This window comes from Pararhodobacter oceanensis, from assembly GCF_003076755.1.
GTDB classification, from domain to species: domain Bacteria; phylum Pseudomonadota; class Alphaproteobacteria; order Rhodobacterales; family Rhodobacteraceae; genus Pararhodobacter; species Pararhodobacter oceanensis.
The window spans coordinates 115344-230686 of record NZ_QDKM01000003.1 but is presented as its reverse complement, the minus strand read 5'-3'; the positions used below and the strand labels follow the sequence as shown (position 1 = coordinate 230686).

Below are 115343 nucleotides of genomic sequence, written 5' to 3'. Positions count from 1 at the left end.
CCCTTGGGTGCGCGTTTCGTGGTCGGCCTGCCTTTGTGACCCTGCAATGAGCCCCAAGCGCGCCGCCGAGAGCCCATCCCCGAGCGCCCAACACCCCCACCGCCAACCGAACAACCGCCACGCCTCCGCCGTCGCCTTCGGCCCCCATCGCGGCGTGCTGATCCTCGGCGCCTCGGGCCGCGGCAAATCCCGCCTCGCGCTGGCGCTGATCACCCGCGGCGCGCAGCTGCTCGCCGATGATCAGGTGATGCTGACCCCGCTCGAGGGCGCTCTCTACGCCCGCCCGCCGCGCGCCATTGCCGGACTGATCGAAGCGCGCGGTTTCGGCCTCCTGCGCCTGCCGCATCTGCGCCTCGCGCGGATCGCTCTGGTGGTCGATCTCGACCGCCCCGCGCCACCCCGCTTGCCCGCGCCCGAGACCATCACCATATTAGGGGTGACACTAACGTGTCTTTCCGGCACCGCCGAACCCGCCTATGCAGAGGCATTGGCGCATCACATCACCCATTTCACCGGCGCAGAAAGCAGATGATGCAGGACGTGATCAACCAACTCAGACTGGTGTTTGTCACCGGCCCCTCGGGCGCCGGACGCTCCTCGGCGATCAACGCGCTCGAGGATCTGGGCTTCGAGGCGATCGACAACCTGCCGCTCTCGCTGATCCCGCGCTTGCTTGACGGGCCGCCCCTGCCGCGGCCGCTGGCGCTGGGTGTCGATGTGCGCAACCGCGATTTCTCCTCCGAGGCGCTGGTCGAACTGATCGACCATCTGCACCGGATGCCGGGGATCGCGGTGGAGCTTCTCTATCTTGATTGCGACGAGAGCACGCTGGTGCGCCGCTACTCTGAAACCCGCCGCCGCCATCCGCTCAGCCCCCACGACTCGCCGGTCGAGGGGATCTCGCATGAGCTGGAGCTGTTGACGCCGGTGCGGATGCGCGCCGATGTGCTGATTGATACCAGCCGCCTGACCCCGCATGATCTGCGCGGTGATATCGCGCGCTGGTTCGCGCCGTCCTCGGGCGCGCCGATGTCGCTTTCGGTGCAGTCGTTCTCGTATAAACGCGGGCTGCCGCGCGGCGTCGATATGGTGTTCGACTGCCGTTTTCTGGCCAACCCGCATTGGGAGGCAGAGCTGCGCGCCTTCACCGGCTTGAACCCCGAGGTGCAGGCCTATGTCGCCAAGGATCCGCGCTTTGCCGGTTTCTACGCCCGCATGCTGGATCTGGTGGTGCCTTTGCTCGATGCTTTCGTGGATGAGGGCAAAAGCAGCCTGACCATCGGCTTTGGCTGCACCGGCGGCAAGCACCGTTCGGTCACATTGGCGGAAAAAACCGCCGCAGACCTTGCAACGCGGGGGTGGCGGGTGTCAAAGAGACATAGAGAGCTGGAGCGGCGCGGCACGAATGCGCCAATGGGTGAGCAAGGATAAAGGCGTGATCGGAATCGTGATCGTCGCGCATGGCGGATTGGCGCGCGAATATCTTGCTGCGGTTGAACATGTTGTCGGACAGCAGTGCGGCATGCGTGCCATTGCGATCGAATATGATCATAACCGCAGCGCCAAAAAGGCCGAGATCCGCGCCGCCGCCGATGATGTGGATACCGGCAGCGGCGTGGTGCTGGTCACCGATATGTTCGGCGGCTCGCCCTCCAACCTGTCGATGCCCGCCTGCGAAGCGCCCGACCGCCGGATTCTCTACGGTGCCAATCTGCCAATGTTGATCAAACTGGCGAAATCGCGCAAACGGCCGGTGGCCGAGGCCACCGCGCTGGCGCTGGAAGCCGGACGCAAATATATCAATTCGATGATCGTGAGTGGGGAGTCCGGGGTTTGAGTACCGAGAAGGTTCTGAAAATCGTCAATGAAAAAGGCCTGCACGCCCGCGCATCGGCGAAATTTGTCGAGGTTGTCGAAGGATTTGACGCGGATGCCGAGGTCGAGAAAGACGGCATGAGCGTGTCCGGCGATTCGATCATGGGCCTGTTGATGCTCGCCGCCTCGCGCGGCACCGAAATCCGTGTCAGCACCTCGGGCGATCAGGCCCAAGCCCTGCTCGAGGCCCTCGCCACTCTGGTCGCCGACCGTTTCGGCGAAACCTTCTGACCCACCGGCCCCCCGCCCCGACACGCGCCTTGCGCCCGTCATCTGTCCAAAAATATCCCGGGGGTGAGGCCAAAGGCCGAGGGGGCAGCGCCCCATCCCTCAGGCCCGAGCGAAGCAAGGGCCGCACCCATTACGTGCTCCCATATCCACCGCAACGCACGTGGGAACCACGAGCCGCGCCCGACCCTCCCCCCGGGAGGGCGCCCTGGCGATGCCCTTCACCGCTCTCACGTCATTGATGGTTACAAGCACGGCACGCCGTACAAAAGCTGCGCGCGCGCGCCCAGGCACGGGCGCGGCCCGGGCTGCGCCCGTGCCTGACGGTTGCAAGCCGGGTCTTGTGGAATTGCCGCTGTTGGAGTTTCAAGCGCCGGTCAACCAACCGGATACACCACCGCCTAACCCCGCGCCTGCCAGCGCCCATATCCACCCTCACGCCCGGCGGCACCGCCGGGCCGCGCCCGACCCTCCCCCCGGGAGGGCGCCTTGGCGATGTCACTCGCCGCTCAAACTGGATCAATGCTTGCAAGCGCCGCACGCCGCACCAAGCCTGCGCGCGCCCACCCAGGGTCGGGCGCCGCCCTCGCTTAGCGCGTCGGCACCGGCACCGGCCCGTGGTAGTCGTAAAACCCGCGTCCAGTCTTGCGCCCCAGCCAGCCCGCCTCGACATATTTGGTCAACAGCGGGCAGGGCCGGTATTTGGTATCCGCCAGCCCGTCATGCAGCACATTCATGATCGCCAGACAGGTGTCCAAACCAATGAAATCCGCCAGTTCCAGCGGCCCCATCGGATGGTTCGCACCAAGGATCAGCGACTGATCAATCGACTTCACCGACCCCACGCCTTCATAGAGCGTATAGACCGCCTCATTGATCATCGGCATCAGAATGCGGTTGACGATGAACCCCGGGAAATCCTCGGCACTGGCCGAAGTCTTGCCCAGCCGCTCGACCACCGCCAGCATCGCCTGATAGGTCGGCTCATCGGTGGCAATGCCGCGGATCAGCTCGACCAGCTGCATCACCGGCACCGGATTCATGAAGTGGAAGCCCATGAACCGCTCGGGCCGGTCGGTGCGGCTGGCCAGACGGGTGATCGAGATCGACGAGGTGTTCGAGGTCAGGATCGTCTCGGGCTTCAGATGCGGCTGCAGATCCTCGAAAATCGCCTGTTTGATCATCTCGCGCTCGGTCGCGGCCTCGATGATCAGGTCATTCGGGCCAACCTCGGCCAGCGAGGTGGTGGTGCGGATCCGCGCCAGCGCCTCGGCCTTATCCGCCTCGGTCATCTTCTCGCGCTGCACTTGCCGCGACAGGTTCTTGTCGATCAGCGCCACGGCACTGTCCAGCGCCTCCTGCGAGATGTCGCTGAGCACAACCTCGAAGCCCGCGACGGCAAAGACATGGGCAATGCCATTCCCCATTTGACCCGCGCCAACGATGCCTACGGTGTTGATGTCCATGAATGTCCCCATATTTGTTGCCGCGACAATAGGCCCGCGGGTTGCATCACTGCAAGGGGAGGTGCGGCGCATTTTCTGCAGTTTGGTAACCCGATTGCAAGCTTTTGCCGCGACACTGGCAGGCGGGTGAAGAAAGGAACCTGTGTCATGCAACATTGCCTGCCGAATCATTGGGCGGCGCGGGAAGAGACCATGCCACCGCCGCCAGCCGCGCGGGGTCTGCCGCCGCGCCATCGCGGGCTGCTGCTACTGGGGCCGCGCGGGGCGGCACGGCTCGACAGCCGCTTGGCGCGCCGGGTGCTTGACCGGCTTCTGGCCCCCAAGGCGCAGATCGAAGGCGTGGATTTCCATCTCTCGGCGCCCGCCTTGCCCGAGGCCGTGGCGCAGGCGCAGGCCTTTGCGCTGGTGCTGCCGCCCTTGGGCAATCTGTCGAACCCGTTCTATTCGGTGCATCCGCGGCGCAATGACCGGTTTATCGCCGCCCGCGCGCCGCTCAAAGCCCTGTTTCCCGAGGTTGAGTTCGGCCCGCTCGCCTTCACCGGCCATGCACTCGGCACCCTCGCTGCGGCCTGTCCCGAGCGGTTTTGCGAAATGCGCCGGTTGATCTCGGCGACATGGGTGCGCCGGATGCAGCGGCTTCTGGCACTGCTGCCGCCGCATGGCGTGCTGCTCGACCTACCGACCGCACCCTGGCTGCCACGCCCGACGATCCCGGGCGAGGGCCCACGCCGGATCTGTATCGACCCCGAGGCCCGCGGTGATGGCGCCGAACTGCTCCGCGCCGGCCTCCTCGGCTACGCCGCCTGATTCCGCCGCCACCATCTCGCCGCCGCCCCGTCATCTGTCCATAAATATCCTGGGGGGAGGCCACCGGCCGAGGGGGCAACGCCCCCTTTCTAACCCTATTTGCGACCACCCATATCCACCCCCACGCCCGTGGGAACCCCGGGACGCACCCTTTTCGACCCCGATATCCACCCACTCGCCCGGCGGCACCGCCGGGCCGCGCCCGACCCTCCCCCCGGGAGGGCGCACTGGCGATGTCCTTCGTCGCCCGACCCACGTCAATGCTTTAGAGCGCGCCGCTCAGCGGCAAAGGCAGGGCGCCCACCCAGGGTCAGGCGCGTCCCTTACCACCTCGCATGTTCCATTTCACCCGCCCCAGCCCGTGGTCCCCACGGGCCGCGCCCGACCCTCCCCCCGGGAGGGCGCTCTGGCGATGTCATTCACAGCCCAAGCTACATTGCTGCTTTAAAACGCGACCTGCTGTTCAACGCCAGCACGCGCCCACCCAGGGTCGGGCGCGGCCCTTTGCGCCAAACACTCCCGCCCCCCGGCACAGCAAAAGGCCCGCCACAGGGGCGGGCCTTTCAATCACTCTCACCGCAGCAGCGCTTACAGCTTCTCGGTCAGCTCCGGCACCGCCTGGAACAGATCCGCGACCAGCCCGTAATCGGCGACCTGGAAGATCGGCGCTTCCTCGTCCTTGTTGATCGCGACAATGACCTTCGAGTCCTTCATCCCGGCCAAATGCTGGATCGCGCCGGAAATCCCTACCGCGATATACAGTTCCGGCGCCACGACCTTACCGGTCTGGCCCACCTGCCAGTCGTTCGGCGCATAGCCCGAATCGACCGCCGCGCGCGAGGCACCAACGGCGGCGCCCAGCTTGTCGGCCAGCTTCTCGATCAGCGCAAAGTCGTCTTCCGAACCGACACCGCGTCCGCCCGAGACCACGACCCCGGCCGAGGTCAGTTCGGGACGGTCGGATTCCGCGACCTTATCCTCGATCCAGGAACTCAGCCCCTGCGAGGCGCCGACATCCACGGTCTCAACCGCAGCCGAACCACCGTCACCGGCAGCCTCAAAGGTCGAGGTGCGGATCGACACGACCTTCACCTTATCCGAGGATTTCACCGTCTGGATCGCGTTCCCCGCGTAGATCGGGCGCTCGAAGGTCTCGGCGTCAACCACGCCCGAGACATCCGAGATCACCATCACGTCGAGCAGCGCCGCCACCCGCGGCAGCACGTTTTTCGCGTCGGTGGTCGCCGGTGCGACGACATGGCTGTAATCGCCAGCCAGCGACACGATCAGCGCCGCGGTCGGCTCGGCCAAACGATGGCCCAGCGACTCGTCTTCGGCGCTCAGCACTTTGGCCACACCGTCAATCGTTGCGGCATCGGCGGCGGCAGCAGCAGCGCTGGCACCGGCGCAGAGCACCGTCACATCGCCCATCGCTTTGGCCGCGGTGACCGCTTTGGCGGTGGCGTCACGGTTCAGCGCACCATCGGTGACTTCGGCAAGCAGCAAAACGGCCATTACAGAACCCCCGCTTCGTCTTTGAGTTTCGCAATCAATTCGTCGACCGAGCCAACCTTGACGCCAGCCTTGCGGGCGGCGGGTTCGGTGGTCGAGACAATTTCCAGACGCGGGCTGACATCAACGCCGTAATCGGCAGGCGTCTTTTCATCCAGCGGCTTTTTCTTCGCCTTCATGATGTTCGGCAACGAGGCATAGCGCGGCTCGTTCAACCGCAGGTCCACCGTCACAATCGCCGGCATCTTGACCTCGATGGTCTGCAGACCGCCGTCCACCTCGCGGGTGACTTTCGCGGTCTCGCCGTCGATCTCCAGTTTCGAGGCGAAGGTGCCCTGCGCCCAACCCAAGAGCGCCGCCAGCATCTGGCCGGTCGCGTTCATATCGTTGTCGATCGCCTGTTTGCCGCAAAGAACCAGACCCGGCTCTTCCTCGGCGACCACAGCAGCCAGCAGTTTCGCCACCGCCAGCGGCTCGATGTCGTTATGCACGTCATCGGCGGCATTGATCAGGATCGCGCGATCCGCACCCATGGCCAGCGCCGTGCGCAGGGTTTCCTGCGATTGCTTGACGCCGATGGAGACCGCAACAACCTCGGTGGCGACGCCTTTTTCGCGCAGGCGGATCGCCTCTTCGACGGCGATTTCGTCGAACGGGTTCATCGACATTTTTACGTTGGCAAGATCGACGCCGCTGCCGTCCGCTTTGACGCGAACCTTCACGTTATAGTCGATCACGCGTTTCACAGGTACCAAGACCTTCATGGGCGCTACTCTCCTTGTTGTTACGCCGCTTTTCAGCAGCGTTCTGCGAAATCCTGAGCAATTGATATAGCCAAGCCGAGGGGGGAAACAGCCCAAAATCGGCCCTTCGGGGCCATTCTACGTCGCGTTTTGGTGCGGGTGACGGGCCGGTGGTGGCGGTGTTGGCGCTAAATCTTTCCCTTGGCTGGCAGGTGGTAGGGTCGGGCAGGGCGGCGGCGTCTAGCGGTTCGCGCCCGGCACCCAAAGCACATCGGTCGCGCCATTCTCATTCGCCGCGCGGCTGGCGACAAAACACCAATCCGACAAGCGGTTTAGATAGCGGATCACCGCCGGATTGACCTCATCCTCATGCGCCAGACGCACCGTCAGACGCTCGGCGCGGCGGCTGACCGTGCGGCATTGATGCAGATGCGCGGCCAAGGGCGATCCTCCGGGCAGCACGAAACTGCGCAGCGTCGAAAGATGCGCGTTCATTGCGTCAATCTCGGCCTCAAGCCGATCAACCTGCGCATCACTGGCGCGCAGCGGCGGGTATTCGGCCTCGGCGTCTTTCTCCATCTCGGGGCGGCACAGATCGGCGCCCAGATCAAACAGATCATTCTGGATGCGCGCCAGCGCCGCATCGACCTCGCCAGTCGCATGCAGCCGCGCCAGACCGACCACGGCGTTGGTCTCGTCAACCGTGCCGTAAGCCTCAACGCGCAGTGAATCCTTCGGCACCCGCGCGCCATTGCCCAAGGCGGTGTCGCCCTTATCGCCGGTGCGGGTGTAGATTTTGTTCAACACAACCATGTTCAGCCCCCCGAGCGCAGATAGGCGAAGCCGACGATCAGCACCACCGCTGCGAATTGCGCATAGATCCGCCAGCGCATGAATTTATTGGCATTGCGCCGGTTGAACTCGCCGCCTTTGGCAAAACTGCCGATGCCCAGCAGCAAAATCGCCAGCACGATCAGCGATGCGATCGCGGCGGCGATGAAAAGTGGATCGTTGAGCAGCATAACGCCCTCCTGTGCTGTGCCTCAGACATAGCGTCTTGCGAGGGCTTTTCCAGTGTGTTTCTGGCCCGATCCTTGGCACCCGCAGGCGATTATTGACGGGCCAGAAACGCGTTGATCACCCGATCCGGCAGCAGGCGCAACGCATAAGCCACCAGTTTCGCGGGCGTGGTGACAATATAACGCGGGCGCGGGTTGGGGTGCTCCAGCGCTTTGACCAGCACTTTCGCCACCGCCTCGGGGCCCAGTTCAAACCGGCTCTTCTTGGCGCCGCCCTCATAGAGATGCGGGCGCAATTCATCGCGGTATTGATCTGCGCGGGCCGAATTTTCCCAATCAATCCAGCGCTCGAAATGCGGGATCGCGTTGTTGCGAAACTCGGAGGTAATCGGGCCGGGCTGGATCAGCACCAGTTTGATCTTGGTGTCACTCAACTCCAGTTGCAGCACACGGCTTAACCCCTCCAGCGCGAATTTCGTCGCCCCATAGGCCCCGCGCCACCGGTAAGGCGTATAGCCCAGCACCGAGGAATTCTGCACAATCCGCCCCGATCCCTGCGCCCGCATCACCGCAATCACCCGCCGCGTCAGCTCATGGGTGCCAAAGAGATTCACCTCGAATATCGCCCGCAGCGCATCGCTTGGCAGATCCTCAACCGCGCCGGGAATCGCATAGGCGCCATTGTTGAACAGCGCATCCAACCGCCCGCCGGTCGCCGCCAGAACCTCATCCAGCGCGCTGGCGATACTGTTATTGTCGCGGTAATCCAGCCGCGGGCTCTCGAATCCCTCACCGATCAGACGGTCGCAATCCGCCTGCGCGCGGCACGAGGCAAACACCCGCCAGCCGCGCGCGCGCAGCGCATGGGCGCAGTGATAACCGATGCCCGAGGAACAGCCGGTGATCAGGATGACCCGCGCCGCTTGCGTCATTCCGGGGTTTCAGCCTTCGACCATGCATCAAGCTTGCGATAGAGCGTCGAGGCCGAGACATCCAATTCCCGCGCCGATTTCGGCACCGAGCCATTGTGCCGCGCCAAAGTATCCTCAATTACGATCCGCTCGATCTGCGCCAAGGTGCGCCCCGCTAGATCGCCCAGAACCGGACGCGCGGGGGCAGTGGGTGCCGCAGGTTCGCGCGTGGTCATCGGGCGTTGCGACAACAGATCCGGCGGCAGCATCTCGGGCGTCACCAAGGGACCGGCGTTCAGCACCACCACATTGCGCAGCACATTGATCAGCTGCCGCACATTCCCCGGCCAGGCCATATTGCGAAACAACTCGCGCACCCGTGGCGACAGCCCGCTGAATTCATGCCCCTCTTCGCGCGCCATCTGGGTGACCAGCGTCTCGGCAATCTCGTTCACATCATCGCCGCGTTCGCGCAGCGGCGGCAGATGGATCGGCACCACATGCAGCCGGTAATACAGATCCTCGCGGAACCGCCCCTGCCGCACTTCTTCCAAAGGGTTGCGGTTGGTCGCGCAGATGATCCGCACATTGACCTTGCGCGGCTTGGTGGCGCCGACCGGCGTGATCGTCGAGGTTTGCAGAAACCGCAGCAATTTGGTCTGCAAATTCAGGTCCATCTCGCAGATTTCATCTAAAAACAGCGTGCCGCCATCCGCCGCTGCCGCCGCGCCCTGTTTGTCGGATATCGCGCCGGTGAACGAGCCGCGCAAATGGCCGAACACCTCGGATTCCAGCAGCCCGACAGGGATCGCCCCGCAATTGAGCGCAATGAACGGCCCGGCTGAGCGCGCCGAGGCTTTATGCACCGCTTCGGCGCATAATTCCTTGCCGGTGCCGCTTTCGCCGGTGATGAACACCGTCGCCATCGACCGCGCCACCGAGCGGATCTTGTCATAGACCGCCAGCATCGCGGATGAATGGCCGATGAACGGCGGCAGCACCTGAATACGGGCCTCGGCCAGCGTCGATCTGGGCCGGTGATGCAGCGAGCGGCGGGCGTTCTCGATTGCGTTGATTAGCCGCTGGTCGTCAAAGGGTTTGACCAGAAACTCATGCGCACCGGCGCGCATCATCTCGACCGCCTTGTTGATCGAGCCATTGGCGGTGATCACGATCACACAGGTCTGCGGCTCGCTGGCCAGCAGTTCCTTCATCACCTCCAGACCGGCGCGGTCGGGCAGCATCAGATCCAGCAGCACCACCCGCGATTTCAACCGCGCAAAGGCCGCCAGACCATCCGCCGCGGTGCCGCAGGTTTCCACCGGAAGATTGGCGCGGGTCAGCGCCGCCTTATAGATCATCTGCAGCGAGGGGGTGTCCTCGATCAGCAGGATCGTGTCCGATAAAGGGGCTTGCGAATTCATGCCGCTGACGAATCCTCCGCCGCATCCGAGAGCACCGCAATCACCCGCGCGACCTCGCTCTGGGTGCTGCCGACCAGCGCCGAGGCCGCCGCAGCACCTAGGGATTTGGCCACCGTGTCGAGACTGCGCGCCATCGTCGCCAGCCGCGCCGCGCCAATCGTCGCCGCCAGCCCCTTCATCTCATGCGCGCTATGCGCCACTTTGGTGATATCGGGGTCGTCGATTGCCGCGCCCAGACGCTGGAAATCGCTGATCATCTGCGCGCATAGGGCGCTGCGCATCGCCTCATCGCCCATCGACAGCAGCCGGTCCAGCACCGCCGGATCAATCGCCGCAGGATCGGACTCAGGGCTGCCGTCGGGGCCGGAATTGGATCGTGTTTGATCATTCATTGAGAAATCGCACGTTTACTGAACATCCCATACACCATGAAATTGCGGCACAAGCTTGGCGCAATCCATGGATGTATAGCAACAGTTGCATGTGAGGCGCGGACAATCAACTCCCGCGCCGCTATTTGTGCTGATCGCTCCGCGTTTACTTCTTTGCAAAACCAATATCTTGCAGAGCGATCTCGATCTCGTCCAACACCGTCATATCCTCGATGGTGGCGGGGGCTTTGAACGGCTCGCCATCGGCGATCTTGGCCATGGTGGCGCGCAATATCTTGCCCGAGCGGGTTTTTGGCAGCCGCTCGACCACCACCGCCAGTTTAAACGCCGCCACCGGTCCCAGCTTGCTGCGCATCAAGGCAACGCATTCTTTGATCACCGCCTCGGGTTCGCGTGTGACACCGGCGTTGAGGCACAGGAACCCCAGCGGCAACTGCCCCTTCAGCGGATCAGCCACCCCGACCACCGCGCATTCGCCGACATCGGCGTGGGCGGCAAGGATTTCCTCCATCGCGCCGGTCGACAGCCGATGCCCCGCGACATTGATCACATCATCGGTGCGGGCCATGATATAGACATAGCCGTCCTCGTCGATATAGCCCGCGTCGCCGGTCTCGTAATAGCCGGGATAGGCGCTCAGATAAGACGAGATAAACCGCTCTTCGGCGTTCCACAGGTTCGGCAGCGTCCCCGGCGGCAGCGGCAGCTTGATCCCAATCGCCCCCAACTCCCCCGCCGGCAGTTGATGCCCCGCCTCATCGAGCACCTGCACGTCATAACCGGGCATCGGCACCGAGGGTGAGCCGATCTTCACCGGCAGCTTTTCCAGCCCCTGCGGATTGCCGCAGATCGCCCAGCCGGTCTCGGTCTGCCACCAATGGTCGATCACCGGCACCCCGAGTTTCTCCTGCGCCCAAAGGATCGTATCCGGGTCCGCCCGCTCACCCGCCAGATAGAGGGTGCGCAGCGATGAGGTGTCGTATTTCTTGAGAAACTCCCCCTTCGGATCCTCGCGTTTGATCGCCCGGAATGCGGTCGGCGCGGTGAAGAAACTCACCACTTTGTTTTCTTCGATCACCCGCCAGAAGGTGCCCGCATCCGGCGTGCCAATCGGCTTGCCCTCGAACACCACCGTGGTCGCGCCGTGGATCAGCGGGCCGTAGACGATATAGGAATGGCCAACCACCCAGCCCACATCCGAGGCGCACCAAAACACCTCACCGGGGTCGACGCCGTAGAGGTTTTTCATCGACCAGGCCAGCGCCACCAGATGCCCGCCGGTGGCGCGCACCACGCCCTTGGGGTTGCCGGTGGTGCCCGAGGTATAGAGAATATAGGCCGGATGATCGCCCGAAACCGGCACGCATTCCGCCGGAGTAGCCCCCGACTGGAAAGTCTCCCAGTCATGATCGCGGCCTTGCATCAGATCGGCAACCGCTTGATCTCGTTGGTAAATAACCGTGAACTCGGGCTTATGCGCGGCCATCTCGATCGCGCCGTCGAGGAGTGGCTTATATTCCACCACCCGCCCCGGCTCCAACCCGCAGCTCGCCGCGATCACCGCCTTTGGCGTTGCGTCATCGATCCGCGTGGCCAGTTCCCGCGCCGCAAACCCGCCGAACACCACCGAATGCACTGCGCCCAGCCGCGCGCAGGCCAGCATCGCCTCCAGCGCCTGCGGGATCATCGGCATATAGATGATCACCCGGTCGCCCTTGGTCACCCCCTTGGCCTGCAACGCCCCCGCCAGACGCGCCACCCGCTCGAGCATCTCGGCATAGGTGATGTCCTGCCGCGTGCCGGAGATCGGACTGTCATAGATCACCGCAGTCTGCGCCCCGCGCCCCGCCGCGACATGGCGGTCGAGCGCGTTCCAGCAGGTGTTGACTTGCGCGTCTTTGAACCACTCAAAGATCGGCGCGCGCGCTTTGAACAGCGCCTGTGTCGGCGCCTCCTCCCAGTCAATCGCGGCGGATTGCTCCAGCCAGAACCCGTTCGGGTCGTCGATCGAGCGGCGATAAACCTCGGCATAGCTCATGGTGTTCCTCCTCGTCCTGCGCTCAGTTACGCAAGCCCGAGGGGATTTCGCAACGCTGTTACCGGCTGACAGGCTGCGGGCGGCGGGGAAAATTTGCAAAAACGCGTGGAATGCACGGGGGGAGTTTGCAAACCCGCGCGGGGAGGGGGCGTTTCCGCCCCGATTTCCAACAGTTTGCAAATCCGCGAAAGAAAACCCCACACCACAACGGCATGCCCCAACCTTCTGTCTGGCCCGTGGGAACCCCGGGCCGCGCCCGCCCCTCCCCCCCGGGAGGGCGCACTGGCGATGTCATGCGAAGCACATGCGACATTCATGCTTTGGAGCACGCCGCTTTGTGGCAAGGGCAGGGCGCCCACCCAGGGTCAGGCGCGTCCCTTAGCCCTATAAGCGCTCCATTCCACCCGCCCAGCCCGGAGGCACCCCGGGCCGCGCCCGACCCTCCCCACGGGAGGGCGCCCTGGCGATGTCATGCGAAGCTCATGCGACATTCGTGCTTTGAAGCACGTCGCTCAGTGGCAAGGGCAGGGGCGCCCACCCAGGGTCAGGCGCGTCCCTTATCACTTCGAGCGCTCCATTCCACCGTCCCGCCCGGCGGCACCGCCGGGCCGCGCCCGACCCTCCCCATGGGAGGGCGCACTGGCGATGTCCTTCGCCGCCCGACCGACACGGATGCTTGTGACCGCAGAGCATCGCGGCAACGTCAGACGCGCCCACCCAGTGTCGGGCGCGTCCCTCAACGCCCCTCACCCCTCAGCTATAATGCGACACCGGCGTGCCCGCGATCGCCGCCACATTCAGCAGCCCCCGCGTGGTGATCGATGGCGTCACGATATGCGCCTTATTCCCCAGCCCCATCAGGATCGGCCCGACCTCCAGCGCCCCGGCATGGGTCTTCATGATATTGCGCGCGGCACTCGCGGCATCGGAATTGGCGAAGATCAGGATATTCGCCGGCCCGTTCATCCGCCCATGCGGGAACACCCGTTCACGCAGCACCGGATCCATCGCCGCATCCACCGACATTTCGCCCTCATATTCGAAATCCAGCGCCATCGAATCGAGGATCTCCAATGCCCCGCGCATCCGCCGCCCCGAGGAGGTGTTCAACGTGCCGAACTGCGAATGCGAACACAGTGCCACCTTTGGCGAGATCCCGAACCGCCGCGCGTGCCGCGCCGCGCCAAGCGCCGCCTCGGCGATCTGCTCGGGCGTCGGCTCGGGGTTGATCTGGGTGTCGGCAATGAACAAAGCGCCGCCGTCATGGATCAACAGGCTGAGCGCGCCGCCCGCCTTCAGCCCGTCACGGCCCAGCACCTGCTGCACATAATTGAGATGCCACAGATACTGCCCGAAGGTGCCGCAAACCATACTGTCAGCCTCGCCACGGTGCACCATGATCGCGGCAATCGCCGTGGTGTTGGTGCGCAGCGTCGCCTTCGCCACATCCGGCGTCACCCCGCGCCGCTCCATCAGCCGGTGATAGGTCTCCCAGTATTCGCGATACCGGTCGTCCTTCTCGGGGTTCACCACCTGAAAATGCGTGCCCGGACGGATCGGCAATCCGTAACGCTCGCAACGCCGCGCGATCACATCGGGACGCCCGATCAGTATCGGCACCTCGGTGGTTTCTTCCATCACCGCCAGCGCCGCGCGCAGCACCCGCTCGTCCTCGCCCTCGGCAAAGACAATCCGCCGCGAGGCTGCTTTGGCCGCGGAAAACACCGGCCGCATCAGCATCGCCGAGCGGAACACCGAGCTGTCGAGCCGCTGCTTATAGGCCTCCACATCCTCCAGGGGACGCGTCGCCACACCGGTTTCCATCGCTGCATTGGCCACCGCCGTGGCAACCACCCCCATCAAGCGCGGGTCAAAGGGTTTCGGGATCAGATATTCGCGGCCAAAGCTGAGCCGCTCGCCCTGATAGGCCGCCGCGGTCTCCGCCGAGGTCGTGGCCCGCGCCAGCTGCGCGATCCCCTCGACACAGGCAATCTGCATCGCGTCATTGATCTCGGTCGCGCCGACATCCAGCGCCCCGCGAAAGATGAACGGAAAACACAGCACATTGTTGACTTGGTTCGGATAATCCGAGCGTCCGGTGGCCACAATCGCGCCGGGAGCAATATCGGCCACCAGATCGGGCATGATCTCGGGCGTCGGATTGGCCAGCGCGAAAATGATCGGGTCTTCGGCCATTTTGCGCACATGATCCTGCGTTAACACGCCGGGCCCCGACAGCCCCAGAAACAGATCCGCGCCCTCGATCACCTGATCCAAAGTGCGCAACTCGCTGTCTTGCGCAAAGGCCGCTTTCTCGGGGTTCATATCGACCTCGCGGCCCTCATGCACAAGCCCGTGAATATCGCACAGCCAGACATTCTCACGCTTCACGCCGAGTTTCAGCAGCATATTCAGACAGGCAATCCCCGCCGCGCCACCACCGGTCGAAACAATCTTGATATCGGCAAATTTGCGCCCGGTCAGATGCAGCGCGTTATAGGCCGCGGCGCCGACGACAATCGCGGTGCCATGCTGGTCGTCATGGAACACCGGAATGCCCATCCGCTCACGGCAAATCCGCTCGACGATGAAGCAATCCGGCGCTTTGATATCCTCAAGGTTGATCGCGCCAAAGGTCGGCTCCAGCGCGCAGACAATCTCGGCCAGTTTGACCGGATCGGTCTCATCCAATTCGATATCGAAACAGTCGATATTGGCGAATTTCTTGAACAGGACCGCCTTACCCTCCATCACCGGTTTCGAGGCCAGCGCGCCGATATTGCCCAGCCCCAGCACCGCCGTGCCATTGGTCACCACGCCGACCAGATTGCCGCGGGTGGTATAGCGGGCGGCATTCGAGGGTTCGCTCTGGATTTCCAGACAGGCTTCGGCGACGCCGGGCGAATAGGCGCGGCTCAGGTCGCGGCCATTGGCCATCGGTTTGGTCGCCCTGATCTCGAGCTTTCCGGGCGTCGGAAACTCATGATAATGCAATGCTGCCTGCCGTGCCGCCTCTTTCACGTCGTCGTTCCGCCGGTCATTCATCTCGCCCTCCAGTTTTAGTTTACCTTTAAACCATTTGACCCAGAGCGCTAGCCCCGCCATCCTGCAAGAGTTTCCGGCGCGGCTTGAAAATCCGTCTTTTCGCCGCGCTCGGGCGTCCCCTGACACCCGCCCCCGGACACCAGCCCACGGACACCCGCCGCAACGCCGCCGCAGTCGCGCGCCCCCAAGCCGGTAAACCTGCGCAAATCCTGCGCCAATGGCAAGCCGCGCGCGATCACGCGGTCAAACCGCCCCGCAGCGCCGCAAGGTCAGCCGTTAGCGCCCCCTTGCATCAATCCCCGCGCTGGGCAAAGCTGAACCCGATGGTCAAATTTGCAGGGTTCCACCGATGACACTATTAGACTCCGCCCGCGCGGTCTGGGCGCGCGCCTATGTGCCCTACTCAAGGTTTCGCGTCGGCGCCGCCATTCGCTCGGTCGAGGGCAATATCCACGCCGGTTGCAACGTCGAAAACGTCGCCTACCCTGAGGGCACCTGCGCCGAGGCCGGTGCCATCGCGGTGATGATCGCCGCCGGTGACACCCGCATTGCCGAGATCACCGTGATCGCCGACAGCCCCGAGCCGGTGCCCCCCTGCGGTGGCTGCCGCCAGAAACTGCGCGAATTTGCCGATGGTGACGTGCAGGTGACGATGGCGACAATCGACGGCAAATCCCTGACCATGAGCGTCGCGCAACTGCTGCCTGGCGCCTTCACCGCCAGCCATATGGACAGGGCATGACTGACGCCCGTGCGGTCATTGAAAGCCTGCGCGACGGCTGCGCCACGCCCGAGGGTGTCGCGTGGTTCGCCGCCGGTCTGGCCAGCGGGCAGGTCAGTGATGCGCAGGCCGGTGCTTTCGCCATGGCCGCCCTGTTGCGCGGGCTCTCCGAGGAGACCCGCGTCGCCCTGACCCTCGCGATGCGCGACTCCGGTAATGTGCTGGCATGGGACTTGCCCGGCCCGGTGATCGACAAACACTCCACCGGCGGCGTCGGCGATTCGATTTCGCTGCTACTCGCGCCGGTCTTGGCCGAATGCGGCGGCTATGTGCCGATGGTCTCGGGCCGTGGCCTCGGCCATACCGGCGGCACATTGGACAAACTGGAATCGATCCCCGGTTTCCTCACCGACACCTCCGAGGACCGGTTGCGCGCGCTGATGTCTGAGGTCGGCTGCGCCATCGTCAGCGCCAGCGCCCGCATCGCCCCCGCCGACAAGCGGCTCTATGCGGTGCGCGATGTCACCGGCACGGTCAGCAGTGTCGACCTGATCACCGCTTCGATCCTGTCGAAAAAACTCGCCGCCGGTCTCGATGCTTTGGTGCTTGATGTCAAAACCGGCTCCGGCGCCTTCCTGCCCTCGGCGGAACAGGCGCAGGCGCTGGCCAAATCGCTGGTCGAGACCGCCAATGGGGCAGGGTGCAAAACCTCCGCTTTGATCACCGATATGGACCGCCCGCTGGCCCTTTGCGCCGGTAACGCGCTCGAAGTGGCCGAGGTCATGGACACGCTCACCGGCACAGCCCCCACCGCCCGCTTGATCGACCTCACCGCTGCGCTCTGCGGCGAGGTGCTGGCGCTCTCGGGCCTCGCCGATAACGCCGAAGCGGGCGCAACAAAGGCCCGCGAGACCCTCACCTCCGGCGCCGCCGCCGCACGGTTCGAGCGGATGGTCGCCGCCCAAGGTGGCCCCAAAGACTTCAGCCGCAGCTACGCGCAGCACCTGCCGACAGCGCCGGTGATCCGCGACGTGCCCGCCCCGCATTCCGGCATCCTGACCCGCTATGACACCCGCGCTTTGGGCGAAGCAGTGGTGCATCTCGGCGGCGGGCGGCTTAAGGGCGGCGATATCATCGACCCGCGGGTGGGCTTTTCCCATATCGCCGCGCCGGGCACCGAGCTTGGCCCCGACACCCCCATCGCCCGCGTCCATGCCGCCGATGAGGCCAGCGCCGACACCGCGATTGCCGCGCTGCAAGCCGCCTGCCAGATCGGCCCCGCGCCCAGCCCGCTCCCCCTCGTGCAACACAGGATCGGCCCATGACCGCACCAAAGTCCCGCGCCTTTCTCACCGTTCTCGACTCCGTCGGCATCGGCGGCGCCCCCGATGCCGAGGCGTTTTTCAACAACGGCGTGCCCGATACCGGCGCGAACACCCTCGGCCATATCGCCCAAGCCTGCGCCGAGGGTCGCGCCGAGGAAGGCCGCAGCGGCCCCCTGCGCATCCCGACGCTGGAAGCCCTCGGCATTGGCCGCGCCCTGACACTGGCCTCGGGCTTCCACGCCCCCGGCCTCACCGCCACCCCCACCGGCCAATGGGCCGCCGCCACCGAGGTTTCCAACGGCAAGGACACGCCCTCGGGCCATTGGGAACTCGCCGGTGTGCCGGTGCCTTGGGACTGGACCTATTTCCCCAAAACCACCCCCGCCTTTGACGACCATCTCACCGCCAAGGTCTGCGCCTTGGCCGGCACCGACGGCATCCTCGGCAATTGCCACGCCGCCGGTATCGCGATCATGCAGGCGCTGGGCGACGAACATCTGCGCAGCGGCTATCCGATCTGCTACACCTCCGCCGACAGCGTGTTCCAGATCGCCGCGCATGAAGAAGCCTTCGGCCTCGAGCGCCTGATCAAACTCTGCGAAGACCTCGCGCCCTATCTGCATGCGCGCCGCGTCGGGCGGGTGATCGCGCGGCCCTTCACCGGCACCGCGGGCGCATTCAAACGCACCGGCAACCGCCGCGATTTCGCCATCGCCCCGCCCAGCCCCGCCTTGATGGATTGGGCGCAAACCGACGGCCATATCGTCCATGCTGTGGGTAAAATCGGCGATATCTTCTCGCACCGTGGCATCGACCATCTGCACAAGGGCAAAAGCGACGCCGATCTGGTGCAACACCTCCTGCGCCTTGCGGATGAGGCCGAAGACGGCTCATTAACCTTCTGCAACCTCGTCGAATTCGACAGCCTCTATGGCCACCCCCGCGACGTCTCCGGCTATGCTCGCGCGCTGGAGGTCTTCGACGCCCAAGCCGCCGACCTCCTCGCCCGCCTGCGCCCCGGTGATCTGGCGATCTTCACCGCCGATCACGGCAATGACCCCACGTGGACCGGCACCGACCACACCCGCGAGCGCGTGCCCGTGCTTGTGCACCAGCCGCAAACGCTTGTAGGGGAGGGCAACCTCGGACAGATCGGCTTTACCGATGTCGCTGCCACCGTCGCCGCGCATCTCGGCCTCAGCCAGCGCGGGCCGGGTCGTGACATCCTCAGCCGAACATCCCCCAACGGAGAGTGACATGAGCGAACGCATCGACCCCGCCCTGCCCAAAGCCGAATTGCACCTGCATCTCGAAGGCGCCGCGCCCCCCGCCTTTATTCGTGGATTGGCGAAAGAGAAAAGCATCGACATCGCCGGTATCTTTGACGAGCACGGCGGCTATGCCTACCGCGATTTCTGGCATTTTCTCGAGGTCTATGAGGCCGCCTGCACCACGCTGCAAACCCCTGAGGACTTCCGCCGCCTGACCCTTGCCGTGCTCGAAGACCGCGCCGCCGATGGTGTGGTCTACGCGGAAACCTTTGTCTCGCCCGATTTCTGCGGCGGCGGCGATCTGGTGGCGTGGCGCGAATATCTGCAGGCGATCACCGAGGCCGCCGATGAGGCCGAGCGCACCATGGGCATCACCCTCAAGGGTATCGTCACCCCGATCCGCCATTTCGGCCCCGAGAAATCCCGCCCGATTGCGCAGTGTGCCGCCGAGACCAAGGGCCACTTCATCACCGGTTTCGGCATCGCCGGTGACGAGAAAGCCTTTCACCCCAAAGACTTCACTTGGGCCTTTGACTGCGCCCGCGAGGCCGGTCTGCGGCTGACCGCCCACGCTGGCGAATGGGGCGGCGCGCAATCGGTGCGCGATGCGCTTGATCACCTGAAGGTCGAGCGCATCGGCCACGGCGTGCAATCCATCGACGATCTGGCGCTGGTTGATCGGCTCGCCGAAGACGGCATCACGCTTGAGGTCTGCCCGGGCTCGAATGTGGTGCTCGGCGTTTACCCCGATTTCGCCAGCCACCCGATAGCCCGCCTGCGTGAACGCGAGGTGAAAGTGACCATCTCGACCGATGATCCGCCGTTTTTCCACACCACGCTGGTCAAGGAATATGAAGAACTGGCGCGGGTCTTTGGCTGGACAGAAGAGGATTTTCGCGCCATGAACGCCGACGCGATGCGCGCCGCCTTCTGCGACGCCGCGACCAGAGACCGCATACTCAAAATCATCGAGGGAAGCGCATGACCGAACACACCGCCGAGACCGTCCCGCATTTGACTGTCGTCGACCACCCGCTGGTCGCGCATAAACTCAGCATGATGCGCCGGACCGAGACCTCGACGGCGGTGTTCCGCCAGTTGCTGCGCGAGATTTCGCAGCTTCTGGCCTATGAGGTGACCCGCGATCTGCCGATGACCACCGAGCGGATCCAGACCCCGATCTGCGAATGGGACGCGCCGGTGCTCGAGGGGCGCAAACTGGCGCTGGTCTCGATCCTGCGCGCCGGTAACGGGCTCTTGGACGGTATTCTTGAGCTGATCCCCGGCGCCCGCGTCGGTTTCGTCGGCCTCTACCGCGATCCGGTGACCCTCAAACCGGTGCAATACTACTGCAAACTCCCCTCCGAAATGGGCGAGCGGGTGACCATTGCCGTCGATCCGATGCTGGCGACCGGCAATTCCTCGGCGGCGGCGGTGGATCTGTTGAAAGAGGCGGGCGCCAAGAATATCATCTTCCTGTGCCTCTTGGCGGCGCCCGAAGGCGTCGCGCGGATGAAAGAGGCGCACCCCGATGTGCGCGTGGTCACCGCCTCGCTGGATGAGCGTTTGGACGAAAAAGGCTATATCGTGCCGGGGCTGGGCGACGCCGGTGACCGCATGTTTGGCACAAAGTGATGTAAAGATAAGACTTTACTCCGAAGGCATGTCATTGCATCCTTGGTAAATCCACCAGGGGGAATTCTTATGATTGCCAAGCTATTTTCGACAGCTGCCGTCGTCACGGCCTTGTCGGCTGTAGCTGCGCAGGCGCAAGTTGGTCGCACCCCGGCCGAGATGCCGCCCGCCAGCTATAGCCAAACTCAATATGTAGACAGCAACGGATGTGTGTTTATCCGCGCTGGCTTCAACGGCCATACCACATGGGTGCCGCGCTACGGCGATGATCGCCGGCCAATGTGCGGCGCGCAGCCCTCGGTGGCGGTTGGCGCTGCAGCGGTGGCACAGGTTGCTCCGGCACCAGCTCCGGTTATGGCTCCCGCGCCGGTCACCGTGCGCGCCGAGCCGGTGGTGACCGCTGCGACCACGCCGCGCCGCGCCACTGTTGTGGCCGCGCCGGTGGCCACGGCCACGGTGCGCACCCGCATCTCCGAGCCTTACTCCGTCGCGCCCGAAGGCCCGCCCGCCCGCACCCGCGTGGCGCAGGCCCGCACCTCGGCACCGACGCTGCACCGCGTGCAGGCCGGTGGGCTCGACACCCGCTGGAGCTTCTATGACCGCACCGGCCCGTCGCCCTGCACCAATTACAGCCCGCACAGCCAGATGTATGCCGTGCCCTCGCCCGCGCGCCCCGATCTGCCGTTGCGCTGCGTCCCGCAGGCCACGCATCCCGCCGATGCTCTGCGTGAGCAATCGCCGCGCGGTGGCGTCTGGGAACCTTGGAATGGCGTGAACCCCTATCCGGGGCCGAATAACAACGTCTATATGCTGCCGCCGCCCTATGCACCGCGCTGGCCCGAGCCCTATCTGCACGGCGCCTCTGGCCATTTCGCGCCTGCGCCTGCCGCACCTGCGGTTGCCGCGCCGCGCGCCACGGTCTCGACCATGGGCACCATGGCCGGGGTCACCGCGCATCAGCCCGAGCGCTCGAATTTCAGCGGTGGCCGGATGAGTGACGGGCAATATGTGCAGATCGGCACCTTCCGTGGTCGCAACAATATGCAGGCCGCGATCCGTGCCCTGCGCGCCCAGGGCCTGCCTGCTGCCACCGGCCGGATCACCAATGGTGGCCGCCCGATGCAAGCGGTCCTCGCCGGTCCCTTCACCAGCCACGCCGACCTGCAAGCCGCCCTGCAACGCGCCCGCGCGATGGGCTACTCGGATGCCTTCATCCGCTGATCGCCGGATATGAGATTGCGAAACCCCTGCCCACCGGCGGGGGTTTTTGCGTTTCAGTAGGCGAGGCTGCGCACGTTGGTCTTCACCGCGCGGAATCAAGGCAAAGCCGCCGCGCATCGTCCCGTCGACGCGGCAGGTGATTATTCATAGAATAATCACCGAGAGCGGGGTCCGCCCCCCGGGCTGGCGATCTGGCTGCTGTTGGCGCACCGCTTTAATGTATTTCGGATTTTGCCACCATAAACCGCGCCGCTCCACGGTCGCCCCGCCACCCCGCGGACTGCCGATGCGCGGCTCGTGTCCGTCCTCGTCTATACGGCGCAACCATCACCGCCTCGCGTTCAGCTATCCCGTAGTTCGCGCCTCCCGCATGGAACCAACGCATAGCCACCTTGCATTGTCCCATCGACGCGCCATGGCACACCAAGGCCTCCTCTGCACGGAATCAAGGCGAAGCCGCCGTGCATCGTCCCGTCGACGCGGCAGGTGATTATTCATCGAATAATCACCGAGAGCGGGGACCGCCCGCAAGGGCTGGCGAATTGGCTGCCCAAGGCACGTCGCTTGCAGGTCGTCCGGGTTGGCCAGCATAAAGCGCATCGTTCCACAGTAGGATCGCCATCCCGCGGTCTGGCGACACACGGCGAGCCAATCTGGCGCCCTCAGTTCGTTATGAAAGCCATTATCGGCGTTCCGCTGGTCCGCTGGCTGGCGCTTCACGTCTCGCGCCCAGCCCCCTAATCCGCGCAGATCTGCTGCAACGTCAGCCATTCCCCGTCGCTCAGCAACCGCGGCGCCCGTGTCGCGCGGCTGCCGATCCGGTCGGCCAGCGCCTGCGCCAGCCCCGCCTGCGCTTCGGGCAGCGACAGCGCATAGGCGGTTGGCGCCTGTCCCAAAGCATCCAGCCGCAGCCCCAAAGCCTCAGCCTGCGGGAACACCACCGGCTGCGCGAAGAGCTGCGCGGCATAGCCCGCCAGCGACCCCTCGGGCAGCGCGCCGGTGGTCATCAACCCCAGCGTCGCCCGCAGCCCCGCGTAATGCAGCGCCTCGCTCAGCGGATCATGCGCCTGCAGCGCCAGCGCCTCGCCCAGCATCCAGCCTGCCAGCGCCTCGGCACTGTCCAAGCGCTCAAGCAAATCCGCGCCCAGCACCATGATCTGCCCGGGCAAATGCGCCACCTCCAGCCCCGGCACCCCACCGACCACCGAGACCTGCCAACCCGCGCCCAACACGCGGTTGCGCAGCGTCGCCAGAACCTGCCGCCCCTCGGGATCGGCGCAGATCCGCTCGCCGCTGGCGCCCAGAAACAGACTGTCCAAGGCCGTCCGCCCGATCTGCGCGCGCATCGCTGGCGGCACGATCTGCGTCGTGCGGCTGACCACCACGCCGGGCAGCCAATAGGCACCAATCGCGAATAACAATACCGTCGCCGCCACCAATGCCATGCGCAACCAGCGCAGCGGCTGGCGCGGGGCCAGCGCGGCGCGGATCGTCTCCAGCGCCTCGATCAGCGTCGCGTCATCCAATTCCAGGGTCTCGCCGTCATGATCCTCGGCAGGGGCGAAAATCGCCGGATTATTGCCCCGGTTCATCCGCTGCACCGCGGGCAGGGACCAATGGCTGAGCACGATTTCCGAGCGCGCATCCGCGATCACCAGACTGGCATTGCCCAAAGACACCACCACATCGCGGCGCTGCTCCTCGGGCGCAGCCCGCCAGATACCCGAGCCCTCGAGCCGCGTGTATTTATCCAGTGCTGTCATGCCTCAACACCCGCTCGCGATCTCACCTGTGCGAAAGCGCCATGCTATTGCAAGCCAGCCGCCGCTGCTAGGGGCTGGCGATCACAAGGTCTTGGCTTGCTCGCGCAATTCGAACTTCTGAATCTTCCCTGTCGAGGTTTTTGGCAAGTCCTGAAACACCACAAATTTCGGGGTTTTGAACCCGGCAATGCGGCTGCGGCAAAAGGCGATCAAATCCGCCGCGCTGGCCTCTTGCCCCTCTTTCAGCTCGACAAAGGCGCAGGGCACTTCGCCCCATTTTTCGTCAGGTTTCGCCACCACCGCCGCCAAAGCCACCGCCGGATGATGCATCAGGGCGCCCTCGACCTCGACCGAACTGACATTCTCGCCGCCTGAGATGATGATATCCTTCGCCCGATCCGCCAGTTTGATATAGCCGTCCTCATGCATGAAGGCGATGTCGCCCGAGTGGAAATACCCGCCCTTGAACGCCTCCGCCGTGGCCTCGGGGTTGCGGAAATAGCCCTTCATCACGCCATTGCCACGGTGCATGATCTCGCCCAAAGCCAACGTGTCGCGCGCGACTTCCCGCAGCGCCTCATCGGTGACGGTGATCCGGTCCATGAACGGCATCAACACGCCGGTGCGCGCCTTGACGCTGGCGCGGTCGTCGCCTTCCAGCGCCTCGAACCCCTCATGCCAGGTGCATTCGGTCACCGGCCCGTAAGTCTCGGTCAACCCGTAAACCTGCGTGACATTGAACCCCAAAGGCTCGATCGCCGCCAGCACCGCAGCGGGTGGCGGCGCACCGGCGGTGAACACCTCGACGGTATGGTCAAACGGCAACCGCTCGTCGTCTTTCGCGGCAATGATCGTCTGCAATACAATCGGCGCGCCGCCGAAATGCGTCACCTGCTCCTCGGCAATCGCCTTATAGACCCCGCGCGCGGTGATCTCGCGCAGGCAGATGATCGCGCCCCCCAGCGCCGGGATCATCCATGGATGGCACCAGGCGTTGCAATGGAACATCGGCACAATCGTCAGATAGCGCGGAAACAGCACCATCCGCCACGAGATCGGCTGCCCCATGGTCGAGAGATACGCGCCGCGGTGATGATAGACCACACCCTTGGGCCGCCCCGTCGTCCCCGAGGTGTAATTCAGCGCCAGCGATTCCCATTCATCCTGCGGCATGATCCAGTCAAACGCCGGATCACCCTGCGCCACCACATCCTCATAAAGCGGATGCCGCCCGCTCGCCGCGACACCGGCCTGCGCATCGGGCACTTCGATCAATTCCGGCCCGCCGCCGATCTGCGCGCAAGCGGCCTCGGCCAGATCAATCAGACTGGCATCGACCAAAGCCACCCGCGCGCCGCTATGCGCGAAAATATAGGCCACCGTATCCAGATCCAGCCGCGTATTGATCGCATTGAGCACCGCCCCGCAGGCCGGCACGGCGAAATGCGCCTCGGCATGGCTGGGCACATTCGGCAACAGCGTCGAGACCACATCCCCGGGCCGCACCCCGCGACCCGCCAGCGCCGAGGCCAGCCGCGTCACCCGCTCCATATACTGCGCGTAACTCCAGCGCTGATTGCCGTAAACCAGCGCCTCGCGACTGGCGAAGATATCGGCAGCGCGGCGCAGATGTGACAGCGGCGTCAGCGGCACGTAATTCGCTGCGGTTTTGTCCAGACCGGACTCGTCGGCCAACCAACCCATGTGATCCTCGCTCTTGTAAATCAGTGACTTGTCTGCTCCGCATAGTGGCGGCAGTTTCGCCGGTCGAAAAGGGGGAATGCGCATGAGCATGAGCATGACACAGGCAGGCAACCGCACCATGGCGGCAGCGCTTTGTATTCTGGGCTATGCGGTGTTGATCGGTTTTGTCGATAATTTCGTCCGCGAAATCGCCTTGATCGGCGGGCTCTGGCAGTTCCAGCTGATGCGCTCCCTGATGGCCGCCGCGATGATGGGGCTCTTGGCGCTGCCTCTGGCGCTGCGCTTGCGGCCGGTGAATTTTCGCGCGGTGGCGGCGCGCTCCTTGGCGCATGGCACCGGCATCCTGATCTATTTCGGCAGCCTCGGCTTTCTCAGCGTCGCACAGGCTTCGGCAGGGCTTTTCGCGGCGCCGATCTTCGTGCTGCTGCTGGCGCGCTTCTACGGCCACCGCATCGGCATGGCGCGTTTGCTGGCGGCGCTGGTCGGGTTTGTCGGCGTCCTCATGGTGCTGCAACCCGGCGCGCAATCCGATCTCGACTGGCGCTCTCTGGTGCCGCTGGCCGCGGGCGCCTTTTATGCGCTGGGCAATGTCGCCACCCGCGAATGGTGCGCGCAGGAAAGCGCCGCGACGCTGACACTGGGGTTCTTCATCGTGCTCGGCCTCGCCGGAGTGCTGGGCCTCGCGGTGCTGGCAATCCTCGCGCCGCCGGTCCCCGAGGGCGCCGCCGGTTTCCTCACCCGTGGCTGGCTCTGGCCCGGCCCCGCGTTTCTCGGCTGGACGCTATTGCAGGCCGTTGGCTCGATGCTGGCGATCGCGCTACTGGTCACCGGCTACCAGATCGCCGAGGCCAGCCGCGTGACGATCTTTGAATACGTGCTGCTGCCGGTGGTCGCCGGTTGGAGCTATCTGCTCTGGCAAGAACCCCTGTCGCTCAGCGCCGCCATCGGCATCGTGCTGATCATCGGCGCCGGCGCCCTGATGGTCTTGCGCAGCCGCTGAGTCTCTTGCTGCGGCTCGCCCCTGAGTCGCGGCCAGACCGCTGCCACCCCCGCGAGTCGGGAAACGATATCCTGTATTCGCGATGTTTGTTCGCGCAGCGGGGTCAATTGTGGCAACAACCGCGCAGATCCTGCCGATCTCGGGGCTCATCGCCGCAATATGGCGGCTTTGCGGTGCGCGGCGCGGGGATTACCTACAATTCTCCGCAAACTTATCAACACTTCGCCATCGCGCCGCAGTTCTATGGACCCATCAAGCACATGTGGGTGCTTTTAAAGGGGACAGAAAATGTTGCACAGTTGGGTAAGCACGTCGAACAATCGCAAAGACACTCTGCCGTATTCCTTCTCGGGGCGCGGGGATCTCTGGTCGGTGCAGACCGTCGGAGACAGCGGTCCGATGGCGGCGGGGCGCGAGATCGCCTCGATTGCCAGCGGTCTGATCGCCGGCACGATGGTCGCCACCGAGCTTGGCTGGCAGCGGGTCGAGGACCTGCGCAGCGGCGACCGTGTGGTGACCTTTGACAACGGCATGCGGCCGCTGAAAACCGTGCAGATCAGCACCCTCTGGACTGCCGAATCCGCCGCCCCCCGCGGGCTTTGGCCGCTGGAAGTGCCGGCCAAGGCGCTGGGCAACCGCGAGGCGATCCGCCTGCTGCCCGATCAGGCGGTGCTGATCGAAAGCGACGAGGCCGAGGCGCTATATGGCGATCCCTTCATGATGGTGAAGGCCAATGTGCTGGAAGGCTATAACGCGATCACCCGCGTGCCGCCGATGCGCGAGATGAAGATCGTCACGCTGGTGTTCGAGGGGGACGAGGTGGTCTATGCCAGCGGCACCACCTTGGTGCATTGCCCGAACGAGCAGGGCGAGATGGTGCATAGCGCCGAGGAAATGATGCTCACCGGCGGCAAGGTGCACTATCAGCAGCTCACCGACCGGCAGGCGCGGCGCCTGATCGACGCGATGCACGGCGCTGATCTCGCCGATCTCCTCGACCTGTCGGATCTCTCCGACCTCGGGGCGCTCTCGACCATCTGACCGCAGCCCCGACACCGGCAGCCCCAACACCGGCACCAGCCCAAGCGCGCCACGGCCCGCAACAGCCACGCGCCCTCGGGTGACCCCAATCCACGCCGCATCCCAAGGGTGCGGCGTTTACTTGTCCTCGCCCACATCAATCACCTCAGGCCCGTGCCCCCCACGGGCCGCGCCCGACCCTCCCCATGGGAGGGCGCCCCGGCGATGTCCCTCACTGCACAACCAGCATCACTGCTTCCCAGCGCAACACCCCGCTCAACAGGCATCTGCGCCCACCCAGTGTCGGGCGCGTCCCTTTTCGTTCATTGCCGGTCTAGAAGGGCGGAAAACGGGCCATGGACCTGCACAGATTTTTTAACGTTTTCTGATAGGGAAAGCCTCGAAAAAAGGAGTGACCCCACATCAATCATCCGTCAGGCCCGTGGGCACCACGGGCCGCGCCCGACCCTCCCCATGGGAGGGCGCCTCGTCGATGCCCTCCGCCGCTCGAACGACATCAGTGCTTTCCAGCGCAGCACCCCGTTCAACAGGCATATGCGCCCACCCAGGGTCAGGCGCGTCCCTTTTCGCACATTGGCGGTCTAGAAGGGCGGAAACCGGGCCATGGACCTGCGCGGATTTCTTAACGCCTTCTGATACGGAAAGCCTCGAACAAGGGAGTGACCCCACATCCCAACCCCCAGGCCCGTGGAAACCACGGGCCGCGCCCGACCCTCCCCACGGGAGGGCGCCTTGGCGATGTCCTTCACCGTGCAACCGACATCACTGTTTTCCAGCGCCACCCCCAGTTCAACAGGCACCGGCGCCCACCCAGGGCCGGGCGCGTCCCGTTTCGCTGTGGAACCAGCTAGCCCAGCCCGCCCCGCACGGGGCCAGCCCGGGTCGCGCCCGACACTGGGTGGGCGCTCCCAGCCTCGCCACTGCGCGCTGTGCTCAAAAGCATCCATGTCGGTTGAGCCTTACATAACATCGCCATGCGCCCTCCCGGGGGGAGGGTCGGGCGCGGCCCGGGCTGACGCCCGCGCCAAGGCTGAGAAACCGAGCAGATAAAGCGCCCCCTCCGCGCCTCGCCCCCACAAAAAACGCCCGCCCCGAAACCTCGGGACGGGCGCAAATCGCCAGCGTCGGGCCCAGCCCTTACGCCGCTTTCACCTTCTGGCCGTAAAACGTCGCACCACTCGCGGCCATCTCGCGCATCGATTGCGTCGCCTTGAACCGCGGACCGAACTCCGCCTCCAACCCGTCGCAAATCTCCACCGCGCGCTTGAGCCCGATGATATCCAGCCAGCTGAACGGCCCGCCCGACCAGGGCGCAAAGCCCCAGCCAAGGATCGCGCCGACATCACCCTCGCGGATGTCCTCCAGCACGCCCTCATCCAGCGCCCGCACCGCTTCCAGCACCTGCGCCATCATCAGCCGGTGTTTCACCTGATCCAGCTCGGGCTGGTCCTCGGCACGGGGGAATTTATCGCCCAGACCCGACCAATAGCCCTGCCGCTTGCCCTTCTCGTCATAGTCAAAGAAACCGGCGTTGGATTTGCGCCCCAGACGGCCCTCATCGACCATCCAGAACACCACCTCATCGACCGCATCATCGGGGTAGTCATTGCCCATCGCCGCCTTGGTGGCCTTGGCGATCTTGGCGCCCAGATCCAGCGAGGTCTCATCGACCAGCTGCAGCGGCCCGACCGGAAAGCCCAGAAGGCGCGCGGCATTATCGACCAGCGGCGGCGCGACACCCTCGGCGACCATCCGCATGCCCTCGTTGATATAGGGAATGATGCAGCGGTTGGCGTAGAAGAACCGCGCGTCATTGACCACAATCGGGGTCTTGCGGATCTGGCGCACATAATCGAGCGATTTCGCCACCGCGCGTTCGCCGGTCTGCGCGCCCTTGATGATCTCGACCAAGAGCATCTTGTCCACCGGACTAAAGAAGTGGATGCCGATGAACTGCTCGGGGCGGCTGGAGGCTTCGGCCAGCGAGGTGATCGGCAGGGTCGAGGTGTTCGACGCGAAAATCGCCGTCTCCGGGATCACTGCCTCGGCTTTCGCGGTCACATCCGCTTTCACCTTCGGGTCCTCGAACACCGCCTCGATGATCAGATCGCACCCCTCAAGATCGGCATAATCCGCCGTGGTCGTGATCTGGCCCAGCAATGCCGCTTTCTTCTCCTCGGTCGAGCGCCCGCGCTTGATCGCCTTGTCGAGAATGCCGGTGGAATAGGCTTTGCCCTTCTCCGCCGACTCCACGCTGCTGTCCAACAGCACCACCTCGATCCCCGCCGCGGCCGAGACATAGGCGATCCCTGCGCCCATCATGCCCGCGCCCAAGACGCCGACCTTTTTCACCCGCTCATCCGGCACATCGGGACGGTTCGCGCCCTTCTCCAGCGCGCCTTTGTTGACGAACAGGCTGCGGATCATCGCGCTCGACGAGGGGTTCATCAGCACATGGGTGAACCAGCGCGCCTCGACTTTCAGGGCGGTGTCGAACGGCACCTGCAAGCCCTCATAGACCGCGCTCAACAGCGCCTTGGCCGCCGGATAAGCGCCCCAGGTGTTGGCATGCACCATCGCCGAAGCGCCGACAAAAGTCGGAAAGCCCGCAGGGTGGTAAGGCGTGCCACCGGGCACTTTATAGCCCTTTTTGTCCCAGCCCTTGACCAGATCGGCGTCGCTGGCACCCAAGACCCATTCTTTGGCCTTGGCCAGCAACTCATCAGCCGGGACCACCTCGTCAATCACGCCCGCGGCCTTGGCTTTGGCCGGGGCCAGCGCCTTACCCTCCAAGAGCAGCGGCGCCGCCGCCATCGCGCCCAGCTTCCACGACAAGCGCGTGGTGCCACCGGCGCCGGGGAAGATCCCGACCTTGATCTCGGGCAGACCAATCCGCGCCTTGGGGTTGTCGGCGGCGAAAATCCGGTGACAGGCCAGCGGGATTTCCAAGCCAATGCCCATCGCGGTGCCGGGCAGGGCGGCGGCAATCGGCTTGCCGCCTTTCTGGGTCTTGCGGTCCATACCGGCAAGCTCGATCTTGCGCAGCAGCGCATGCATCGACATCACCCCGTCAAACAGGCCTTTGGCCGGATTGTCGCCCGCATCCTCGCGCATTTTGGCAAGGATGTTCAGGTCCATACCACCGGCGAAATCGGGCTTGGCCGAGGTGATCACCACGCCTTTCACGGCGTCATCGGCCAGCGCCTTGTCGATCCCGTCTTCAAGCTCTTGCAGCCCCTCAAAGGACATCACGTTCATCGACTTCTCGGGCACGTCCCAAGTGATGATCGCAACGCCGTCAGCGTCCACTTTGTAATGCAGTTCGGTCATTTGCTGTCTCCTTTCGGCGCGATCCCGCTGGCGGCCAGATCTCTGGGTCCGCTCCAATCGCTGCCGTCGTGATAGGTGAACCGGGCTTTGCCGCCCGAGATGTGAATTTTCATATCGACATCGCCGTAGGTCGCTTCCTCTTCCTCGGCCTTCGAGCCGACGATCAGAAAGCTGGCGGGCGCCTGCGAGCGGTTGATGAAACGGTGCGCATCCGGCACGCCCGCCTGCCACGCGGCGCAATCGCCCGCGCGCATCACCGTCTCGCCCGCGTCTTCGACCAGCACCAATTCGCCGGTCAGAACCATGGCGAATTCATCCTCGCGCAGATGCCAGTGCCGCAGGGAAGCGGGCGCACCCGCCTCCAGATGCACGATATTGACGCCAAACTGGGTCAATCCGGCATGCTCGCCCAACCGCTGCGACCGCCGTCCGGCCATCTGGCCGTTATAGGGCTCGGGGTAAATCGAGCCGGTCTTTACGGGTGCCGCGTTGATGTCGATTTTCGGCATCAGATGCGCTCGATGATCGTCGCCGCACCCATGCCCGAGCCGATGCACAGCGTCGCGAGACCGGTGCCCTTGCCGGTGCGCTCCAACTCGTCGAGCAGCGTGCCAAGGATGATCGCGCCAGTCGCGCCCAAGGGGTGGCCCATGGCAATCGAGCCGCCGTTCACGTTGACCTTGTTATGGTCAACGCCAAACGCCTGCTCGAAACGCATCACCACCGAGGCGAAGGCCTCATTGACCTCGAACAGATCAATATCATCAATCGACATGCCGCTCTCGCGCAAGATCTTTTCGGTCACCGGAACCGGACCGGTCAGCATGATCGTCGGATCGGTGCCGATCTTGGCGGTGGCACGAATGCGCGCGCGCGGGGTCAGCCCGTATTTCTCGCCGAATTCCTTATTGCCGATCAGGATCGCTGCCGCCCCATCGACAATTCCGCTAGAGTTCCCCGCATGGTGGATATGGTTAATCCGCTCCAGCTCGGGGTATTTCATCAACGCGATCTTGTCGAACCCGGGCATCACCTCGCCCATATCCTTGAACGAAGGCTTCAGCGCGCCAAGGCTCTGCATATCGGTCTGCGGGCGCATGAATTCGTCATGGTCGAGGATGGTCAACCCGTTGATATCCTTGACCGGAACCACGGTCTTGTCGAAATGGCCGGCCTTCCAAGCCGCCGCCGCGCGCTTCTGGCTCTCCACCGCCATCGCATCGGCCTGATCACGGGTGAACCCGAATTTGGTGGCGATGATATCGGCGCTGATCCCCTGCGGGACGAAGTAATTGTCAATCGCAATCGAGGGATCCACCGCAATCGCGCCGCCATCGGTGCCCATCGGCACGCGGCTCATACATTCGACACCGCCCGCAACATAGGCCATGCCGGCGCCGCCGCGCACTTGGTTGGCGGCCATATTCACCGCTTCCAGACCCGAGGCGCAGAACCGGTTGACGCTGACGCCGGGCACGGATTCGTCGAATTCGGAGGCCAGAACCGCGGTCCGCGCGAGGCACGCGCCCTGTTCGCCGATCTGGGTGACATTGCCCCAGATCACATCCTCGATCGCGCGGGTGTCCAGATCATTGCGATCCTTCAGCGCGTTCAACGCAATCGCCGAGAGCCGCGCGGCGGTGACCTCATGCAGGCTGCCATCCTTGCGGCCCTTGCCCCGCACAGTGCGCGCGGCGTCGTAAATATAGGCTTCAGTCATTGCTCTCTCCTTAGTCGGTTTGCCGGTCGGCAGGCGATCCGGGCATCATGTCATAGGGGGTTTTCCAACCGGGCAGGGCGGCGATATTGCCCAGCCAGCGGTCGATATTGGGCCAGTCTGCGCGGGCAAAGCCAAAGGGCTCGGGGTAGAAAAGATACCCGCAGCAGGCGCAATCGGCGATGGTCACAGCCTCGCCGACAATCCAGTCGCGCCCCGCCAGATGCGCATCCAGCGTCGCATAGGCGGCCTTCAGGCGGCCCTGCATAAATGCGATCACATCCGCCGAGCGTTTGTCCTCGGGGATGAAATTCATCAAGAACCGCGTCATCCCGGCCTGCGAGCTGAGCTTGTGGTTGTCCCAGAGCACCCAGCGCAGGACTTCTTCCTCTTCGCCCGCCGCGCCGCCCAGATTGCCGGTGGCTTTGACGATGTGATACTGGATCGCGCCGGACTGGCTGAGCGTGGTATCGCCATCGACCAGCACCGGCGCCTCGCCCATCACATTGAGCGCGCGAAACTCCGGCGAGCGGGTCTCGCCAGCAAAGAAATCGACGAACCGCGGTTCCCAGTCATAGCCCGCCAGCGTCGCGGTCAGCGCCGCCTTATAGGCGTTCCCCGATTCGCCGAAACAATAGAGGGTTGCAGTCATGCGCCTGTCCTTTCAGCGGTGTTTCCAGTGGAGATGTGGGATTTTGAGTATTTTTGGCAAGATGAAGCCGCATGGTGAATATTTGTTAACCAAGCGCCCCTAGAGTCAGGGGTGCGGTACAGGCTGGAGAGCCGATGACCGTGCAAGGTGAAGCCGCCCGTCAGTGATGACCCGGTCACAACCGGCGAGCCGGCGGGCGCGCTTCTACCGGCTTCATCTTGCCATAAATACTCATTCTTCTGGACCGCCGCCGCAAAGGGGCGCTGTTGCTGGCTCATAGCGCCCTCCCGATCAGGTCTTTCATAATCTCGTTGGTGCCGCCGTAAATCCGCTGCACGCGGGCATCGGTCCACATTTCCGCGACTTCAGTCTCCTGCATGAACCCGTAGCCGCCGTGCAATTGCAGACAGTCATCCAGCACTTTGCCCTGCAGATCACTCAGCCAGTATTTGCACATCGCCGCCATCTCGACGCTGAGCGCGCCGTTCAGATGCGCGGTGATGTAACTGTCCAGAAACGCCCGCGCCACCACCGCATTGGTCTTGCATTCAGCCAGCGTGAAGCGGGTCGCCTGAAAGTCGATCACCGGCTTGCCGAAAGCCTCGCGCTCCTTGCAATAGGCAATGGTGCGCTCCACCGCGCCCTCGATGGCGCCGACCGCGCCGCAGCCGATGATCAGCCGCTCCTGCGGCAGTTGCGCCATCATCTGGGCGAATCCCTGCCCCTCAATGCCGCCGAGCAGCGCCTCTGGCGGCAGCGCGACATTGTCAAAGAACAATTCCGAAGTATCCGCTGCTTTCAACCCGATCTTCTCAAGGTTGCGGCCCCGCGCAAAGCCCTCTGCGCCCTCGGTCTCGACCACCATCAGCGACAGGCCTTTGGCACGGCTTTCAGGGTCGGTTTTCGCCGCGACGATGATCAGATCAGCGTGCTGGCCGTTGGTGATAAAGGTTTTCTGCCCGCTCAGCCGATAGAGGTTGCCGTCTTTCACCGCGCGGGTTTTCAGCCCCTGCAGATCCGATCCCGCCCCGGGTTCGGTCATCGCAATCGCGCCGACCATCTCGCCGCTGGCCAGTCTCGGCAACCAGCGCTGTTTCTGCGCCTCGCTGCCGTAAGCAAGGATGTAATGCGCGACGATGCCCGAATGCACACCGTTGCCCCAGCTCGCCAGATTGGCCCGCGCCGCCTCAAGGGTGATCACCGCCTCATGGCCGAAATCACCACCGGCACCGCCGTAAGCCTCGGGGATCGAGGCGCAGAGCAGCCCGACCTCGCCCGCCGCCTGCCATGTGCTGCGGTCCATCTGCCCCTGCGCCCGCCAGCGCGCGCCCTGCGGCACCCATTCCTCATGGAAAAACCGGCGCGCCATCTCGCCGAGCATCGCATGCTCCTCCGTCATCCACGGCGGGGTGGTCAGCGGCAAGTCAGTCATTTGCGGCTCCTCCCAAAGCGCGTGTCGCGGGTCGTCTCAGGCGGGTTGCGGCGCTCACCGTTTGCGCGCCTCGAGTTCCGAATTGAACAACCGCAGCCGGTGGCTGAGGTTCTCGTGATGGGTCACACTGTCGAAATTCTCGAACAGAAACGACAGCGCCTCACCCTCGTCGAGCCCCGCCTCGCTGGCGAAACGTTTCAGCCGACGATAGCCGTCTTCGGTCATCGCGCAAGGGAAACGGCGGGTCAGGCGCAGGCGTTTGGGCATGAAAACTCCCGTGAGTTAGCAGCGGGTGAGCAGGCGATACGGGGGCGGGCCAGCCAGCAGCCCGCCCCCGCAGTCAGTCTTAGAACTGGTCTTCGTCCAGCGCCATCACCGGCTCGGCGCCCGACATGATCCGCGCCAGATGCATGCCGGTGGCGGGCAGGTGGCGGGCCATATAATAGCGCCCGGTTTTCAGCTTCGTCTCGTGGAACTTAACGTCAGAGGTGCCGTTTTCCAGTGCCTCGCTGCTCGCCTTCGCCATCAGCGCCCACATATAGCCAAGGCAGACATGGCCGAACATATGCATGAAATCGGTCGAACCGGCGAGCGCGGCATTGGGGTTTTTCATCCCGTTCTGCATGAAATACATCATCGCCGCCTGCAGGTCCTTGGAGCCCGCTTTCAAAGGCTCAAGGAAGCCGTCTTTCAGCGCCTCATTGCCCTCGTTCTCCTTGATGAAACCCTTGATCATCTCGAAAAACGCCATCGCCGGTTTGCCACCATCGGCGGCCAGCTTGCGGCCGACCAGATCGAGCGCCTGCACGCCGTTGGCGCCCTCATAGATCATCGCAATCCGCGCATCGCGCACATACTGCGACATGCCGGATTCCTCGATATAGCCGTGGCCGCCGTAGATCTGCTGGGCCTGCACGGTCATCTCGAAACCCTTGTCGGTCTGGAACCCTTTGATCACCGGCGTCAGCAAGGAGATCAGCCCCTCGGCCTCTTTGTCGCCGAGCCGGTGGCCGCGGTCCAACAGATGCGCGCCCCAATAAGTAAAGGCCCGCGCGCCCTCGATAAACGACTTCTGGTCCATCAGGTTGCGGCGGATATCGGGATGCACGATCAGCGGGTCGGCGGGGCCTTCGGGGTTCTCGGCACCGGTGACGGCACGGCCCTGCAGACGGTCGCGGGCGTAATCGACGGCGTTCTGATAGGCGATCTCGGCCATCGCATAGCCCTGCAGGCCAACGCCGACGCGGGCCTCGTTCATCATCACGAACATCGCTCGCATACCCTTGTGCAACTCGCCGACCAGATAGCCATTGGCCTCGTCGAAATTCATCACGCAGGTGGCATTGCCGTGGATGCCCATTTTCTCTTCGACCTTGCCGACCGAAACACCGTTGCTGGCGCCCAGAGAGCCGTCCTCCTTGACGTTGATCTTCGGCACAATGAACAGGCTGATGCCCTTGGTGCCCTCACCACCGCCCGGCGCTTTCGCCAGCACCAGATGGATGACGTTCTCGGCCAGATCATGATCGCCCGCCGAGATGAAAATCTTCTGGCCGGTGATCTTGTAGCTGCCGTCATCCTGCGGCACGGCTTTGGTGCGGATCAGCCCCAGATCGGTGCCGCAATGGGGCTCGGTCAGGTTCATCGTGCCGGTCCATTCCAGCGAGACCATTTTCGGCAGATAGGTGGCCTTTTGCTCGGGCGTGGCATGGGCCAAGAGCGCGTTGATCGCGCCATGGGTCAGGCCCTGATACATGTTGAAGGCCATATTGCCCGACATCAGCACTTCGCCAACCGAGATCCCCATCACATAGGGCAGGTTCTGGCCGCCGAATTCCTCGGGCAGATCGAGCCCGTTCCAGCCGCCTTCCTTGACCTTTTCAAAGGCGTCCTTAAAGCCGGTGGGCGTGTAGACGACGCCGTTTTCCAAGCGGCAGCCCTCGGTGTCGCCAATGGCGTTCAGCGGCTCCAACACCTCGGTGGCCAGTTTTCCGGCCTCTTCAAAGATCGCATTGGTGAATTCGGGCTCCAGCTCGTCATAGCCGGGAATGTCGAGGCCATTGGCCTTGAGCACATCATGAAGGATGAACTGCATGTCTTTGACGGGGGCGATATAGCGGGTCATGGATATCTCCTGGCGGGTGCCGGCGGGGCGGCGTTGTTCGGTAAATCTGGCGTCGAAACTCGGTCGAAGGGCCGGCCTCTGCGCCCCTGTCTGCGGGGGCCATGCGGCTGGCGGGCGTTGAGTGGCGGGCGTTGGCTGGCGGGCCTCAGGCTTTAGGCAGCGGGGCGGCGGAAGGCGGTCATCATCTCGGCGCCCTGCTCAAGCTGTTCGCGCAATTCCTCAATCGCTTCGTTCAACTCGTCGCGCTGGCGTTCCATCTGCGCGAGCCGTTCACGCGCCGCCTCATAGGTGCGGGTCAGCTGTTCTTCTTGCGCGTCGCCACGGTCATAAAGGTTCAATAGCTGGCGCATTTCTTCCAGCGCAAAGCCAAAGCGCTTGCCGCGCAGGATCAGCTTGAGCCGCCCGCGGTCGCGCCGGTCATAGAGCCGTTTCTGGCCGTTCCGGCGCGGGAAAATCAACTCTTTGGCTTCGTAAAAGCGCAGCGTGCGCGGCGTCACATCGAACGCGTCACACATCTGGCGGATGGTCATCAGGTCGTCTTCCATTCTTACCTCGCACAGCACAGCAGTCGGTTCGCTTAGCTTTATGTAACGCGTATGAATAGAAAATGAAGAGTGCTTTACGTTAACGTAAGCTCGACGTTGCGTCACAAACGGGCAAAGGCAGGCGCGACAGAGCAGGTCTTGAACCCGCAGGGAGGGTTGCGTCGCAAGCGGGGGCCCCGCGCTGTGTTTTGCATAATATGCTGCCACGAGGCTCTGCGGTCTAGCGTTACGCCCCGTTGGTCTGCCGCCCCGCGCGGAATCAAGGCGAAGCCGCCGCGCATCGCCAGACCGCCCCCCGGGCTGGCGATCTGGATGCCGTATGCGCGTTGCTCGATCTGTGCTCGGATTTTGCCACCATAAACCGCGCTGTTCTGCGGTAGGGTTCGCCACCCCGCGGTCTGCCGCTGCGCTGTGTTGCGCTTGATGTGGTGCCATGAGGTTCTGCGGCCAAGCGTTACGCTTCGTTGGTCTGCCGCCCCTGCGCGGAATCAAGGCGTTAGCCGCCGCGCATCGTCCCGTCGACCCGGCAGGTGATTTTCTCAAAATCACCGAGAGGGGGGACCGCCCCTCGGGCTGGCGATCCGGTTGATGTATGCGCGCCGCTTGGATGTTATGCGGATTTTGCCACCATAAAGCTCGCTGTTCTGCGGTAGGGCTCGCCACCCCGCGGTCTGGCGATGCGCTCTGTTGCGCTTATTGAGGTGCCATGCGGTCTGGCGATACGCTGTGTTGCGCTTATTGAGGTGCCATGCGGTCTGGCGATACGCTCTGTTGCGCTTATTGTGGTGCCATGAAGCCCCGCGGTCAGGCGCTGCGCTCTGTCGCGCTTGAATGCCACCCCGCCCCCCAGCGCGGCATCCGCTCAGACCTCCGCCTCGGTGGCCAGTTCCGCGGCCTCCTCGCGCAGCGATTTCAGGTCCTCGATGGTCACCGCCAGTTCCGCATATTGCCGTTCCAGTTCCACCAGCTGCCGGTCCGCCATCTCGACAAAGGCGGACATCTGCCCGGCATTGCCCTTGGTCTCATACATCAACAGCCACTGGCGCAATTCCTCCAGCGTAAAGCCGAACCGACGCCCGCGCAGGATCAGCGTCATACGGGCGATTTCACGCGCACCGTAGAACCGGTTGCGGCCCTCTTTCTCGGGTTTGAGCAGCTCGATATATTCGTAATACCGCAAGGTTCTGGGCGTCACGTCGAACTTTGCGCACATGTCTTTGAAAGAGAGTAATTGCTCGCTCATCGCGGTTCTGCCGGCCTCCGTCTGGGCTGAATTACCTCAACGTAAGCCGCCGCCGCGGCAGGCGCAACCATTGCCTTTTACACAGGTGAAATGCCACATAGCCTTGCGCGCGCGGGCAACTGCAGCGACAGTCGGCGCCACCAGAACTGCCATCCAACACGGCACCCGTCCTGCCACGCCCCCTGCCACCATAGCTGCCCGCCACATCTCGCCGAGACAACCGCCCAAGGATATCTGACCGACCATGGCCGACATTTCCCCCGCTCAACAATTCATCGCCGCGATCCCCCATGCCAAGGCGCTGGGCCTGCAACTCGAAGAGATCGGCGACAGCAAGGCGGTGATCTCGATGCCATGGGCGCCGCATCTGGTCGGTGACCCCGCCACCGGGGTTATCGCGGGCGGCGCGGTCTCGGCGCTGCTGGATACCTGCTGTGGCGCGGCGGTGATGTCGCATCCCGGCGCCAAGGGCACCGCCACGCTGGACCTGCGCATCGACTATATGCGCGCCGCCACACCGGGGCAGCGAATCACCGCGCGGGCCGAGTGTTTCCACGCCACCCGCTCGGTCGCCTTTGTCCGCGCCACCGCTCATGACGAGGACAGCGGATTGCCGGTCGCCACCGCGCAGGGCGCCTTCACCATGGAGGGCAATGCCAAAAAGCCCAAAGTCGAGGGCAAACCCGCCAAATCGGAGGGCACAGCATGAGAGGCGCCAAACCCGAGCCGGTGCAGGTGATCAAACAACGCCGCGACACCGCCCTGCGCAATCTGGTCGCGGGCATCCCCTATATCAACTTTCTCGGCATCCAGTTCGACCGCAGGGGCGATGAACTCACCGCCGTTCTGCCGTTCCAAGACAAGCTGATCGGCAACCCCTTCCTGCCCGCGATCCACGGCGGCGTCACCTCGGCCTTTCTCGAGGTCACCGCAGTGATCGAACTCTCCTGGTCGATCCTCTGGGAGGAGATGGAGCAAGGCACGCTCGATCCGCGCAAACTCGACGCCGCGCATCTGCCGCGCCTGCCCAAGACGATTGATTTCACCGTCGATTACCTGCGCTCAGGCCTGCCGCGTGACGCCTATGCGCGGGCGCGGATCAACCGCTCGGGGCGGCGCTATGCCTCGGTGCATGTCGAGGCCTGGCAGGACAACCGCGCGCGGCTCTTCGCCCAGGCCACCGGCCATTTCCTGCTGCCCAGCCGCGACGACCCCACCGCGCCGACCCCCGCGCCGACCCCCGAGGCCTAGGCTTGACCCAGATCGCCCCCCAATTGACCCACGCCCGCGTGCTGCGCATTGCCCTGCCGATCGTCGCGGCCAATGTCACCGTGCCGCTCTTGGGCCTCGTCGATACCGCCGTCGTCGGCCAATTGGGCGAGGCCGCGCCAATCGGCGCCGTTGGCCTCGGCGCCGTGATCCTGACCTCGGTCTACTGGATCTTCGGCTTTCTGCGCATGGGCACCACCGGCCTCGCCGCGCAGGCCCACGGCGCCGGAGACCATGACGAATCCGGTGCGATCCTCAAACGCGGGCTCTTGGTTGCCGCAGCGGCGGGCGCGCTGCTGATCACCCTGCAAATCCCCTTCACCTGGGCCGCCTTCCAACTCGCCCCCGCCAGCGCCGAGGTGGAGTCCCTCACCGCCGAATATCTGGCGATCCGCATCTGGGGCGCACCGGCGATCATCGCCACCTATGCGCTCAGCGGCTGGCTGATCGCGCTCGAACGCACCCGCGCTGTCCTCGCCCTGCAAGTGGTGATGAACGGGCTCAATATCACCCTCGATATCCTCTTTGTCCTCGGCCTCGGCTGGGGCGTCGCCGGGGTCGCAGGCGCCACGCTGATCGCCGAGATCGCCGGTGCCACATTCGGCCTCTGGCTCTGCCGCGATGCCCTGCGCCGCACCGCCGCGCGGATATTTGACGCGCTGAGGCTGCGCCGCATGGCCTCGGTCAACGGCGATATCATGGTGCGCTCGGTGCTCTTGCAGGCCAGTTTCACCAGCTTCCTGTTCCTCTCGGCGGGGCAGGGCGACACGCAACTGGCCGCCAATCAGGTGCTCTTGCAGTTCCTCACCCTGATGGCCTTCCTGCTCGACGGCTTTGCCTTCGCCGCCGAAACCCTCGTCGGCCAGGCCGTGGGCGCCCGCCGCATTCCTGCCTTTCGCCGCGCCGTGCACCTTGCCTCGATCTGGTCGCTCGGCGGCGCGCTGATCATGACGCTGGGCTTTTTGCTGCTCGGCGGCACCATCATCGACACGCTCACCACCGCGCCCGAGGTCCGCTCTGCCGCCCGCGCCTTCCTGATCTGGGCCGCGCTCTCGCCGCTGTTTGGTGTCGCCAGCTTTATGCTCGACGGTATCTTCATCGGCGCCACCCGCACCCATGATATGCGCAACGCGATGATTGTCGCGGTCGCGGGCTATGCGGCGGCGCTCTACCTCTTCTTGCCCTTGGGCAATCATGGGCTATGGGCGGCGATGTTTGTGCTGTATGTGTTGCGCGCCCTGACGCTCGGGGCGCTCTATCCGCGACTACTCCGATCCCTAGACGACGCTTGACCGAGGCCGCATGACCACGCCCACAACCGACCTGACGCCCGACGCCATCCAGTCCCTGTTCACCCGCGCTGACGGCAGCTTTCTGTTTGCCCGCTGGGGCCGCCCGATTGTGCCGATTGTCTTTGGCACCGACGATGCGACACTGGCCACGGTCAAGGGCGCGATCGAGGCGGTGGTGCTGCTGGCGGGCCACCAGATGGCCGAGCATGACCCCGAGCTGGGCGTCAACCTGATGGTGTTCTTCTTTCGCGACTGGGACGAGCTGCTGGATGTCCGCGATCTTGACCGTCTGGTCGAGGGCCTCGCCGCCACCGTCGCGCGGCTCAAAGAGGGGAATGCCAGCCAATACCGCGCCTTCCGCTTTGACGAGGACGGGGCGATCAAAGCGGCCTTTGTCTTTGTGCGGATGGACGCGCAGATGTCCGCGCTGCCCGCCGCCGATATCGCGCTGATGCAGGCGGTGCAGGTGATCCTCCTATGGTCCGACACCGCCTTTGCTGAGCGCGCGCCCCTGGTCCGCGCCGGCGACACCGCCGTGTTGCACCCCGACATCGCCGCCCTGATCGCGGCAGGCTACGACCGCGTGCTGCCACCGGTGGCACGGGACGCGAGCCACGCGTTGAGGTTGTTTGCGCGGTTGGTGTGAGGGGGGAGTTCGCCAAGAGAGAGCTAACGCTTAGTCACCTGATGAGATGTTTCCATTCGAAACAATTAGATATGCCCGAAGAGTGCAGCTATATCGAAGAGGCAATGAGAGAGTTGATTTCAGAATGGCCGCGCCACGCTTTCTTCATTGCGGACTTATCCGCCCCAACAAAAAATTGTCCTGAATACAGTATGGCGGCTTTGATATAAGGCGAAGTGTTGTCATACATTTCCCGAACACTTCTCTTGTCTTGCACCCGTCCGAATTTGGCAACAAATATTGCCGCTATCGCTCGTGTGGGGTCCCCAATACGACCATCCTGAAGCCAATTTAGAGCATGCTGGACTGTAGAGTTTTCGACGGTTTCGCAAGACATTACTCCAGCCAGATAGTACATCCGTTGGTAGTCTAAATGGAATCCGTTTGCGCGTATCAGTCTCTCTATTCGTTCTCTTACCTCTACATGTTTTTTCGCGAAGTGATTTAGATAAGAAAAGTAGTGCCTTGTAAGATGGGGGCGTTCGGCAAGCCCAGAGAAAGCCCTTTCAATTCCATATTCATCTCCAACTGAGCGCAAATATGGCAAGCAGAAACGATCAATTTTTTCTTGAAGGTCTGGGGTCTCGGCTTGATAATCTAGGAGTGCACGGACAGCTATTAGCTCATCGTCCAAGCCGTCGTTCATCGCCACCTCTAGTTCGTCTGAATTTATCCAGTCGCCTTGAAATCCATAGCCGCCTTGTTCAACCAAATCCTTCGCGTCCGCTATCTCTGCTCTTGCTGTGTCAAACAATGTATCAATTTCTTTTTGCTCGAAAAGGAGTGTGCGCGATTCAACGATTTTCGTTTTTGTTGGATTGAGATTGAGACCAACTTTTCTTAACTTCTCAATCAGTGTATTGAGAAATATTTTGACCTCAAGCTCGGTTTCGAAGCCGATATAGATGTCATCAACGTAGCGTGCAGACGGCAAGCCTTTCAGCGCGCATAGTCCGTCGATGTCCGTCAAGTAAAAATTGCCGAGTACATCTGATGGGAAAACTCCTTGAATAATACCTTGGGAAACACTTTGTTTGAAACTTGTGAGAGTTTTTTCCAACAGTCGAACTGACTCGGCTCTGCACCCGCTTCCTTCCAAAGCGTTGATCAGTGGATGTTGAGGAAGGGTCTCAAAGAAATTTGCGACATCGCATTGAAGAATGAAGGGGCGTTCTCCACAAATTTGTTCGACTCTTTGTTGAAATGCATTCCAAGCATCGAAAGATGGTGCGAAGAGGCGCTGATCTTCGCCTGATGGTACGTGGCTGAACGTTCTACCCCTGTCCATTTGAGCTTCCAATTGAGGGAGTATATCTTCGACAAGTCCCTGGTACAGAAGCCGGTCTTGAGGAAGCAAGATGCTTCCTGGGCGGGAAAGGATGCCTTGCTTGGGTACGCTCATTTGGATCGGAAGCTGAGGCTCATAAACGCCCGCGCCGAGCGCCGAGGAGAGTTGTTGCTTCAACTCTTCGCTCTTTTCGCGAAAGATGATGTCAAAGTGCGGAGCGAGTATGAAATCTGAACGATTATCGACAATGATATTCTGGACAGCTTTGGCCCAGTCGATATCATCAATCACTTTTTTGTCTAATCCGGGCACTTTTCAATACACTCTCTATGCGGTTTGATCTTCTTTTCGATCCTTTCCGAACAATGACAAATAATAACAGCTTTAGAAAGTCGATGTTGCCACGCTTTTCACCCTAATTGGGTTTTGCCTGATTGTCCGGTATATGGTGCCGTCGCTTTGCTGCCTTGGTTCACCTAACCTAGGTCCGTTCTGGGCCGACAGTATCGCCACACCTCCGGCTCTCTCCAACACCCAAAAACCCTTAACAAACCCCTAATCCAACAAGCCAACCCCTTGATATCACTCGTCCCGCACCCTGTCCCACGCGCGGGACGGCCCCCTCAGGCCGCCCGCATATCAACCAGCTGCTGGAGGATATTCGCGTAATTCTCCTCCCCCTGCGCGCCGGTCACCAGATGCTGCCGTTCAAAAACCATCGCCGGCACCCCCTGAATGCCGCGGCTGGTCCAGAATTGCTGGTTTTCGCGCACCGATTCCGCCCGCTCGCCGCTTTCCAGCACCGCCCGCGCCGCCGCATTCTCCAGCCCGACCTCGCCGGCCTTTTCCTCCAGCACCTCGATATCCGAGACATCCAGTTGCTGCTCGAAATAGGCACTGAGGAGCGCCAGCTTCAGCTCATGTTTCTTGCCCTGCGCCGCCGCCCAATCCATCAATTGATGCGCCTTGAAGGTGTTCACCATGCGGCTTTGGTCGGAGTAATTGAATGCGAACCCCAGCCCCGCGCCAAACCCGGCCAGCCGCTCGCGGGTCTGCACCGAATCCGCCGCCGAACTGCCGTATTTGCGCGCCAGATGCTCGCCAAGGTTCTCGCCCTCGGGCGCCATATCGGGGTTCAATTCAAACGGATGCCAATGCACCTCGATCGGAATGCCGCTGGCTTTCGAGGCCTTTTCCAACTGTAGATATCCGATGGCGCACCAGGGGCAGACCACATCCGAGACAATATCAACGCTGATCGGGGTCATCGCGACCTCCCTTTGTTACTTTATCTTGTCGCCGCCTAGCAAATCCGCCCAGCCGCGACGATGGCAGCGGCGGAACCCGCCGTCACAATTCCTTGCAGTGCCCCTCAGATATACCCCCACCCGCGACATTCCACCCCCCTGGCGCGCGACCCCCACCGACCACAGTAATGCGCAGCCCCTCGTTGCAGCCCTCTTACCCGGCCCACCCACGGGCCGCGCCCGACCCTCCCCCCCGGGAGGGCGCCTTGGCGACGTCCGTCACCGCGCATCCGGCATCTATGCTTCCAAACGCCCCGCATCGCGGCAACGGCAGCGGCGCCCACCCAGAGTCCGGCGCGTCCCTTCGCGCTGCCAACCCACCCCTCAGGCCCGTGGCACCCACGGGCCGCGCCCGACCCTCCCCATGGGAGGGCGCATCGGCGATGCCCTTCACCGCCCGAACGACGCCAATGCTTCCAAGCACACCGCATCGTGGCAAGGCCGGATCGCCCACCCAGGGTCAGGCGCGTCCCTGCGCGTCCGCCACCCCGATTGCCAGCCCAATCACTTCCCCCTAACCTGCCGCCGCATCCCAACCCGAAGGCGCCTTATGACCCATCATTTCCCCGTCACCGTCTATTACGAAGACACCGATATGGGCGGCATCGTCTACCACGCGAACTACCTCAAATTCATCGAGCGCGCCCGTTCCGACTGGGTCCGCGCGCTGGGCATCGACCAGAACGCCCTGCGCGATGCCGGCACCGTGTTCGCCGTTCACCGGATCGAGGCCGATTTCCTCGCCCCCGCGCGGCTGGACGAGCAGCTACAGGTCCGCACCCATGCCGCGCAGGTCTCACCCGCGCGGCTGGTGCTGGTGCAGCAGGTCTGGCGCGCCGAAACCTGCCTATTCAAGGCCCGCGCCACGCTGGTGGCGATGTCGCTGGACGGGCGTCCGCGCCGCCTGCCGCCAGAACTGGCTCAAATCACTGTCATACTCGGCGGAAAACCGTAACATTCGCGTGGGAAGCTTGGCGTCGGGCTTGGAATGTGGATAGAATCGCGGCAGATGAGCGCAACAGGCACCAACGCCACAATCGACGCCCACCAAAGAGCAGGACCTAGGCCCTATGGATACCGCCACGCTGGCGAATGCTGCCGATATTGATTTCTCGCTGCTAGCGCTGTTCATGCGCGCGACCTTCACCGTGAAGCTGGTGATGATCCTGCTGATCGCGGCCTCTTTCTGGTCGTGGGGGATCATCATTCAAAAGCATCTCACCTTCCGCCGCGCCCGCGCGCAGGCCGCTGAATTCGACACCGCCTTCTGGTCCGGTGAGCCTCTGGATGAGCTTTACGCCCGTATTGGCGGCGCGCCCAGCAGCGGGCCGGAGCGGGTGTTTTCCGCCGGTATGGCCGAATGGCAACGCTCGCATCGGCAGGACGGCGCGCTGATCCCCGGCACGCCGCAGCGTATCGACCGCTCGATGGATGTGGCGATTGACCGCGAGGCGCGGGGGCTGAACGCGGGGCTGACCTTCCTCGCCTCGGTCGGCTCGGCCAGCCCCTTCATCGGCCTCTTCGGCACCGTCTGGGGCATCAAGAACGCCTTTGAGGAGATCGCCTTGGCGCAATCGACCAACCTCGCCGTCGTCGCCCCCGGCATCGCCGAGGCGCTGCTGGCCACCGGACTCGGCCTCCTCGCGGCGATCCCGGCGACGATCTTTTACAACAAACTGTCCGACGACAGCGACACTATCGCCAGCGGCTACGAGCAATTCGCCGATGAATTCGGTACCCTCCTGTCGCGCAATCTGGACGCCTGATCATGGGGGCACAGGCAATCCGCAGACAATCGGGATCGGGCACGCGGCGGCGCCGTCGCGGGCAGGCCAAACGCATGTCGGAAATCAACGTCACACCCTTTGTCGATGTGATGCTGGTGCTCCTGATCATCTTTATGGTCGCGGCACCGATGCTCACCGTTGGTGTGCCGGTGGAACTGCCCGAATCCGCCGCCGGAGCGCTGGCTGCCGAGCAAGAGGAACCCTTGGCGATCACCCTGACCGCCGATGGCCAGTTGCTGCTACAAACCACCGAAATCGCCGCCAATGAGCTGCTGCCGCGGCTGCAGGCGATTGCCGCCGAGCGGCAGGATACCCGTATCTTCCTGCGTGCTGACGGGGCGATCCCCTATGCGCGGGTGGCGGAATTGATGGGCGCGCTGAACGCCGGAGGCTTTCGCAACATCGGTCTGGTGACCGAGACAGGCGGCCCGACGTTCGGAGCCGGCACGGATCAATAACCCATGGCGGCAGTGGCGCATAACACTCTGAACAGCGGTCAAAAGCCGAATGTCTGGCAGCGGTTGAACACCGGCCAGAAGCTTTCGGCTGTGCTGCATATCGGGCTGATCCTCTGGGTGATGCTGTTCGATCTGTTCAACCGGCCCGAGGACCCGTTTGTCCCCGAGGTGACCGAGGTCGCGCTGCTTTCGGCGCAGGATTTCGAGCAGCTCATGCAGCCGCTAACGCCGCCGCCCGCCGCCGCACCCCAGCCGGAACCAACGCCTGAGCCAAGACCCGAGCCAAGGCCCGAACCGGCCCCAGAGCCTACACCCGCGCCGATTACCCCTCCGGCCGCGATCACACCGCCGCCGCCGGTCGAAACACCGCCCGCACCCGCCCCAACTCCGGCGCCTGAACCGGCACCGGAGCCTGCCCCGACACCTCCAGCCCCCGCGCCCGAGCCGCCTCAGGCTGCGGTGATCGCGCCCACGGTCACGCCGGACGCCAGTCTCACCCCGGTGCAGCGCCCCGCCGAGCGTGTCGCCCCCGAGGCCGCGCCGACGCCGGACCCGCAGATCACCATCGCGCCGCAGGATCAGGCCGCAGTGACCCCTGACGCCACCGCCACGGTCGAGGCCGAAGAGGCGCAGGAAGCCACCCAGCGCGAGGCCGCCGCCACCGAAACCGTCACCGAAGCGACGCGGATTTCCGAGACCGAACCGGCGCAGCGCACCGCCACCGCGCCCGAGGTCAGCCTGCGTCCGCGCCGCCGTCCGGCGCTGCCCGAACCGATCGCGGCCACCCCCGCCGCGCCCGCACCGACCCCCGCGTCCACACCGGAGCCAACACCCGAGCCGACTCCCGAGCCCACCCCGGCCCCCGAAGCCACCGCTTCAGCGATCGAGGACGCGCTTCTTCAGGCGCTGACCTCCGATCTGGGGGTTGATCCCGCACCCAGCCTCGCCGCCTCGGATATCGACGCGCTGCGGCTTAATATCGAAAGCTGCTGGAACGTCGGCATCCTCTCGACCGAGGCGCTGGGCGTGGTGGTGGAAATCGGCTTTGAAATGACCGCCGACGCGCGGCCCGTCGAATCCTCGATCCGGCTGGTCAACGCCCAAGGCGGCGGGCTCGCCGCACAGCAGGCCGCCTTTGACGCCGGGCGACAAGCGATCGTGCAATGTGGTATCAATGGCTACGGCCTGCCGCCGGACCTGTATGATCAATGGCGGTTTGTAGAGATTACCTTTAACCCAGCACGGATGATGACACGATGACCCAGATTTCCCGCCGCCCCGTGCTTGGTTTGCTGGCCGGTTTCGCCCTCGCGCCGAAACTCGCATTCGCCCAGCAAACCCCGCTGCGTATCGAGATCAACGAGGGCGTGATCGAGCCGGTGCCCTTCGCGGTGCCCGCTTTTGTCGCCGAGAATGGCGCTGGTTCCGAATATGCGACCTCGCTGGCGCAGGTGATTGCCGATAATCTCACCGGCACGGGCCTGTTACGCGAGATCCCGCAATCCTCGCATATCGGGCGAATCACCAGCTTTGACAGTCCGGTGCAATTCTCCGACTGGCGCACTATCAACGCCCGCGCGCTGGTCACCGGCGCGGTGCGGGTCAACGCCCAGCAGATCACGGTGAAATTCCGCCTGTTCGACGTGGTGACGGGCCAGCAGTTGGGCGACGGTCTGCAACTCGACGGGCGCACCGATGCCTGGCGGCGGATGGCGCACCGGGTCTCGGATCAGGTCTATCAGCGGCTCACCGGCGAGAGCGGTTATTTCGACAGCCGCGTGGTGTTTATCGCCGAATCGGGGCCGCGCACCAACCGCCGCAAACAGGTGGCGATCATGGATCAGGACGGCGCCAATACCCAATATCTGACCGATGGCACCTCGCTGGCCTTTGCGCCGCGGTTCTCGCCCACCGGCGACCGCATCCTGTTCACCAGCTACGAGACCGGCTTTCCGCGCATCTATCTGATGGATGTTGCCAGCCGTCGCCGTCAGGTGATCGGCGACCAGCCCGGCGAGATGACCTTTGCCCCGCGCTTTGCGCCTGACGGGCAATCGGTGGTCTATTCGCTCTCGGTGGGTGGCAGCACCGATCTTTATATGCTCAATCTGACCAGCGGCCAGCGTTGGCAGCTGACCCAGACCCAAGCCATTGATACTGCACCCAGTTTCGCGCCCGATGGCCAGCGGGTGATCTTTGAAAGCGACCGCTCGGGCAACTCGCAGCTCTATATCATGCCGGTGGCGGGCGGCGCGGCCGAGCGCGTCAGCCAGGGGCAGGGGCGCTATTCAACGCCGGTCTGGTCGCCGCGCGGCGATCTGGTGGCCTTTACCAAACAGCTTAACGGGCGGTTCCATATCGGCGTCATGCGCACCGATGGCTCGAATGAGCGGCTACTGACCGCCAGCTTCCTCGATGAAGGCCCGACATGGTCGCCTAATGGCCGCGTGATCATGTTCACCCGCGAAGAGGCGGGCGGCGATCCGGTGCTGATGACGGTCGATATCACCGGCCGCAACCTGCGCCGCGTGCCGACACCGGGACCGGCCTCGGACCCGTCATGGTCACCGCTGTTGCCGTGACCACCAACACGATGACCGCCCTTGCAGCAGTGGCCGGAAACCGGCAATGGCAGGCGCGGCACCAAAGCGACAAGAACGTGATCTGCCGGTGATTCCCCCGACGGTTGCGCTCTGATACAATGCCCGCGGGGCAGGACGATCAACAAGGATCAACACCATGAGTTTTCTGAATAAAGCCACGTTACTGGCCGTCGCGATTGTGCTGGCGGCATGTTCGAACCCGCGCGGCGGCGCGGATGACTATGATTACGGCCAAGGCAGCGGCATCAATTCCACGGCGCTGGGCGATCCCAGCGATCCGGCGTCGATTGCCTATTTCAACCAGACCATCGGCGACACCGTGCATTTCACCCTCAACTCGACCGATCTGTCGGAACAGGGGCAGGTGATCCTGCGCACGCAGGCGGTCTGGCTGAACCGCAACCCGCAGTATTCGATCCTGATCGAAGGCCACGCCGACGAGCGCGGCACCCGCGAATATAACGTCGCATTGGGCGCCCGCCGTGCCGCACGGGTCGAGCAGTTCCTGATCGGGCAGGGCGTCGCCGCGTCGCGCCTGCGCACGGTCAGCTACGGCAAGGAACGCCCGGTTGAGGCCTGCGCACAGCAGCGCTGCTGGGACCTGAACCGCCGCGCGGTGGTGGTGGTCTCAAACTGATCATGCGGGCGGTGTGGTTTGACACCGTGAAGGGGGGCTGTCGGCCCCCCTCTTGCGCTGCGCGCAATTCACCCCCCGAGGATATTTTAGGACAGATGACGGGGGCAGGGCGTGAGCGCGACTGAGCCCCTTTTTGCTTTGACCTCGGCGCTGCAGGCGCAGGGCGGGGTGCAGCGCCTTGGCGTCGCCGTCTCCGGCGGCGGTGATTCGCTGGCGGCTTTGCTGCTGGCGGTCGAGGCGCTGGGCGCCGAGCACGTGGCAGCGGTGACGGTCGATCACGGGTTACGCGCCGAATCCGCCAGTGAAGCGCGGTTTGTTGGCGAGACCTGCGCGCGGCTTGGCGTGGCGCATCAGGTGCTGAACTGGGAGGGCGCCGAGGCCGAAGGCAACCTGCAAGACGCGGCCCGCAGGGCGCGGTTGCGGCTGATCGGCACCTGGGCGGCCGGCCGCGTGGACGCGGTGATCGTGGCGCATACGCTGGAGGATCAGGCGGAAACCCTGTTGATGCGTCTGGCGCGCGGTTCGGGCGTTGACGGGCTTGCGGCGATGGCACCAGCGCGGGAGCACGGCGGGATGCTCTGGCTTCGGCCCTTCCTGAACACCACCCGCGAGGCACTGCGCGAGGTGCTGCGCGCGCGCGGGCAAGAGTGGATCGAAGACCCCAGCAACGCCGACACACAATTCCAACGGGTGCGCGCCCGCCAAGCGCTGGTGGCACTGGAACCCTTGGGGATCACCGCCCAATGCTTGGCCCAAACCGCCGCACGCATGCAACACGCCCGCGCGGCCTTGGAGGTGCAAACCCAAGCGGCGCTCACCGCGCATGTCACAGAAGACCGCGGCACCCTGCTGATCGACCGCGCCGCGCTCACCCTGCCCGAGGAAATCCGCGACCGGCTGTTTGCGCATCTTCTGATGGCGCTCTCGCATGCCGCCTACCGCCCGCGTCTCGCGGCGCTGCAACGGCTGATCACTGAGGGCGGGGTGCTCTCGGGCTGTGTGCTCAGTCAAGAGGGTGCGCATCTGCGGCTGGCGCGCGAGGCACAGGCCGTGGCGGGGCAGGTGGTGCCGGTGGGCGAGATCTGGGACCAGCGCTGGACCGCAACTGGCCCAGACACCGGCCCCGAGACCGCAAACGCCCAGATCGCCGCCATGGGCGCAGAGGGCCTCGCCCAACTCAGCGCGCAGGCGAAATCAGGGCTGCATCCGCATTGGCGCGACACCGGTCTCAGCGAGGCGACCCTGCGCGCCACCCCCGCGATCTGGCAAAACCAGCGGCTGATCGCCGCGCCTTTCGCCTTTTATCCGCAGAAATGGCAGTTATTTGCCCGCCCGATCCCGCCGATTGGCAAGGTAATGGCAATATCGCATTGAAGTCGCCCGCCGCATCACTATTTTAGAGACAACTGGCCACCTCTGGCCGCGTGATTGGAGTGCCAAGTGGGCAACGCGAGAAATTTCGCCTTTTGGATCGTCCTGTTCTTCTTGATGATCGTTCTGTTCACCCTGTTCAACAACGGGGGCAGCACGACATCGGGACGCACGGTCGGTTATTCTGACTTTTTGCAGCGCGTAGAAGCGGGCGATGTCAGCCGCGTCGTCATCGACGGCGAGACGCTGCAGGTCACAGACAGTTCGGGGCAGGTCTATTCCACCATCCGTCCGGCAGGGGAAAATCCCACCGAGCGGTTGATTGATTCCAACGTCGCCGTCGAGGCGCGCCCGCAAGAGCGCTCGGGCCTGATGTCGGCGATCTCGGTCTGGCTGCCGTTCCTCTTGCTGATCGGCGTGTGGATCTTCTTTATGAACCGCATGCAGGGCGGCGGCAAAGGCGGCGCGATGGGCTTTGGCAAATCCAAGGCCAAGCTGCTGACCGAGAAATCGGGCCGCGTGACCTTTGACGATGTCGCCGGCATCGACGAGGCCAAGGAAGAGCTTGAGGAAATCGTCGAATTCCTGCGCACCCCGCAGAAATTCAGCCGCTTGGGCGGCAAGATCCCCAAAGGCGCGCTGCTGGTCGGCCCTCCGGGCACCGGTAAGACCCTTCTGGCCCGCGCCATTGCCGGTGAGGCGGGCGTGCCCTTCTTCACCATCTCGGGCTCGGATTTTGTGGAAATGTTCGTCGGTGTCGGCGCCAGCCGTGTCCGCGATATGTTTGAGCAGGCGAAGAAAAACGCGCCCTGTATCGTGTTCATCGACGAGATCGACGCGGTCGGCCGCTCGCGCGGTGTCGGCTACGGCGGTGGCAATGACGAGCGTGAGCAGACGCTGAACCAGCTTCTGGTCGAGATGGACGGTTTTGAGGCCAATGAGGGCATCATCATCGTTGCCGCCACCAACCGCCCTGACGTGTTGGACCCCGCGCTGCTGCGTCCGGGCCGCTTTGACCGTCAGGTGCAGGTGCCCAACCCCGACATCAAGGGCCGCGAGCGTATTTTGGCCGTGCACGCGCGCAAAGTGCCGCTGGGTCCGAATGTGGACCTGCGGATTATCGCCCGTGGTTCGCCCGGGTTCTCGGGCGCCGATCTGGCCAACCTTGTGAACGAGGCGGCCTTGATGGCGGCGCGCAAGAACCGGCGCTTTGTCTCGATGGATGACTTCGAGGATGCGAAGGACAAGGTGATGATGGGCGCCGAGCGGCGTTCAATGGTGATGACCGAGGACGAGAAGAAACTCACCGCCTATCACGAGGCCGGTCACGCCGTTGTCGGCCTGCATGTGCCGCAGCATGACCCGATCCATAAGGCGACAATCATCCCGCGTGGCCGTGCGCTGGGTCTGGTGATGTCGCTGCCCGAACGCGACCAGTTGAGCGTGACCTACACCAAATATAAGTCGAAAATCGCCATGGCGATGGGTGGCAAGGTGGCCGAAGAGCTGATCTTCGGTAAGGAAAACGTCACCTCGGGCGCGGCCAGCGATATCCAGCAGGTCAGCCGGATCGCGCGGGCGATGGTCACCCAGTTCGGCTTTTCGGATGAGCTGGGCAATATCGACTACGCCAACGAGCAGCAAAGCTATCTCGGCAGCTATCAGGGCGGCACCAGCGTCTCGCCCGACACCCAGGAAAAGATCGACGCCGAAGTGCGCCGCATCGTTGACGAGGGCTATCGCCGCGCCAAGCAGATCCTCACCGATCACGCGGATGAGCTGGAAAATCTGGCGCAGGGCTTGCTGGAATACGAGACCCTGACCGGCAAGGAAATCGCCCGCGTGATTCGCGGCGAGGGTCCGGGCCGGGACGAGGATGACGGCACCCCCTCGGGCAGCGTGCCCTCGGTGGCCGCGATCCCGCATACCAAACCGCGCCGTCCCTCGGACGACAGCGGGCTGGAGCCGAACCCGAGCGCCTGATCTCAAGCCAAGGCGCTGAACACAGACTTGAATTTGCCCCGCCACCGCGTCACGGTGCGGGGCTTTTTCATGCCCGGAGACCGCTATGCCCGCCCTCATCGCCACCGAGTTCATCGCCACGATCACTTGGCTGGGCTATGTGCCGGACCGCACCGCCGCGCTTGCCTCGCAGCCCGAGACCGGTCTCGACCTGCGCTTTGACGGGCCGCATAGCGCAACTGCGCGCGAGGATCACGGCGGGCTGACGCGGCCTTCCTGCTCGCGGGTGCTGGGGCTTTACCCGCGCGGCACCGAAATCCGCAACACGCGGCAACTCTCGATTCTGAGCGCCGAGGAATTGGCGCTGATCGCCGCGGATATGGGGCTGGAAGCGCTCGATCCGGCGCTGCTGGGCGCGACGATGGTGGTCTCGGGCCTGCCTGATTTCACCCATCTGCCGCCCTCTTCGCGGCTGCTGGCGGACTCCGGCGCCTGTCTCACCGTGGATATGGAAAACCAGCCCTGCACCCTGCCCGCACGCCCGATCGAGGACTGTCACACGGGCTTTGGCGCGCGGTTCAAACCCGCCGCCAAATCCCGCCGCGGGGTCACCGCCTGGGTCGAGGCCGAGGGCCGCGTGACCCTCGGCGACACATTGCGCCTGTTCCTCCCCGCCCAACGCGCTTGGGCGGGGCAGGGGTGACCGGCACCACGCAATTGGACACATTGGGAAACCCCTGACGCCAAAAGGCGCGCGCTTTCGGTGGGGCGGGGGTGGAACGGCGGAAAGCGGCGCGAACCTGTCGCAAAAGGGTGTCGCCCGCCGCGCGGAAATGCGTAAGGAAAGGGCATACCCCAGAGGGCAAACTCATCACATCCAGGGAGACGTAAATGTCGTTCAAGACGGATATCGAAATCGCGCGCGAAGCCAAGAAAAAGCCGATCATGGAGATCGGCGCCAATCTCGGCATTCCATCCGAACATCTGCTGCCCTATGGCCACGATAAGGCCAAAGTCAGCCAGGAGTTCATCAACTCGCTGGACACGCGCGAGGACGGCAAGCTGATCCTCGTCACCGCGATCAACCCCACGCCCGCCGGCGAAGGCAAGACCACCACCACAGTGGGTCTGGGCGACGGGCTCAATAAAATCGGCAAAAACGCGGTGATCTGCATCCGCGAAGCCTCGCTCGGCCCGAACTTCGGGATGAAGGGCGGCGCGGCGGGCGGCGGCTATGCGCAGGTCGTGCCGATGGAGGAAATGAACCTCCATTTCACCGGCGATTTCCACGCCATCACCTCGGCGCATAACCTCTTGTCGGCGATGATCGACAACCACATCTACTGGGGCAACGCGCTGGAAATCGACGCCCGCCGCGTGGTCTGGCGCCGCGTGATGGATATGAACGACCGCGCCCTGCGCGACACCGTCACCTCGCTGGGCGGCGTTGCCAATGGCTTCCCGCGGCAGACCGGGTTTGACATCACCGTCGCCTCCGAGGTGATGGCGATCCTCTGCCTCGCCAAGGATCTGGAAGATCTGCAAAGCCGCCTCGGCGATATCGTCGTCGCCTATACCCGCGAGCGCACGCCGATCTATTGCCGCGATATCAAGGCCGATGGCGCGATGACCGTGCTGCTGAAAGACGCGATGCAGCCCAACCTCGTGCAGACGCTGGAAAACAACCCCGCGTTCGTTCACGGCGGCCCCTTTGCCAATATCGCCCATGGCTGTAACTCGGTGATCGCCACCCGCACGGCGTTGAAACTGGGCGACTATGTGGTCACAGAGGCCGGTTTCGGCGCGGATCTCGGTGCCGAGAAATTCATGAACATCAAATGCCGCAAGGCCGGCATCGCGCCTTCGGCGGTGGTGCTGGTGGCGACCGTGCGGGCGATGAAAATGAACGGCGGCGTTGCCAAGGCTGACTTGGGCGCCGAGAACGTCGAAGCGGTGCAAAAGGGCTGCCCCAACCTTGGCCGCCATATCGCCAATATCAAATCCTTCGGCGTGCCGGTGGTGGTGGGGATCAACCATTTCCACTCGGACACTGAGGCCGAGATCGCCGCGGTGCAGGCCTATGTCGCCGAACAGGGCGCCGAGGCGATTGTCTGCAAACACTGGGCCCATGGCTCGGCAGGCACCGAGGAACTGGCGAAGAAAGTCGTCGAAATGGCCGATTCGGGCAGCGCCAATTTCGCGCCGCTCTATCCCGACGATATGCCGCTCTTCGAGAAGGTCGAAACCATCGCCAAGCGGATCTATCACGCCGATGCGGTGATCGCCGATAAATCGGTGCGCGCGCAGCTCAAGACTTGGGAAGAGCAGGGCTACGGGCATTTCCCGATCTGCATGGCGAAAACGCAGTATTCGTTTTCCACCGATCCCAATCTGCGCGGCGCGCCGACCGGACATTCGGTGCCGGTGCGCGAGGTGCGGCTCTCGGCGGGGGCAGGGTTTATCGTGGTGATCTGCGGTGAAATCATGACCATGCCCGGCCTGCCGCGCACCCCTGCGGCGGAAAACATCCGCATCGGTGACGCGGGCCATGTCGAAGGGCTGTTCTAAACCCTGACGCGGCGGCGGTTCCCGATTGGGGCCGCCGCCGCAGCCTTTACCGGCGAATTTGAGTATTTAAGGCAAGATGAAGAGGCAAGAGATGACGGCGCAGATTATCGACGGTAAGGCGTTTGCCGCCAAGGTGCGGGGCCAGGTGGCCGAGCATGTCGCACAGCTCAAGGGCGCGCATGGGATCATCCCGGGGCTGGCGGTGGTGCTGGTCGGCGAGGATCCGGCCTCTCAGGTGTATGTGCGCTCAAAAGGCAAGCAGACCACCGAAGTGGGGATGAACTCCTATGAGCATAAACTCCCCGCCGAGACCGGCGAGGCAGAGCTGCTGGCGCTGATCGCGCAGTTGAACCATGACCCCAAGGTGCACGGGATTCTGGTGCAACTGCCGCTTCCCGACCATATGAATTCCGATCTGGTGATCAACGCGATTGATCCGGCCAAGGATGTGGACGGGTTTCATATCTCCAATGTCGGGCTTTTGGGCACCGGTCAGAAATCCATGGTTCCCTGCACGCCCTTGGGCTGTCTGATGATGCTGCGCGAACATCACGGCAGCCTCTCGGGGCTGAATGCGGTGGTCGTCGGGCGCTCGAATATCGTCGGCAAACCGATGGCGCAACTCTTGCTCGGCGATAGCTGCACGGTGACCATCGCGCATTCGCGGACCAAGGATCTGACCGAAGTCTGCCGCCGCGCGGATATTCTGGTCGCCGCCGTCGGGCGCGCCGAGATGATCACCGGCGATTACGTCAAGCCGGGCGCCACGGTGATCGACGTGGGCATCAACCGGATCGAGCGCGACGGGAAGAACAAACTGGTCGGCGACGCGCATTTCGACAGCTGCGCAGAGGTCGCGGGGGCGATCACGCCGGTGCCGGGCGGGGTCGGGCCGATGACCATCGCCTGTCTCTTGGCCAACACGCTGACCGCCACCTGCCGCGCGAACGGGCTGGACGAGCCGCAGGGGCTGACTGCCTGATCAAAGTTCAGGGGCGCGGGTTGCGCCCCTGACTCACGCGGCGGGCGGCGCCACCGGGATCATCGTGCCCTGCAGGATCGCGATGGATTTACGGGTCTCGCCACTCAGCGCAAAGACCTCGGCGCGCACCACCAGCAGGCGGCGTCCGGCGCGGACCACTTCGCCCACCGCCTCCAGAGCCTCGCCCAAGGCCGGTGCCATCAGGTTGATCTTCATCTCGACGGTCATCACCTCGGCGCCCGCATCCATCAGCGTTAGCGCCGCATAGCCGGCGGCGGAATCGCCCAGGGTGAACGCCAATCCCGCATGCGCCGCGCCATGTTGTTGCAACACATGCGCCCCGATCGGCGCGCGCAACACGCAGCGCCCCGCATCGGCCAGCAGCATCTCGGCCCTCAGCGTCGTCATCATCGTTTGCCGCGCGAAACTGGCGCGCACCCTTGACTGGATCTCCTCGGACATCGCCTAACCCTTTGAAACCGCGGCACTTACCGCAGAATATCCTCATCGCGGACAAACATATTCTTCCACGCGCGGTCGATCAGGTCCGGCGACATATGATGCGGCCGACCCTCGAAATTGCAAATCGCGATCATCTGGTCAATCAGGAACACCGGCTGATAGTTCGAATAGACATTATCAATCGTCGGGTATTTGGTCTGCAGCAGATGGATCAGCGCCTCTTCATTCAACGGGATCCGCCGCTTGCGCGCCACCAAAGCGAAGATCTTCAGGAAATCCGCCTGATTGGGCCCGTCGATCTTGATCTTGAAAAAGATCCGCCGCAGCGCCGCCTGATCGAAAATATCATTCGGGTGGAAGTTGGTCGAGAAGATCACCAGCGTGTCAAACGGCACGATGAATTTCTCGCCCGAGTTCAGCGACAGAATGTCGTAATTCATCTCCAAAGGCACGATCCATCGGTTGATCAGCGCCTGCGGTGGTTCCTCTTGGCGGCCCAGATCATCGACAATGAACACGCCGCCGGTGGCCTTGAACTGCAGGGGTGCCTGATAGGTGCGCGACACCGCGTTGTATTTCAGCTCCAGCATATCCAGCTTCAACTCGCCGCCGGTGATCACCGTCGGCCGTTCGCAGAGCACATAACGCGGATCATAGCGCAGACCGGTGACGCGCAGCGCATTGCCCGACTGCTTTGGCGGCTCCACCAGCCGGTGCACAATCGGGTCATAGACCGAGATGATCTGCCCCGCATGCAGCACCGCGCGCGGCACATAGATATTGTCGCCCATCGCGTCGCGGATACCGTTCGAGATCGAGGATTTGCCGTTACCGGGCGGCCCATACATCAGGATCGAACGCCCCGAGGTCACCGCCGGTCCCAGATCGCCCAACAGCCCCTCGGGCAGGATCAGATCGCCCATCGCCGCCAAGAGCTGCTCACGGGTGATGCGCACCTTGCGGATCGACTGGCGGCGCACCTGATCGCCGTAGGCATCCAGAGGCACCGGCATCGCGCCGTAATATTCCGAGATCGCCAGCGCCTGCTGCGCGCGGTTACGCCCCGCGTCGGTCAGTTGAAACCCCATCTCCGAGGACATCGCGGTGGCATGCATCGTGCCCATCGCCTCGATCAGATGCTCGCCGCGCGCGTCATCGATCAACTGCTGCACCTGGCTGAACGACAGACAGAGGATGCGGGCCAGTTCCGAGGCATGGTTGAGCGACATGCGGAACATGGTTTTCAGCAGATTGTCGCGCATCAGGGTCATCGGCAGGCCGGTGTCGGCCAATGAAGCGGGCATCGGCGGCGGGGTGATCGCGCTGGCCCCCGGGGTCTGGTCATTCATCGTGGCGACTCACTTCTTGTGATTCGTGTCAGCTCCCATAAAGACACGCCAATCCCAGATAAAAGATTAACGCCGGCCCCAGGGCGAGGCCGAAGGGGAATTCCTTGCGCTCCCAGCTTGCCCAATCGGGCGTGGCGCGGCGCATCGCGGGGATCGCGCGGAAAATCCGGTGCGCGACAAAAGCCGCGATCACCACCGCGCTGAACAGCACCAGAAACAGCCGCAGATCACCAAGCGCCACGAAGGGCGCCATCGCGGCGGCGAATTTCGCGTCGCCGGCGCCGAACCCGCCGGTCAGGCTGAGCGCGAAACCGACCACCAGCACGACGATGAAATGCAGCCATGACCAGCCGAAATCGGCCAGCGGCAGGGTCAGCGCGCCGACCACCGCATAGACCAGCATCAAGGCCAGCACCGCCAGATTGGGGATACGCATCTCGCGCAGGTCGCTCCAGGCGACGAACAGCGCGATCGGGGTCGAGAAAATCAACAGCCAGAGGGCTGCAAAGGCGGATTGCGCCAGCATCATACCCGCCTATCGTAATGCGGCCAGCGCGGTGGCAGCGGCCTCAAAATGTTGCGGATGGGTGGCAATCGCGTCTTCCAGCAGCCCGCGACCGGTGCGGGTATCGCCCTGCCTTATCGCCACCAAAGCCATCGTATGCAGCAGTTCGGCGCGCTCGATCTGGGTCATCTGCACCAGCGGCAGCTCATAGCGGCGCTGCGCGGCGCGGGCCAGCACAAGGTTGTTTTTCGCGGTGAACAGATCGGGATCATGGCTCAGGGCTTCGGCGAACAGCCGCTCGGCGCCACGGTGATCGCCGCGGGTCAGTTTCGAATAGCCCCAGTTGTTGAGCACACCGGCAGGTTCGGCGGTCAGCCCCGAGGCGATCTCATAGAAACTATCGGCGCGGTCCCATTGCTGGCGCGAATCGGCGACCATCGCCTCCAACCGGTAGCGGTTATAGGTCTCGAAGGTCGGCGGCACCGCATTCAGCGCCGCCTCGGCCTCGGCCCAATTGTTCGAGCGGATATAGGCTTCGGCCAGTTCCACACGGTCATCGGGCAGCGCCTCGGGATGGGCGACAACCTCGCGCCAGACCGGCACCGAGGCTTCGGCATTTCCGGCCCGCATCAGTGAGCGCGCCAGCCCGCGCCGGAACATGATCCGGTCGGGATTGGCGGCGCTGGCATTGGTGAAATAGGTCACGGCTTCGCGGGGGTCCGAGACCGCCAGCATCATTTCCGCCATGTTTTCTTGGTCGATTTCCGCGACGCTGTCGATGGCCCGTGCGGTTTGCGCGCGCATTCCATCGGAACACCCGGTCAGAAATGCAAGCCCCACAAGGCACATCGGTGCGATCCACACCTTGCGCATTGCCTGTCCTTCACTGCTCGATGCTCAGGGTGTGGCCAGAAGCAGAAAACGCCCGTTTCCGCGCCGAACCAGAGCGAAGTCATTATTGTTTTCTTCAGTATAGCCGGAATCTTGCAAGTTTGCGAGAGCAAGTGTCAAATTCTGCCGGATTTCTTCCGAGCGCCCGCTGTCCAGCGCAAAGGCGTTGCGGAACAGATGCGCGGCCTGTCCCCAAGCGCCGTTTTCCACCATCACCACGCCCAGATTGTTCAGCGCCGGCACGAATGCGGCATCGAGATCCAGCGCGCGGCGCAGCATTTGCTCAGACTGCCCCAGCCGCCCCAGTCGCAGGTTTGCCGAGCCGATCGCCGAAAGCGCATCCACCGTCGGCCCCTGCTGCGCCATCGAGCGGTAATAGGCCCGCAGCGCCAGTTCAAACTCGCCCGCCGCCATCAGCCGGTGGCCGACCAGCAAACCGTCCACATCCTCGGCAGGACTGATCGCCCGTCCGGCAAGGCCGTCGGGCGAGAACTCCGCGCCGGTGGTCTGGCACGCCGCCAATGCCAAAAGCACGGCGGCGCAAATCGGTCGTATCATAGGCTGAAATCGGCCGTTGCAAGCATTGTGATCACCCCGTGCACCGACGGGCCGATCAGGATGATCAGCAAGGGCGGCACGGTGAACATCATTGTGCCCAAGGTCAGCTTGGTCGGCAAGACATTCGCTTTCTCTTCGGCCAGCATCACGCGCTTGTCACGCATTTCCGCCGCATAGACCCGCAGCGCATCGGCCACCGAGGTGCCGTAAGTCGCCGACTGGATCAGCACCGTCACAAACGAGCGGATATCGGCGTTGCCGCAGCGCTCGCCCATCTCCTTGAGCACCTCCAGCCGGTCGCGCCCGGCCTTGGTCTGATGCGAGACGGTGACGAATTCCTCGGCCAGCGCCGGATAACCGGCCTGCAATTCCTTGGCCACGCGGTTGATCGACTGGTCCATCGATTGCCCCGCCTCGGTGCAGATCAACAGCATATCCAGCGCATCGGGAAACCCGCCGGTGATCTGTTTCTGGCGTTCCTCGCGGCGTTTCGACACCCAATAGATCGGCAGGTAATAGCCCACCAGCGTCGGCCCCATCACCGGCAGCAGCGTGGCGATGATCGAGGCGTCGGCAGCCGGGGGAAAGGCCAGATTATAGCCCAGCCCCAGCAGCAGGCCGCTGACCCCCATGATGAATTTCGCCGCGTTGAAATCGCGCACCGCATTGCGCCCGTGATAGCCCGCCTGCACCATCTGCATGCGCGCCTCGCCGTATTCCTCGGCCTTTGCGGGCTCGAGAAAGGCTTTGAACGCTTCGGTTTTCTTCGCCCAGCCGCCGGTTTCCTTGGCCCGCGACAGGTTCTGTTTGCGCGCGCTATGGTCCTTGGGCTGTTCGCGCAGCCGCAGCATCGGATCTTTGCGCGCCTTATCCGCGCCGGTCACGATGAACAGCACCAGCGTCAGCCCGATGGCCACGGTCAGAACGATCAGCACCAAAGGCGAGAGCAGAAGTTCGAGAGCAGAATTCAACATGAGACCGCCTTACACCTGAATATTCACCATTTTGCGCATATAAAGGACATTCACGATCAAGAATGCCACCACCACAAGGGCGACCGGAATGAACAGCGCGGTTTCTTTCACTTCATCGTAGTAATCGGGCTTGAGCATCGAGATCATCAGCATCGCCGCGATCGGAAAACCGGACAGGAACATCCCCGACCATTTCGCCTCGGCGGTGATCGCGCGCACTTTGCGGAACAGTTTGAACCGCGCCCGCACGACCTTGGACAGCCCGTCCAAAATCTCGGCCAGATTGCCGCCCGATTGCGCCTGAATGGTCACCGAGACCGCCAGAAACCGCAGATCCTGCATATCCATCCGCTCGGCAAAGGCCATCAGCGCCTCGCCGACATCGCGGCCATAGGCGGCCTCATCAGCGATCAACCCCAGTTCCGAGCCCAGGGGATCGGGGATTTCCTTGGCGGCATTGGCCAAAGCATGCACAAACGGATGCCCGACGCGCAGGCTGCGCACCATCAGATCAATCGAATCCGGCAGTTGCTCTTCGATCATGTCGCGGCGTTTCTTGGCCTTGCCGTTGACCCACATCCAGACCCCGCCGATGCCCATAAAGGCGCTGACCCCGATCTTTAGCTGCACCGGCGCACCGGCCAGAAAAAACGAGATCGCCACAAAGGCCACCCCCGCCAGCAGCCCCATCATCGCGATCAGCATCACCGGAGAATAGGCGATCTTGCCCTTCTCGGCCTTCTCGGCCAGCAGCGAATAAAACGGGATGCCGGCGCTCTTGCTGTGCTGCGTGGTTTCCTTGCGCAGCGCCTCGATCACATCGGCGCGTTTGGCATTGCCATCCAGCATTTCCAGCCGCCGGTTCATCCGGCTGCCCAGCCGCGCCGAACGCCCGAAGGTCATCAGGTAAAGCGCCTCGACCAGCAGCAGGATACCGCCGAAAATCAGCGCATATATCAACAGGGTAGGGGAGATACTCATGATGCTTACCGATCCTCGACATGGTCGTAGATGCTGCTGGGGATATCATAGCCCCAGCGGCGGAATCTCTCGGCGTAATGCGAGCGCAGCCCGCAGCCGGTGAAATGGCCGATGATCGTGCCGTCGGGTTCCAGACCGGTGCGCTCAAAGCGGAACACCTCTTGCATGGTGATGATCTCGCCCTCCATGCCGGTGACCTCGGTGATCGACATCATCCGCCGTGAGCCATCCTGCAAGCGGCTGACCTGCACGATCAGATTGACCGCGCTGGCAACCTGCGAGCGCACCGCTTTCAACGGCATTTCAATCCCCGCCATCGCCACCATATTTTCCAGCCGCGAGACCGCATCACGCGCCGAATTGGCGTGGATCGTGGTCATCGAGCCGTCATGGCCGGTGTTCATCGCCTGCAGCATATCAATCACTTCTTCGCCGCGGGTCTCGCCGACGATGATCCGGTCGGGCCGCATGCGCAGGGCGTTGCGCAGACAATCGCGCTGGGTCACCGCGCCCTTGCCCTCAACGTTGGGCGGGCGGCTTTCCATCCGGCCAACATGGGCCTGCTGCAATTGCAGTTCGGCGGTGTCTTCAATCGTCAGGATCCGCTCGTCATGGGCGATAAAGGACGACAGCGCGTTCAGCGTCGTGGTTTTACCCGAGCCGGTGCCGCCCGAGACGATGATATTCAGCCGCGTCGCCACCGCCGCCTCGATATACATCGCCATTTCCTCGGAAAACGCGCCGAAATCGACCAGATCATTGACCCCGAGCTTTTCCTTCTTGAACTTGCGGATCGAGACCAGCGACCCATCGACGGCCACCGGCGGCACCATCGCGTTGAACCGCGAGCCATCGGCCAGACGCGCGTCCACCGAGGGGTTGGATTCGTCCACCCGCCGCCCCACCGCCGAGACGATCTTATCGATGATCCGCAGCAGATGGCGCTCGTCCTTAAAGGTCACCTCGGTTAGTTCCAGTTTGCCGTTGCGCTCGACAAAGACGCGGTTCGGGCCATTGACCAGAATATCATTGACCGAATCGTCCTTCAGCAGCGGCTCAAGCGGGCCCAACCCGCGCACTTCGAAGAACAGGTCATTGTTCAACTGCAGCCGCTCTTCACTGGTCAGGGCGAAATTGATCTCGCTGAGGGCTTCGGCGGCAATGGCGCTGATCTCGGCCCGCAACTCCGCCTCCGAGGCGTCATCAATCGCCGCAAGGTTGAGGTTTTCCAACAGCTTGGTGTGCAGCTCCGATTTCACCTCAAGGATCCGGTGGCGGCGGCGCTTGTCCTTGTCATTGGCCGGCGGCTTGGCCTGGATCGGCTTGCTGGGCGCGGCGTGGAAACTGGGTTTCGGCTTCACCGGCGCCTCGGCACGGCGCAGCCCGTCCGAGGTCACCTCGGCCACGCCCGGTGTCGGCGCCGCGCGCGAGGTGGCGGGGGCGGTGCGCGCCTGATCGGTTTTTCTGTAACGCGAAAACATCTCGGCTCTCCTCAGGCTGCGGCGCGGTTGTCGTCGCGGGCGCTACTGGCAAAACCCGCTGCCAGTTTGCGGATTTCCTTAAGCAGCGGATTTTTCGGCGCAATTTCCGCCAAAGGCAGCCCGTGGTCATTGGCATGGGTGACCTGCACCAACCCGTCGGGCAGCATCACCTCGAATTCGATATCCAGACTTTCGGCCATGCGTTTGGCCCGCGCCTTACCGGACAGATCGGTGAATTTCGGTGCGCGGTTGAGCACATATTGCAGCTTTTCCAGCGGCAGATCCTCGGCCTTGAGCGCACGGATCAAGCGCAGCGCGTTCTGCGCCGAGCGCATATCCAGCTCCATCATCGCGAAATAGGAATCGGATTCGTTGATCACCGTTTCGGTCCATTGCACCACCGTGCCGGGCATATCGATGATCACCACGTCGAAAATGCTGCGCGCCATATTGATCACCCGCTCGATATCATCCGGCGAGATCAGATCCAGCGGCAGCATATCCGAGGCGGCGGTCAGCACATGCAGCTTCTCGTTGAAAATCTGCAGCGTATTCATGAAAAAATCACGGTCCATCACCGCCGTATTCGACAGCAGTTCATAGACTTTCTCGGTCCGCGCCAGATCCAGGTAGGTCGAGACCGAGCCGGTCTGCAAATCCAGATCCAACAGGCAGACCGAGGGGGCATTCTTGCCGGAATTGGCAATCTCCCAGGCCAGATTAACCGCGAAGGTCGTCGCCCCGGCGCCACCGGCCAGCGGATGCACCGCATGCACCGTGCCTTGGGCTTGCGGCGCCGCCTGCGCGTTGCGGTTTTGCGGCGTCACCATCAGCGCGTCCACACTGGGCTGGCGCAGCCGCTCAATCGCGTCATGCAGCGCCCCTTCGGGCAGCGGGTAGGGCACAAAATCATTGGCGCCGAGCCGCAGCAACCGGTGCAGCGCAATCGGCCCCAATTCCTCGGCGATCAACAGGATCCGCACGCCCAGCATATGCGCGCGCTGGATCACCGTTTCGATCAGCGCCATATTCGGCTCGTCGTCGTCATCAATCGCAATCGCGATGAATTCCAGCGACCGCGCATCCGGTTGATCGAGATATTTCAACGCACTCGGGAATGACAGATCGCCCCAGCTTTCGCCCAGCTCCATCTCCATATCCTCGATCAGCAGATCAAAATTCTGCACATCGCGCGAGACCGTGCAGGCGCGGATCGGGGCCGATAGTTTCTGACTGGCGTTCGAGCTCGACATTGTTCATTTCCTCCAGGCACCGCATTCTGCAGGCCCATGTGGCACGGGTGACGACATCACAACACTCACGAATCCGGAGCCCTGTCTGGCGACCAATATTGCGTGCAATCTTGGCGACAATTGGGCTAAAAAAACGTAATTATCGGGCCGGTTATGGTTAAAACTGAAATCGCCCCGCGGTCACAAGATGACAGCAGGGCGTTAAATTTCAGATAATAGCCGGCGTTTATCCTCTGGGGTTAAACGCGCGGCCTATCGCTCACATTTCGTAAGAGGCGCTTTGCACATATTCGCGGTGCAGGATCGCTGCGTATTCGCCGTTCATCACCGTCGGATGGCTCTGCCAAAAGCCCGAAACCTCGGTCACCGTGCGCCGGTTCAGACGCTCGCGGTCGGTGGTGCGCACCCGTGGCTGGGTCTCACCCTCGGAGACCAGCGCCTCCAGCCGTGAGCGGCTGGCACCATTGCGGACCAGAAAATTCACCACCGCACGGGCGCGGCGCAGCCCCAACCGCCGGTTATAGGCCGCCGAGCCCACCAGATCGGTATGGCCGAACACCCTAAACGTCACCTCGGGGAAATGCCGGATGAACCGCGCCTGCGCCAGCAAGGCCGCCCGCGCCGGTGCGTCCAGCGCCACCGAATCAAAGGCAAAGGTCACCGTTGTCGGTACGGTTGCCTCAAATCTCTCAGCCAGATCAATCACATAGGGCAATTGTCCGGTCTGCACCATCAGGTTATGCGCCGAGGGGTTGCCGAATTGCCCCTCATCCAGATGGGTGCCCACCGGCAGCGGGCTACAGGCGGCCAAAGGCGCGCCAGCAAGGCCGAACATCAGGGCGCGACGGGAAATCTGCATCTCGGCTCCTTAATCCATCACATAGCCATAGCCGCCGCGGAACTCCTGCCGCGCGACTTCTGACGCGCCGCTGGTGCCGCCGGTCAGCTGGCCGTTCACAAAGAGCTGCTCTTCATTGGGCAGGCGGATGCGGTCGGTCGGGAGCAGCAGCGCTTCGCCACGGGTCGGCGAGACCAGATGCGCGGTGACGAAAATCATCAACTCGCTCTGGTCGCGCTGGTAATCGGTCGAGCGGAACAGCGCGCCAAGGATCGGGATATCGCCGAGCCATGGCACCTGCGAGATGCTGCCCTGAAAATCATCCTGCAACAGCCCGGCAATGGCGAAACTCTCGCCGTCGCGCAATTCCACCGTGGTCGAGGTCTGGCGGCGCCGGAAGCCGGGCACCGAAACGCCGCCCGAGGTCACCGTGGTGGTCGAATCGAGGCTGCTGACCGAGGCGTTGAGCTGCAGGTTGATCACATCGTCATCCAGCACCCGCGGGGTGAACTCGAGCTGCACACCAAAGGGGCGGTAGTCGATGGTCACCGAGCCGCCTTCGCCCAGCACCGGCACCGGAAATTCGCCACCGGCAAGGAAATCGGCAGGCTGGCCCGACAATGCGGTCAGGCTCGGCTCCGAAAGCGTGCGGGCAAGGCCGTTGGATTCCATCGCCTCCAGCATCACCTGAAACTGGACGCTGCCGATGCTGACCCCGGCGGCCAGCACCGCGGTATTGTCGGTCTGTGTCGGCACCCGTGTGCCGCCCAAAGCGCCGCTGACCAAAGCCGGCGAGCGGTATGCGCCGGTGCCCAGCGAGGGCACGCCCGAGCCATCCATCGCCATGCTTGCGGTCAGCCGTTGCGCGGCGCCGCGCTGCACTTCGGAAAACCGCACCCGCAGCATCACCTGCTGGGTGCCGCCTACTGACATCAGGTTCGACACCCGACCCGGCGCATAGCGTTCGGCCAGTTGCATCGCCGCATCCAGCCGCTCGGCCGAAGACACCGTGCCCGACAGCACAATCCCGTCATTGGCGGTGCGCACTTCGACCTGCTCGGAGGGCAGGATTTGGCGCAGGCGCTCGCGGAATTCGGCGACATCGGGGGTCACCTGCACTTCGACATTGGCGATCAGATCGCCCGAGGCGCCAAGGATGGTCAATGTCGTGCGGCCCGGCGCTTTGCCGAGCACATAGATCGAGCGATCCGAGAGCGTGGAAATATCTGCAATGCCGGGGTTGGCGATCGACAGCTCTGCAAAGGGCATGTCGGTTTCCACCACCACGGCGCGGTTCATCGCCACCGCCAGCGTGTCGCGCACGCCGCCCGCCATGATGCGCAGCGCCTGCGCCTCGGCGATGCTTGGCGCGATCACGGCCTGTCCCAACCCGAGTAGGGCCAGCGTCATTCCTGACGCGATTAACTTCTTAACTGTCATGTGATCCTGCCTCTTGATCACCAATGGTGCCGGCAATCTGTCGTGCCGGTTCGAGGGTAGAATGCTTGAAACCGCTTTTTATTGCAAGAATCAAATATTTGCGCCGCGTTATTCGAGTCGTTTTCGCGGTTTTTCCGGCGCTTACAGCGAGGTTTCGGGGTCGCGGCGGGCAGGCGCCCCAAGATATAGGGGCGGGCGTGTTGCAGGAATGGCGCGATCCATCGCCCCTTGCGCCACGAAAAATGCGCCCGCTGGCAGGGGCGCATTTGCAGGGATTAAGGGTAAGATGATCGCTGTCCGCTCAGGCAGGCGAGGGCGCGAGACCATAGGGCCGCGCCTTTCATGCCGCAGGCCTTAATTGGTGCAGGGGATCTCGATCATCAGCACTTCGGCGCCGCGACGGGTGCGCACGGTGCAGCGCTCCGAGGCTTGTTCGACACGCTCTTCAATGCCCAGAAGGTTGCGCGAATCGACCTGAAACTGGCCAATCGCGGTGGTGTCATCCAGCCCGACCAGCGATAGCGACAGGCGGCCGGTCGATTGACCCTGCGCCAGTGTCGCCACGATCTCGGGCTCGGCCTCGATGGTCACCGAACGCGGCACGCCGTTAAAGGTGCGGTCCTGATCGGCATTCTCGTCCAGCGCGATGATCCGCACCCCGTCCGACAAAAGGCGCGTCACCTCGCCACTGGCGCCGCGGCCGGTCCAATAGATATCCACCGTGTCCGAGGGGCGTAGCGTGCCGGAAATCCCGCTGCTGGCATCGACGCGGATGGTGAACGCACGGTTGCCCGGGGTCAGCATCGCGGCAATTCCTGCCGATTGCCCCGGCGCGCTGACTTTCACCGCCAGCAGGGGCTCGGAGGGTTCCATCGCGCGCAGGGCGACACGCGGGCGGTCGGTGTCGGGGATCAGCGCGCTGACCTCGGTAAAGGCGCCCGGCGGCACCGCATCGGCGGGCCAGGCGACAGCGCGGATATCATCGGGGCGGATCGGCTCGCCGTAACGCAGCGCGCGGCTGGCCACCAGCACCTCGACCGTCGGAATCGCCGGAGCGGCGGCCTGACGCGCGGATTGGGCAGCAGCGATCACCGCGTCGGTCTGGTCGATATAGCCCTTGGCCATGTAAACGCCGAAACCGGCCAGAGCCAGCCCGATTCCCAGAATGCCGATTTGAACGCCACGCATAAAACTACTCCTGTACATTGGTCGGGTTCCGAGCAGGGAAATCCGCCATTTGTCACTGTGTTGCAGTGTTTATTGCAAGGGAATGGGGCGAGAACATGGCCGCAAACGGGCGGGAATGCGGACGATAAGAGTCAAATTGACGATAAATTCGTCTAAAACCCGACAGATCCCGCCAAATGCCGCAATCCCACCCGGGGTTTGCGCCTTGTGGGCGCCCGTCGTGCAAGCCTTGCCCGTTTCTGCGGCAGAATGCAAAAAAGCCGCGCATTCTACGCGACCTTTTTTGCGAGCCCCGCGCGTTTTGTCGCGGAGTGGGTCAGTCCAAGCCTGTGCGGCTTGCTGTTGTGATGTGTTGCTACGCCTTATTCGCCGGCGGTGCCCAGCGTCGAGAGCGAGGCCACCGAGGCCGAGGACAGCGAGGTCGAGATCTCGGTGCCCAGCGCGCCAACGCCGGTGCGCACCGAGGTCACAACCGCCAGCCCGAGGCCGACGATCGCGGCGGTCAGCACCACCCAATCGACGGTGACAGCACCGGAGTCGTCGCGGGCGAAAGTCTTGAGAGAAGTGGTCATCGACATATCATGTCTCCTGTGGTTTGACCTTACTGGTATCGCCAGACCCGAGACGTTGGTTGAATGGGTTTGAGCCGCCTGTGATCTGGACAGGTTCAAAATCCCTCAGGAACACGGCCTCAACCCGCGACAAATCGGGCGATTCCGCGGCCATTCTTCGGTTATTTGATGAATTGTCTTGGGCCGGTTGACGCTGCTGCGCCCCGGCTCTGATCGTTCATTGCAGCGCGACAATCCCGCTGCTCTTTTGTCGCCACGCTTGGGCAAAATCCCAGCACCGGCAGGCCGTATCAAGGATGATTCGCCGCTCTAATACCGGGCGATCCCTCAGTCTAAACGTCAGGGCTGCGCCGAAACGCAGCCCCGATCTTCGCGCCGGCAGGCTTAGCTATTGTTGCCCAGCGTGCTCAGCGTCGCCACCGAAGCGGTGGTCAGCGAGTTCGAGATATCGGTGCCCAGCGAGTTCACACCGGTGCGGACCGAGGTCACAACCGCCAGCCCGAGGCCGACGATGGCGGCGGTCAGAACCACCCAGTCCACGGTGACAGCGCCCGACTCGTCGGCAGCGAAATGCTTGATCATTGCAGTCATTTTCATAGGTTTTCTCCAGATTGCCTATACTAAAATAATGCCCGGAGACGCCTTGGCAGTTAATGGGTTTGGGCCAGCGACACCCTCCGAACATGATTGAATATCGGGTGTTCGCGTGGCGTGAATGCGGCGCAGCGCGGGGCAATCAAGACTAAAAAAAGGTAAATATTAGGACATACCGCGGCATTGTTTCGTCAGCGTGGCGGATTGCTTTGATTGTTCCACCTCGCGCAACGACCTCCTCTATCGGTTGCATGAGCGCCGGATCAGCAGGTTTGCGAATCTGCGGGTTTTCTGTCAATCTGGGCAGCAACAGCAAAGGCGCGCGATAGAAACGCCAGTAAAGTTGGGTCCATGCCGAGCAGCTTGCCCAAGTTCCCCGCCCCGCGTTGCGTCGCCCTTCTGGCGGCGGTTTTGGCCGTGGCGCCCTATGTCCCGCCCGCCAATGCCGAGGATTTCACCTTTCGCCGCATTGCCGTCGCGCCGCAGAATGGCAGCAGCCGGATCACCGTGCAGATCGACCCCGAAGAACAGGCCCGCCGCATCGCCCCGCCTGCGCCCGTCGCGCCAAGCCCCACCGCCCTCGCCGCACCGCAGGCCACGCCCGACGCCAGCACCCCGCCCACGGCGCGCTTTGGCTGGTATTGGGATTATGTGCCAGCCGGTCTGACCCAGGGCGAGGGGCGGTTTCTGGCCTCCATCGCCGCCCTGCGCATGGCGCCCGAGGGCGCGCGTATCCCCGAACCCTCGGTGCAGCACCTGCAAGACATCGCCGCCAGCCACGGCGCCCGCATCTTGGGCGCGACCATCGGCACCTCGGTCTCTCCGGCCTTGGCGCTGGCGGTGATCTCGGTGGAATCCGCCGGTCGTGTGACCGCGGTCAGCCATGCGGGCGCGCAGGGGCTGATGCAGTTGATCCCCGCCACCGCCGAACGCTTCGGCGTTACGGACAGCAATGATCCGGCGCAGAATATCCGCGGCGGGGTCGCTTATCTCGATTGGCTGCTGGGCGAGTTCGACAATGATATCGTGCTGGCGCTGGCCGGCTATAACGCCGGCGAGGGCGCGGTGCGGCGCAACCACGGCGTGCCGCCCTATGCCGAGACCCGCGATTACGTGCCGCGGGTGCTCGCCGCATGGACCGTGGCGCGCGGGCTTTGCGCCACCGTGCCGCAATTGCCCAGCGATGGCTGCGTGTTTGCGATCAGCGCGGTGGGCGGCGAGGCCGGCAGCGCGGTGGCCAGTCGCTAAAGCAGGTCTTCGATCGCCTCGGTCGGGCGGCCAATCACCGCGCGCTCACCGATCCGCACCACCGGCCGCTCGATCAACGCCGGTGTCTCGACCATCGCCGCGATGATCTCAGCCTCGGGCCGGTCCTTGAGCGCCGCCCCGTCCTTGCGCAACAATGCCGACGCCGGCAGCTCCAGCGCCGCCAGCATCTCGCGCAGCGCCTCTGCATCCGGCGCATCCTGCAAATAGAGCCGGATATCGACCGCCAGCCCCTTATCCTCAAGCAAAGCAAGCGCCGCGCGGGATTTCGAACAGCGCGGATTGTGCCAGAGCGTTACAGCCATGCGTCGCGTCCCTTTCCGCTTGCCTGCGCGATGGTCTCGAACCCGTCACGCTCAAGCAAAGCATCGAGCCCGCGCGCGATTTCATCGACCAGTGTCATGCCGTGATAGATCAGCGCCGAGTAGATCTGCACCGCGCTCGCCCCGGCCAAGATCTTGGCATAGGCATCCTCGGCACTGGCAATCCCGCCGACCCCGATCAGTGGCAATGCGCTATCGGTCAGCTTGGATAGTTGCGCCAAGACCCGCGTCGAGCGCTCGAACAAAGGCGCGCCCGAGAGCCCGCCCGCCTCGCCCGCATGGGCGCTTACCAGCCCCTCCCGCGAGAGCGTGGTATTGGTCGCGATCACCGCATCCAAGCCGCTGCTGACCGCCACCTCGGCAATCCCCGCTAGCCCCTCGGCATCGAGATCCGGTGCGATTTTCAAAAAGATCGGGATCGGCGCAGCCATCTCGTCCCGCGCCGCGATCACACCGGCCAGAAGTGCGCGCAGCGCCTCGGGCCCCTGCAGGTCGCGCAGCTTCTCGGTATTGGGCGAGGACACATTCACCGTGGCGAAATCCACATGCGGCCCGCAGACCCGCAGGACTTGCGCGAAATCATCGGCGCGGTCGTCGCTGTCTTTATTCGCGCCCAGATTAAGCCCCACCACCGCGCGCTCGCCCCGACCCTTGGGCCGTTTCGCCAGCCGCGCGGCAATCGCCTGCGCGCCCTCGTTGTTAAAGCCAAAGCGGTTGATCACCGCCTGATCCTCACTCAGCCGGAACAGACGCGGGCGCGGGTTGCCCTCTTGCGGGCGCGGCGTCGCGGCGCCGACCTCGAGAAAGCCGAACCCCTGTTTGGCCAAGGGCGCCAGCGCCACCGCGTTCTTGTCGAACCCCGCCGCCAGCCCCACCGGATTGGGCAGCTCCAGCCCGGCGAACTGCACCCGCAGCCGCGCGGAGGTATAGACCCCCGTCGCCGGCACCAGCCCCAGCCGCAACGCCCGCAGCGCCAGATGATGCGCGCGCTCGGGGTCGAGCCGGTGCATTGCCTTCAGTCCCAGCGCGCTGATCATCAGATCACCCCTTCGGGAAAGATATGTCCGGCGACGCCCAAGGGCAGGGATTTGTCCCAGATGACATCCGTGAGGAACAGGGGCCGGTAGAGATGCGGAAACAGCGCGCCACCGCGCGAGGGCTCCCATTTCAGCGCCTCGCCCAGCGCCGAGGCATCCACCGCCACCAGCACCAGATCGCTTTGATCCGAGAAATGTTTGGCCGCGGTCTCGGCGACCTGCGCGGCGGTGGACAGATGGATGTAGCCATCGGTCAGATCCACCGGCGCGCCCAAGGTCCGCCCGGCAATGGTGAAATCGTCCCATTCGGAACGGCGGAATATCTTGTATATCATCATAAGATGCTCATGCCGAAACCACGCGCCGCGGTCAATGCCAATGGCGAATGGGCGCCCGCTTTGCCCCGCTGCATCGCCCACGGCTTTGCCGCTGGCCGAGCCAAAGCGCAAAGGGTCGCACCCGCCCAGAGAGGGCGCCCGCGTGCCTGAACAATCCATTCCTTTCGCTCGCCCAGAGCCGCAGGTGACTTGCAGCGCCGGTAAAGCAAAGCGAATAGGGCCGCGCCCGACCCTGGGCGGGCGCCGGCATCCCTTCCACAACGCGCCGCGCTCAAAAGCGCCCATGCCGTCCGAGCCGCTCACCACATCTCCAAGGCGCCCTCCCATGGGGAGGGTCGGGCGCGGCCCGGCGGTGCCGCCGGGCCAGACGGTTGATACGGCGCGAGCAATTCTTTCACTTATGTGGCGCCTACCGCCCAATTCCAACCACCCCCTAAGCACCCAGGGCCGCGCCTGAACCTGGGTGGGCGCACGCATCCTTTCCGCAACGCGCCGTGTTCAAAAGCATCCAAGCCGTCCGAGCCGCTCACCACTTCGCCAAGGCGCCCTCCCGTGGGGAGGGACGGGCGCGGCCCAGGGTGCCCCGCGCCTGACGGTTGATCTGGAGCGAGCAGAATAATCCTGTCTCCTGTCGTCCAGACCGGCCTCAATCCCAAAGTCCATAGGGCGGCGCCCGACCCTGGGCGGGCGCGCGCATCCTTTCCACAGCGCGCTGCGCTCAATAGCATTCATGCTAGGCGTGCTGTGAAGGCCATCAACAATGCGCCCTCCCGGGGGGAGGGTCGGGCGCGGCCCGGCGGTGCCGCCGGGCCTGACAGAGGATAAGGTGTGCCGCAGGGCCTGAAAGTGGGCACGGCGCTCCGCCGGTGCCTGACAAAAGATACGCAGCGCGTAATCACCTCCCGCCACCCGCCACTCAAAGCGCAACCAACCGCTCCCGCAAGTCGCCGCACTGCGAAAACCTGCCGATCCCGCCCAAAGTCCCGCAACCCCTGCTCACGGGCTTTGACTTGACGGTCAATTCCGCGCAACCTGCGGCATAGGGATAAAAACAACAGGGGAGTCGACGATGTCCATTTCACCGAAACTGCGGGCGCTCACCGGCGCGGCGGCACTGGCGGCGCTGGGCGCCCCCGCGCTGGCGGATACGCATTTGCACATCCTGCATTTCAACGATTTCCACAGCCGGATCGAGCCGATCAACCGGTTCAACTCGACCTGTTCAGCGGAAGATGACGCCGCCGGTGAGTGCTTTGGCGGCGCCGCGCGGCTGTTCACCCTGATCAACCAGATGCGCGACGCGATCACTGCGCAGGGCGATCCCGTGCTGGTGCTCAGCGCTGGCGACAGCTCGCAGGGCTCATTGTTCTTTACCACCTACGGCGGCCGCGCCGAGGCCGAGTTGAACGACCGTATCGGACTGGATGCGATGGCGGTCGGCAACCATGAATTCGACAACGGCCCCGAGGGGCTGATGGTCTTTGCCGAAACCGCCGAATACCCGCTGGTCGCGGCCAATCTCGATGTCTCGGGCAACAATATGCTGGCCGGTCGCGTGGTGCCCTATGCGGTGCTCACCGCCGGTGACCTGCAGGTCGGTGTTGTCGGCGCGATCACCAATGACACGCCGGATATCTCCTCGCCGGGGCCGACGATTATCGTCAATGACGCGTTGGAATCGGTGCGCTCTTCGGTCGAGGAGCTGCAGGAGCAGGGGATCACCACGATCATCGCCCTGACCCATGTCGGCTATGTGCCCGAGCAGGAAATGGCCGCGCAGATCCCCGGTCTGACGGCGGTGGTCGGCGGTCATAGCCATACCTATCTCTCGGCCACCGACCCGCGCCGCGAAGGCCCCTATCCGACCTGGGTGGATAATGTCGACGGCAGCATGGTGCCGGTGGTGCAGGCCGGCGCCTATAGCCGCTATCTGGGGCATCTGGTGCTGGAACTCGACGGTGACGGCAAACTGATGTTCGCCTCGGGCGACACCATCGAGATCAACGCCGAGGTCCAGCCCGACCCCGAGATCGCCGAATGGGTCGCCAGCATGGCCGAGCCGATCGAGGCGACGCGCAGCCTTGTGGTCTCGGAATCCGCCGGCCCGATCGAGGGCGACCGCAGCGTCTGCCGTCAGGTCGAATGCCAGATGGGCAATCTGGTCACCGATGCGATGCTCTCGCGCGTGGCAGGGCAGGGCATCAGTATCGCGATCCAGAACGGCGGCGGGTTGCGCGCCTCGATTGACGAAGGCACGATCACCCTGGGCGAAGTGCTCTCGGTGCTGCCGTTCCAGAACACGCTGGCCACTTTTGAGCTGTCCGGCGCCGATGTCATCGCCGCATTGGAAAATGGCGCCAGCCGGTTGGAAGACGGCGGCGGGCGCTTTGCGCAGGTCTCGGGACTGCAATACACGGTCAATTCCACCGCCGAGCCCGGCAGCCGGATCTCGGATGTGATGGTGATGTCGGAGAGCGGCTTTGTGCCGATTGATCCCGAGATGATCTATGGCGTGGTCTCCAATGACTTTATGCGCAACGGCGGCGATGGCTATGCGATGTTCCGCGACAATGCGATCAACGCCTATGACTTCGGCCCCGATGTTGGCGATGTGGTGGCGGAATTCCTTGCTGAAAACACGCCCTATACGCCCTATACCGACGGGCGCATTACGCGGATTGATTAAAGCGTGTCGCGACGAAGATGATCTGCGTATGTGCCTGTTGGCGTGAGGCAGCGTTTGCAAAGCAAATGCGTTCACGCCAACAGGTGAATTCAATTGAACGCGACATGCGCTAAGCAGGATGTGGCGGCGGCGGAGGGCCTATGGCCCGCCTTCGCCGCCACTATAGGGACGCGGGCAGGCCCGCGAATGGGGGCGCTGCCCCCGGCTACGCCTCCCCCGGGATATTTCTGGACAGATGACGGGGGCGGAGTTTTGGACTTGCTGCATAGAGAAAACCGGCGCTCTCGGGGAGGGCGCCGGTTTTCTGTTGAGGGGGGTTATATTGAAGGGAGGGGCTCAGCCCTGTGTGACGCTTTGATACCAGCGGCGGATCAGGGCGCGTTCCTCGTCTTCCATCCATGAGACATTGGCGGGGGGCATCGCGGTGCTGCGCCCCGATTGCAGGTAGATCTGCTGCGCGGCGCGGGCGATCTGCGCCTCGGTTTCCAAGACCAGCCCGCGCGGCGCCCAATTGATGCCCGGATAACCCGGCTCTTCGGCGTGGCACATCGAACAGCGCCCGGCGACCGCGTAATAGACCTCTTCGAAATGCTCGGACTGCGCGAACCGCTGCGCCGCAGGCGGCAGCGCGGCGAGCTCTTCCTCGGCGCTTTGCCGCGGCACCACCGAGAGCCACATGATCAGGATGAAAATCACCGCCGTCACCGCCCAGGTCCAGGTCGGATTGCCGGTGCCCGCGTGATTGGCGTTGAAATAATGCCTTATTGTCACCCCCATCAGGAACACCAAAGAGGCAATAATCCAGGCATATTCGGTGGCAAAGGCCAGCGGATAATGGTTCGACAGCATCAGGAAAATCACCGGCAGCGTCAGGTAATTGTTATGCGTCGAGCGCTGTTTGGCGATCTTGCCGTATTTCGGATCGGGCTTGCGGCCTTCCTGCAGATCCTTCACCACCACCCGCTGGTTGGGCATGATGATCATGAACACATTCGCCGACATGATCGTCGCCGTCCACGCGCCCAGATGCAGCAGGCTCGCACGGCCCGAGAACACCGAGGTGTAGAAATACGCCATGCCCACCAGCACCACAAACAGCGCCACCATCACCAGCGTCTGGTTTGCATTCACAAACCGCTTGCAGATCTGGTCATAGATCAGCCAGCCGAAGGCCAGCGACCCCACCGACAGCGCCACCGCCTGCCAGACCGCCAGATCCATCACATTCGGGTCGATCAGATAGAATTCCGCGCCCAGATAATAGACCAACACCATCAGCGCGAAACCCGACAGCCATGTCGTATAGCTCTCCCATTTGAACCAGATCAGATGCTCGGGCATCTGCGCCGGCGCCACCAGATACTTCTGGATATGGTAGAAGCCGCCGCCATGGACCTGCCATTCCTCGCCATGCGCGCCCTCGGGCAGATGCGGGGATTTGCGCAGCCCCAGATCCAGCGCGATGAAATAGAACGACGAGCCGATCCATGCCATCGCGGTGATGACATGCAGCCAGCGCACCGCAAATTCCGCCCATGCGCCGATTATCGCGAGTTCAAACATCGCTCTCTCCCCATTGTTTTGCCAAAGGCTATACCAGAAGTGGCCTTTCTGTTAATTCTTCAAATGACAGAAGACTTTCAAGCGGGAACGAACAATGGCCTATGTCAAATTGATCCAGATGTTCGTGCGGGTCTATGAATTGGGCTCGATGTCGGCGGCGGCGCGCGACCAGCGGACCTCGCCAGCGGTGGCCTCGGGGCGGATATCAGAGCTGGAGAAGCATCTCGGCGTGCGGCTGTTCAACCGCACCACGCGCTCATTGCAACCGACCGAGAACGGGCGGCTGTTTTATGACGGTGCGCAGACCATCCTGCAGGCGATTGCCGATGCCGAAGCCGCCGTTGCCGATGCCGCTAAAAACCCGCGCGGGGTGCTGTTTGTCGGCGCGCCTCTGGGCGTCGGGCGGCGGTTCGTGGCGCCCTTCGTGCCCGCGTTCAAGGCCGAAAACCCGCTGATTGACCTGCGTTTGCGGCTCTCCGACCGGATCATCGACCTGACCACCGAGGGGCTGGATGTGGCGCTGCATCTCGGGCGGCTCGAGGATTCGGGGCTGAAAATGCGGGTGATTGCGGAATGCCCGCGGGTGCTCTGCGCCGCGCCCTCTTATGTGCAGCGCCGCGGCATGCCGGTGGATGGCGCCGCATTGGTGCGCGACAGGCACGACTGTCTGAACCTGCGGTTTCCCGGCGCCAAAGAGTTCCAATGGACCCTGCAAACCCCTGACGGTTATCAGAAATTCGACATCTCCGGCCCCTTCGAGATCGACGACGGCGATGTGCTGACGCAATGGGCGCTCGACGGGCATGGCATCGTGATGAAACCGCTGTTCGAGGTCGCCCCGCATCTGCGCTCGGGCGCTTTGGTCAAAGTCGCCGAGGCGACGCCGCCGCTGCCGGTGACGCTGAGCATCCTCACCCCGCACCGGCGTTTGCGCGATCCCAAGGTGCAGCTGTTCTCGGATTTCATCACCCAGCACTGCAAACGCGCGCTCGAGGAGCTGACCCGCGACCTGTGAGCCGCGGGGTCAGATAGCACGGTGGTCTTAGCTGCCGCGGTAGGTCGAATACCCGTAGGGCGATAAGAGCAGCGGCACATGGTAATGCGCGGCGGCATCCGACATGCCAAAGCGGATCGGCACCTGATCGAGAAACAGCGGATCATCGCCCTCCTGCCCCGTCGCGCGCAGATAGTCGCCCGCGTGGAACACCAACTCATAGGTGCCGGTCTTGAAATCATCAGCCGGCAGGATCGGCGCATTGGTGCGCCCGTCACCATTGGTCACCAGCTCGGCCAACTGGCGCTTTTCATCGCCTGCCACCGCATAGAGCGTGATCTTCAGCCCCGCCGCCGGGCAGCCCCGCGCCGTATCCAGAACATGCGTGGTGAGATATCCGGCCATAAACTGCTCCTGTTGCCATGCTGATGCCGCCGCATCCTGCCCGAGATTGCTGCGACTGCCAAATGGACAGTTGAGAAAACTCTTTTCGGGAAATAATGAAAATCGCGGGCGATCTTTTGGGATATACTGGCAAATGACCCGCAGAAACCCCGACGACCTGCTGTGACGCAAAAGGATGAAGACCCCGTGAGTGATTCCAAACGTTACCCCCGCGACCTCATCGGCTACGGCCCGCGCGCCCCGCAGGTCACTTGGCCGAATGGCGCCAAAGTCGCGATCTCCCTGGTGCTCAACTATGAGGAAGGCGGCGAGAACTGCATCCTCCATGGCGACGCCGGCTCCGAGGCGTTTCTCTCCGATATCGCCGGTGCCGCCGCCTGGCCGGGCCAGCGCCATTGGAACATGGAATCGATCTATGACTACGGCGCCCGCGCCGGTTTCTGGCGGCTGCACAAGCATTTCACCGCCCGCAACCTGCCGGTGACAATCTACGGCGTCGCCACTGCGCTGGCCCGCAACCCCGAGCAGGTTGCAGCGATGAAAGCCGCCAATTGGGACATCGCCTCGCACGGGCTCAAATGGGTCGAGCACAAGGACATGCCCGCCGACGAGGAACGCGCGCAGATCCAAGAGGCGATCCGCCTGCACACCGAAGTCACCGGCACCGCCCCGCGCGGCTGGTACACCGGCCGCTGCAGCGAGAACACCGTGGACCTGACCGCGCAGACCGGCGCGTTTGACTGGATTTCAGACACTTACGATGACGACCTGCCGTATTGGCGCGAGATCGGCGCCCGCGATCAACTGGTGATCCCCTATACGCTCGAGGCCAACGACATGCGCTTTGCCACCGCGCCCGGCTGGGTGACGGGGCAGGACTTCGGCCAATATCTGATCGACGCCTTCGATGTCCTCCACGCCGAGGGCGGCAAGATGTTCTCCATCGGTCTGCATTGCCGGTTGATCGGACGCCCCGGCAAACTGGCGGGCTTCCTGCGCTTTCTCGACCATGTCGCGCAAAAGGGCGGCGCCTGGTTCGCCACCCGCAGCGAAATCGCCGATTTCTGGGCCGCGCACCACCCGCACCAGCGTATTGAGCGCCCCAGCCAGATGGACCGCGCCAGTTTCGTCGCCCGCTACGGCTCGATCTTTGAACACTCCCCGTGGATCGCCGAGCGCGCCTTTGATCTGGAGCTCGGCCCCGCCCATGACACCGCCGTGGGCCTGCACAATGCCCTCGCGCGCATGTTCCGCTCGGCCAGCCGCGAGGAGCGTCTCGGCGTCCTCAACGCCCACCCCGATCTGGCGGGCAAACTGGCCGAGGCCAAACGCCTCACCGCCGAATCCACCCATGAGCAATCCTCCGCCGGTCTCGATGCGCTCACCGACGAAGAGCGCGCAAACTTCCAGCGCCAGAACGCGGATTATGTCGCCAAACACGGCTTTCCCTTCATCATCGCCGTGCGCGACAACACCAAAGCCACGATCACCGAGGCATTCACCCGCCGCATCGCCAATGACACCGACACCGAATTCGCCACCGCCTGCGCCCAAGTCGAGCGGATCGCCGAAATTCGCCTGCAGGATTTGCTGCCATGAGCCAGAGCTACTACGCCCCCAAAGGCGGCCTCGCGCCGCAGACCGCGCTGATGACCCAGCGCGCGGTGTTCACCGAGGCCTATGCGGTCATCCCGCGCGGCTGTTTCTCGGATATCGTCACCTCCTATCTGCCCGGCTGGCGTGACACCCGCCTGTGGATCATCGCCCGACCGATGTCGGGCTTTGCCGAGACCTTTAGCCAATATGTGATGGAGGTCGCGCCCGGCGGCGGTTCCGACACGCCCGACAATGACCCGCAGGCGCAATCCGCGCTTTTCGTCACCGAAGGCACCCTTAGTGTCACCATCGACGGCACCACCCACGCGCTCACCGCCGGCGGTTTCGCCTATATCCCTGCGGGCAGCATATGGTCCCTCACCGCCACGGGTGACACCCCGGCGCGTTTCCACTGGATTCGCAAACTCTGGGAGCCCGCCGAGGGTCTCACCCGCCCCGTGGCCTTTGTCACCAATGAGCGTGACCTGCCCAAAAACGCCATGCCCGACACCGAGGGTCGCTGGGCCACCACCCGCCTGATCGACACCGAAGACATGCGCCACGATATGCACGTCAATGTCGTCACCTTCGAGCCGGGCGGGCTGATCCCCTTTGAGGAAACCCACGTCATGGAGCACGGGCTTTACGTGCTGCAGGGCAAGGCCAGCTATAAGCTCAACAAGGATTGGGTCGAGGTCGAGGCCGGTGATTTCATGTGGCTGCGCGCCTATTGCCCGCAGGCCTGCTACGCCGCCGGACCGGAACCCTTCCGCTACCTGCTTTACAAAGACGTCAACCGCCACGCCCGCCTGCGCGGCCCCTGGTCCAACCCCGGCCACCAAGGTTAACCGCAGCCCCAAGCAATTTCGGCCCCCGTCATCTGTCCATAAATATCCCACGGGGGTCCGGGGGCGTGAAGCCCCCGGCGCTCTCATCAAGAACCACCCGAGGCCCATGACGCACACCATCCGCACCGAACCCCTCACCGCCGCCGCCTTCGCCCCTTTCGGCGATCTGCTCGATGCCAGCGGCGCCCCTGACAAGCTGATCAACCAAGGTATGTGCGGCCGTCACCATGACCGCGCCGCGCTGGATTTCGGGCCCGAGACCATGCCCGCAGGCCGCGCCGGTATCTCGATTTTCAACGCCGAACCGCGCGCATTCCCCTATGTCTTGGAACTGGTCGAGCGTCACCCCGAAGGCTCGCAGGCTTTCGTCCCGATGCACCAGAACCCCTTTATGGTGATCGTAGCCCTTGATCAGGGCGGCACCCCCGGCACCCCGCGCGCCTTCCTGACCAATGGCGCGCAGGCGATCAATTTTCACCGCAATATCTGGCACGGCGTGCTGACCCCGCTGTCGGCGCCGGGTCTCTTTGCCGTCATCGACCGGATCGGCGACACCGCCAATCTACAGGAGCACTGGTTCGACACCCCATATACTGTGGTGCAAGATTAACGTGACACAGGGTTTAGATTGTCCCAGAGTATGGGGTGGTTCATCGCTGTGCCAATGCGCGTGACTGGCGCGCCTTAACGCCAAGACGAAAAAACGACCCCAAAGTCGAGACGAAAAGCCGACACTAAAACACGGCACCAAAATACGAGGCCAAACCACGGCCCTGAACCACGACCCGAGGAAATCGGGCAAACCGATAAAATAACAGGACGGGGGTAAACCCGACCGGATCTAACCGGCCCATGCCAATCACCGAGAGTGGTATGAGGCCGGCGCGAATAAAATCTCTCTCAGGGAAGGATTAGGACAATGGCAGACAATAGCATCGGGACGCCGGAACAGCTCCGCGACCCGAATTATACCCCCCCCATCGGCACTGCGATCCCGCTCGGCATCCAGCATGTGCTGGCGATGTTCGTCTCGAACGTCACTCCGGCGATCATCATCTGCGGCGCGGCGGGCATCGGTTTTGGCTCGGATCAAGGCGCGCTCGGGTTTCCCGATATGACCTATATGATCCAGATGTCGATCCTCTTTGCCGGTCTGGCCACGCTGATCCAGACCATCGGTCTGGGGCCGGTGGGCGCAAAGCTCCCCATCGTGCAGGGCACGTCTTTTGCCTTCATCCCGATCATGATCCCCGCCGTCGCCGGTCTCGGCACCGCCGGATTGGGCGGGCTGATGGTCGGCGTGATGCTCGGCGGCGTGTTCCACTTCTTTCTGGGCTTTTTCATCGGTAAAATCCGCTTTGCCCTGCCGCCCTTGGTGACTGGTCTCATCGTTCTAATGATCGGCCTCGCGCTGGTCAAAGTCGGCATCCAGTATTCCGCCGGCGGTGTGCCCTTGATGGGCACCGAGAACTTCGGTACGCTGGAAAAATGGTTCCCCGCGCTGGTCGTGGTGCTTGTCACCCTCGGGATCAAATTCTTCACCCGCGGGTTTACCGCCGTGGCGGCGGTGCTTCTGGGCATCATCGCCGGTTATATCGTCGCCTATTTCATGGGGCAGGTGAGCTTCTCCAACCTCCCCCGCGCTGGCTGGTTCAACGTGCCCAGCCCGTTCCACTGGGGGTTCGAGATCAACTGGGCGATCATCATCGGCATGTGTTTCATGGCCGTGGTCTCGGCGATTGAAACCGTCGGCGATGTCTCCGGCATCACCAAAGGCGGCGCCGGACGCGAGGCCACCGACAAGGAGATCGCCGGCGCCACATTCGCCGATGGTCTCGGCACCGCGGTCTCGGGCGTGTTTGGCGCGCTGCCCAATACGTCCTTTAGCCAGAACGTCGGGCTGATCGCGATGACCGGCGTGATGAGCCGCCATGTGGTCACCATCGGCGGGATCTTCCTGATCGCCTGCGGTCTGATCCCCAAGGTCGCCGCGGTGATCAACACGGTGCCGATCAATGTGCTCGGCGGCGGTGTGATCGTGATGTTCGGCATGGTCGCCGCCTCGGGCATCTCGATGCTCTCGGATGTCGACTGGAACCGCCGCAACATGGTGATCTTCGCGGTCTCGCTCTCGGTCGGTCTGGGCCTGCAACTCGAGCCTTCGGCGCTGCAGCACCTGCCCGACACGCTGAAAATCCTGCTGACCTCGGGTCTTCTGCCCGCCGCCGGTATCGCGGTGCTGCTCAACCTGATGCTGCCCGAAGAACTGGCCAGCGAAGCCGCTCCGGGGATCTCGGGCGGGATGGCCGGCCACCGCTATGACGCGGACACCGGCAAGGAGTGACGCTGGCAGGGACAGCCCCTGCCAACGACTGACGCCGGATGGCGCCTGACGTGATACAATGGCGCGCGGGTCGTAAGGACTCGCGCGCCATTCCCATTCCACCCGAGCAGGAGGCCCATATGCACACCCTTATCCGCAATGCCGATGTGATCGTCACCATGGACGGGGCGCGGCGTGAGCTGGCCGGAGCCTCGCTGCTGATCAAGGACGGCGAGATCACGGCGCTGGGTGCCGATCTGCCCGCCGATGCCGCCGCCCGCGCCGATGAGGTGATCGACGCCAGCGGCTGTGTGGTGACCCCGGGTCTGGTGAACACCCACCACCATCTCTATCAAACCCTGACGCGGGCGGTGCCGGGCGGACAGGACGCGCTGCTGTTCGGCTGGCTGCGCACCCTCTACCCGATCTGGGCGCGCTATACGCCCAATGATTTCCGCATCTCCGCGCAACTCGGGCTGGCGGAGCTGGCGCTCTCGGGTTGCACGATGTCGGCGGACCACCAGTATCTCTTTCCCAATGGCGCGCGGCTTGACGACAGTATCGAGGCCGCGCTCGAGGTCGGCCTGCGCTTTCACGCCACCCGCGGCGCGATGTCGATTGGCGAATCCGATGGCGGCCTCCCCCCCGATACGCTGGTGGAAAGCGACACCGCCATTCTTGATGACAGCCAGCGGGTGATCCATGACTTCCACGACGCCTCAGAAAACGCCATGCTGCGCATCGCCCTCGCGCCCTGCTCACCGTTCTCGGTCAGCCGCGACCTGATGCGCAACACGGCCGCTCTGGCCCGCGAGCAGGGCGTCATGCTGCACACCCATCTGGCCGAGAACGATGAGGATGTCGCCTATTCGCTGGCCCAATTCGGCTGCCGCCCCGGGCAATACGCCGAGGACCTCGGCTGGACCGGCGCCGATGTCTGGCACGCCCATTGCGTGAAACTTGACGCCAGCGAGATCGCCCTCTTTGCCAAAACCCTCACCGGCGTGGCGCATTGCCCCTGTTCAAACTGCCGCCTCGGCTCGGGCATCGCGCCCCTGCGCCAGATGCGCGACGCCAAGGTGCGGGTTGGTCTGGGCGTTGACGGTTCGGCAAGCAGCGACGCCGGTGATCTGATCGGCGAGGCGCGGCAGGCGATGCTGTTGCAGCGCGTGGCCAATGGCGCCGATGCGATGAGCGCCCGCGAGGCGCTGGAGATCGCCACCCTCGGCGGCGCCAAGGTGCTGGGCCGCGCGGCGGCGCTGGGCTCGCTGGTGCCCGGCAAACGCGCCGATATCGCGATCTGGGACGTGCAAAGCCTGCAAACGGCGGGTGCCTGGGATCCGGTCGCGGCGCTGGTCCTCTGCGCGCCGCACCGGGTGAAACATCTGCTGGTTGAGGGCCGTCAGGTGGTGCGCGACGGGCAGTTAACCACGCTCGACACTGGGCTCCTCGCCACCCAAGCCCGCGCCGCCACCCGCCGCTTGATGGAATAGAGCGACGGTGCGTGCAGAGCACACACCCTACAGGGGCGGCACTGGGGAGGGACGGGCGCTGCCCGGGGTGCCCCCGTGCAAAGCTGAAGAACGCAATTGCTCGTGATCGTCATGAATTCGAAAGCTTTTGCGCCGTAAAATGCGTCGAACCAGGGCCGGCCGCGGAGACGACAATAGTTGACGCAAGCACCTCGCAACACATATATATAAGGTCTGTTACGGTGTTGCCCTGACAAAATGAAAGAAAGCGGCCATGTTGCCCACCGCGTCCATCGTTCTTGCCACAGTGAACGCACCCTATGGTGCGCAGCTTTCGGCTGGGCAACTCGCGGCCTGCATCTCTGGTCTTGAGGCTTCTAAAGCCACATTGGGACCGGTGTTTTCGTTTTTCTCCGAAGTCGCGCCGCAACTTCAAAAGGCTTTCATTGAAGAGATGAATTTGCCGTATGATAAGGTGCAAGCTGTTGCCAAGAACCTGCAAGCATCCTGCCCTTATAAGCTGGCACTCGCGGCGTAACCGGCGCACATGAACACACCTTCGCCCAGCCGCTGGCCGGAGTTGTTTGATGCCGCAGTCTCCATCATAGCTCAGGCGAATGCGGCATCCGAGGTTGTGCGCTATTGGGCATTTGGTGGCGGTACCGCCTTGATGTTGCAGATAGATCATCGCGAAAGCCATGATGTCGATTTTTTCATCGATGACCCCTCGGTGCTGCCGTATCTGAATCCCGAGACGCAGGATTTTCAACTGCGGATTGCGCCCAGTACCTATAAAACGGATGGTGTGCAGAGTCTGAAAATCGTTTTCGACGGGATCGGCGAAATCGACTTTATTTGCAGTTTCCCAGTTCTAACCGAAGCAACAGTTCGATTTAATGTGCGAGGGGCGCTTGTCGAACTGGAGACACCGGCGGAGATTATTGCAAAGAAGATTTATCACAGAGGCAACCGCCTACAGCCGCGTGATATGTTTGATATTGCTGCCACGGCACGGCATTTTGGTGACAATTATCTTGTGCAGGCCTTGAGCAAGTTGCCGGAGCAAACTGCCGAAGCTCTTAATGTCGCAAAGGAATTCGATGCTGGGCTTCTAGGGCAGATTCTGGAAGGTTTGAACGTCCGCGCTGGATACGAAGATGTGCGGCAAACCGCGCAGGCTGACACGATCCGTATTTGCAGTCACGTTATTGGCGCGTCGCGCATACTGCGGCGCAAGTAGAGCGACTGGGGAATAAATAACCACTTGCGTTTTCTACGCCAAATGGTGGAGTTAGTTAGTTTGGGCGACAATGGATTTTCAGATCCAGTCGAGCCTTGTTTTTTCGGGAGACCTGCCTTTCAATGAAAGTGCGCAGCTGTTCACAAGTTGTATAAAGTTTGCGGCGTCAGACAGATTGGGGTTTTTTTGGTGTGTTTCCCACCACATGTCCTTCGCCATTTCGTACGCAATCCGCGCCGGATCACTGCTGCTATTTTCAACCACGTCGTTACTCATTTTAAGCGCTCCTTTACTTTGATGCTGCCAAGCTAGCATACGGGGGATATTAATCAATTAATATGTAATCGGCATGATCTATTGGTATGCAATATTCATTAAAACTTCATATAGGAAACATAGCTGGCACATAAAGGATGCTCGCAATCATCCCTAACACCCCCTTAACGCGACACACTAACCCCTTGATATCCCTACATCCTGCACCCGTCCCACGCGCGGGACAGCGCCTCAACTCTCGATCTCGTCGATCAACTCCGGCCCCTCGGCGCGGTTGGAATTCACCTTCACCGAGACCCGCCGGAATGCCAGCGCCCCCTCCTCCAAGGGCGCCATCAATCGCGCCGCCCCATGCCCCGCCTCACCGAGCCAGAGCGGCCAATCCTCGGGCTCCAAAATCACCGGCACGCGGTGGTGGAGTTCCGCCATTTTCCCGCTCGCCTGCGTGGTCACCATCGCCGCCGAGGCCACCCGCGCGCCCGCAGCCCCCTCCCAGGCCTGCCAAACCCCGGCAAAGACCATCGGCGCCCCATCCGCGCGGGTGATATACCACGGCAACCGCGCCTCGCCCTCCTTGGTCCATTCATAAAACCCGCTCGCCGGGATCAAACACCGCCGCCGCCGCGCCGCCTCGCGAAAGGCGGGTTTCTCGGCCAAAGTCTCGGCGCGGGCATTGAACAGCAGCGGCCCATCGGTGGGGGTTTTATACCAGCGCGGCAGAAATCCCCAACGCATCGGCCCCAGCCGCCGCCGGTCGCCATCGCTGACCACCGCCGCCACCGGATCGGTCGGGCAGATATTATAGCGCGGCACCAGCGGCAGATCATTCGCCGGCGCCGCATCAAACATCTGCGCCATCGCATCATCCGGCAGGGTTATCGCGAAACGTCCACACATCGGGCTACAGGGCCACGCAGCGGGGGCGAGGTCAAGACCGGCGCGGCTCTGGCGGCCAGTCGCGGCGCTCAATATCCCGCGCTGCGATCCACCAGATTGAGCAAGGGGTCACCGGTGAGCATGCGGCGGATATTCTCGGCCACAACCCGCGCGGCGGTGCCGGGGCGGGTATCGGCGGCGATATGGGGCGTGACGGTGACATTTGGATGCGCCCAATAGCGGTGATCTTGGGGCAAAGGTTCACTGCGAAAAACATCCAGCGTCGCATGCCCGATCTGCCCGCTATCCAGCGCCGCCAAAAGCGCGTCGTCATCAATCAAGCTGCCACGCCCCGGATTGATGATCGCGGCCCCGCGCGGCAGCAGCGCCAAGGTGTCGGCGTTGAGGGTGTTCTCGGTGCCTGCGGTGGCGGGTAGCAGGGTGACGACGATCTCTGCCTTCTCCAACACATCCCGCAGCCCGGCCGTGCCGTGATAGCAGGTGATGCCGTCGATCTGCCGCGCGGTGCGGCTCCAGCCCAAGACTTGAAACCCCAGCCCGACCAGCGCCCGGCCGCAGGCCGCGCCCAGAGCACCCAGCCCGAGGATCGCCACCGGCCGTTCCGAGGCCAAGGGCGGGATCACCGGCGCCCAGTCGCGGGCCCGCTGTGCGGATTTCACCGCTTCGACGCCGAGATGCGCGCGCAGCACATGCCCCACCACATATTCCACCATGCCTTGGGTCAACCCGGGATCGACCATGCGGCACAGGGGCTGGGTCAGCGTCGGATTGGGGGCGATGCGCTCGACACCGGCCCAGAGGCTTTGCACCAGACGGCAATTGGTGAACGGGGTGAAATCGGCGGGCGTGTCACCACCCGGCGCGTAGATCATCACGTCGACATCCTCGGGCGCGGCTTCAAGCGTCAGATCGGCGTCAATGCCAGCTTCAACAAGCGCAGCACGCAGGGGCGCCTGCCACACGGGCCAAGCCCGCTGACCGGCGGCGAAAAGTATCGTTGTCATGCACGCTCCCTCGGGCGGTGGACGCAGGCGCTTTGCACGAGGCCGAAGCCGATCAGGATCATCAGCATCGCCGAGCCGCCATAGCTGACCAGCGGCAAGGGCACGCCGACCACCGGCGCCAGCCCCATCACCATCGCCATATTCACCGCGAAGTATAGAAAGAAGTTGCCCGCGATGCCCAGCGTCAGCAGGCTGGCAAAGCGGCTTTTGGCCCGCAGCGCCGAGATCACGCAGACCACCAGCACGGCGATGTAGAGTGACAGCAGGAACACGCTGCCGACAAAGCCGAATTCCTCGGCCAGAGTGTTGAAAATAAAGTCGGTGTGTTTCTCGGGCAGGAAGTTGAGCCGCGACTGGGTGCCCTGCATGAAACCGCGCCCCGACCAGCCGCCCGATCCCAGTGCGATCATCGCCTGATTGATGTGATAAGAGGCGCCGAGCGGGTCAATCGAAGGGTCGAGAAAGGCGTCAATGCGGCGGAACTGGTAGTCGCGCAAGAGTTGCCATTCGGTCCCGCGCGAGGCGAAAACCGCGGTGATCACCCCGCCGCCCGCACCGATCACGCCGCCGAAATACCACAGGCTGACACCGGCGAAAAACATCACAATGGCACCTCCGCCAAAGATCAGCAGCGCGGTGCCGAGGTCGGGCTGTTTGAGCACCAGGAACGACGGGATCGCGATCATCGCCACCGCCACGCCGACCCATAGGGGCCGCGAGACTTTCTGCGGGTCGAGCCAGTCGTAATAGGCCGCCATCGCCATGATCACAGTGATTTTGGTCATCTCGGAGGGTTGCAGGCGCAAAGGCCCGATCTCGAGCCAGCGCTGCGCGCCCATGCCGACCGAGCCGAAGAACTCCACGCCCAGTAGCAGGACCACCGAGACCGCATAGCCAAGCCCTGCCATGCTGCGCCAGAACCATAGCGGCACGAAGGCGACAATGAACATCACCCCCAGCGAGATCGCGAAGCGCTGCATTTGCGGGCCTGCCCAGCGGTCGAAATCCCCGCCCGCGACCGAGTAAAGCTGCAGGAAGCCGACCGAGGCGACAGCGGTCAGCAGCACCACCAACGCCCAGTTGATATAGAGCACTTTCGACAGGCCGGTGGGCGTCAGTTTGACGTTATACTCGAGATAGCTCATGCGCGGCTCCGGCCGGTGGTCGGCACGGCGGCGGGGCCGATCTGCTCGGATATCGTGTTGATCATCGACTCGATGCGGTTGCGCTGCGAACGCGGATAAGCGTCGAGCGGCGGCAGCCCGCGGTTTTGCGCGGCGAGGATGATGTCGCGGGCAATTGGCGCCGCCACCGAGGAGCCGCCGCCGCCATGTTCGACCACCACCGAAATCGCATAGCGCGGAGTTTCCTCGGGCGCGAAGGCGACAAACAGCGCGTGGTCGCGGCGGTTCCACGGCAGTTGGCTCTGGCGGCGCACACCGGCGGCGCGTTCGGCGGCGGTAATCGAGAACACCTGCGACGAGCCGGTTTTCCCCGCCATCCGCATTGTCGCATCGACGATCCGCGAGGAATAGGCTGTGCCACGGTTTGAATTCGAGACTTCGGACATGCCGCGCCGCACCTGCGCCAGCCCCGCCGCCGAGAGCCCCAGCGAGGGTTGATCGGCAATCGGCTGCTCGACACCGCCCAATTTATGCACCAGACGCGGCAGGATCTCGCGGTTGGTGGCCAGCCGCGCGGTCATCACCGCCAGTTGCAAGGGCGTGGTCAGCACGAAACCCTGCCCGATCGAGGCGTTGATCGTGTCGCCGACCACCCATTCGGCGTCGCGGCGCGCGCGTTTCCATTCCCGCGAGGGGTTCAAACCGCTGGAGACGCCCGAGAGCGGCAGATCATAGCGGATGCCCAGCCCGAGCCGCGCGGCCATGGCGTTGATCCGGTCAATGCCGACACGTTGCGCCATGTCGTAAAAGAACACATCACAGCTTTCCGACAGCGCCGAGACCAGATTGACGCGCCCGTGTCCGCCGCGGTTCCAGCAGTGAAAGCGCCGCCCGCTGACCTCAAGATAGCCGGGGCAGAACACCCGTTCTTCAGGTGTTGCCAGCCCGTCCTCAAGCGCCGCCAGAGCGGTGACCATTTTGAAGGTCGAGCCGGGCGGATAGGCGCCTTGCACGGTTTTATTCGACATCGGGCGGCGATCATTGTCGCGCAGACCGGCGTAATCGTCGATCGAGATGCCGCGCACAAAGAGGTTCGGGTCAAAGGAGGGCGAAGAGGCCAGCGCGAGGATATTGCCGGTGGCGATCTCCATCACCACCGCCGAGGCGCTTTCCTCGCCAAGCCGCGCGAGGCTGAAGGCCTGCAACTCACGGTCCAGCGTCAGTTCGATATTGGTGCCGGGGTCGCCCTCTTGCCGGTCCAGCTCGCGCATTTCGCGGCCCACGGCGTTGACCTCGATGCGGCGATGACCGGCGCTGCCGCGCAGATTATCGTCCAACTCACGCTCGACGCCGATCTTGCCGATCTGGAAGCGCGGGATCATCAGCAGCGGCTCGGGGTTCTCGCGCTCGGCGAGATCACGCTCGGAGACCGGCCCGACATAGCCGACCGCATGGGCGAAATCAGCGCCGTAAGGGTAGAACCGCGTTTGCCCGACCTCCGGCGTGATGCCGGGCAGGGCGGGGGCGTTGGCGGCGACGCGGGCGACCTCCTCCCAGCTAAGCTGGTCGATGATGGTGACCGGCACAAACGGGCGGTGGCGCAGGATCTCGCGTTCGGCGCGCTCGATTTCAGGCTCTGACAGCGGGATCAGTTGCGCCAGTCGTTCCAGCGCCTCGCGCGGCTCACCGGCGTCTTCGCGGACCAAAACGATGCGGTAATTCTGCACATTGCTGGCAATCGTCACCCCGTTGCGGTCCAGAATCAGCCCGCGTGAGGGCGGCAGCAGGCGGATATTGATCCGGTTTTCATCGGCAAGCAGGCGGTATTCGCTGGATTGACCCAATTGCAACGAACGCATGCGCAGCACCAAGACACCGGCAAAGGCCAGTTGCGCGCCACCCAAAAGCGCCGCCCTGCGCGAGATTTTGCGGGCGCTTTCCTCGGTTTCCTTGGCCGGGCGTTTCATATCCGGTGCCCCCGTTCATCAACCTCGCCGGTGGCGGGTTTGCGCACCCGCAGCAGCCCTTGCAGCACCAGAACCACCAGCGGATAGGCGGCCATTGTGAAGACCAGCGTCAGAAGGCTCAAGTCCAATGGCGGGCGCGGGGTCATCACAATCATAAGACCCAGCCGGTTGGCGACCAACAGCGTGACCATCACCGAAGCGACCAGCCCCCATTCCAACAGCAGGTTCATATCGCGCACCACAGGCTGTCGGCGGCGCAGGAATTCTGTGCCCACAAGCATGAGCAGCGCCCAGAGGCCGGGGGGACGCATCAGGAACAGGTCCTCGGCCAGAAACACCAGCACGATGGCTATGGCGGGCATATGCGCCGGACGCCGCAGCACCCAAGCCATGGTCAGCGCGATCAGGATATCGGGGCGCGGCCAAGCATCCGAGGCGACGGAAAGCGGCAGAATACGGGCCAGAATACTGAGCGCGGCGATCAGCAGGAACAGGCCGAGATAGGCGAGGGTTTCAAACCGGAGCGCATCATTCATCGGCGGACCCGCTGATCTCGGCATCGGCTTGCGGCGCGGTGGTCACGCCAACGGGGAGATCCGGTGCGCCGGGCACTGGCATCACCGGCACATTGGGCGCGGGCGCGAGGCTTTCGTCGTCGGGGTAGGCGTCGAACAAAGGCTCGCCGGTGGCGGGGTCCAAGGGCGTGCCCGCGGCATCGAGCGGGCGCAAAAGGGTGCCCGATTGCTCGATCCGTTCGGCGGGGCGCGAGCGCAGCACCCGCAGGAAATCGAGCCGCCCGTAATCCGCCGCCAGCCGCACCCGCAGGCGCCCGTCGGTGCCCTGCACCACTTCGCCGACCAAGAGGCCGGGCGGGAAGACGCCGCCGTCCGACGCGCTGACCACACGGTCGCCGGGGCGCAGGGCCTCGGCGCTCTCGACAAATTCGAGCACCGGCACGCGGGAATTGTCGCCGCTGAGGAGCGCGCGCTGCCCCGAGGGTTGCACCATCACCGGCACGCGTGAGTTGAAGTCAGTGAGCAGGATCACCCGCGACGAGCGGTCGCCGACACCGGCAATCCGTCCGGCCAGTCCGAGCCCGTCCATCACCGCCCAGCCGTCCACGATCCCGTCGCGCGCGCCGACATTGATCAACACCGACTGCCGGTAAGGCGAGCCGGCATCGGCCATCACCACGCCGGTGACATGGGTCAATTGCGGATCAAGCCGCACCCGCGACATATCCAAGAGCTGGGCGTTACGCTGTTCCAACTGCAGTGCCGCCTCGCGCCAAGCGCGCATCTGCTGCAATTCGCGGCGAAGCTCTTGGTTTTGCTCGTAGATACGGGCGTAGCTGCGGAAGTCTTCGAACATGCGGGTGACGCGGGTGACCGGCGCCATTGCCCAATCCATATTCGGCACCACCGTATCGACCACCGCCATGCGGAACCGCTCGACGCGCGGGCTGTCGATACGCCAGAGCAGGAACAGCGCCAGCAATACGACCGCGATCACCCCCAGAACAAGACGTCTGACGGGGCGGACAAAATCGGCCTCATTGCTGCGGTCTGACGGCACGTCGATCCCTCGTTGCCGACCTTAGGGTCAGCTTTCGTAATCGATGGCGTGGCGCAATTGCTTCTCGTATTCCAGCGCCTTGCCGGTTCCCAGCGCGACACAGTTCAGCGACTGGTCGGCGACGGTGATGATCAATCCGGTCTGCTCGCGCAGGGCCAGATCCAGATCGCCGAGCAACGCGCCGCCGCCGGTCAGCATCACGCCGCGGTCAACGATATCGGCGGCGAGATCCGGCGGCGTGGTTTCGAGCGCGATCATCACCGCTTCGCAGATCGTCTGCACGGTTTCTGACAGCGCCTCGGCAACCTGGCCTTGGGTGATCTCGATTTCCTTGGGCACGCCGTTCAACAGGTCGCGGCCACGGATCTGCATCACCTTGCCGCGCCCGTCGTCGGGCATGCGGGCGGTGCCGATGGTGGTTTTGATGCGTTCTGCGGTGGCCTCACCGATCAGCAGGTTCTGGTGACGGCGCAGATAGGAGATGATCGCCTCATCCATGCGGTCGCCACCGACGCGCACCGAACGCGCATAGACGATGTCGCCCAGCGAGAGCACCGCAACCTCGGTGGTACCGCCGCCGATATCGACGACCATCGAGCCGGTCGGATCAGTGATCGGCATGCCGGCGCCAATTGCGGCGGCGATGGGCTCCGAGATCAGACCCGCACGGCGCGCACCGGCCGACAGCACCGACTGGCGAATCGCGCGTTTCTCTACCGGAGTGGCGCCGAAGGGCACGCAGACGATGACCTTGGGCTTCGAGAAGGTCGTGCGCCGGTGCACCTTGCGGATGAAATGTTTGATCATCTCTTCGGCAACGTCGAAATCGGCAATCACCCCGTCACGCATCGGACGAATCGCCTCGATGCTGCCAGGGGTGCGCCCGAGCATCAGCTTGGCATCCTCGCCCACTGCAAGCACTTGTTTGCGCCCGTCTTTGACGTGATAGGCCACCACCGACGGCTCGTTCAAAATGATACCGCGACTTTTGACATAGACCAGCGTGTTGGCGGTCCCAAGGTCGATTGCCATGTCTGATGAGAACAGGCCGGTAAGTCCGAACATTTTGAGGCTTTCCAGTGAATGGCATGCCAACCCCCGCAGAATGCGGGGGCGGTTTGCGCTCTTATATGCCTGCCGAGCCAGTGCCGTAAAGGCCCGTCATCCTGACCATCGGCGCTATTCTGCCCAGCCCGCCGTCACGTCTGGGTCATCAGGCGGAGGAGGACTGATCCGGTGTTTGCCAAAACCGCAGGCGGCAGGGGTGAATTGCGGCGGGGCGCGCAGGGCGCTCCCGCCTGGGTGGCTGTGGCAGGATTATGATTCGCCTGCCGATTGCATCAGCGCCGCGTTGCTGGTCCGGCCTTGGCCCGCGTGCAACCGGTTGAGCGCGTTGACATAGGCTTTCGCCGAGGCGACCACGGTGTCGATATCCGCCGATTGGCCGGAATAGACCCGCCCGTCCAGCGTCAGCCGCACCGAGACCGTGGCCTGCGCATCGGTGCCTTCGGTGACGGCCTGCACCTGATAGAGGTCCAATTTCGCGCCATGCGGATAGAGCATCTTGATCGCGTTGAACACCGCATCCACCGGCCCGCCGCCGGTGGCGTCGATGGTCGCAGGGGTGCCGTCGATTTCCAGCGTCAACTCGGCCTCTTGCGGGCCCTCGGTGCCGCAGACCACGCGCAGTTTCGAGACTTTCAGATGGTCATCACCGCCGGTGCCAGCGCTGCTGGCGACCAGCGCGACCAGATCCTCGTCATAGACCTCTTTCTTGCGGTCGGCCAAAGCCTTGAAGCGCACGAAGACGTCCTTGAGTTGGTTGTCACCCAGCTCGAACCCCAGTTCGGCCAGTTTCGCCCGCAGCGCGGCGCGGCCAGAATGCTTGCCCAGTGCGATATTCTTGGCGAACAGCCCGATATCCTCGGGGCGCATGATCTCGAAGGTCTGCACGTTTTTCAGCACACCGTCCTGATGGATGCCGGATTCGTGCAGGAAGGCGTTCTTGCCGACCACCGCCTTGTTGAACTGCACCGGAAAGCCGGAAACCTGACTGACGCGGCGGCTCAGATGCATGATCTTGGTGGTGTCGATGCCGGTCTGATAGGGCATGATATCGTTGCGCACCTTCAGCGCCATCACTACTTCTTCCAGCGCGGTATTGCCAGCGCGCTCGCCCAAGCCGTTGATTGTGCACTCGATTTGCCGCGCGCCTGCCTCGACAGCGGCCAGCGCATTGGCGGTCGCCATGCCCAGATCATTGTGGCAATGGGTGGCAAAGATGATTTCGTCGGCCCCCGGCACCCGCTCGAGCAGCATGCGGATCAACTCGGCGGATTCGCGCGGTGCGGTGTAGCCGACGGTGTCGGGGATGTTGATCGTGGTGGCACCAGCCTTGATTGCGGTTTCGACCACACGGCAGAGGTAATCATGCTCGGTGCGGGTGGCATCCATCGGCGACCATTGCACGTCACCGCAGAGATTGCGTGCGTGGCTGACCGTGGTCTGGATCTTGGCGATCATCTCGTCCTGGGTCAGCGCGGTGATATCGCGGTGCAGGGGCGAGGTGCCGATAAAGGTGTGAATGCGCGGTTTTTCGGCGTGTTTGACCGCCTCCCAGCAGCGGTCAATGTCATTGGTGCTGGCCCGCGCCAAACCGCAGATTACCGAATGCTTGCTCTGCGCGGCGATTTGCGAGACCGCCTCGAAGTCACCATCCGAGGCGATCGGGAAACCGGCTTCGATGATGTCGACGCCCATCTCGTCAAGCAGCGCCGCGATTTCCAGCTTTTCCTCGTGGCTCATGGTCGCGCCGGGGGATTGCTCGCCATCGCGCAGGGTCGTGTCGAAAATCAGAACCTGGTTCTGTTCACTGGTGTCTGTCATGGTTTTTCTCATGGATTATAGGGGTCTAAGCGGTGTGCAAAGGGCGCTGGCTACCTCTGAGCGGTCGCGCCCGAGGGCACGCTCAGAGGCCGCTAAGAAGCAGCAGACCGCGCAGGCAGGCACCTTCAGCGACAAAGGCCGGCTGAATTCGAGAGCAAATATGGGTGCTTTGGCGTTCCATGCCCGCGACTATACGGAGGCATGACGAAAAGAAAAGGCCGAAATTACCCGCGACCGGCGATTTTGGGGGCAGTTTGGGGGTCGGTTCGCGGGGCGGCGGGAGTGGCGGGGCTGGCCACCTGCATCGGTGGCCAGGGGCGTTGCGCTTCGGCCTCGATCCAGGCTTGCACCCAATCGGGCAGCTCAGGACTGGGCTGATCGCCGTAACCCATCGCCGAGATCAGCCGCTGCGGCGCCACGATCCCCTTGGCATCGGTGGTCGCCAGCCTCAGGAGCACATGGTTGAGCGCCTCGCCGCCCCGCCACATCGATTGCTGCATATAGAGAAACCGGTGATCCCAGCCGATCAGTGCGCTATGGGTCTCGAAGCGCTGGAACATGCGCACGCGGCGGCGGTAGCGCGGGGTGGATCCGGCGACGGTCATGCCCCAGCGGTTGTCGCGCATCGGCGCAATCATCCCCAGCCGCAGCGACCACGGAATGCGCCCCAGATCATAGAGCGTCAGGGTGCGGCCGTTGTTCAGCTCCATCCACGGGTCCAGATCCCACGGCCAGCAGATATGCCGCGAGACATGGGTCTCGAACAGCCCGAGCTTGCTGCGATCAAGGCAGATCCGCTCTTTGATCAGGCGAAAAATCGGATACATCGCGAACCCCTTTCCCGACGGCTGGTGAAAGGGCAGTTGGTGAATGGGTTAAACATGCGCGTCAAGCGGGCACGTGGGGTCACGGCGGCGCGACGCGGGTGGTGCAGGGCTGGCAGGTTTCCGCGATGTGACGGAAAGTTTCCCTAGCGTCCGCGTTGCCCAACCCCGGTGGCGGGCCTAAGTTATCAGGCAGCCGATTGCGCTGACGCAGCGCATCGGCCAGACTGCTGCGGCGGGGATTTGCGCGGATTGCCAGATGGACCGGTTTGCGACAGAAATAGAGACACCGACGGCTTGAGGAATTGATGACCAGTGACGCGGTGAACGACATGCTGAGAACGGCCTATTCGCGGGCCGAGAAAATCTCTGACGCGGTGGTGCATATCACCGGGCTGACGCTGGTGCTGATGGCGGTGCCGGTGTTGATCGTGCTGACCGCGCTGTATCGTGGCGATTGGGCCTCGGTCACCGGCGTGACGATCTACGGCGTGGCGCTGGTGGCGATGATCCTGTTTTCCGCGCTATATAACATCGGCGAGACGTCGGGATTGGGCAGCGCCAAGGAATGGCTGCTGCGCCGCCTTGATCATTCGGCGATCTATCTGAAAATCGCCGGCACCTATACGCCGTTTACCCTGCTGTCGGGCCACGGGTTTGCGCTGACCGTGGGGGTCTGGGCGGCGGCTTTGGCGGGGATCAGCCTGAAAATCGTCTCGCCCGAGCGGTTCAAGATCGCCGCGCTGGCGCTCTATCTCGGGATGGGCTGGGCTGGCGTGGTGGCGGGCGGATCGCTATTCGCCGCGCTGCCGATGCCGGTTCTGGTGCTGATGGTGGTCGGCGGCTTGCTCTATACGCTGGGCGTGGTGTTCTACCTGTGGAAGCGCCTGCCGTTCCATTACACGATCTGGCATGTCTTTGTTTTGGCAGCAAGTTTCGTGTTCTACGCGGCGGTTTTGGTGTTTGTCTTCACCGCGCCGCCGGTGGTCTGACGCCGCTTTTACCCGTCGGAAATTACCTGCAGGAATGCATTGCCGAACCTTTCGGCGGCTTTATCGCCGATCAGGCGGGTCAGTGCGACACCATCCTGCGGGCGGCGGTCGGCGAGCCGCGCGCGTTGCGCAGTGGTCAGCGACATCGGCTTGAGCGTGCCGCATGCGCCGCGCGCCAGAGATTGCTCGACCTCGAACAGCCGGTCATAAAGCGTGCCGCCGCCCTTGGCCGCCAGTTTCAGCCGCGCGGGGTGTTCCGGCACCTCGTCATGGCCCGAAATCACCGCCAGAAAACTGCTGCCATAGCGTTCCAATTTGGTGGCGCCGACGCCGGTGATCTTGGCGAAATCATCCAAAGTGGCGGGGCGGGTCTCGGCCATCTCGATCAGGCTGCGGTCGTTGAAAATCACATAGGGCGGCACTTTCGCGGCCTGCGCCAGCGCACGGCGGTGGGCCTTGAGCGCCGAGAGCATCGGCGCGTCGTCATCTGAGACCAGCGCTTTCGGCTCGGCGCGGGTGGCGCTGGTTTGCATGGTGTCGGCGCGAAATTCGATCGAGGATTCGCCGCGCAGCAGCGGGCGCGCGCCCTCGGTCATCCGTAGCGCGCCGAAACGGTCGGGATCGGGGCGGACCAGATCGCGGCCCATCATCTGCCGGAACACCGCCTGCCAGGCATTGCGCTTCAACTCTTTGCCGACGGCGAAGGTGGGCAGTTGGTCATGACCGCGCTGGCGGACTTTCTCGGTCGGATTGCCGGTGAGAATGTCGATCAGATGGTTGGTGCCGAAACTTTCGCCGGTGCGCAGCATCGCCGAGAGCGCCTTGCGCACGGGCTCGGTCGCGTCAAACAGTTTCGCCGGCGTCTCGCAGAGGTCGCAATTGCCGCAGGGCTCGGAGACCTCACCGAAATAGGCCAGCAACATGCGGCGGCGGCAGGCGGTGGCATCGGCCAGCCCCAAAAGCGCATTGAGCCGCCCGTGATCGGCCTCGCGGCGCTCCCACGGGGCGTTGGATTCGTCGATCTGCGCGCGCCGCAGGCGGATGTCATCAGGACCAAAGAGGGTCAGCGTGTCGGCGGGCAGACCGTCGCGCCCACCGCGGCCGATTTCCTGATAATAGGCTTCGATGGATTTGGGCAGATCGGCATGGGCGACCCAGCGCACATCGGGTTTATCGACGCCCATGCCGAAGGCGACGGTGGCGCAGACGATCAAGCCCTCTTCGGTCTGAAACAGGCCTTCGACCTTGCGCCGCTCCCAATCCTCGAGCCCGCCGTGATAGGCGCGTGCCTCGTGACCGGCCTCCGACAGCGCGGCGGCGAGGGTTTCGGTGCGTTTGCGGGTGGCGCAATAGACGATGCCCGACTGCCCGCGCCGCGATGCGGCAAAGCCGAGGATCTGCTTGCGCGGGCTGTCCTTGACCGCAAAGGCCAGCCGGATATTGGGCCGGTCAAAGCCGCGCAGGAAATTCTCGGGCTCACGACCGGCAAACAGGCGCTCGGCGATCTCATGGCGGGTGGCGGCGTCGGCGGTGGCGGTGAAGGCGGCCAAGGGCACATCGAGGGCTTGGCGCAGCTCACCGATGCGCAGGTAATCGGGGCGGAAATCATGGCCCCAAGCGCTGACGCAATGCGCCTCATCCACCGCGATCAGGCTGCAACCGGCGTTGCGCAACATCTGCATCGCGGCGCCCGAGGACAGCCGTTCGGGCGCTATATACAGAAGTTTCAACCGGTTGTCGTTGAGCGCGTCAAAGATCGCGTCGTTTTCCTCGGGCGTGTTGCCCGAGGTCAGCGAGGCCGCCGCGACGCCTGCCTGTTGCAGCGCGCCGACCTGATCGCGCATCAAGGCAATCAGCGGCGAGATCACCACGGTGAGCCCGTCGCGGACCAAGGCCGGAAGCTGGTAGCACAGCGATTTGCCGCCGCCGGTCGGCATGATCGCCAGCACGTCACGGCCATTGATCACCGCGCGCACGATGTCTTCCTGACCGGGGCGGAACTCGGCAAAGCCGAACACCCGCGACAGGAGTTCGCGGGCTTTTGGCATCGTCTCGGCCAGCGGATCCTCGGCGGTGGTGGACACGGTGTTAAATGAAGGCCGAGATATTATTGGTGATCACGATGCGCAGCGCATAGATCGCCAAGAGCACGATCAGGGGCGCCAGATCCAGCCCGCCCATATCGGGCAGAAAGTTGCGGATGCGCGAATAGACCGGATCCAGCAGCCGGTTCAGCCCGTCCCAGATCTGCGCGACCAAGGGCTGGCGCAGGTTGAGCACCTGAAAGTTGATCAGCCATGACAGCACGATATGCACAATGACGATCCACCAGATCACATTAAGGATGAGGAAAAGGATCTGGATGATCGACAGCATGGCGGCTCCGGCGTGATGAGGAAAGGCGAAGGGTATCTCATCTCTCAGGTAATGGGCGCGCGCCGCAAGAGCAAGAGCGACCTCGCGGATCGGGCTATATTGGCCGGGCCGGGGCGGATCTGGCGGGGGGTGCCAGTGCTCCGACCGCGGCTTTTTTGACCGGATGTAGCGGGCAGACATCGGCGGGCTGATAGCGGTGGATCATGTCCCACAAGAGCGGTTTCTTCAGCGGTTTGGTCAGCACGTGATCAAGACCGGCGGCGAGAATATCCTCACGATCGCCGCTCATCGCATGGGCGGTCAGCGCGACAATCGGCAGATGAGCGCCGCCGGGCAGTTGGCGGATGGCGCGGGTCGCCTCGCGCCCGTCCATTTCGGGCATCGAGATATCCATGAACACCAGATCGGGCTTGCCGGATTTGAAACATTCAATCGCCTGTAGCCCGTTTTCGGCAAAGGCGATGTCGATGGCCAGCCCCTCGACCATTTTCGAAAACACCAGCCGGTTGGTTTTATTGTCCTCGGCGCAGAGAATGCGCATCGGGCGCCCGTCACCGCGCACCAGTTGCGGCGCGCAGGGCTGCGGCGCGGTTCGCAGGTCGGGCGGTGTCGGGTTCGAGAGCATTTGCAACTGGCGCACAAGATCATGGCGCAGCAGCGGTTTTTGCAAAATCGCGGTGAGATCGGGCAGCGCCTCATGGTCACGCAGCAACGAAGGGCTGGAACTGAGCAGGATCACCGGCAGCACGACACCGGCGCGGCGCAATGCCAGCGTCAGTTCCAGCCCGTCAATCCCCGGCATCTGGTGATCGGTGATCAGAAGGTCGAAAAGGGGGGCATCGCGGGTTGCATCGTGGGCGGTGGTGAGCAGGGCGAGCGCCTCTTCACCGCTGGTGCAGTGGGTCACGTTCAGACCCTGCGAGGTTAACTGCCGGTCCAGAATCGTGCGGTTGATCACATTGTCATCGGCAACCAGAACGCGGCGGAGTTTCACCGGATCAATGCGGATTTGCGGCGCGTCCTCGGCCAGTGTCAGGGTCACGGTAAAGCCGAAACAGGTGCCCTTATTGACCTCGCTTTCCACCCAGATCTGCCCGCCCATCAATTCGATCAAGCGTTTGGTGATCGCCAGCCCCAGACCGGTGCCCTCGAACTTGCGGTTGGACTGGGTCTCGACCTGCGCGAAGTCGCCAAAGACATCACCGATATTCTCGGGCGCGATGCCGATGCCGGTGTCCTCAACCGTGACATTGAGCTGCTGGCGCCCGTTCTCGGCCTCAAACCCGACGACGCGGATCAAGACATGGCCGCGCTGGGTGAATTTGACCGCGTTGCCGATCAGATTGGTCAGAATCTGCCGCATGCGTCCGGGGTCGGCCATGAATCGCGTCGGCAGGAACAGATCATAATCGAGATGCAGGTCGATAGAGCGATTGCGCGCACCCGCTTGCAAGAGGATCAGCACCTCATGAATGCAGCGTTCCAGATCGAAAGGCTCAGGGTGCAGGGTGAGTTTCTCGGCCTCGATCTTGGAGAAATCGAGCACGTCGTTGATGATGCCCAGCAAGGCCTCGCCCGAGGAGCGGATGGTTTCGGCATAGAGCCGTTGTTCGTCGCTCAGGGGGGTGTCGCACAGGAGTTCCGACATGCCGACGACACCATTCATCGGGGTGCGGATTTCATGGCTCATATTGGCCAGAAACGAGGATTTCGCGCGGTTCGCGGCCTCGGCGTGGCGGCGCGCTTCTTCCAGTTCCTTGGCGTGGAGCTGCGCCTCGGTGACATCGCGCACAAGGCTGACGATATCGCCGCCACGCGCCCGGCGGTCGAGAAGCTGCGCGGTATCGCCACGGGCGAAATTCAGCACCAAGGGCGGGATCGGATCCTGATCCCAGCGCGCGACCATCGCATCGATCCAGACCTCGGGCGCGGTGTCGGGGTCAAGCAGCGCGCGCCCGTCATAGGCCAGAATTTCCAGAATGCGCCGGTAGGGCACGCCGGGCTGCACCTCGGCATAGCCGCTGAACAGGTTGAGATAGGATTGATTGGCGACGATCAGCTCATGGTGGCGATTGAACACCGCAAAGCCGTCGCGCAGGGTGTTGATCGAATCCCACAGCCGCCGCTCGGCCATATCGGCGGTGCGATGCGCGTTCTCGGCATCCTCACGGGCGCGCGATTGCAGGTTTTGCACTTCTGCCGCGCGCTGCGCATCCTCAAGCGCGGTCGAGCGGCCTTGCAGGCGCAGGCTTTGCACTTCGCGGCGCGCGGCATCTAGCTGTGCCAGCGCCTTGTCCAGCTCCCGCGTGCGGTGGTCGAGTTGTCGTTCGGCGATCAACCGGTTCCTGCGCTCTGCAGTCAGCTTGTCAAACATCGTCATTGCCACATGCACCATGAAGGGTAACGGGCCATCATGAGAGACGGGCCATTCATTAATCTGCGGGCCGGCACTGCTGCCAGCCCGCACAGAATCGCTGCAAGGAGTGAAGACCTGCTTAATCGCAGGGGATTTTTCGAATATTTTTTGACTTACAGGCGTTCGATGGCCAAAGCGATGCCCTGACCGCCGCCGATACACATGGTGATCAACCCGAATTTGCCGCCCGTGCGCTCGAGTTCATAGAGCGCTTTGACGGTGACAATCGCGCCGGTGGCGCCGACCGGATGGCCCAAAGCAATCGCGCCGCCGTTCGGGTTGACCTTGGCAGAGTCGAGGCCGAGCGCCTTATTGACCGCCAGCGCCTGCGCGGCAAAGGCCTCGTTGCTCTCGATCACGTCGAAATCGGTGGGCTGCATGCCGATGCGGCGGCAGAGCATTTCCACCGCCGGGATCGGGCCGACACCCATCACCTCGGGGCGGACACCGGCGACGGCATAGCCCAGAATGCGCGCGCGCGGGGTCAGACCGGCGGCTTTGGCGGCATCCGCGCGGGCCAGCACGAGAGCGGCGGCACCGTCATTGATGCCGCTGGCATTGCCCGCAGTCACCGAGCCGTCTTTCTGGAATGCCGGACGCAGGCCCGCGAGTTTCTCCAGCGAGGTCGATTTTGGGTGTTCGTCGGTGTCGAATACCACCTCGCCCTTGCGGGATTTCATGGTGAAGGGTGCGATTTGCTCCTTGAACCGGCCCTCGGCGATGGCCTCCGCGGCGCGGGTCTGGCTCTCCAGCGCAAAGGCGTCTTGCTCTTCGCGGGTGATCTCATGCTCGCTGGCGACATTCTCGGCGGTCACACCCATATGGCCGGTGCCAAAGGGGCAGGTGAGCGCGCCGAGCATCATATCCTGCGCCGTCGCATCGCCCATCTTCTGGCCCCAACGCGCGCTGGGCACGATATAGGGCGACCGGCTCATCGCCTCGGCCCCGCCAGCGACGCCGAAATCCGCATCCCCCAGCGCCAGCGCCTGCACCACCGAGACAATCGCCTGCGCGCCCGAACCGCAGAGCCGGTTGACGTTCATCGCCGGTGCGCTGTCGGGAATGCCCGCCTGCATCGCGGCAACGCGCGAGATATACATATCGCGGGGTTCGGTGTTGATCACATGGCCGAAGACCACGGTGCCGATCTGCTCAGGGGTGACCTGCGCGCGTTCAAGGGCGGCTTTGGTGACATGGGTGGCGATCTCGGAGACCGGCGTATTGGCCAGCGCGCCGCCGAAGGTGCCAATCGCGGTGCGTGCGCCGCTGAGGATTACAATCTCGTCCATATCCGTCCCTTTGATTTGCGTCTTTCTGGCGCCGGATACTAGCGGCGATCTTTGGGCAGGGAAAGCGCTGCGTCGCGGCGAATTGGGTGAGGGGGGGCGGCGCTTGGGGGCATCGAGCCCCCGCACGCCGCATGGGGTGGCCCCATACGCCACCAAGGGGGTTTTCCACCCCCTTGGAGACCCCCGAGGATATTTATCGACAGATGACGGGGGCAGTGTTGCGGGTCAGGCGAGGCCGAGGTCGGCGAGGATGTCGGCGCGGTGCTGGTCGCGGCTGGGGGCTGGATTGGGCGTGGCGATATGGCCGTCAAAGCGCGGGGCGGCACGGGGTTGCAGCACGCCCTCGGTCTGCACCCATGTCTGGCGGGCGGCGAGATGCGGGTCATTGGCGGCTTCCTTGGGCGAGAGCACCGGCGCGACGCAGGCATCGGAGCCCGCGAAGAGCGCCGTCCAATGATCGCGCGACTGACAGGCAAAGAGCGCGGTCAGGCGGGCACTGGCTTTGGGCCATGTGGCAGGGTCCATCTGGCGGGCGAAATCGAGGTCGTTGGTCAAATCAAGGAGCGCCAGAAACGCGGCGTAGAACCTCGGCTCGAGACATTGCACCGAGAGGAAACCGCCGTCGGCGCATTGATAGCTGCGTGACCAATGCGGGCCGTCGAGGAGGCTTTCACCACGGGTGGTTTGAAACAACCCGCCCGCTTGCAGCGACATCAGAAGCGCCATCATATGCGCCGAGCCATCGACAATCGCGGCGTCGACCACGGTGCCAGTGCCGCTGCGTGCGGCGTTGAGCAGACCCGCCAGAATGCCGGCGACCAGATAGAGCGCGCCGCCACCTATATCGCCGAGCAGCGTCGGCGGGGTGAAGGGGGGCTCGCCGGGCGGTGAGGCATACCAAAGCGCGCCCGAAAGCGCGATATAGTTGAGGTCATGGCCCGCCTCTCTGGCGCGCGGGCCGTCCTGCCCCCAGCCGGTCATACGCCCGTAGACCAGCTTGGGATTGAGCGCGTGGCACTCAGTCGGGCCCAGCGACAGGCGCTCCATCACACCGGGGCGGAAGCCTTCAATCAGCGCATCGGCGCGGCGGATCAGCGCCTCGAGCACCACCCGGTCCTCGGCGGATTTGAGATCAAGCGCGATGGTGCGTTTGCCGCGATCCAACAGGTTGCGCGGTGGCAGGCCGGGCAGGGGCGGGCCTTCGGGGCGCTGCACGCAGATCACCTCGGCGCCGAGATCGGCGAGCATCATCGCGGCGAAAGGGCCGGGGCCGAGGCCTTCGATTTCAACGATACGGGTGCCGGTCAGCATGAAGGCCCTTTCCATTGGTTGCGTTCGATCAGCACTTGTTTGAGCAGGCTTGGGCGGTCGGACATGATCCCGTCGACGCCGATATCGAGAAGTTGGTGCATCTGCGGTGCCTCGTCGACGGTCCAGACCTGCACCAGAATGCCGTGGCGGTGGGCGGTCTCGACAAAGCGGCGGGTGACCAGCGGGATGCCGCGCCATCTGGGCGGCACTTGCACCACCGGGAAACCGCCGCTGCGCAGGGGAATGCGCCAGCTTTTGAGCCATAGACCAGCAACGCCAAGATGCGCGGGCGACCAGCACAGGCCCTCGCCGAGCAACTGCTGCAAGCGACGGGTGCGGGCGGGGTTGAAGCTGCCGGTGCCGATGCGTGGCAGAGCGCCGGTGCGGGTGACGAGACGGGCGAAGGGCGCGATGACGGCGTCGGATTTGGTCTCGATATTGAGATGCGTCTCGGGGTGTTCCTCAAGCAGATCAGCCAGGCGCGGGATTTCGGCGCCGCCATGGGTGCGGACCTGCGCGAGTTCGGCATAGGTGAGATCGGCAATCGCGCGCGGATCGCCGGTCATCCGCTGCAGGGTCGGGTCGTGGTGGATCATCACCTCGCCGTCCTTGGTGGCGTGGACGTCCAGCTCGATATGCGAATAGCCCAGCCCGATGGCATGGGCAAAGGCGGGCATGGTGTTTTCCTCGGCCTCGAGCGAGCCGCCGCGATGGGCAATCGCCAAGGGGCGCGGGTGATCAAGGAACGGATGCATCGGCGTATTTTGCAGGGAAACGCGGCTATGTCGAGGGATCCGCGCCGCTGTGCCCGTTCCTGCCGTCAGGTCATCTTGGGGCGGCGCAGGATGCGAAACAGCAATGCGAGGACCAGCAGATAGGCGATAGCGCCATAGGAGAAGGTCGCGCGGGCATTGGCGGCACGGGTGGCTTCGGGCAGGTCAATACCGGCAATCGCGTGGATCATCCCCCAGCCGCCGGCGACCCAGATCAGCGCCAGCAGCACGGCGCGGTCGAACCATGTGCTGCGCGCGCGCAGATCCGGCGCGATCAGGGCCAGCCCGATGCCGGTGACCACCATATCGTAGTCGTAAAGATAGGGGCTGACCAAGGCGGAGGTCAAACAGGCCATGGCGAGGGTCTGGTGGAGCGGCAGGCCGCGGCGCACGGCGAGGGCGATGGCGGCGCAGGCGGCGATCCCGATGGTGGCCTGTGCGGCAAGCGCGAGGTTGGGGGCGAGGCCCGCGGTATGGAGGGCAGCATAGAGTGAGGTCATGCGAAACAGCGGGTAGAAGCCGGTGCGCAGCGCCTCGCCGGCTTGGCGCACACCGGCGAGGAATGCCGCCCAGATCTCGGGGCCCAGCACCCATGTGGCAAGCGCCGAGGAGGCCAGCGCAATGCCGATGGCCAGCGCCAGCACCCGCCAACGGGCCGCGGCCAGCGCGTGAATGCCCAGCCCAATGCCGAGATGCGGTTTGAGCACCAAGAGCCCCAGTGGCCAGCCCGCCAAGGCGCGGCGGTGGTTTTGGGTGGCGCATGTGGCGAGCACGAAGAGACCCATCAGGGCGCCGGTCAGAAAGGCGTTCTGGCCGATGGTGACGGTGACATAGATTGGCGGTGCGAGGGCGATCAGGATCCAGACGAACTCGCGCCCGGCGAGGCGCGCCAAGACCCATAGATAGGCGGCGAGGGTGAGGCCGGTGAACAGCCCGTAAGACAGGCCGCGCGGCAAGCCGGGCAACAGCATCGCAAGGAGATCGAATTGCGGTGGATAGGTCCAGGGCATGAAGCCTTCACGGGCGACCAGCGTGCGCTGGATCCGGGCCATGGCGGCGGAATCGTAGGCCTCGGCGGCGCGGCCCTCCCACGCGAGTTGGCCGACGATATAGAAGGCGTCGAAATCGACCAGCAGGTTATGCGCGCCGAGCACGGGCACGAGATTGGCCAATTGCACGATGACGGCGAAGAAGACCGCGATGATCAGGCCGGTGAGTAGCCGCGCCGCGAGGGAGGCTTTGGGGGCAGGGGGCGGGGTTTGAGCCGGCATTTATGGGGCGAAATCTCCGAAGGGGTGGGCTGTCGGTGGACGCCAGCCGGCGACGCGGTGCGGGCAGGGTAAGCGGTAGGGGGCGGGGGTGGCAATATGGGAATGGCAGAAAGGTGAAGCGGGTGTTGCGGTTGCTGGCTGGGGCGTGTGGTTTGAGATTATGACGTTACCGAGCGAGGAGGGGTTTTCGGTCACCACCGTTCAACCGTCGCGCCCGTGGGAACCACGGGCCGCGCCCGACCCTCCCCATGGGAGGGCGCACTGGTGATGTCATTCACAGCCCAAGCGAAATTGATGCTTTAAAGCGCACGCATTGTAGCAAGGTTTCGGGCGCCCACCCAGGGTCGGGCGCGGCCCTTTGCGCTTGGCGGTAAGGGTTTTCTGCAAATCAGCACATATGTCAGGCGGTTTTGCGACGTCGCTGATGCTTCGTCGGGCGCGGCACTTTGTGCTGGAGCTGTGGGGGCAGCCGAGTGAAGGGGCGTTGCCCCCTCTTCGCTGTGCGAATTCACCCCCAGGATATTTAGGGCATAAAGTGGGGTCAGGCGTTGCCGTCTTTGAAGTTCAGGCCCATCTCGTCATAGCGCTCGCTGTCTTCGAGCCAGTTCTCGCGGACTTTGACCTGCAAGAACAGATGCACAGTGCGGCCGAGAAACTCGCCGATCTCGGCGCGGGCGGACTGGCTGATGCCTTTGATCGTCTCGCCTTTGTTGCCAAGCACGATGCCCTTATGGCCGTCGCGGGCGACATAGATCATCTGGTCGATGCGCACCGAGCCGTCCTTGCGTTCTTCCCAGCCCTCGGTCTCGACGGTGAGCTGGTAGGGGAGTTCCTGATGCAGGCGCAGGGTGCATTTCTCGCGGGTCATCTCGGCAGTGATCATCCGCAGCGGCAGATCTGCGATCTGGTCCTCGGGATAGAGCCACGGGCCCTCGGGCAGGCTCTGGCCGAGCCATTGGCGCAGCTTGTCGGTGCCATGACCTTTCTCGGCGGAGATCAGGAAGGTCTCAATGAACGGATAGGCGTCATTCATCTGTTTGGTCAGATCAAGCAGCACCTGCGCCTTGACGCGGTCGATCTTGTTGATCGCCAGCGCGACCTTCTGGTTCGGGGTGACCCGCTCGCGCAGGGTCTCGAGGATCGCGCGCACGCCCTCGGTGATGCCGCGATGCGCCTCGATCAGCAGCACGATGATCTCGGCATCGGCTGCCCCGCCCCAAGCCGCCGCAACCATTGCACGGTCGAGCCGCCGACGCGGGCGGAACAGGCCGGGCGTGTCGACGAAGACGATCTGCGCCTCGCCATCGAGCGCAATACCGCGGATCCGCGTGCGGGTAGTTTGCACCTTATGCGTCACAATCGACACTTTTGCCCCGACCATCCGGTTGAGCAGCGTCGATTTTCCGGCGTTGGGTTCTCCGATCAGGGCGACGAAGCCCGCGCGAGTGGTCATGGAGTATATCCTTTGTTGTCGCAGCGGCCTTATACCATCCTTGGCGCTTGTGCCATATGGGGTATGCGGTGTTGCGAGTCTGTCAGCCGGATTTGGGGCGGCTGCGTGACAGGGTGAACAGCCCGCTGCCGACGATCAGCGCTGAGCCGATCAGCATCACCGCATCGGGGCGCTCGCCAAACAGGGTGACGGCGATGATCATCGCAAACAACAGCCGCGTATAGCGAAACGGGGTGACGGCGCTGACATCGCCGGTGCGCATCGCGGCGGTGAGCGCGGAATAGGCGAGCACTCCGGCGATACCGGCGCCCACCAACAGCAGTGCATCACGCGGGGCGGGCAGGGCGATGGGCGTCTGGCTGACCGCCTGCACCAGCAGACCGGCAATGATGATCACCGCAAAGCCCAAAGTGCCCAGTTGGGCGTTGGTGACCGAGGGTTTCGAGACCCGCGTGGCCAGATCGCGACCGGCGAAACCGATGGTGGCGAGGATCGCAAAGAGCGCGGTGGCCTCGATCATATTGCCCGAGGGACGCAGCACCAAGAGCACGCCGATGAAACCCACGGCAATCGCGGTCCAGCGCCGCCAGCCGACGCGCTCGCCAAGCACGAACACCGCGCCGACGGTGACCACGAGGGGCGCGGCCTGCAAGATCGCCGAGGTCGCGGCGAGACCGGCGAAGGCCAGTGCGAGGGCGAAAAACAGCCGTCCGGCCAGTTCGAACGCTGAGCGCACCACGAGCCCGCGCGAGATGCCGCCGGTGGGCCATGCGCCCTCACCGCGCATCCGCGCGACCACGGCGAAGATCACCATGCCGGTGGCGCCAAAGATCACCAGCACGAGGGCTGGCGGCAGGTTGAGAGTGGCGGCTTTGAACAGCGCGTCTTCCACGGCAAAAGCCGCCATCGCGGCGACCATGAACAGGGCGCCACGGTGGTTCGCGTCTTTCAACAGGCTCATGATCCGGTCTCGACGCGCGCCAATAGCGCTTTGGCCGCGGCCTGTTCGGCCATGCGTTTCGATCCGGCGCTGGCCCGCGCACTGCGGCCATCGGTGACCCGCGCCTCGATGGTGAAGACCGGCGCATGCGGCGGGCCGGAACGCTCGATTTCGACATAGTCGGGGGGCGGATTGCCCTGTGCCTGCGCCCATTCCTGCAACGCGGTTTTCGCGTCGCGGGCGTCTTGTTCGACGCCGTCGATGCGTTGTTTCCAGTGGTGCAGGATCAGGCTGCGCACCGCGTCCAGACCGCCATCGAGATAGACCGCCGCCAGAACCGCCTCCATCGCGTCGCCCAATAGCGCGTTCTTGCGGCGTCCGCCCGATAGCATCTCGGAGCGACCGAGCCGCAAGACCGCGCCCAGATCCATCTGGCGGGCGATATCGGCGCAGGTTTCCTTGCGCACCAAGGCGTTGTAACGCGGCGCCAATTGGCCTTCGGTGGCTTTTTTGTCGGCGGAAAACAGCGCCTCCGAGATCACCAGCCCGAGCACGCGGTCGCCGAGAAACTCCAGCCGCTGGTTGTGCGGGCGGGTGATCGAGCCCGCTGACGCATGGGTCAGTGCGCGGATCAGGAGTTCGGGGCGTTGAAACTCATGGCCGAGACGCGCCGCAAAGGCTTTCATCTCGGCAGAGAGTTTTGTGGCCTCGGCGCGCCGAACCATCACTCACCCAAAGGATGGAAGAACCGGTCGGAACGCCAGGTCCAGAACGCCAGCATCGAGCGACCGGCGGAGGAGAACATCACCCGGTCGGCGCGGCCGATCAGGTTCTCGAAGGGCACAAAGCCGACGCCGCCAGCGTTCTGGCCAAAGCGCGAATCCACCGAATTGTCGCGGTTGTCACCGATGAAGAAGAAATGCCCCTCGGGGACGGTGAACACCGGCGTGTTGTCGGCAAACCCGTTGTCCTCGATGTTCAGCACCGGATAGCTGACGCCATTGGGCAGGGTCTCGATGGCGCGCGATTTGATGCAATCGCCGCCCGAGCCCACAGGCCCGTTTTCGCAGCGCGGACGCTGACCGGCGCCGCCTTGCGGGGCGTATTCCTCGATAAATTCGCCGCTGGCCACGCGCGGCACCGCCGTGTCATTGATATAAAGCACGCCTTCGCGCATCTGCACGCGGTCACCGGGCAGGCCGATCAAGCGTTTGATGTAATCCGTGCCCGCGACCGGATGGCGGAACACCACGATATCGCCGCGCTCGGGCTCGGAGGCGAAAATACGCCCCGAGATCGGGCAGATGGCAAAGGGGCAGGAATAGCGCGAATAGCCGTAGGCCATTTTGTTGACGAAGAGAAAATCGCCGATCAGCAGCGTCTCTTTCATCGAGCCCGAGGGGATCCAGAAGGGTTGGAAAAACAGCGTGCGGAACAGGCCCGCAATCACCAATGCCCAGAAAACCGTTTTGATGGTTTCCCAAATGCCGTCGGATTTACCCGTCGCAGTGCTCATGTCGGCTCCTGATCTGCCGCCGCAGTGAGGGGCGGCGTTATGGGGCGTTTCATGCGGCGGCAGGGCGCGGGTGTCAAGGTGAGGTTGCGGGCGGCGGGGTGTGGGGGCGATGGGTGTTGCAGTGGCGGGGGTGGGTTAGGGGTGAGTTTCGAGCAAAGGGAATGCCTGTAAACGCGGGCTTTTGACACGGGACGGCATCGGACTGGCCTATGATCCACTGTTTGGCACGGGCATCAGCCCGGGCCGCGCCCGACCCTCCCCCCGGGAGGGCGCACTGGTGATGTCACTTGCTGCTCAACCGACATCAGTGCTTTGACGCGCAGTGCATTGCCCAATCGGTGTATGCGCCCACCCAGGGTCGGGTGCGGCCCTTGTCGCGTCGACGCACAGATTGTGAAAACAATTAGGGGCAGCCCTGAGGCCGCCCCTTCACTTGACTCTAGCTTGCCGCAGCAAACCGGCTTAATTGACCAGCGTCGCTTCGGTGGCGGCGCGCAATTCGTCTTCGCTGACACCCTCGGCCAGTTCAACAATCTTCAGCCCGCCCTCGACCACATCGAGCACGCCCAGATTGGTGATGATCCGGTCGACCACCGCCTTGCCGGTCAGCGGCAGGGTGCATTCCTTGAGCACTTTCGACACGCCGTGTTTGTTGGCGTGGTCCATCACCACCACCACACGGCGGACACCGGCGACCAGATCCATCGCCCCGCCCATGCCTTTGACCAGCTTGCCGGGGATCATCCAGTTCGCCAGATCACCGTTCTCGGCCACTTCCATCGCGCCCAGAATCGCCATCGCGATCTTGCCGCCACGGATCATGCCAAAGCTCTGCGCCGAGTCGAAATACGAGGTCTGCGGCAGCTCGGTGATCGTCTGCTTGCCAGCGTTGATCAGATCGGGGTCCAGATTTTCCGCGGTCGGAAACGGGCCCATGCCGAGCATGCCGTTCTCGGACTGCAGGGTCACTTCGACGCCCTCGGGGATGTAGTTGGACACCAAGGTCGGGATGCCGATCCCGAGGTTCACATAGGTGCCGTCTTCCAGTTCCTGCGCCGCACGTGCGGCCATTTGGTTGCGATCCCAACCCATAGCTTAACCCTCCGAAATCGTGCGTTGCTCGATGCGCTTCTCGTGATCGCCCTGAATAAGGCGGTGCACATAGATGCCCGGCAGATGGATGTGATCAGGGTCCAGCGAGCCGGTGGGCACGATTTCCTCGACCTCGAGCACGCAGACCCGGCCACACATCGCGGCGGGCGGGTTGAAGTTGCGCGCGGTCTTGCGGAAGATCGCATTGCCGGTGGCATCGGCTTTCCAGGCTTTGACAATCGCCAGATCGGCGAAAATGCCCTTCTCCATAATATAGGTCTCGGCGGCGCCTTCGGGTCCGGTGGGGAAGTCCTTGTGCTCTTTGCCGTCCGCGATCACCGTGCCGACACCGGTTTTGGTGTAGAAGCCGGGAATGCCGGCACCGCCTGCGCGCATACGCTCGGCCAGAGTGCCCTGTGGGTTGAATTCAAGCCCCAGCTCACCGGCCAGATACTGGCGCATGAACTCGGCATTCTCGCCGACATAGGACGAGATCATCTTTTTCACCCGCCGCGTCTGCAGCAAAACACCCAGCCCGAAGTCGTCAACGCCCGCGTTATTGGACGCCACGGTCAGGTCTTTGGTGCCGATATCCCGAATTGCCGCGATCAGAAGTTCCGGAATGCCGCACAGGCCGAACCCCCCTGCCGCGATGGTCATTCCGTCGAACATAAGGCCGTCAAGGGCCTCGGCCGCGGAGCCATAGATTTTCTTCATAATGTCCCCCGTTTATCGATGCTCAACCTTGTGACGCGGCACTGCGGCGAAGTCAATCATCGCATCCGGCCTCTTGCGCATGGCCGTGGCCGCAGTATTCTTTGGCCCATGACAAGGGGTTGGACAGGGTTGTTGGTGGCTGCGCTGCTTGGGCTGACAGCCTGTGCGGGGGGCATCCGGCCAATCTCGGGCAGCCCGCCCGATGCGGTGACCCGCGGCGCATTCACCCCGCCCGCCCATGCCGAGCCGGTGCAGGCGTATCCGCAGGTCGGCGGTCGCCATGCGATGAATTATCTGGTGGTCAGCCGCGCAGGGCCCGCCGAAGGGCAGGATCTGTATTACTTCACCGGCCGCGAGGCGGGGGAGATTTCGATCAGTTTTCTCAACCGCGCGCGCTCGCGGATGACCCTGCGCGCCACCTGCGATGCGCGGGGATATGCGCGCCCCTCGACGCATCTGGCGACGCGTCCGGCATGGGTCGCGCCGGGGCAGACGATTTCCGTGGTCTTGGGCCCGCGCGAGCGTCATCGCACCTGGCTGGCGCTGGACCCTGCGGTGACCCGCTGCGATCTGACCGTCACGCCGGGCGGGGGCGCGCCCTATGTGCTCCGCCTGCGCCGTGAGGAGGTCTCGCGGCCCGAGTTGGCCCGTGTCGATGCCCGCCATCCCGGCTGTCAGATGCCCGCGACAGGTGACCCGCTGGCAAGCGCTTTTCTGGGCGGGGCGGGGCTGTCGATCACCTGTCCGCTGCCGCTGGGCGCGACGCGGATCCTGCCGGGCGGGGCCGAGTCGTTGAATGCCAAGGTCGAGGCGCTGACCGGTCGCCGCCTGCCTGCCGACCTGCTGGAACATGGCACGCCGGATATCCCGCTGGATTTCTCACGCGCGCCGCAGCTGGATCTGATCTATCTTAACTATCTGAACTTGAACGCGGATTTTGCGGGTGCCTTGATGGCGCGGATGCTGGCCTATCACGCCGCGCGGGGCACCATCGTGCGCATTCTGGTCGCCGATGTCTTCCTGACCGAGGCTGACCGGCGGCTGTTTGAAGGGCTGGCGGCGCGCTATCCGACGGTGCAATTGCAGCCCTTCCGCATGCCCGCCTCGGCGGCGCAGGGGTTTGAGGGGCAATTGGGGCGTCTGCACCGCACCACCCATGTCAAATTCTTCGCCACGCTGGCGCGCGATGCAGGGCGCTCACGGGTGATGATTGGCGGGCGCAACCTACATGAGGGGTATTTCTACGAGCTGCCGCGCGACCTCTCGGCCTTTCCCGAGTTGCACCAATATGACCCCGAAGAGGCGCGGGTGACTGGGGGCTTCACCTCTTATGATGACTTCGAGATCGAGCTGCGTTCGGACCGCGCGACCCATGGTGCGATCCAGCATATGGCGGCGCTTTGGCACCGTGATTTCGACAGCCAGAGGCCGCGCCCTGCCGGTCCCGTGCAGCAGGCCAGCGCGCAGGTCGAGGGGCGGTTGCGGCATTTCATTTCGGTGCCCTTTGCCGACGGTGCGGCGCAACTGCCCTATTACACCGGGTTGATTGACGCGGCGCAGCATTCCATCGAGATCGCGATCCCCTATCTGAATCTGCCACCCGAGATTTTCGCCGCATTGCAGCGTGCGCGGGCGCGCGGTGTCCGCGTCGAAGTGGTGACCACGGTGCGGGTGCGTGAGTTGGCCGATTACATGGTGTCGAATTTCAACCGGATGTTCGCCAATGACTTCGCCGATTGGGTGCATTTCATCGACTATGACCCGTTTCCGCGGCTGTTGCACAGCAAGCTGATCGTGATTGACGGTCGGTTAACGGTGGTTGCCTCAACGAACCTAAACCTGCGCAGTTTCCACCATGATATGGAGAACGGGCTGGTGATCATGGATCGCGGCGTGTCGCGGCAGATCACGGGTGTGATCCGTAGCTATGTCGCGCAGGGAACGCGCTATCCTTCGGGACAGGAGGTGCCGCGCTTGTTCCAGAGGCTGGCGCGGATCGGCTGGATCGCGCGGGCGTTCTAGCGGCCCGCGCGTCCTGAATTTAAGCGCCCAGAGGTTACTCGGCGCTGCCCTCGTCAGTGGCGGTGTCCTCGGCTTTCTTGGCCGCCGCTCTCTTTGCCGTGGCCGCTTTCGAACTCGAGGTTTTCGCGGTCGCCTTTTTGGCCGGAGCCTTCTTGGCGGCCGGTTTCTTCTCGGCAGTCGTCTTTGCCGCGGTCTTCTTGGCCGCCGGTTTTTTCGCTGCCGGTTTCTTGGCGGCGGCTTTCTTGGCGGCAGGCTTGCGCTTGGTCGCCGCTTTCGCCGCGATCAACTCCAGCGCCTGTTCCAGTGTCACCGCTTCGGGCTCGATCTCTTTGGGGATCGTGGCGTTGATCTTCTCCCATTTGACGTAGGGCCCGTAGCGACCGGGCATCACATTGATCGCCCCGCCATCGGGGTGATCGCCCAGTTCTTTCAACGGTTTAGCCGCTGCGCCACGACCACCGCGCGCGGCTTTCTCGGCCAGAAGTTCAACCGCGCGGTTCATCCCGATGGTGAAGACTTCCTCGACATCGGGCAGATTGGCATAGGTCTTATTGTGGCGCACATAGGGGCCAAAGCGCCCGATTGCGGATTCAATCGGCTCGCCGTCCTCGGGGTGCGTGCCAACCTGACGCGGCAGTGACAGGAGGGTCAGCGCGCGCTCAAGGTCGATGCTGTCGGTGGTCCAGGTTTTGGGCAGGCTGGCGCGCGGCGGTTTCTTGTTCTCTTCGGTGACTTTGCCGCGCTGCACATAGGGGCCGAAACGACCGTTGCGCAGGTAAATCCCCTCATCGGCGTCATAGCCCAGTAGCTTGCCGTCGCCGGAGAGTTCGGCGTCGCCTTCATCGCCCGAAAGGGGGCGCGTGTAGCGGCATTCGGGGTAGTTGTTGCAGCCGATAAAGGCCCCGCCAGAGCGCGCGGTTTTCAGGTTCAAACGACCGATCCCGCAGGTCGGGCAGACCTTGGGATCCGAGCCATCCTCACGCGGCGGGTAGAGGTGCGGCGAGAGAACTTCGTCAATCTTGTCAAGGACTTCGGTAATCCGCAGTTCCGA

108 protein-coding genes (2 of these 108 cut by a window edge) are annotated in these 115343 nt (G+C 63.7%); 41 read left to right on the top strand and 67 right to left on the bottom strand.

The window, feature by feature from the left end; all coding sequences use genetic code 11:
• The 5 genes in view from DDE20_RS08630 to DDE20_RS08610 are tightly spaced (at most 7 nt apart) and all read left to right on the top strand, a layout consistent with a single transcriptional unit that may run on beyond the window.
• Positions 1-39, top strand: partial view of an ATP-binding protein gene (locus DDE20_RS08630; RefSeq protein ID WP_420812364.1) — the 3' end only. It extends 1563 nt beyond the left edge of the window; the window shows 39 of its 1602 coding nt (coding positions 1564-1602); its start codon lies beyond the left edge, outside the window; the stop codon is at positions 37-39.
• Positions 40-46: 7 nt separating this feature from the next.
• The gene (locus tag DDE20_RS08625; protein ID WP_116558077.1) at positions 47-532 is read left to right on the top strand and encodes an HPr kinase/phosphorylase; all 486 of its coding nucleotides are present in this window, start codon (positions 47-49) and stop codon (positions 530-532) included.
• On the top strand, positions 532-1431 hold the full coding sequence (gene rapZ, locus DDE20_RS08620) for an RNase adapter RapZ (protein ID WP_116558357.1): 900 nt from the start codon (positions 532-534) through the stop codon (positions 1429-1431). Before DDE20_RS08625 ends, rapZ begins: the two co-directional genes overlap by 1 nt.
• Before the next feature lie 4 nt (positions 1432-1435).
• Positions 1436-1837, top strand: a complete 402-nt coding sequence (locus DDE20_RS08615; protein WP_116558356.1) for a PTS sugar transporter subunit IIA — start codon at positions 1436-1438, stop codon at positions 1835-1837.
• A complete protein-coding gene (locus tag DDE20_RS08610; RefSeq protein ID WP_116558076.1) occupies positions 1834-2106 on the top strand; it encodes an HPr family phosphocarrier protein in 273 nt (90 codons plus the stop codon). Before DDE20_RS08615 ends, DDE20_RS08610 begins: the two co-directional genes overlap by 4 nt.
• A 587-nt stretch (positions 2107-2693) precedes the next feature.
• Here DDE20_RS08610 and DDE20_RS08605 read toward each other — a convergent pair.
• On the bottom strand, positions 2694-3569 hold the full coding sequence (locus DDE20_RS08605; RefSeq protein ID WP_116558075.1) for a 3-hydroxybutyryl-CoA dehydrogenase: 876 nt from the start codon (positions 3567-3569) through the stop codon (positions 2694-2696).
• 192 nt (positions 3570-3761) lie between these two features.
• On the opposite strand from DDE20_RS08605, the gene DDE20_RS08600 reads away from it, so the two are divergent.
• The gene (locus tag DDE20_RS08600) at positions 3762-4376 is read left to right on the top strand and encodes a DUF6473 family protein (protein ID WP_133240331.1); all 615 of its coding nucleotides are present in this window, start codon (positions 3762-3764) and stop codon (positions 4374-4376) included.
• A gap of 588 nt (positions 4377-4964) precedes the next feature.
• Here DDE20_RS08600 and DDE20_RS08595 read toward each other — a convergent pair.
• From DDE20_RS08595 to DDE20_RS08555, 9 genes are all read right to left on the bottom strand, one after another.
• Positions 4965-5891 (bottom strand): electron transfer flavoprotein subunit alpha/FixB family protein, encoded by a 927-nt coding sequence (locus DDE20_RS08595; protein WP_116558073.1) that lies wholly within the window; start codon positions 5889-5891, stop codon positions 4965-4967.
• Positions 5891-6652 carry an electron transfer flavoprotein subunit beta/FixA family protein gene (locus DDE20_RS08590; protein WP_116558072.1) on the bottom strand — a complete coding sequence of 254 codons (762 nt, stop codon included), beginning with the start codon at positions 6650-6652 and terminating at the stop codon, positions 5891-5893. The genes DDE20_RS08595 and DDE20_RS08590 overlap by 1 nt, the downstream gene beginning before the upstream one ends.
• Positions 6653-6871: 219 nt before the next feature.
• Positions 6872-7444: a cob(I)yrinic acid a,c-diamide adenosyltransferase gene (locus DDE20_RS08585; RefSeq protein WP_116558071.1), complete on the bottom strand. Its 573-nt coding sequence runs from the start codon at positions 7442-7444 to the stop codon at positions 6872-6874.
• Positions 7445-7446: 2 nt separating this feature from the next.
• Positions 7447-7650: a twin transmembrane helix small protein gene (locus DDE20_RS08580; protein WP_116558355.1), complete on the bottom strand. Its 204-nt coding sequence runs from the start codon at positions 7648-7650 to the stop codon at positions 7447-7449.
• Positions 7651-7742: 92 nt separating this feature from the next.
• Positions 7743-8582 carry an SDR family NAD(P)-dependent oxidoreductase gene (locus DDE20_RS08575; RefSeq protein WP_116558070.1) on the bottom strand — a complete coding sequence of 280 codons (840 nt, stop codon included), beginning with the start codon at positions 8580-8582 and terminating at the stop codon, positions 7743-7745.
• The gene (locus DDE20_RS08570; protein ID WP_116558069.1) at positions 8579-9985 is read right to left on the bottom strand and encodes a sigma-54-dependent transcriptional regulator; all 1407 of its coding nucleotides are present in this window, start codon (positions 9983-9985) and stop codon (positions 8579-8581) included. The genes DDE20_RS08575 and DDE20_RS08570 overlap by 4 nt, the downstream gene beginning before the upstream one ends.
• On the bottom strand, positions 9982-10377 hold the full coding sequence (locus DDE20_RS08565) for an Hpt domain-containing protein (RefSeq protein ID WP_116558068.1): 396 nt from the start codon (positions 10375-10377) through the stop codon (positions 9982-9984). Before DDE20_RS08565 ends, DDE20_RS08570 begins: the two co-directional genes overlap by 4 nt.
• 145 nt (positions 10378-10522) lie before the next feature.
• Positions 10523-12415: a propionyl-CoA synthetase gene (locus tag DDE20_RS08560; RefSeq protein ID WP_116558067.1), complete on the bottom strand. Its 1893-nt coding sequence runs from the start codon at positions 12413-12415 to the stop codon at positions 10523-10525.
• Positions 12416-13168: 753 nt separating this feature from the next.
• Positions 13169-15460 (bottom strand): NADP-dependent malic enzyme, encoded by a 2292-nt coding sequence (locus tag DDE20_RS08555; protein ID WP_116558354.1) that lies wholly within the window; start codon positions 15458-15460, stop codon positions 13169-13171.
• Positions 15461-15809: 349 nt separating this feature from the next.
• On the opposite strand from DDE20_RS08555, the gene DDE20_RS08550 reads away from it, so the two are divergent.
• The 6 genes from DDE20_RS08550 (at position 15810) to DDE20_RS08525 (ending at position 21633) form a co-directional block, all read left to right on the top strand.
• Positions 15810-16202: a cytidine deaminase gene (locus DDE20_RS08550; RefSeq protein ID WP_116558066.1), complete on the top strand. Its 393-nt coding sequence runs from the start codon at positions 15810-15812 to the stop codon at positions 16200-16202.
• Complete coding sequence (locus DDE20_RS08545) at positions 16199-17506, top strand: thymidine phosphorylase (RefSeq protein WP_116558065.1); 1308 nt, start codon at positions 16199-16201, stop codon at positions 17504-17506. The genes DDE20_RS08550 and DDE20_RS08545 overlap by 4 nt, the downstream gene beginning before the upstream one ends.
• Positions 17503-18762, top strand: coding sequence for a phosphopentomutase (locus DDE20_RS08540; protein ID WP_116558064.1), 1260 nt, complete (start codon positions 17503-17505; stop codon positions 18760-18762). The genes DDE20_RS08545 and DDE20_RS08540 overlap by 4 nt, the downstream gene beginning before the upstream one ends.
• Position 18763: 1 nt before the next feature.
• On the top strand, positions 18764-19762 hold the full coding sequence (locus tag DDE20_RS08535; RefSeq protein WP_116558063.1) for an adenosine deaminase: 999 nt from the start codon (positions 18764-18766) through the stop codon (positions 19760-19762).
• Complete coding sequence (gene upp, locus DDE20_RS08530; protein ID WP_116558062.1) at positions 19759-20412, top strand: uracil phosphoribosyltransferase; 654 nt, start codon at positions 19759-19761, stop codon at positions 20410-20412. Before DDE20_RS08535 ends, upp begins: the two co-directional genes overlap by 4 nt.
• A 210-nt stretch (positions 20413-20622) precedes the next feature.
• Complete coding sequence (locus DDE20_RS08525; protein WP_165814462.1) at positions 20623-21633, top strand: SPOR domain-containing protein; 1011 nt, start codon at positions 20623-20625, stop codon at positions 21631-21633.
• Positions 21634-22370: 737 nt separating this feature from the next.
• Here the strand turns inward: DDE20_RS08525 and DDE20_RS08520 are convergent.
• Together DDE20_RS08520 and DDE20_RS08515 are read right to left on the bottom strand one after the other, a co-directional pair.
• A complete protein-coding gene (locus tag DDE20_RS08520) occupies positions 22371-23396 on the bottom strand; it encodes a hypothetical protein (RefSeq protein WP_116558060.1) in 1026 nt (341 codons plus the stop codon).
• An 81-nt stretch (positions 23397-23477) separates the two neighbouring features.
• Positions 23478-25100, bottom strand: a complete 1623-nt coding sequence (locus tag DDE20_RS08515) for an AMP-binding protein (RefSeq protein WP_116558059.1) — start codon at positions 25098-25100, stop codon at positions 23478-23480.
• A gap of 82 nt (positions 25101-25182) precedes the next feature.
• Here DDE20_RS08515 and DDE20_RS08510 point away from each other — a divergent pair, with 82 nt between their 5' ends.
• Both DDE20_RS08510 and DDE20_RS08505 read left to right on the top strand, forming a co-directional pair.
• Positions 25183-26100, top strand: a complete 918-nt coding sequence (locus DDE20_RS08510; RefSeq protein WP_240607934.1) for a DMT family transporter — start codon at positions 25183-25185, stop codon at positions 26098-26100.
• Positions 26101-26388: 288 nt separating this feature from the next.
• Positions 26389-27141, top strand: coding sequence for a Hint domain-containing protein (locus DDE20_RS08505; protein WP_116558058.1), 753 nt, complete (start codon positions 26389-26391; stop codon positions 27139-27141).
• 1137 nt (positions 27142-28278) lie between these two features.
• On the opposite strand, the gene DDE20_RS08500 is transcribed toward DDE20_RS08505, so the two are convergent.
• The 10 genes from DDE20_RS08500 to DDE20_RS08460 all read right to left on the bottom strand — a co-directional run bounded on the left by DDE20_RS08500 (position 28279) and on the right by DDE20_RS08460 (position 38185).
• A complete protein-coding gene (locus DDE20_RS08500; protein WP_116558057.1) occupies positions 28279-30471 on the bottom strand; it encodes a 3-hydroxyacyl-CoA dehydrogenase NAD-binding domain-containing protein in 2193 nt (730 codons plus the stop codon).
• On the bottom strand, positions 30468-30980 hold the full coding sequence (locus DDE20_RS08495; RefSeq protein ID WP_116558056.1) for a cupin domain-containing protein: 513 nt from the start codon (positions 30978-30980) through the stop codon (positions 30468-30470). The genes DDE20_RS08500 and DDE20_RS08495 overlap by 4 nt, the downstream gene beginning before the upstream one ends.
• Complete coding sequence (locus tag DDE20_RS08490) at positions 30980-32191, bottom strand: acetyl-CoA C-acetyltransferase (RefSeq protein ID WP_116558055.1); 1212 nt, start codon at positions 32189-32191, stop codon at positions 30980-30982. The genes DDE20_RS08495 and DDE20_RS08490 overlap by 1 nt, the downstream gene beginning before the upstream one ends.
• A gap of 10 nt (positions 32192-32201) precedes the next feature.
• On the bottom strand, positions 32202-32840 hold the full coding sequence (locus DDE20_RS08485) for a glutathione S-transferase family protein (RefSeq protein WP_116558054.1): 639 nt from the start codon (positions 32838-32840) through the stop codon (positions 32202-32204).
• The gene (locus DDE20_RS18885) at positions 32837-33118 is read right to left on the bottom strand and encodes a hypothetical protein (protein ID WP_133240330.1); all 282 of its coding nucleotides are present in this window, start codon (positions 33116-33118) and stop codon (positions 32837-32839) included. The genes DDE20_RS08485 and DDE20_RS18885 overlap by 4 nt, the downstream gene beginning before the upstream one ends.
• Complete coding sequence (locus DDE20_RS08480; RefSeq protein ID WP_116558053.1) at positions 33115-34272, bottom strand: acyl-CoA dehydrogenase family protein; 1158 nt, start codon at positions 34270-34272, stop codon at positions 33115-33117. The genes DDE20_RS18885 and DDE20_RS08480 overlap by 4 nt, the downstream gene beginning before the upstream one ends.
• A gap of 54 nt (positions 34273-34326) precedes the next feature.
• Positions 34327-34539, bottom strand: a complete 213-nt coding sequence (locus tag DDE20_RS08475) for a hypothetical protein (RefSeq protein WP_116558052.1) — start codon at positions 34537-34539, stop codon at positions 34327-34329.
• Positions 34540-34618: 79 nt separating this feature from the next.
• Positions 34619-36397 (bottom strand): acyl-CoA dehydrogenase C-terminal domain-containing protein, encoded by a 1779-nt coding sequence (locus DDE20_RS08470; RefSeq protein ID WP_116558051.1) that lies wholly within the window; start codon positions 36395-36397, stop codon positions 34619-34621.
• Positions 36398-36549: 152 nt separating this feature from the next.
• Positions 36550-36942 carry a MerR family transcriptional regulator gene (locus tag DDE20_RS08465; protein WP_116558050.1) on the bottom strand — a complete coding sequence of 131 codons (393 nt, stop codon included), beginning with the start codon at positions 36940-36942 and terminating at the stop codon, positions 36550-36552.
• Between the two features lie 862 nt (positions 36943-37804).
• Positions 37805-38185 (bottom strand): MerR family transcriptional regulator, encoded by a 381-nt coding sequence (locus DDE20_RS08460; RefSeq protein WP_116558049.1) that lies wholly within the window; start codon positions 38183-38185, stop codon positions 37805-37807.
• Between the two features lie 244 nt (positions 38186-38429).
• Between DDE20_RS08460 and DDE20_RS08455 the strand changes: the two genes are divergently transcribed.
• The 4 genes from DDE20_RS08455 to DDE20_RS08440 are packed head-to-tail and all read left to right on the top strand — an operon-like array spanning position 38430 to position 41392.
• Positions 38430-38894 carry a PaaI family thioesterase gene (locus tag DDE20_RS08455; RefSeq protein WP_116558048.1) on the top strand — a complete coding sequence of 155 codons (465 nt, stop codon included), beginning with the start codon at positions 38430-38432 and terminating at the stop codon, positions 38892-38894.
• Positions 38891-39436, top strand: coding sequence for a PaaI family thioesterase (locus DDE20_RS08450; RefSeq protein ID WP_116558047.1), 546 nt, complete (start codon positions 38891-38893; stop codon positions 39434-39436). Before DDE20_RS08455 ends, DDE20_RS08450 begins: the two co-directional genes overlap by 4 nt.
• A gap of 2 nt (positions 39437-39438) precedes the next feature.
• Positions 39439-40746, top strand: coding sequence for an MATE family efflux transporter (locus DDE20_RS08445; protein WP_116558046.1), 1308 nt, complete (start codon positions 39439-39441; stop codon positions 40744-40746).
• 10 nt (positions 40747-40756) lie between these two features.
• Entirely contained in the window at positions 40757-41392 is a 636-nt protein-coding gene (locus tag DDE20_RS08440; protein WP_240607932.1) for a hypothetical protein, read from the top strand.
• An 88-nt stretch (positions 41393-41480) separates the two neighbouring features.
• Here DDE20_RS08440 and DDE20_RS08435 read toward each other — a convergent pair whose 3' ends face one another.
• Both DDE20_RS08435 and DDE20_RS08430 read right to left on the bottom strand, forming a co-directional pair.
• Complete coding sequence (locus DDE20_RS08435; RefSeq protein WP_133240329.1) at positions 41481-43010, bottom strand: RNA-directed DNA polymerase; 1530 nt, start codon at positions 43008-43010, stop codon at positions 41481-41483.
• 332 nt (positions 43011-43342) lie between these two features.
• Positions 43343-43987 carry a DsbA family oxidoreductase gene (locus DDE20_RS08430; RefSeq protein WP_116558044.1) on the bottom strand — a complete coding sequence of 215 codons (645 nt, stop codon included), beginning with the start codon at positions 43985-43987 and terminating at the stop codon, positions 43343-43345.
• Positions 43988-44576: 589 nt separating this feature from the next.
• Here DDE20_RS08430 and ybgC point away from each other — a divergent pair.
• The 11 genes from ybgC to folD all read left to right on the top strand — a co-directional run bounded on the left by ybgC (position 44577) and on the right by folD (position 56394).
• Complete coding sequence (gene ybgC, locus DDE20_RS08425) at positions 44577-44981, top strand: tol-pal system-associated acyl-CoA thioesterase (protein ID WP_116558043.1); 405 nt, start codon at positions 44577-44579, stop codon at positions 44979-44981.
• 115 nt (positions 44982-45096) lie between these two features.
• On the top strand, positions 45097-45792 hold the full coding sequence (tolQ, locus tag DDE20_RS08420; protein WP_116558042.1) for a protein TolQ: 696 nt from the start codon (positions 45097-45099) through the stop codon (positions 45790-45792).
• Between the two features lie 2 nt (positions 45793-45794).
• Complete coding sequence (gene tolR / locus DDE20_RS08415) at positions 45795-46271, top strand: protein TolR (RefSeq protein ID WP_116558041.1); 477 nt, start codon at positions 45795-45797, stop codon at positions 46269-46271.
• A 3-nt stretch (positions 46272-46274) separates the two neighbouring features.
• A complete protein-coding gene (locus DDE20_RS08410; RefSeq protein ID WP_116558040.1) occupies positions 46275-47531 on the top strand; it encodes a hypothetical protein in 1257 nt (418 codons plus the stop codon).
• On the top strand, positions 47528-48853 hold the full coding sequence (tolB, locus tag DDE20_RS08405; RefSeq protein ID WP_116558039.1) for a Tol-Pal system beta propeller repeat protein TolB: 1326 nt from the start codon (positions 47528-47530) through the stop codon (positions 48851-48853). Before DDE20_RS08410 ends, tolB begins: the two co-directional genes overlap by 4 nt.
• Positions 48854-49010: 157 nt before the next feature.
• The gene (gene pal / locus DDE20_RS08400; RefSeq protein ID WP_116558038.1) at positions 49011-49511 is read left to right on the top strand and encodes a peptidoglycan-associated lipoprotein Pal; all 501 of its coding nucleotides are present in this window, start codon (positions 49011-49013) and stop codon (positions 49509-49511) included.
• 111 nt (positions 49512-49622) lie between these two features.
• Positions 49623-50885: a tRNA lysidine(34) synthetase TilS gene (tilS, locus tag DDE20_RS08395; protein ID WP_116558037.1), complete on the top strand. Its 1263-nt coding sequence runs from the start codon at positions 49623-49625 to the stop codon at positions 50883-50885.
• A gap of 66 nt (positions 50886-50951) precedes the next feature.
• Positions 50952-52865 carry an ATP-dependent zinc metalloprotease FtsH gene (gene ftsH, locus DDE20_RS08390; RefSeq protein WP_116558036.1) on the top strand — a complete coding sequence of 638 codons (1914 nt, stop codon included), beginning with the start codon at positions 50952-50954 and terminating at the stop codon, positions 52863-52865.
• A gap of 85 nt (positions 52866-52950) precedes the next feature.
• The gene (locus DDE20_RS08385; protein WP_116558035.1) at positions 52951-53547 is read left to right on the top strand and encodes an MOSC domain-containing protein; all 597 of its coding nucleotides are present in this window, start codon (positions 52951-52953) and stop codon (positions 53545-53547) included.
• A 188-nt stretch (positions 53548-53735) separates the two neighbouring features.
• The gene (locus DDE20_RS08380) at positions 53736-55412 is read left to right on the top strand and encodes a formate--tetrahydrofolate ligase (protein ID WP_116558034.1); all 1677 of its coding nucleotides are present in this window, start codon (positions 53736-53738) and stop codon (positions 55410-55412) included.
• 91 nt (positions 55413-55503) lie between these two features.
• Positions 55504-56394: a bifunctional methylenetetrahydrofolate dehydrogenase/methenyltetrahydrofolate cyclohydrolase FolD gene (gene folD / locus DDE20_RS08375; protein ID WP_116558033.1), complete on the top strand. Its 891-nt coding sequence runs from the start codon at positions 55504-55506 to the stop codon at positions 56392-56394.
• 33 nt (positions 56395-56427) lie between these two features.
• Here the strand turns inward: folD and DDE20_RS08370 are convergent, their stop codons facing one another.
• The 14 genes from DDE20_RS08370 to DDE20_RS08305 all read right to left on the bottom strand — a co-directional run bounded on the left by DDE20_RS08370 (position 56428) and on the right by DDE20_RS08305 (position 69483).
• Positions 56428-56856: a PaaI family thioesterase gene (locus DDE20_RS08370; RefSeq protein WP_116558032.1), complete on the bottom strand. Its 429-nt coding sequence runs from the start codon at positions 56854-56856 to the stop codon at positions 56428-56430.
• A 26-nt stretch (positions 56857-56882) separates the two neighbouring features.
• On the bottom strand, positions 56883-58205 hold the full coding sequence (locus DDE20_RS08365; RefSeq protein WP_116558031.1) for an ATPase: 1323 nt from the start codon (positions 58203-58205) through the stop codon (positions 56883-56885).
• A gap of 28 nt (positions 58206-58233) precedes the next feature.
• Entirely contained in the window at positions 58234-58731 is a 498-nt protein-coding gene (locus DDE20_RS08360; protein WP_116558030.1) for an A24 family peptidase, read from the bottom strand.
• A 9-nt stretch (positions 58732-58740) separates the two neighbouring features.
• On the bottom strand, positions 58741-59583 hold the full coding sequence (locus tag DDE20_RS08355; protein WP_116558029.1) for a tetratricopeptide repeat protein: 843 nt from the start codon (positions 59581-59583) through the stop codon (positions 58741-58743).
• Positions 59584-59607: 24 nt separating this feature from the next.
• Positions 59608-60159, bottom strand: coding sequence for a tetratricopeptide repeat protein (locus tag DDE20_RS08350; RefSeq protein ID WP_116558028.1), 552 nt, complete (start codon positions 60157-60159; stop codon positions 59608-59610).
• Positions 60156-61133: a type II secretion system F family protein gene (locus tag DDE20_RS08345; RefSeq protein ID WP_116558027.1), complete on the bottom strand. Its 978-nt coding sequence runs from the start codon at positions 61131-61133 to the stop codon at positions 60156-60158. Before DDE20_RS08345 ends, DDE20_RS08350 begins: the two co-directional genes overlap by 4 nt.
• A 9-nt stretch (positions 61134-61142) precedes the next feature.
• On the bottom strand, positions 61143-62114 hold the full coding sequence (locus DDE20_RS08340; RefSeq protein WP_116558026.1) for a type II secretion system F family protein: 972 nt from the start codon (positions 62112-62114) through the stop codon (positions 61143-61145).
• Positions 62115-62119: 5 nt separating this feature from the next.
• On the bottom strand, positions 62120-63595 hold the full coding sequence (locus DDE20_RS08335; RefSeq protein ID WP_116558025.1) for a TadA family conjugal transfer-associated ATPase: 1476 nt from the start codon (positions 63593-63595) through the stop codon (positions 62120-62122).
• An 11-nt stretch (positions 63596-63606) separates the two neighbouring features.
• Complete coding sequence (locus DDE20_RS08330; RefSeq protein WP_116558024.1) at positions 63607-64848, bottom strand: CpaE/TadZ family protein; 1242 nt, start codon at positions 64846-64848, stop codon at positions 63607-63609.
• A 259-nt stretch (positions 64849-65107) separates the two neighbouring features.
• Positions 65108-65707 (bottom strand): OmpA family protein, encoded by a 600-nt coding sequence (locus DDE20_RS08325; RefSeq protein WP_205961641.1) that lies wholly within the window; start codon positions 65705-65707, stop codon positions 65108-65110.
• 9 nt (positions 65708-65716) lie between these two features.
• Positions 65717-67126: a type II and III secretion system protein family protein gene (locus DDE20_RS08320; protein ID WP_116558023.1), complete on the bottom strand. Its 1410-nt coding sequence runs from the start codon at positions 67124-67126 to the stop codon at positions 65717-65719.
• 354 nt (positions 67127-67480) lie between these two features.
• Entirely contained in the window at positions 67481-68314 is an 834-nt protein-coding gene (cpaB, locus tag DDE20_RS08315; RefSeq protein WP_116558022.1) for a Flp pilus assembly protein CpaB, read from the bottom strand.
• Positions 68315-68676: 362 nt separating this feature from the next.
• Entirely contained in the window at positions 68677-68892 is a 216-nt protein-coding gene (locus DDE20_RS08310) for a hypothetical protein (protein ID WP_417586976.1), read from the bottom strand.
• A 378-nt stretch (positions 68893-69270) separates the two neighbouring features.
• Positions 69271-69483, bottom strand: a complete 213-nt coding sequence (locus DDE20_RS08305) for a Flp family type IVb pilin (RefSeq protein WP_417586977.1) — start codon at positions 69481-69483, stop codon at positions 69271-69273.
• Positions 69484-69831: 348 nt separating this feature from the next.
• On the opposite strand from DDE20_RS08305, the gene DDE20_RS08300 reads away from it, so the two are divergent.
• Positions 69832-70728: a lytic transglycosylase domain-containing protein gene (locus tag DDE20_RS08300; protein WP_116558021.1), complete on the top strand. Its 897-nt coding sequence runs from the start codon at positions 69832-69834 to the stop codon at positions 70726-70728.
• Here DDE20_RS08300 and DDE20_RS08295 read toward each other — a convergent pair.
• Genes DDE20_RS08295 through DDE20_RS08285 form a run of 3 tightly spaced genes read right to left on the bottom strand, consistent with a single transcriptional unit; the run spans position 70725 to position 72444 of the window.
• The gene (locus DDE20_RS08295; RefSeq protein WP_116558020.1) at positions 70725-71051 is read right to left on the bottom strand and encodes an ArsC/Spx/MgsR family protein; all 327 of its coding nucleotides are present in this window, start codon (positions 71049-71051) and stop codon (positions 70725-70727) included. The two genes, DDE20_RS08300 and DDE20_RS08295, sit on opposite strands and share 4 nt — an antisense overlap.
• The gene (locus DDE20_RS08290) at positions 71042-72106 is read right to left on the bottom strand and encodes a quinone-dependent dihydroorotate dehydrogenase (RefSeq protein WP_116558019.1); all 1065 of its coding nucleotides are present in this window, start codon (positions 72104-72106) and stop codon (positions 71042-71044) included. Before DDE20_RS08290 ends, DDE20_RS08295 begins: the two co-directional genes overlap by 10 nt.
• Entirely contained in the window at positions 72106-72444 is a 339-nt protein-coding gene (locus DDE20_RS08285) for a DUF952 domain-containing protein (protein ID WP_116558348.1), read from the bottom strand. The genes DDE20_RS08290 and DDE20_RS08285 overlap by 1 nt, the downstream gene beginning before the upstream one ends.
• A 1069-nt stretch (positions 72445-73513) precedes the next feature.
• On the opposite strand from DDE20_RS08285, the gene DDE20_RS08280 reads away from it, so the two are divergent.
• The gene (locus tag DDE20_RS08280; protein ID WP_116558018.1) at positions 73514-75130 is read left to right on the top strand and encodes a bifunctional metallophosphatase/5'-nucleotidase; all 1617 of its coding nucleotides are present in this window, start codon (positions 73514-73516) and stop codon (positions 75128-75130) included.
• A 336-nt stretch (positions 75131-75466) separates the two neighbouring features.
• On the opposite strand, the gene DDE20_RS08275 is transcribed toward DDE20_RS08280, so the two are convergent.
• Complete coding sequence (locus DDE20_RS08275) at positions 75467-76693, bottom strand: urate hydroxylase PuuD (RefSeq protein ID WP_116558017.1); 1227 nt, start codon at positions 76691-76693, stop codon at positions 75467-75469.
• Between the two features lie 94 nt (positions 76694-76787).
• Here DDE20_RS08275 and DDE20_RS08270 point away from each other — a divergent pair, with 94 nt between their 5' ends.
• Positions 76788-77708, top strand: coding sequence for a LysR family transcriptional regulator (locus tag DDE20_RS08270; protein ID WP_116558016.1), 921 nt, complete (start codon positions 76788-76790; stop codon positions 77706-77708).
• 27 nt (positions 77709-77735) lie between these two features.
• Here DDE20_RS08270 and uraH read toward each other — a convergent pair whose 3' ends face one another.
• On the bottom strand, positions 77736-78092 hold the full coding sequence (gene uraH / locus DDE20_RS08265) for a hydroxyisourate hydrolase (protein ID WP_116558015.1): 357 nt from the start codon (positions 78090-78092) through the stop codon (positions 77736-77738).
• A gap of 186 nt (positions 78093-78278) precedes the next feature.
• Here uraH and puuE point away from each other — a divergent pair, with 186 nt between their 5' ends.
• The 7 genes from puuE (at position 78279) to DDE20_RS08230 (ending at position 85571) form a co-directional block, all read left to right on the top strand.
• The gene (gene puuE, locus DDE20_RS08260; protein WP_116558014.1) at positions 78279-79691 is read left to right on the top strand and encodes an allantoinase PuuE; all 1413 of its coding nucleotides are present in this window, start codon (positions 78279-78281) and stop codon (positions 79689-79691) included.
• Positions 79688-80536: a bifunctional allantoicase/(S)-ureidoglycine aminohydrolase gene (locus DDE20_RS08255; RefSeq protein ID WP_116558013.1), complete on the top strand. Its 849-nt coding sequence runs from the start codon at positions 79688-79690 to the stop codon at positions 80534-80536. The genes puuE and DDE20_RS08255 overlap by 4 nt, the downstream gene beginning before the upstream one ends.
• A gap of 106 nt (positions 80537-80642) precedes the next feature.
• Entirely contained in the window at positions 80643-81146 is a 504-nt protein-coding gene (locus DDE20_RS08250; protein WP_116558012.1) for an ureidoglycolate lyase, read from the top strand.
• Positions 81147-81455: 309 nt separating this feature from the next.
• Positions 81456-82880, top strand: a complete 1425-nt coding sequence (locus DDE20_RS08245; protein WP_116558011.1) for a uracil-xanthine permease family protein — start codon at positions 81456-81458, stop codon at positions 82878-82880.
• A 119-nt stretch (positions 82881-82999) separates the two neighbouring features.
• A complete protein-coding gene (locus DDE20_RS08240; RefSeq protein ID WP_116558010.1) occupies positions 83000-84352 on the top strand; it encodes an 8-oxoguanine deaminase in 1353 nt (450 codons plus the stop codon).
• 253 nt (positions 84353-84605) lie between these two features.
• Positions 84606-84869, top strand: coding sequence for a hypothetical protein (locus tag DDE20_RS08235; RefSeq protein ID WP_116558009.1), 264 nt, complete (start codon positions 84606-84608; stop codon positions 84867-84869).
• Positions 84870-84878: 9 nt separating this feature from the next.
• Entirely contained in the window at positions 84879-85571 is a 693-nt protein-coding gene (locus tag DDE20_RS08230) for a nucleotidyl transferase AbiEii/AbiGii toxin family protein (protein WP_116558008.1), read from the top strand.
• Positions 85572-85649: 78 nt separating this feature from the next.
• Here the strand turns inward: DDE20_RS08230 and DDE20_RS08225 are convergent, their stop codons facing one another.
• From DDE20_RS08225 to DDE20_RS08175, 10 genes are all read right to left on the bottom strand, one after another.
• Entirely contained in the window at positions 85650-85847 is a 198-nt protein-coding gene (locus tag DDE20_RS08225) for a hypothetical protein (protein WP_116558007.1), read from the bottom strand.
• Between the two features lie 231 nt (positions 85848-86078).
• The gene (locus DDE20_RS08220) at positions 86079-86744 is read right to left on the bottom strand and encodes an SOS response-associated peptidase (RefSeq protein WP_116558006.1); all 666 of its coding nucleotides are present in this window, start codon (positions 86742-86744) and stop codon (positions 86079-86081) included.
• Positions 86745-86812: 68 nt separating this feature from the next.
• Positions 86813-87748: a 2-hydroxyacid dehydrogenase gene (locus DDE20_RS08215; protein ID WP_116558005.1), complete on the bottom strand. Its 936-nt coding sequence runs from the start codon at positions 87746-87748 to the stop codon at positions 86813-86815.
• Positions 87745-88893 (bottom strand): rod shape-determining protein RodA, encoded by a 1149-nt coding sequence (gene rodA, locus DDE20_RS08210; RefSeq protein WP_116558004.1) that lies wholly within the window; start codon positions 88891-88893, stop codon positions 87745-87747. The genes DDE20_RS08215 and rodA overlap by 4 nt, the downstream gene beginning before the upstream one ends.
• Positions 88890-90839 carry a penicillin-binding protein 2 gene (mrdA, locus tag DDE20_RS08205; RefSeq protein ID WP_116558003.1) on the bottom strand — a complete coding sequence of 650 codons (1950 nt, stop codon included), beginning with the start codon at positions 90837-90839 and terminating at the stop codon, positions 88890-88892. Before mrdA ends, rodA begins: the two co-directional genes overlap by 4 nt.
• Positions 90836-91375: a rod shape-determining protein MreD gene (locus DDE20_RS08200; protein ID WP_116558002.1), complete on the bottom strand. Its 540-nt coding sequence runs from the start codon at positions 91373-91375 to the stop codon at positions 90836-90838. Before DDE20_RS08200 ends, mrdA begins: the two co-directional genes overlap by 4 nt.
• Entirely contained in the window at positions 91368-92414 is a 1047-nt protein-coding gene (mreC, locus tag DDE20_RS08195) for a rod shape-determining protein MreC (protein ID WP_116558001.1), read from the bottom strand. Before mreC ends, DDE20_RS08200 begins: the two co-directional genes overlap by 8 nt.
• Positions 92415-92441: 27 nt before the next feature.
• Positions 92442-93479: a rod shape-determining protein gene (locus DDE20_RS08190; protein WP_116558000.1), complete on the bottom strand. Its 1038-nt coding sequence runs from the start codon at positions 93477-93479 to the stop codon at positions 92442-92444.
• A gap of 252 nt (positions 93480-93731) precedes the next feature.
• The gene (locus DDE20_RS08185; protein ID WP_116557999.1) at positions 93732-95300 is read right to left on the bottom strand and encodes a 2-isopropylmalate synthase; all 1569 of its coding nucleotides are present in this window, start codon (positions 95298-95300) and stop codon (positions 93732-93734) included.
• 224 nt (positions 95301-95524) lie between these two features.
• Positions 95525-96127 carry an acyl-CoA thioesterase gene (locus tag DDE20_RS08175; RefSeq protein ID WP_116557997.1) on the bottom strand — a complete coding sequence of 201 codons (603 nt, stop codon included), beginning with the start codon at positions 96125-96127 and terminating at the stop codon, positions 95525-95527.
• Between the two features lie 305 nt (positions 96128-96432).
• On the opposite strand from DDE20_RS08175, the gene trhA reads away from it, so the two are divergent.
• Complete coding sequence (trhA, locus tag DDE20_RS08170) at positions 96433-97116, top strand: PAQR family membrane homeostasis protein TrhA (protein ID WP_240607928.1); 684 nt, start codon at positions 96433-96435, stop codon at positions 97114-97116.
• A gap of 8 nt (positions 97117-97124) precedes the next feature.
• On the opposite strand, the gene recQ is transcribed toward trhA, so the two are convergent.
• From recQ to DDE20_RS08105, 13 genes are all read right to left on the bottom strand, one after another.
• The gene (gene recQ / locus DDE20_RS08165; RefSeq protein ID WP_116558346.1) at positions 97125-99164 is read right to left on the bottom strand and encodes a DNA helicase RecQ; all 2040 of its coding nucleotides are present in this window, start codon (positions 99162-99164) and stop codon (positions 97125-97127) included.
• A gap of 40 nt (positions 99165-99204) precedes the next feature.
• The gene (locus tag DDE20_RS08160; RefSeq protein WP_116557996.1) at positions 99205-99492 is read right to left on the bottom strand and encodes a YggT family protein; all 288 of its coding nucleotides are present in this window, start codon (positions 99490-99492) and stop codon (positions 99205-99207) included.
• 94 nt (positions 99493-99586) lie between these two features.
• Positions 99587-101872, bottom strand: coding sequence for a response regulator (locus DDE20_RS08155; protein WP_116558345.1), 2286 nt, complete (start codon positions 101870-101872; stop codon positions 99587-99589).
• A 149-nt stretch (positions 101873-102021) separates the two neighbouring features.
• A complete protein-coding gene (locus DDE20_RS08150) occupies positions 102022-103197 on the bottom strand; it encodes an acetyl-CoA C-acyltransferase family protein (protein ID WP_116557995.1) in 1176 nt (391 codons plus the stop codon).
• Positions 103198-103422: 225 nt separating this feature from the next.
• Positions 103423-104508 (bottom strand): CaiB/BaiF CoA transferase family protein, encoded by a 1086-nt coding sequence (locus DDE20_RS08145; protein ID WP_116557994.1) that lies wholly within the window; start codon positions 104506-104508, stop codon positions 103423-103425.
• Positions 104502-105263 carry a glycerophosphodiester phosphodiesterase family protein gene (locus DDE20_RS08140; protein ID WP_116557993.1) on the bottom strand — a complete coding sequence of 254 codons (762 nt, stop codon included), beginning with the start codon at positions 105261-105263 and terminating at the stop codon, positions 104502-104504. Before DDE20_RS08140 ends, DDE20_RS08145 begins: the two co-directional genes overlap by 7 nt.
• A gap of 65 nt (positions 105264-105328) precedes the next feature.
• Positions 105329-106552, bottom strand: a complete 1224-nt coding sequence (locus DDE20_RS08135; protein WP_116557992.1) for a glycosyltransferase family 87 protein — start codon at positions 106550-106552, stop codon at positions 105329-105331.
• 541 nt (positions 106553-107093) lie between these two features.
• A complete protein-coding gene (gene era, locus DDE20_RS08130) occupies positions 107094-108005 on the bottom strand; it encodes a GTPase Era (RefSeq protein WP_116557991.1) in 912 nt (303 codons plus the stop codon).
• A gap of 82 nt (positions 108006-108087) precedes the next feature.
• Positions 108088-108966, bottom strand: coding sequence for a DMT family transporter (locus DDE20_RS08125; RefSeq protein WP_116557990.1), 879 nt, complete (start codon positions 108964-108966; stop codon positions 108088-108090).
• Complete coding sequence (gene rnc / locus DDE20_RS08120; protein WP_116557989.1) at positions 108963-109670, bottom strand: ribonuclease III; 708 nt, start codon at positions 109668-109670, stop codon at positions 108963-108965. Before rnc ends, DDE20_RS08125 begins: the two co-directional genes overlap by 4 nt.
• Positions 109670-110461, bottom strand: a complete 792-nt coding sequence (lepB, locus tag DDE20_RS08115) for a signal peptidase I (RefSeq protein ID WP_116557988.1) — start codon at positions 110459-110461, stop codon at positions 109670-109672. Before lepB ends, rnc begins: the two co-directional genes overlap by 1 nt.
• A gap of 462 nt (positions 110462-110923) precedes the next feature.
• Positions 110924-111553, bottom strand: a complete 630-nt coding sequence (locus DDE20_RS08110) for a 3-oxoacid CoA-transferase subunit B (protein WP_116557987.1) — start codon at positions 111551-111553, stop codon at positions 110924-110926.
• A 3-nt stretch (positions 111554-111556) separates the two neighbouring features.
• Positions 111557-112270 (bottom strand): CoA transferase subunit A, encoded by a 714-nt coding sequence (locus DDE20_RS08105; protein WP_116557986.1) that lies wholly within the window; start codon positions 112268-112270, stop codon positions 111557-111559.
• Positions 112271-112405: 135 nt separating this feature from the next.
• Between DDE20_RS08105 and DDE20_RS08100 the strand changes: the two genes are divergently transcribed.
• On the top strand, positions 112406-114292 hold the full coding sequence (locus tag DDE20_RS08100) for a phospholipase D-like domain-containing protein (RefSeq protein WP_165814461.1): 1887 nt from the start codon (positions 112406-112408) through the stop codon (positions 114290-114292).
• 34 nt (positions 114293-114326) lie between these two features.
• Here the strand turns inward: DDE20_RS08100 and topA are convergent, their stop codons facing one another.
• A protein-coding gene (gene topA, locus DDE20_RS08095) for a type I DNA topoisomerase (RefSeq protein ID WP_116557984.1) crosses the window boundary here: on the bottom strand, positions 114327-115343 show its 3' portion. Its footprint extends 1797 nt past the window's final position; the window shows 1017 of its 2814 coding nt (coding positions 1798-2814); its start codon lies off the right edge, out of view; the stop codon is at positions 114327-114329.

Coding starts and splice junctions, on each gene's coding strand:
- DDE20_RS08590 (WP_116558072.1), bottom strand. CDS start 6,652: ATGAAGGTCTTGGTACCTGTGAAACGCGTGATCGACTATAACGTGAAG.
- DDE20_RS08150 (WP_116557995.1), bottom strand. CDS start 103,197: ATGGACGAGATTGTAATCCTCAGCGGCGCACGCACCGCGATTGGCACC.
- DDE20_RS08540 (WP_116558064.1), top strand. CDS start 17,503: ATGACCGCACCAAAGTCCCGCGCCTTTCTCACCGTTCTCGACTCCGTC.
- DDE20_RS08160 (WP_116557996.1), bottom strand. CDS start 99,492: ATGCTGTCGATCATCCAGATCCTTTTCCTCATCCTTAATGTGATCTGG.
- DDE20_RS08380 (WP_116558034.1), top strand. CDS start 53,736: ATGTCGTTCAAGACGGATATCGAAATCGCGCGCGAAGCCAAGAAAAAG.
- DDE20_RS08300 (WP_116558021.1), top strand. CDS start 69,832: ATGCCGAGCAGCTTGCCCAAGTTCCCCGCCCCGCGTTGCGTCGCCCTT.
- folD (WP_116558033.1), top strand. CDS start 55,504: ATGACGGCGCAGATTATCGACGGTAAGGCGTTTGCCGCCAAGGTGCGG.
- upp (WP_116558062.1), top strand. CDS start 19,759: ATGACCGAACACACCGCCGAGACCGTCCCGCATTTGACTGTCGTCGAC.
- DDE20_RS08310 (WP_417586976.1), bottom strand. CDS start 68,892: ATGTCGATGACCACTTCTCTCAAGACTTTCGCCCGCGACGACTCCGGT.
- DDE20_RS08385 (WP_116558035.1), top strand. CDS start 52,951: ATGCCCGCCCTCATCGCCACCGAGTTCATCGCCACGATCACTTGGCTG.
- tolQ (WP_116558042.1), top strand. CDS start 45,097: ATGGATACCGCCACGCTGGCGAATGCTGCCGATATTGATTTCTCGCTG.
- tolB (WP_116558039.1), top strand. CDS start 47,528: ATGACCCAGATTTCCCGCCGCCCCGTGCTTGGTTTGCTGGCCGGTTTC.
- DDE20_RS08545 (WP_116558065.1), top strand. CDS start 16,199: ATGACTGACGCCCGTGCGGTCATTGAAAGCCTGCGCGACGGCTGCGCC.
- DDE20_RS08345 (WP_116558027.1), bottom strand. CDS start 61,133: ATGTTGAATTCTGCTCTCGAACTTCTGCTCTCGCCTTTGGTGCTGATC.
- DDE20_RS08595 (WP_116558073.1), bottom strand. CDS start 5,891: ATGGCCGTTTTGCTGCTTGCCGAAGTCACCGATGGTGCGCTGAACCGT.
- DDE20_RS08575 (WP_116558070.1), bottom strand. CDS start 8,582: ATGACGCAAGCGGCGCGGGTCATCCTGATCACCGGCTGTTCCTCGGGC.
- DDE20_RS08125 (WP_116557990.1), bottom strand. CDS start 108,966: ATGAGCCTGTTGAAAGACGCGAACCACCGTGGCGCCCTGTTCATGGTC.
- DDE20_RS08440 (WP_240607932.1), top strand. CDS start 40,757: ATGACCACGCCCACAACCGACCTGACGCCCGACGCCATCCAGTCCCTG.
- DDE20_RS08220 (WP_116558006.1), bottom strand. CDS start 86,744: ATGTGTGGACGTTTCGCGATAACCCTGCCGGATGATGCGATGGCGCAG.
- DDE20_RS08495 (WP_116558056.1), bottom strand. CDS start 30,980: ATGCCGAAAATCGACATCAACGCGGCACCCGTAAAGACCGGCTCGATT.
- DDE20_RS08275 (WP_116558017.1), bottom strand. CDS start 76,693: ATGTTTGAACTCGCGATAATCGGCGCATGGGCGGAATTTGCGGTGCGC.
- lepB (WP_116557988.1), bottom strand. CDS start 110,461: ATGAGCACTGCGACGGGTAAATCCGACGGCATTTGGGAAACCATCAAA.
- DDE20_RS08350 (WP_116558028.1), bottom strand. CDS start 60,159: ATGATACGACCGATTTGCGCCGCCGTGCTTTTGGCATTGGCGGCGTGC.
- DDE20_RS08535 (WP_116558063.1), top strand. CDS start 18,764: ATGAGCGAACGCATCGACCCCGCCCTGCCCAAAGCCGAATTGCACCTG.
- DDE20_RS08190 (WP_116558000.1), bottom strand. CDS start 93,479: ATGTTCGGACTTACCGGCCTGTTCTCATCAGACATGGCAATCGACCTT.
- DDE20_RS08305 (WP_417586977.1), bottom strand. CDS start 69,483: ATGAAAATGACTGCAATGATCAAGCATTTCGCTGCCGACGAGTCGGGC.
- DDE20_RS08605 (WP_116558075.1), bottom strand. CDS start 3,569: ATGGACATCAACACCGTAGGCATCGTTGGCGCGGGTCAAATGGGGAAT.
- DDE20_RS08500 (WP_116558057.1), bottom strand. CDS start 30,471: ATGACCGAACTGCATTACAAAGTGGACGCTGACGGCGTTGCGATCATC.
- DDE20_RS08270 (WP_116558016.1), top strand. CDS start 76,788: ATGGCCTATGTCAAATTGATCCAGATGTTCGTGCGGGTCTATGAATTG.
- DDE20_RS08330 (WP_116558024.1), bottom strand. CDS start 64,848: ATGTCGAGCTCGAACGCCAGTCAGAAACTATCGGCCCCGATCCGCGCC.
- recQ (WP_116558346.1), bottom strand. CDS start 99,164: ATGCCAAAAGCCCGCGAACTCCTGTCGCGGGTGTTCGGCTTTGCCGAG.
- DDE20_RS08455 (WP_116558048.1), top strand. CDS start 38,430: ATGGCCGACATTTCCCCCGCTCAACAATTCATCGCCGCGATCCCCCAT.
- DDE20_RS08565 (WP_116558068.1), bottom strand. CDS start 10,377: ATGAATGATCAAACACGATCCAATTCCGGCCCCGACGGCAGCCCTGAG.
- DDE20_RS08555 (WP_116558354.1), bottom strand. CDS start 15,460: ATGAATGACCGGCGGAACGACGACGTGAAAGAGGCGGCACGGCAGGCA.
- DDE20_RS08290 (WP_116558019.1), bottom strand. CDS start 72,106: ATGATCAGCGCGCTGGGACTGAAGGCAATGCACCGGCTCGACCCCGAG.
- DDE20_RS08320 (WP_116558023.1), bottom strand. CDS start 67,126: ATGACAGTTAAGAAGTTAATCGCGTCAGGAATGACGCTGGCCCTACTC.
- DDE20_RS08140 (WP_116557993.1), bottom strand. CDS start 105,263: ATGCATCCGTTCCTTGATCACCCGCGCCCCTTGGCGATTGCCCATCGC.
- DDE20_RS08485 (WP_116558054.1), bottom strand. CDS start 32,840: ATGACTGCAACCCTCTATTGTTTCGGCGAATCGGGGAACGCCTATAAG.
- DDE20_RS08370 (WP_116558032.1), bottom strand. CDS start 56,856: ATGTCCGAGGAGATCCAGTCAAGGGTGCGCGCCAGTTTCGCGCGGCAA.
- ybgC (WP_116558043.1), top strand. CDS start 44,577: ATGACCCATCATTTCCCCGTCACCGTCTATTACGAAGACACCGATATG.
- DDE20_RS18885 (WP_133240330.1), bottom strand. CDS start 33,118: ATGAGCCAGCAACAGCGCCCCTTTGCGGCGGCGGTCCAGAAGAATGAG.
- DDE20_RS08470 (WP_116558051.1), bottom strand. CDS start 36,397: ATGACCCGCTATATCGCCCCCGTCAAAGACATGCAGTTCATCCTTCAT.
- DDE20_RS08340 (WP_116558026.1), bottom strand. CDS start 62,114: ATGAGTATCTCCCCTACCCTGTTGATATATGCGCTGATTTTCGGCGGT.
- DDE20_RS08240 (WP_116558010.1), top strand. CDS start 83,000: ATGCACACCCTTATCCGCAATGCCGATGTGATCGTCACCATGGACGGG.
- DDE20_RS08570 (WP_116558069.1), bottom strand. CDS start 9,985: ATGAATTCGCAAGCCCCTTTATCGGACACGATCCTGCTGATCGAGGAC.
- DDE20_RS08245 (WP_116558011.1), top strand. CDS start 81,456: ATGGCAGACAATAGCATCGGGACGCCGGAACAGCTCCGCGACCCGAAT.
- DDE20_RS08515 (WP_116558059.1), bottom strand. CDS start 25,100: ATGGGTTGGTTGGCCGACGAGTCCGGTCTGGACAAAACCGCAGCGAAT.
- DDE20_RS08280 (WP_116558018.1), top strand. CDS start 73,514: ATGTCCATTTCACCGAAACTGCGGGCGCTCACCGGCGCGGCGGCACTG.
- DDE20_RS08335 (WP_116558025.1), bottom strand. CDS start 63,595: ATGTTTTCGCGTTACAGAAAAACCGATCAGGCGCGCACCGCCCCCGCC.
- DDE20_RS08520 (WP_116558060.1), bottom strand. CDS start 23,396: ATGACAGCACTGGATAAATACACGCGGCTCGAGGGCTCGGGTATCTGG.
- trhA (WP_240607928.1), top strand. CDS start 96,433: ATGACCAGTGACGCGGTGAACGACATGCTGAGAACGGCCTATTCGCGG.
- mrdA (WP_116558003.1), bottom strand. CDS start 90,839: ATGAAACGCCCGGCCAAGGAAACCGAGGAAAGCGCCCGCAAAATCTCG.
- DDE20_RS08145 (WP_116557994.1), bottom strand. CDS start 104,508: ATGCTGACCGGCACCCGTATCGTTGAAATCGAAGGCCTCGGCCCCGGC.
- DDE20_RS08460 (WP_116558049.1), bottom strand. CDS start 38,185: ATGAGCGAGCAATTACTCTCTTTCAAAGACATGTGCGCAAAGTTCGAC.
- DDE20_RS08505 (WP_116558058.1), top strand. CDS start 26,389: ATGTTGCACAGTTGGGTAAGCACGTCGAACAATCGCAAAGACACTCTG.
- DDE20_RS08360 (WP_116558030.1), bottom strand. CDS start 58,731: ATGCTGGCGCAATCCGCCTTTGCAGCCCTCTGGCTGTTGATTTTCTCG.
- DDE20_RS08135 (WP_116557992.1), bottom strand. CDS start 106,552: ATGCCGGCTCAAACCCCGCCCCCTGCCCCCAAAGCCTCCCTCGCGGCG.
- DDE20_RS08480 (WP_116558053.1), bottom strand. CDS start 34,272: ATGACTGACTTGCCGCTGACCACCCCGCCGTGGATGACGGAGGAGCAT.
- DDE20_RS08235 (WP_116558009.1), top strand. CDS start 84,606: ATGTTGCCCACCGCGTCCATCGTTCTTGCCACAGTGAACGCACCCTAT.
- DDE20_RS08200 (WP_116558002.1), bottom strand. CDS start 91,375: ATGAATGATGCGCTCCGGTTTGAAACCCTCGCCTATCTCGGCCTGTTC.
- DDE20_RS08585 (WP_116558071.1), bottom strand. CDS start 7,444: ATGGTTGTGTTGAACAAAATCTACACCCGCACCGGCGATAAGGGCGAC.
- uraH (WP_116558015.1), bottom strand. CDS start 78,092: ATGGCCGGATATCTCACCACGCATGTTCTGGATACGGCGCGGGGCTGC.
- era (WP_116557991.1), bottom strand. CDS start 108,005: ATGACCACTCGCGCGGGCTTCGTCGCCCTGATCGGAGAACCCAACGCC.
- DDE20_RS08250 (WP_116558012.1), top strand. CDS start 80,643: ATGACGCACACCATCCGCACCGAACCCCTCACCGCCGCCGCCTTCGCC.
- DDE20_RS08255 (WP_116558013.1), top strand. CDS start 79,688: ATGAGCCAGAGCTACTACGCCCCCAAAGGCGGCCTCGCGCCGCAGACC.
- DDE20_RS08110 (WP_116557987.1), bottom strand. CDS start 111,553: ATGGGTTGGGATCGCAACCAAATGGCCGCACGTGCGGCGCAGGAACTG.
- DDE20_RS08175 (WP_116557997.1), bottom strand. CDS start 96,127: ATGTATCCGATTTTTCGCCTGATCAAAGAGCGGATCTGCCTTGATCGC.
- DDE20_RS08230 (WP_116558008.1), top strand. CDS start 84,879: ATGAACACACCTTCGCCCAGCCGCTGGCCGGAGTTGTTTGATGCCGCA.
- DDE20_RS08625 (WP_116558077.1), top strand. CDS start 47: ATGAGCCCCAAGCGCGCCGCCGAGAGCCCATCCCCGAGCGCCCAACAC.
- rnc (WP_116557989.1), bottom strand. CDS start 109,670: ATGGTTCGGCGCGCCGAGGCCACAAAACTCTCTGCCGAGATGAAAGCC.
- DDE20_RS08475 (WP_116558052.1), bottom strand. CDS start 34,539: ATGCCCAAACGCCTGCGCCTGACCCGCCGTTTCCCTTGCGCGATGACC.
- DDE20_RS08600 (WP_133240331.1), top strand. CDS start 3,762: ATGCCACCGCCGCCAGCCGCGCGGGGTCTGCCGCCGCGCCATCGCGGG.
- DDE20_RS08450 (WP_116558047.1), top strand. CDS start 38,891: ATGAGAGGCGCCAAACCCGAGCCGGTGCAGGTGATCAAACAACGCCGC.
- DDE20_RS08490 (WP_116558055.1), bottom strand. CDS start 32,191: ATGACTGAAGCCTATATTTACGACGCCGCGCGCACTGTGCGGGGCAAG.
- pal (WP_116558038.1), top strand. CDS start 49,011: ATGAGTTTTCTGAATAAAGCCACGTTACTGGCCGTCGCGATTGTGCTG.
- DDE20_RS08325 (WP_205961641.1), bottom strand. CDS start 65,707: ATGCAGATTTCCCGTCGCGCCCTGATGTTCGGCCTTGCTGGCGCGCCT.
- DDE20_RS08560 (WP_116558067.1), bottom strand. CDS start 12,415: ATGAGCTATGCCGAGGTTTATCGCCGCTCGATCGACGACCCGAACGGG.
- DDE20_RS08355 (WP_116558029.1), bottom strand. CDS start 59,583: ATGCGCAAGGTGTGGATCGCACCGATGTGCCTTGTGGGGCTTGCATTT.
- DDE20_RS08295 (WP_116558020.1), bottom strand. CDS start 71,051: ATGGCTGTAACGCTCTGGCACAATCCGCGCTGTTCGAAATCCCGCGCG.
- DDE20_RS08410 (WP_116558040.1), top strand. CDS start 46,275: ATGGCGGCAGTGGCGCATAACACTCTGAACAGCGGTCAAAAGCCGAAT.
- DDE20_RS08465 (WP_116558050.1), bottom strand. CDS start 36,942: ATGGAAGACGACCTGATGACCATCCGCCAGATGTGTGACGCGTTCGAT.
- DDE20_RS08430 (WP_116558044.1), bottom strand. CDS start 43,987: ATGACCCCGATCAGCGTTGATATTGTCTCGGATGTGGTCTGCCCCTGG.
- DDE20_RS08155 (WP_116558345.1), bottom strand. CDS start 101,872: ATGACGATGTTTGACAAGCTGACTGCAGAGCGCAGGAACCGGTTGATC.
- DDE20_RS08215 (WP_116558005.1), bottom strand. CDS start 87,748: ATGACAACGATACTTTTCGCCGCCGGTCAGCGGGCTTGGCCCGTGTGG.
- tolR (WP_116558041.1), top strand. CDS start 45,795: ATGGGGGCACAGGCAATCCGCAGACAATCGGGATCGGGCACGCGGCGG.
- rapZ (WP_116558357.1), top strand. CDS start 532: ATGCAGGACGTGATCAACCAACTCAGACTGGTGTTTGTCACCGGCCCC.
- DDE20_RS08185 (WP_116557999.1), bottom strand. CDS start 95,300: ATGACAGACACCAGTGAACAGAACCAGGTTCTGATTTTCGACACGACC.
- DDE20_RS08105 (WP_116557986.1), bottom strand. CDS start 112,270: ATGAAGAAAATCTATGGCTCCGCGGCCGAGGCCCTTGACGGCCTTATG.
- rodA (WP_116558004.1), bottom strand. CDS start 88,893: ATGAGCTATCTCGAGTATAACGTCAAACTGACGCCCACCGGCCTGTCG.
- cpaB (WP_116558022.1), bottom strand. CDS start 68,314: ATGCGTGGCGTTCAAATCGGCATTCTGGGAATCGGGCTGGCTCTGGCC.
- DDE20_RS08550 (WP_116558066.1), top strand. CDS start 15,810: ATGACACTATTAGACTCCGCCCGCGCGGTCTGGGCGCGCGCCTATGTG.
- DDE20_RS08365 (WP_116558031.1), bottom strand. CDS start 58,205: ATGAATGACCAGACCCCGGGGGCCAGCGCGATCACCCCGCCGCCGATG.
- DDE20_RS08225 (WP_116558007.1), bottom strand. CDS start 85,847: ATGAGTAACGACGTGGTTGAAAATAGCAGCAGTGATCCGGCGCGGATT.
- DDE20_RS08510 (WP_240607934.1), top strand. CDS start 25,183: ATGAGCATGAGCATGACACAGGCAGGCAACCGCACCATGGCGGCAGCG.
- DDE20_RS08285 (WP_116558348.1), bottom strand. CDS start 72,444: ATGATGATATACAAGATATTCCGCCGTTCCGAATGGGACGATTTCACC.